Raw genomic sequence first — 96,677 nt, forward strand, 5'->3', positions numbered from 1 at the left:
ACGGAGAGCTCGGCACGGATGCCGGCGGCATCCTGACGGCAATAGAAGAGGCCTGGTCAGAAGCAGGGGTCGCCGTGTTCGTTGACCTTGGCGGGGCCGAAACCAACAGCGAGATGGCCATCGAAATGCTCGGTTTGCCGCGCGCAAAACTCATCTCGATCTGCAATGCTCCGGTGGTGGAAGGCGCGGTCATCGCGGCTGCCGAGGCCTCCGGCGGGGCATCGCTGGCAAAGGTTGTGGCGACAGCAGAAGAACTGTCACCCTGATGAGCGGCGAATTGCGCATAAGAAACCGGGAGGCCGAATAAGTGCATGCCAGTTGCCAGACGGAGGTCGAAGTGAAGCACGGGGTAGGATTGCACGCCCGCCCCTCGGTAACGTTCACGCGGTTGGCAAAGTCGTTTCCCTGCTCGATCGAAGTCGCGGTCAATGGCAGCGACGTCTGGCTGAATGGCAAGAGCATCATCAAAATCATGGGCGCTAAGATCCGCAAGGGTTCCATGCTGAAAATCCGCGCCGACGGAATCCTGGCAGAAGAGGCAATCCGGGCACTGAAGGACCTCATCGAGCGCAACTTCGATGAAGAAAAGAAACATGGCCGTACCGCTTAGATTGAAAGCCACCAGAGCCTCACCGGGGGTAGCATCCGGGCCGGCCTATATCGCGGAACCGCCGGCCGCCGGTGCCCCGTCGCAATCGGCCGTTTCAGGGCACGCAGAGCTGGCAGCGGCCATCGAAACCGCTATCGACGAGCTTCAGAACCTTGCCGCGGGCACCGACGCAGAAGGCGGCGACATCATCGATTTTCAGCTCGAAGTGCTTCGTGATCCGACGATCGCCGAAGTGGCAGGCGCGCGTATCGATGCGGGCGAGAATGTCATATTCGCGTGGGTTGGGGCACTCGATGGGTACATCCATGAACTGGAGAGTGCTGAAGAAGAACAGACGCAGGCACGCGCCGTCGATATTCTGGACGTCAAAAATCGCGTGCTGGCGGCGCTGACGGGGACGCCGGTAAAGGACTTTCCGGCCGGATCTATCTATGTCGGCAAGGACATGGAGCCCAGCCGTTTCCTCGCGCATGATTGGTCTGCGGGCGGCGGCATTGCGCTCTACGCCGGCAGTGCCGTGGGCCATGTCGCCCTTCTTGCCAGATCACGGTTGGTCCCAATGGTTATCAGCGCGGGACGTTTCGTCACCGCTGGCGGCCAACATATACTCGTTGACGGAGATGCAGGCGTGATCGTCCTTCAGATGGACAAGGAGGGCGCAGCGCCAATCCGACCCGAGCTTACAGCATCAAGCACAGTGCCAGCTGAAGACAACGGGATGCTGCAGACTGCGGATGGTTCGCAAATTCTGTTGTCTATCAACCTCAACGCCCCCGACGAAATCGACGGGGTTGCGGCAGCGACGACAGCCGGCATCGGATTGATGCGCTCCGAATTCGCACTGCTCTCGCTCGCCGATGCCGCAAACGAGGAGAAGCAACTCGCCATCTACCGTCGCATCCTTGACTGGGCCGGCGGCAGAGGGGTGACGATCCGCATGCTGGACGTCGGCGGCGACAAGCCACTCTCAGGCCTCGCAACTTCGCCCGAATTGCGCGGCATCCGCCTTCTTCTTGCCCGACCTGAGATTGCGCGCGTTCAAGTACGTGCATTGTTGCGTGCAGCGATCTTCGGTAATCTGCGCGTCATGCTGCCGATGGTGACTTTTCCGTCGGAAGTCGATGATATGCGGCAGATCTTTCGAGAAGAGGCGGCCGAGCTTGCGCGCCGGGGCGTGCCGCACCGCCTGCCTTCGATTGGCATGATGGTAGAGGTGCCGGCCGCCGCGCTCATGCTCGAGCAGTTCGAAGGCGCGGACTTCTTTTCATTCGGCACCAACGACCTTGCGCAGTATCTTGCCGCCTCGACCCGCGAAGATGCCGATTTCGCCGCACATCGCGGGAAGGCCGCGCAGGCTGTCCTGCGCCTGCTCGCTTATGCCGTGAAACTTGCCGGCAGCAAACCGCTCAGCATCTGCGGCGACATGGCCGGCGATCCGCGCCTGACGGCAGAACTGCTCGCCGTCGGCATCCGGCATTTTTCCATGGCGCCCGCTCAACTTCCCGCGATAAGATCGGCGATCGTCGGTTTGAACGCCGGTGGGACAAAGGCAGCCGGAGAATAAGATGGCGCGCGAAGAAACCGAAGACGCCATTATCGCCTACAAATCAATTCTGGCGCAGATCATCGACAACCGACCTTCCGGAACCCGTCAGCGGCTGGCCACGGAACTAGGCAAGCATCGCAGCTTCGTCACGCAGATAACAAGCCCGACCTACGCGACGCCTCTACCCGCGCGGCATCTCGCGACGATCTTCCGGGTTTGTCATGTCAGCGCCGCCGAACAGGAGCGTTTTCTGGAGGCCTACCAAAATGCGCATCCCGGTAAACTGCCTGAGCTTGGCGCCTCGGAAAAACTGCGGCATCTTTCACTCATGGTCCCTGATTTCGGCGACGAGCGACGCAACCGGCTGCTGGAGGAAGCAATCGCCGATCTGGTGCAGAAGATAGCAGCAATTTCCGGACCGCCGGAGTGAACGGCGTTACGGTTGGGTGCGACAAGACTGAGACGATCATCGCCTTGGGAGGGGCTTGATGAAGAAGTTCATCAACACAGCAGAAACCATGGTCGCCGAGAGCGTCGAAGGCTTTGTGCGCGCCCATGAGGAGTTCGTTGTGTTCGGCGTCGACCGCAAATTTATCCGCCGTCGCCACATGGTTCCGGGCAAGGTGGCGATCATATCAGGCGGCGGCGCGGGTCATGAGCCAATGCACATAGGATTCGTCGGCCGCGGCATGCTCGATGCGGCTTGCGTCGGACATATTTTCACGTCTCCCACGCCGAGTCAGATCGCAAGCGCCATCGAAGAGGCGGACACAGGGGCCGGATGCGTGTTGGTGGTGAAAAACTACGACGGCGACGTCATGAATTTCGAAATGGCAGCAGAGATAGCATCTAGCCGCCACAAGATTGAAACGGTCATCGTCGGCGACGACATCGAGACGGCAGGGACGGGCGACAGGCGCGGGCGCCGAGGCGTCGCCGGTACTCTAATCGTGGAGAAGCTTCTTGGCGCCGCGGCCGAACGAGGCATGACGCTCGCCGAACTGAAAGGCCTTGGCGATGGTCTTGCTCCACGCATCCGATCGATGGGCGTTGCCCTTACTGGCGTGGCGGTCCCGCACACGCAGCGCACAACCTTCGCGCTCGGACCGAGCGAAATGGAAATGGGCGTCGGCATTCACGGGGAGCCGGGCCACTCGAGGGAGCCCTTCTCCGACGCCGACACAATCGTCAGGCATCTGAGCGAAACGGTCTTCAATGACATCGCCCGAACCGCCGGCAAGGCATTGCTTTTCGTCAACGGGCTTGGCGGCACGCCACCAGCCGAACTCTATCTCGCCTACAACACTGCCCACCGGTTCATGGTCAACCACGGCCTGCGGATCGAGCGCTCGCTTGTTGGCACTTATGCCACGTCGCTCGACATGCAGGGCCTTTCTGTCACGCTCGCTTTCCTCAGTGACGAGGAATTTTCCTTGTGGGATTCGCCTGTTGCAACCGGCGCGTTGCGTTGGGGATGCTAGCTGCGCCCATTTTAATCGAGGTCGTGGTTGCCGCGAAGTCGACCTGCCTTAGGAGGTGGACTCGCTCCTACTCCAATACGCGTGTGGTCATTTTTGAACACCAGCCCACGTTGCAAAGTCAGACTACGGCCAATCGTTGGCTGAAACATGAAGACTCTTCCATTTCAGGGAGCTCGTCGATGTTCAATGGCCGTCACTTCGACCGATCAGTAATTCTGCTGTGTGTACGTTGGTATTTGGCTTACAATATCAGCCTGCGTGATCTGGAAGAGATTATGGCCGAGCGCGGAATTCACGTCGACCACTCCACGGTCTATCGCCTGGTCGTTCATTTCGCGCCGCTGCTGCTCGAACGCTTCAACCGGAGGAAACGTCCGGTCACTGGCAAGTGGCCCGTTGATGAAACTTATGTCCGGGTGCGCGGTCGCTGGATGTATCTCCACCGCGCCGTCGAGAGCGTAGGACGCGGTCGAGTTCTTCTTCAGCGAGAAGCGTGACCTGCCGGCTGCCAAACGCTTTATTCGCAAAGCACGGAAACGTCACGACCGACCAGATAGTATCGTCATTGACGGTAGCCAGACGAACCGGGAAGCAATCATTGCCTGCGATGGCGAGTGCCGGCTTCGAGACCAATCTTCCGCGTCGCCGCTTGGAGTTTGCGACAGAGCCGATTGGCCGACCTTTATCTCAGGCTCATAGCCGGAAGAAACGGCGGCATATGGACAGTCGGACGGACACATATCTCGGCACATTTGCGGAGAAGCGTTTTGTGGCATTGCAATAGTTGGTAATGCGGCGCAATATAACTGTCACAATTCTATGCAGTTGGGTCCGCGCAATGAGAATTTGCATCTACAAATCGGACATAGCACCCGAGCTTACTCTCTTGCTGCGAGAAGGCTTGCCCGTACCCCTCGACACCAAGATAGACAAATGGACCAAGATTAAGGTCGTCACCGACGGGGAGATGAAAGCAGACCTTTTGATTCAAATTGGCGGTGCGGGGCATGCGTTAGTTCGACTCGACGCGATTAGACAACATTAGGCAGTGGCAGCGTCTTACTCCGTGTTATCACCACACCACAGTCGCATCGGCGGGCTTTGGCTGCTGGACGCACCCCTGGTGCTCGCGAGGCGACCGGCGGCCACATCGCCTGCCTCGGACCGAAAGTCGTTTGTTGAATTGGTAGGTCTTAAAGGGACAAGAACCAGCGACCCCGAGGGCGCTTGAGGGCTTGCGGCTAATAAAGAGGTACGACTATGCGACGATCCCGCCGAAGACGGAGTATAGCCTGACCCAACTCGGCCGGACGCTGCGGCCGCTGATGGAGGCTATGGCGGCTTGGGGAGACGAAACGCAGGAACTCATTACCGAAGCAAATGACACTGAAAATAGAGTTCACTGAGCCTTCGCAGGTGCGATAAGCCATTGTTGGACCTTGATCGGACAATCACTTTCTACCATCCTCTGGCTATGGTTAGCGCGCAGGAGAGCGGAAAGCGGGGATTAATGTCTGAGCGAATGCTTCCCCTACGCGGCATTTCGGTCTTTGAAGCGGCGGCCCGCGCAGCAAGTTTCCAAGCCGCGGCCGACGAGTTGAATCTGACGCCATCTGCAGTCAGCCACCAGATTCGTTTACTCGAAGCAATTCTCGGGGTCCGACTTTTCGACCGCGTCGGACGTGGCGTGACGCTTACGCCGGAGGGCGCGGAATATGCCCGCTCTATTCGCCAGGGTATCCGCCGGCTGCGCGCCGCCACCAGCGACATCAAAGCGCGCGGGAAGAAAGGCGGTGCGCTGGATGTCGTCAGGATCGAAGCACCTCCATCTTTTGCACATTGCTGGCTGTTACCACGCCTGACCGACCTGATGGCGCATCTTCCTGGGGTCGACATCCGGGTGAATGCACAGGGCTCGCATTTGCAAGGTGACAGACTGCCTTGGGCTCCGCTGACGGACGCACCGGCCGACGTGCAAATTGTCTACGGCGACGACGATCTTTGGGCGGACAGGGCCTCACATATGTTCTCGGAGCATTTTCAGCCCCACTGTTCTCCCGATTTGCTCAACGGTCGCACGCTGGATTCTCCGCATGATTTGCTTCGAGAGATTCTTGTCAGCACCTTTCAAAACTCGGTTTCCTGGGAAGAGTGGCTGGACCTACAAAGCATCGATTTCTATTCAAATCCTGTCGACACAGTCCAGTTGGATCCCTCCCATCTGGCGATCGAGGCTGCTGCCAATGGACTAGGCTTCATCCTGGAGAGCAGCATTTTGGTCCAACACGCGGTGTCTGCCGGCAAGCTCGTTTCTCCATTTCCAACTCTCGGTCGCCCTGGACTGTCCTACTGGATATTGGCGCCCTCGGCGAAAAGAGCCCACTCGACCATTGATGCCGTCGTCACTTGGTTCAAGGAACAAGCTGCGTCCACCCACCCGGTCTAACGCTGCAACAACAGCCATTGCGCGACCCAGATTTGGTGCAGCATCGAAGAAATATTTTCATCAGTTTGAGAGAACTATTTGCGCTTCACGGAAGCAGACGGCGCGGGCTACTTTCAGGATAACGCGGAAGCTTAGAATGCTTTCCCGAGCATTGGAAAGATGATCCTGAATATGAATATCTCGTCGGGCAATTTTGATAGCTTAATCTGGGAAAAGGCGAACAAGAACCTGCTTCGCTACATGGGAGTTGGCGGCGATTTCACGTCATTCGTGCCCGAGCGTGCTGAAGGTTCGTGGCTATACGACGCATCTGGCCGGCGCGTCCTCGATTTTACGTCTGGACAGATGAGCTCTGTACTTGGGCATGCCCACCCGGAGCTTGTCGAGACAATGCGTGGTGCAGCTGCCAGCCTCGATCATCTATTCAGTATGATGATTACCAAGCCTGTTGTCGATCTGGCCGAGAAATTGGCCGAGTTGGTTCCGGGTCTGCCGCGATCGATGTTCCTCTCGACGGGAGGGGAGTCGGTCGAAGCGGCCATTCGATTGGCCAAGGTCGTGACCGGCAAGTGGGAAATCGTTGGGTTTGCGCAATCGTATCACGGCTCGACCGGCGCCGCTGCATCAGCCACCTATTCGCTTGGGCGTCGCGGTCACGGACCGATGATGCCGGGAGCCTTCGCCATTCCCGCACCAAACGCATTCCGGCCCCGTTTTCCCGGTGTGACATGGCAGCAGGAACTCGACGATAGTTTCGGACTGTTGGACCGCCAGTCGACCGGCAATCTCGCGGCATTCATAGCGGAACCGATTCTCAGTACTGGCGGGGTTCTTGACCTGCCGCTGGGCTATCTCGCGGCACTCAAAAGCCATTGCGAACGCCGGGGCATGCTTCTCATTGTGGACGAGGCACAGACAAGCCTCGGGCGCAGCGGCGAGATGTTTGCCTTCGAACGCGACGACATCGTGCCCGACATTCTTTTGCTTTCAAAGACACTCGGAGCCGGAATGGCAATGTCCTCCGTATCGACGTCCGACGCGATTGCAGAAGTTGCAGACGCACGCGGATTTACCTTCGTGACGACGCATGTCAACGACCCACTCCCCGCCTCGGTCGCCCTGAAGGTACTGGAGATCGTCAAGCGGGATCAACTCGTTGAACGATCGAAGGCTCTGGGCACGCGCCTGAGAAAGGGGCTGCAGAACCTTCTCCAACACCATGAATGTGTCGGCGATGTACGCGGCCGCGGTATGCTACTGGGCATGGAATTCGTTCCGTACGCTGGGCACAGTGCAACGTCGATCTCTCAGAAGGTGACTGAACTGGCGCTGGAATTCGGAGTATCCGCCAATATTACCGGCGCATTCACGGCGGGCGTCATGCGATTCGCACCACCGCTCACCTCGAGTGACGAGGAGATCGACTTCGGTATCAGTGTGTTGGATCGCGCGATTACCCAAGCTATCGACTCTCTTGGCAAGTAATCCATCGCGGCCGTTAACGCGGCCCATGGATGGAGGAAACCCATGAGGTTCACACGCGGGTCTATGCACGAGACGAAGAATTGACGCCCGCGGGGGAGCGCGCGGCGGCAAGCAATGCCGGCGGGAGGGAGGACCTTGACCGGACCAACCAGAGGGAAAGAAAAATGAACGTTACCCGTCGTCGCATTCTAATCCTATCCGCCGCGGCCATCGTGGCAGCCACGCCTTTCGCTGCCTTTGCGGAGGGCACGCTCAATGTAGGCTCCTTCCCGAACAACCCGCCGTTCGAATTTAAGAACGCAAGCGGTGCCTTCGAAGGTTTTGAAGTGGACATCATCACCGAGGCGGCGAAACGCGCTGGCATGGATGTTGACATCGAAGGCTATGATTTCCAGCCACTGTTTGCCGCCACCAGCTCGCGCCGTATCGACGCGGCCATCTCGTCCATTACAATCACGAAGGAGCGGCTCGCCTCGCAGTCCTTCACACAGCCTTTTTACGATTCTGGCTTGGGCCTCGCCGCCAGGACCGATGGCGTCGTGAAGGGCCTCGCAGACCTCAAGGGCAAGGTCGTTGGCTCACATTCCGGCTCGACGAGCTACAAATGGCTAGTAGACAACCAGAAGAAATACGGCTTCAGCGAGGTCAAGGGTTACAATAACCCGTTGGATGCCCTGCTCGATCTCTCCTCCGGACGTCTGGACGGAGTGACAAGTGACGTGCCCAACCTAGAATATGCCTTCACCAAGATGCATGGTCTCAGCGTGGTCGAGCGCATCACGTCTGACGAGCAATACGGCGTGATGATGACCAAGGGCTCGCCTTATCTTACAAAGATCAATGATGCGCTGACCGCGATGAAGAAGGATGGCACGCTGCAGGCATTCCACAAGAAGTGGTTTGGCACGGATGCCCCGGCCGATTCCTCCACTGCCAAGGAAGAACCGCTGCCCAACGGCTGACGGCCGCATACCGAGCTGCCTTCGGATCGCGCCGTCCCGACATTCCGGGCCGGCGCCGTTCGGAACATCCGACAAATCGACCTCCCGGACGCTGATGACCCTTATCGACACGTTTTTCAATACGGCTGTGCTCAGCGCGGCGGTCCCGGCGCTGCTGCGCGGCCTCGTCAACACCATTATCCTGGGGTTGCTTGCGATCGGTCTGGGCGTCCCGCTTGGCATGCTGGTCAGCCTCGTCCGGCTCTATGCGCCATCGCCATTCCGCTGGCTCGCGATCGGCTTTATCGACATCTGCCGCGCCCTTCCGGTATTGGTGGTGCTGATCTTGATCTACTACGCCCTGCCATTTGTCGGCATCCGTTTTTCTGCGCTGGTATCGGCGACACTCGCGTTCACCATTGTTATGTCGGCCTATTCGGCGGAGGTATTCCGGACCGGTATCGAAAGCATTCCGAGGGGCCAGTTTGAGGCAGCGCAGGCGCTCGGCCTCCCTTTCGTCATCACCTTGCGCAAGGTGATCTTGCCGCAAGCAATGAAACTCGTAATCCCGCCGACGACCAGCAACTGCGTGTCGATGTTCAAGGATACGTCGCTCGCTTCGGTGGTCGCCCTGCCGGAACTTTTGAAGGACGCAAACGACGCGCAGGCACTTTATGCCAACCCTACCCCGCTGATTGGTGCGGCGCTGATCTATCTCGCTTTCCTTTGGCCGATGGTGCGGCTGGTCAGCTATATCGAGAGACGAAACAGGGCCGCAACAATCAGGTGATCAGCCGACTGATGAATAAGAACCCGCCACCACCGGGGTCGCCGTTCGCGCCGTTGCCTTTGTCATTTCGATAACCCTGAAAACTCATGGGACCCGCTGGCATTGACCGAGGTCAAAGGCAGCGCTGCAGCTTGCTGCTAGGTTGTCAGCGTGATTTTTCAAATGTCGAACCTCCTATTCTTTGGGCTGAGAGCCATGAAACGCCCAGGCAAGATTACTATTATCGGCGGTGGCATCGCTGGCCTTTGCACGGCGGTTTACGCCCGCCAAAGCGGCTATGAGGTCGACCTTCTCGAACAGCATCAGAGCGCTGGCGGTTTGGCCACGAGTTGGCGGCGGGGCGAATACACGTTCGAGACCTGCCTGCATTGGCTGGTGGGCTCCAATCCCGGCGGCACACTGCACGCCGAGTGGCGCGAGGTGTGCGACATCGACAGGCTCCGTTTCGTCGACCATGAAGAGTTCGTCCGCGTCGAGGACGAGCACGGCGCGAGCCTGCACATCTACGCGGATGTCGATTGCCTCGAGGCGGAGTTGGTGAAGGTCGCGCCGGAGGACGAAATCGAGATCCGTCACTTTACCAACGCAATTCGTCAGCTTGTAGATTTGCCGATGCCGCACCCAGACCAACCGTGGCTGGCGCGGATTGCGGGCATGCTGAAGATGCTGCCCGATCTTTGCTGGCTCGGTAGTTTTTGGCAGGGCCGGCCGCGCGTATACGCGGCCGGCCCATTGGTCATCATGACGCGATCCTGATTTCCACCAGAGCCTGCCTCTTATTCACCATGACCTGCTCGATTGCCGCTTCTAGCGTTTGCAACAGATCGTCGCCCTCTGTAACCTTTGCCGTCCAGGCGCGGCTTGCAGCGGCGACGAGCGTGAAATCTGGCGATGGCGAGAGCGAGACCAGAGGCATGGCGTTTGATTTCGCCGCAAAGCCGTCCGGGTAGACGCCGAGCACCGATTGGCGCACCGCGCCCCACTCGGAATTGTTCAAGACGAGGATGAGAAGCGGAATGCCGGCCGCTTCCGCAATCTGGTGACAGGCAACGGGGTTGGAGAACATGTAGGAGCCATCTCCCATGGTCGCGACGATCAGCCTGTCCGGTCGAGCAAGCTTCATGCCCAGTGCTGCCGGAAAGCACCAGCCAAGCCCGCCGGAATGGGGTTCCTGATACCAGGTGTCCGGCGACTGCAGGGTCAGCTCTTCCAGCGGCGCGCCGAGTTCGGACAGGATGGCGGCGTCCCTGCCCTCGATCGCCTTGGAAAGGCAGGTGCTGACGAAGGCCTTGGACATGACTGGACCTCGGCCTGCTTCCGCATGATCCAGAACCGCGGCGCGTCGCTCCGCAGCAGCGTCTGCGACCTTGGCACGCCGCGCATCGCGCAATTTCGCCGTTGTCGGCAGGAACATCGAAGCAGAAGCAGCCAGTTCGATGATGACCTCCGCTGTGTCGCCGACAAGCGCGAGGTCACATGGAAAGTTGCGGACTGGGAAGCGCGAATAGAGCGGGTCTTGTCCGATATGAACGACCTTGCAACCGGGCTTGAGCGAATGAACGTCCGGCGACCATGGTGCAAGGCAGTCGATGACAAATACCAGATCCGCCTTTGCAAGCCAGTCGGCCGGGTCGCCGCCCACGGCCATAGGATGGTCGGTCGGCGCCGCGAGCTGGATCGCCCAGTATTGGCAGATGGCAATGCCCCAGTCGTCCGACAGGCGCGACAGCACCCTGAAGCCTTCAGCAGAACCAGCGCCGCGCTGCGCGATGATAATCGGGTTCTTGGCTTCGCTCAGCAGTTTCGCGGCTGCGTCGATATCGGCCCGGCGCGGCCCAACGCTCGCGGCCGCGATCGTCGCCGGGCCTTCAAGCTCGCTCGACGGGCAAGGCTCACAGAGAACCTCGCGCGGCAGACTCAGATAGACCGGCCCGCGCGGCATCGAATTGGCGATGGCAAAGGCCCGGTCGACAATGTCGACGGCCTGTTCAGGAAATTTCATCTCGTAGTCCCACTTGACCGATTCGCGGATCATAGCGGCCTGGTCGCGCATTTCCTGACCCCAGCCGATCGGTACCGTGCGGGCGCCGAGCCGACCCTTTTCGACGACGGGCGTGCGCCCGGAAAAGACAAGTATGGGAACATGCTCGGTCGCAGCGTTGATCGCACCAATAGCGCAATTGGCGAGGCCGACATTGGTATGGGCCATGACGGCCTGTGCGCGTCCCGTCGCCAGATAATAGCCGTGCGCCATGCCCATGGCCGCGTTTTCATGCGGGATGACGATGGCCTTTGGTAGCGGGATCTGCTTGGCCGAAGCTTCTGCCAGCCCCTCGATGATCGGTGGGAAATCGGTCCCGGAATTGGCGAAAATGTAATCGACGCCCACCGCCTTGAGGCGCGCAAGCAGAGCGCCGCCGGCAGTTATCGTTGGAGTCTTTTCGTCCGTCATGAATGTTACTCGCTTTCAGTATGTTTAGAGATGGCTGGGAAGCCAGGTCGCAAGGATCGGGAAGGCAATGAGGAGCGCCAGCCGAACGAGATCGGTGACGATGAACGGAGCAACGCCTTTGAAGATCTTCGAGAAGCTTAGCTCCGGCACCACGCTCTTTATGACGAAGACATTCATACCCACCGGCGGATGAATGAGCCCGAGTTCCACGGTCATGACTATAATGACAGCAAACCAGATCGGATCGAACCCGAGCGACAGAATGACCGGATAGACGATCGGAACCGTCAGGATGATCATCGCCATGGCATCCATAAGGCAGCCAAGGACGATGTACATCAACAGGATCAGCAAGAGTACGCCATAGGGATTCAAGCCAAGCCCGGTCAGGAACGCTGTGACCTTCTGTGGCGTACCGGTAATCGTGAGGAAATAGCCGAATATCAATGCGCCGATGAGGACGGTGAAAACGGCTGCGGCCGTGCGCGTCGCCTGCAAAAGCGACATCAGGATCTGGCGCCGCCCGAGCTTGCGGCGGAGAACCCCTATGATGAACGCGCCGCCAGCACCGACACCACCGGCCTCTGTCGGCGTGAAGAGACCGCCATAGAGACCGCCGATCACGAACAGGAAAAGAGCGAGCGGCGCCCAGATGTCCTTGATTGCCTGGAAGCGCTCGCTCCAAGAGCTTTTGGCCGCCGCCGGCAGCAGGTTGGGACGCACCGCGCCTAAAATGACAATCGTCGTCATATACATGAGGACGGCGATGATGCCGGGAATCAGGCCCGCCATGAATAGCTTGCTGATATCCTGCTCGGTCATGATTCCGTAGACGACGAGCACCGTCGAAGGCGGGAACATCGCGCCCAGCGTCCCGCCGGCTGCGATTGTGCCCGCAGCGAAGGAGTCTGGATATTTCAGCCGCCGCATCTCGGGATAAGCGACCGTGGAGAAGGTTGCAGCAGTAGCAACCGACGAGCCGGAAATGGCGGCAAAGCCACCGCAGGCGAGGATCGTGGCCAGCCCCAGTCCGCCTTTCAGATGGCCAATGAGCGTGTTGGCGGCACGGAACAGTTCCCGGCTCATGCCGGAATTGGAAACGAACGCGCCCATCAGCAGGAACATGGGGATGACGCCGAACGTATAGTCGGTGACGGTGCGCATCGACGTCTGGCCGATCAGCTTCAGCGCCGGGCCGAATCCGGCAAGAAGACCGAAGCCTGTCACACCGACAAGGCCCATGGCCATGCCGACGGGAACGCGCAGCAGCATAAGCGCGAAGAGAACGACAAATCCAGAAATGGCGACAAGATTTTGGGTCATAAGCTTATTCCACCGGATCGTTGACGTGCTCTTGATTCACACGGTGCGGGGAAAAGACGAGGCGGAACGTGCGCACGGCAATCAGCAGCACGGCAGCGACGTCGCCAAGCCAGGCAACGAGAAAGAAGGGCCAGGTCGGAAGCTGGAGATCGTAGGTCAGGACATGCTGGGCGCGGGTCTGGACGACTTTGTCGAACAGCATGATGGTTTGCACCGTTACGACAAGGAGCAGGACGAGCGTGGCGAAGATGTCGATCGCCCGTTTGTATTTCAGGCTGACATTCTCCCAGACGAGATCGACCGTGATATGCGCGCCCCGATAGCTGGTGGCAGCAATCCCCCAGAAGATGAGGATACCCAGGAACAGGCGTCCAAAGTCATAACCATCCGGAATCGAATAGGAAAAGAAATAGCGCAGCATGACCGAAATGAAGATGTCCGCAGCAACAAGTCCGACAAATCCGGCGGCGATCCATTCAATCCCGGCGATGAAGCGATCCATGCCGTTTTGCGGCGGCTGGACGGCAGGCGCTTGGCCTTCTGTTATTTCAGGCGTCATGGCTTCCTCCCATTTGCCCTGAGCGATGGACCGGCCCCCGGACGGGACCGGCCCGATCCGCATCAGAAGGCGGCGTTGTTGTCGGAAAGGCTTTTCTTCAGATCATCGAGTACTTGCTTAGGGTCGCCTCCCTTCGCGGTAACCTGCTTTTCCCAGCTGCTCTGCAGCGGAGCCACGGCCTTGCGCCAGAGGTCTATCTGCTCCGGCGTCAGTTCCACGACCTCGTGGCCGGAAGCCGCTTTCATGCGCGCGCGGCCGGCATGCTCAAACTCGGTCCAAGCGGAGGAGAGCTTGACGGCCCATTCCGTGTTGCAATGGGCGTCGAGTACCTTCTTCTGCTCGGGCGAGGCGTTGTCGTAGACACACTTGTTCAGCGACCAGGTGTAGGCGGTCGCATAAAGCGGGACGTCGAGCGTGTATCTCGTCACCTTGTCGATGCCGAATAGAAAGACTGAATTCCATGGGAACGTGATGGCGTCAGCAATGCCGCGCTCCAATGCATCGCGTGATTCCGGCGCGGATGCCTGAATATTGGTGCCGCCGAGAAGCGTTACCATCTCGCCTATGGTCTGTTGCGCTGGGCGAACCTTCAGACCTTTCATATCGCCGGGTAGAACGATCTTCTTGACCGAATGCAGGCTGCCCGGATCATGTACGAAGGCGAGGCAGAAATGCGTATCAGCCATCTCCGTGCCGGCATATTTGCGATACCAGCTATCGACCGCAGCCGTGCCGCCCGTCGCATTCGCAATCGTGAAGGGAAGCTGAGCAGCATTGATCAACGGGAAGCGGCCGGGCTGATAGCCCGGGCTGACATAACCGACATCGGCAATGCCATCCCGCACCATGTCATAATGGTCGAATGCCTTGCCTAGCTGTTCGGCCGGAAAGATCGAGGCGGTAATCGTGCCGCCGGAATCCTTGGCGATGCTGTCGGCCCAATCCTGCGCGGACTTCACGAGGGGATGCGTCGGCGGCACCCAGAGCGAAATCTTCAGGTTGATCGGCTTGTCTGCAGCCGCCGTTGGTGACACGGCGCCGCCCCAAAGCGATCCAAGCCCCATGGCGGCGATCACGAGGCCGCTTTTCAGAATTCTGTCGAACATATCTTCCTCCTTGTTGAAGGCTGCAGGCAAGCCGCAACCGTTTCCGGCTCTCCTCCAAGCCGAATTGCGCGGGAAATCCCCGGGGTTCGAAATGTCTTCCGATCGCCAGCGAAGCGGTGCCTAGGGTCGGCGAGCGACGCTGTGAGCGACCTCAGCCTTTGCCGAGCGCGCCGACAATCCTCGCCAGGATCGCGATCAGGGCTTCCTTGTCCTTCCCGACGATCGCATCGAGACGGCGGTCATGCTCGCGTGCGACGGCATGCAGCCGCTTATGCATTTTGCGACCCTCGTCTGTGAGACTGACACTGTAGCTGCGCTGATCGTTCGGGTTTTGTCGCCGTTCGATCAGGCCGCGAATGGCAAGCCCCTTCAGCGTCGAAGTCAGGGTCGAGCGGTCGCGACCGCAGACCCTGCTCAAATCCGAAGGGGTCAACTCGTCATATTCGGACAGGATCGTCAGGATCGAATACCAGCCAGGCTTCAAGTCAGTCTTTTCAAGCATCGCGCTGAACGCCTGGAAAGAAACCTCCTGGGCCACTCGAAGGTGATAACCGACAACGTCCCTGAATGCCGTCGGTATGAGAACGTCGCTTTCGTTTTCGCTTGGCGAATCTTGGGCTGGCTTGGGTGATACTTTCACGATCGCTCTCCGTTGCGGCTTCAAAACGGGTAATGCTGTTGTGCGTCTTCCACCGTGATCCAGCGCAGATCGGTGAATTCGGCAATCGCTGCACGTCCGCCGAAGCGGCCGTAACCTGAAGCCTTGACCCCACCAAACGGCATTTGAGCTTCGTCATGCACGGTCGGACCGTTTATGTGGCAAATCCCGCTTTCAATTCGGCGGGCAACAGCCATGGCGCGCTCGACATTCCGGCTGAAGACGGCAGATGATAAGCCATATTCCGTGTCATTCGCGACGCGGATCGCCTCTTCATCGCCATTCACACGGATTACGCTTTTGGCCGGGCCGAAGGATTCTTCGGAATAGATGCGCATGTCGGGCGTGACGCGGTCGACGAGCGTTGCTTCCATGATGGAACCATTATGCGTACCACCGGCAACGAGTGCGGCACCTTTGGCGATAGCGTCGTCGACCATTTCCTGCACCCGCACGGCCGCCTCGGGCGTGACGAGTGAGCCCAGAACAACGTGACCGCGCGGATCGCCGGCCGGAAGCGCCTTCGCCTTGGTCGCCAGTTTTTCAACGAAAGCATCCGCGACCTTCGCATCCACGATGATGCGCTCCGTCGACATGCAGATCTGGCCCTGGTTCATGTAAGCGCCGAAAGCGGCGGCGTTGACTGCCGCATCGAGATCGGCGTCATCGAGAACGATGAAGGGCGCCTTGCCGCCGAGCTCGAGCAGAACCGGCTTGAGATGCTCGGCTGCAAGCTTGGCGATGATTTTGCCGACGCGGCTAGAGCCGGTGAAGTTGATGCGCTTGACGGCCGGATGGGCGATCAGCGTCTCAACGACCTTTGCCGCATCGGCCGGCGCGTTGGTGACGACATTGACGACGCCGTTAGGGAAGCCCGCTTCGCGCAGCACCTGGCCAATGAGCCGATGCGTGCCAGGGCACATCTCGGAGGCTTTCAGGATAACCGTGTTGCCGCAGGCAAGCGGCATGGCGATTGCTCGCGTGCCGAGGATGACGGGGGCGTTCCAGGGCGCGATGCCAACGCAGACGCCGGCGGGCTGACGGATGCCCATGGCAAGCGTGCCTGGCTTGTCGGACGGGATGATCTCGCCGGAAATCTGCGTCGTCATCGCTGCGGCCTCGCGCAGGATATTGGCGGCGAACATGGTATTGAACCCGCCCCAGGGCGCGGTCGCACCCGTTTCGGCGGTCATCAGGCGGATGAATTCGCCCGCTTTGGAATCCATGATGTCGGCCGCCTTCAAGAGCAGCTTGCGGCGTTCGCCCGGACCCGATGCCGACCATTGAGCGAAGGCGGCAGCGGCGGCATCAACCGCGGCACGGGCGTCATCCGCTTGGCCGGCGGCGGCCGTGGTCGCGATCTCTCCGGTCACTGGATCGATGCGCTCATATACCCCGCCCGAAAGTGCTGCGCGGTCTTCATTGTCGATCAAAAGCTGAATGTTATCCATGATCCTCCTCCTCGGACGGCAAGGTCGCGTCGGTTGTGAACCGCCACGTTGTTCTGTGCAGATACGCCAGTCATCCCGCTGGCCCCATCCGTCCTGCCTCCTCTACACATGAAGCTTATCCAACCTGCACCGATGTCGCAAGATAGTTTGACATCAAAATATTTGACATCAAACTATCTTGATGGGAGCATTCCGCGACCAAATGCGGCTGAGGATGGAAAGCCGAAAACTATGGGAGGAAATGCGTGAAGATAGCTGTCATCGGGGCTGGAGCCATGGGGAGCCTTTTTGCCGGACGTTTGGCCGAGAAGGGCAACGATGTCTCCTTGATCGAAGTCTCCAGCGTCATGATCGACGCCATCAAAGAGAAGGGGCTTCGGATGACCGGCCTCTTTGGCGAGAAAGCCTATAGCCTGCCGGTCGCTCCGGCGGATCACTATATCGAGACCTTCGAACTGTTGATCGTTTTCACCAAGGGCATGCACACGACCTCCGCGATGGAAGCGGCGAAACACGTCCTCGGCCCACAGACCTGGGTGCTCACCGTTCAAAACGGCATCGGCAATGTCGAGGCGATCGAGGCCTTCGTGGCACGAGACCGCATCGTCATGGGTATGACCAACTGGCCCTCGACACTGATCGAACCCGGCCTGATCACCGTCCCAGGTGAAGGCGAGATCAGGCTATGGGCGGCGAACGGTCAGGCCTCCGAAAGACTGGAAGCGATCAGCCGCACCCTGGACGAGGCGGGTCTCAACTGCAAGCTGGACCCAGGTGTCGAAGTGACTATTTGGGAGAAGCTCGCCTTCAATTCCGCACTCAATTCACTGGCAGCAGTCACCGGATTGACGGTCGGCGAAATGGGCGACCGGCAGGAAGCGCGCGACATCGTCTTCGCGATTGTCGGTGAGGTTGTCGCGGTTGCGAAGGCACGTGGCCTGGCAGTTGATGCCAACCATGTTCGACAGTCAGTGGAACATGCCTTTGCCAATCACAGGCAGCACAAGCCATCGATGTTGCAGGATCGACTTGCCGGCCGGCGTATGGAAATCGCCACAATCACCGGCGCCGTCAGCAGGGTTGGCAAGACGCTTAACGTTGCAACCCCGGTGACGACAACATTTGCCAATCTGCTGACCATCTTTGACAATGCCGGCCCGGTCGCCTGAAACACAAATTGTCAAGCATCTCGGACGAAGGCCCTTATGCAAGACCTGGACTCGCATTTCTGTTCTTGAACCTAAGATCTGATGGGAATTACGAATCCGGAACTGGATTGATCCAGAGAATGAATTCGTCCCTCGATACAGGCCGCTTAAGCAAGCGTATCATCGGCGGCCAACGGCCATCAATTTCCTTCTACGCCTTATCCGGCTTACGCGCTCTGGCCGGCTTCCCTCATGGTGCGGCGGATCGGCAGCAAGTCGATCCTGATCACAGACTTCAGCAAGCTCCAGGCCCCGCCAGGCGCCAATAGCATGACCCCGATGGCGAGCAGGCCAAGGATAATGAAATAGAGCGAGCCGATATTGCCCATAGTCTCGCGAAGCAGGAAATAGATCGCCACGCCAACGATCGGACCTTCGAGCGTACCGATGCCGCCGAGAATGACGGCGAAGAGTATGATCGCCATCCAGTTCATGGAAAAGCCCGCTGTCGGACTGACCTGCAGGACGACCATGTAATAGCAGGCACCGGCCGCCCCGCCGATCGCTGCCGCGACCAAAAGGACGTAGGTCTGCGTCTTGCGGATGGTCACGCCCATGGCCTCGGCTGCAAGTGGGCTGTCCTTCATGGCGCGCAATGCGAGCCCGAACCGGCCGCGCATCAGCGCTATGCATGCCAGAAGCGCCACGAGAAGAACAAGCGCAGACGTTCCATAGGTCGCAAACAGCCGAACGGACCGGTCAATGCCGCGCACGGTCGTCAGCGCCATGCCACCGCCGCCACCCAATGCACTGGTATGATAGACGATGAGACGTATGACTTCGGAGATAACCCAGGAGCCGATTGCAAGCTGCGCGCCTGAAAGGCGAAAGAGGATCGGCGTAATCAAAAGCGCAAATCCCGCACACACGAGGGCGGAGAGAACAACAAAGGGAAACGGCGGCAGTCCAAGACCGTTGGAAGCTACGAACAACGTATACCCACCAATACCGATGAAAACCTGGAAGCCCATGAAGACGATCCCCCCAAAGCCGGCAAGGAGGTTCCACATGAGAGCTATTGAAAGAACGGCTGCGATTTCCGTCGTCAGGAGTATAGCGTAGCGCGACCCGGCAAGCGGGATTACAAGAAGAACCGCGGCTAAAATGCCGACAGCCACGAGTGACCGGGCAAGAGGCGAAGCCATGATCATGCACGTATCCTTTTGGTGAAGAGGCCGCCTGGCATCAGCAGCAAGCCGATCAGAAAGATGATGTGACCGACAAGCGGGCCAAGGCTTGGGATAATTAAGGTGCCGGCTGCCTGGGCGATGCCGAGGATGATACCCCCCGCAAGCGTTCCCCAAATCGAGCCCAACCCACCGAGGATCACGGCTTCGAAGGCGAAAAGCATGCGCTCAGGCCCAGTCGATGGGTCGAACGTGCCACGCATGCCGTAGAAGATCGCGGCGATGGCGGAAATCGCCAATGCGGCGCCCATCGCGTTGGCAAAGACACGGCGCGTGCGAATACCCATCAACTGCGCAACCGCCTCGTTGTCGGACGTTGCGCGCACGGCGCGACCGAAGCGCGTGCTGCCGAAGACGGCCGCGGTCAAGGCGAAAATTCCAACCGCTACCGCCAGTGTGAGGAGCGGAAGAACGCCGATGGCGACCGAGCCCAGATTGACAGCGGCCGTTCCGAGCGCGCCGGGATCAAGACTTTTCGTATCCGCGCTGAAAAGTTCCAGCATGACGTTCTGGAGAATCACCGAAAGACCGAACGAGACAAGAATAGGCGGCATCTCGCCGCGCCCGAGCGTCCGTTCCATGACGAAGCGCTGCAAGAGCCAACCCACCACAAACATGATCGGCGCAACGATCGGCAGTGCCAGCAGCGGGTGAATACCGAAATGCGTCATCAGTTGCAGGGCGATAAAGGCCGAGAAGATGATAAAGTCCCCATGGGCAAGATTGATCTGACGCATCAACCCAAGGCAGAGCGAAAGGCCGAGTCCGTAGAGGCCGTAGAGAGCACCGACCAGTGCACCGTTGATCAAAGTTTCCAACATATCAGCGCATCCCGAAATATGCGTTGGATATCTCGGTCCGGTCCGCCGCGGTAGACGAGCCAGAAAGAACAATCCGGCCGTGCCGCATGCAGGCGAAGCGGTCTGAGAATGCAAGCGCGCGTGCAATGTCCTGCTCGACGATTACGGTGGTCAGCCCGGCGCCACGCAGCTTCTGAAGCGCTGAATAGACGACATCGACAGCCGCCGGAGACAGGCCGAGCGAGAGTTCATCGCACAATAGCACTTCAGGGTTCGACATGAGGGCGCGACCGATCGCGACAAGCTGCTGCTGTCCGCCGGAAAGCGCGGTGGACGGCCGCTTGCGGAATTCCACGACAGTCGGAAATATCTCGTAGACACGCTCTAGGTGCCATGCGCCTGCGCGGCGCGAATGCGCGCCGACAACCAGGTTCTCCTCCACTGTAAGGCTGGGAAAGAGCTGTCGCCCCTCCGGCACAAGGGCCAGACCGTGGCTGACGATATCCATCGGTGTCAGGCCCGCGATGTCGCGACCGGCAACCGACACGCTGCCCGCCTGTGGCTTCAGCCGGCCCGTCATTACCGCAAAGGTCGTGGTCTTGCCGGCGCCGTTCGCCCCGATGAGCGCGAGCGTCTCGCCGCGCGCAACATTTAGGTCGAGGCCGAACAGAACCGGCAGCGGACCATAGGCAGCCCGCAAGTCAGTGATCGATATCATCAATGTCAGGCTCCATGCCCAGATAGATTTGACGCACCTTCGGCATACGCATCGTTTCATGCGGCTCGCCATGCGCGATGATGCGTCCTTCGCCAAGCACCGCGAGTTCGTCGGCGGCATGTGTCAGGACGTGAACCAGATGTTCAATCCAGATGATCGCGAGACCGCTTGCTGCGAGCGCTTTCACAATGGCCGCAACGCCGGCAGCCTCGTCATCTGTCAACCCGCCGGCAATTTCGTCGAGCAGGAGGACCGAGGGTTTGGTAGCCAGCGCCCGCGCCAGCTCTAGCCGTTTGCGATCAAGCAGCGGGAGCCCGCCGGCAATCAGGTCGCCGCGGCTTCTGAGCCCGCAGATTTCCAGCGCCTGTAAGGCCGCGTCTTCCGCTTCACGCCCCTTGAGAGCCCCCGCAAACGCGGCGGCGACCAGCGCGTTTTCGTAGACCGACATGTGCGAGAAGGTTTGCGGAACCTGGAACGTCCGGCCGATGCCGGCAACGGCGCGCGCCGAAGCGCCAAGCGAAGTGACGTCCCGCCCGGCAAGAAATACCTTGCCGGACGAGGGCGCGAAGGTTCCGGAAATCACGCTGAACAGCGTCGTCTTACCAGAGCCGTTGGGGCCGATAATTCCGAGAATTTTCCCATGATCAACTTCGATGCTGACTCCGTCCAAGACAATCGGTCCGCCATAGGATTTCACGACATTTTCGACAGTGAGCGACCTGGTTGTATCAGCCGCCGGCATCATCCAGCCTTCCTGGCCAAGTCCATTGTGAAGTCAGCCTGGATTGGAACTTCAGGAGCGTTCTTGTTGTAGGTCACCTTCAGATCATAAGCACCATCCGGCTGTAGACGCCATTGGCCGCCTGCGATCTTGAGCTTGGCAACATTCTTGATTGGGCTTCCGGCCCAGTCGATATCGCCGACGACCGTCGTCATCCTGGTCGACTTGATGGTTGCCTGGATTGCATCCGGATCTGTCGGATCGGCGGCATTCTTCAACGTGTTGATCCCCAGCTCCCACAGGGCATGGACAACGCCTATCGGCTGCGTCCAACGCTTGCCCGACGACTTGGAATATTCGGCGGCGATCTCGGCGCATGACTGCCCCGTCAGCGTCGACTTGAAGGGGTAGTTCGGTGTCCACCAGATTTCCGTCGACATTCCGTCGCCGGCCTTGCCGAGAGCCTCGATGCCGGATGGGAAAAGCAGAGCTTTGGCGGGTGTAGCAATCTTCGGCTTGAAGCCGAGCTGCTGCGCCTGACGCCAAAACACGGCCCATTCCGGTGGAGAGAAGAGACCCGTCACGATATCGCAGCCGGCATCGCGGAAGGCAACGATTTGGCGTGAGAAATCGTCTGCACCCGGCTGGAACTCGCCGACGTCGACAATCGAATAGCCGCCCTTGCCGAGCGATGCGGGGAAGCCAATGTCCGCATTGCCGAAGACCTTGCCGGGCGGATCGTTCGACCAGACCGTGCCGACCTTCTTGTTGGTCGTTTGCGCGTCCCACATACCGATAAAGGTCGAGATGATGTCCTCGATACCCCAGAAGAAATGGTTCACATACTTGAACCCAACATCCGGCTTGCCCTTGAGCGGAAACATCCAGCCCTGCCACGGATCCATGGTGGTGATGCTCGGGATGCCAGCCGTCTCGCATTGTGATGCGACCGGAACGTTGGTCAACGCACCCTGCGCCAGGATGAGATTGACGCCATCGTTGTTAATCAACTGGCTTGCCGAAGTGGCAGCGCGGTCGGAATTCGACTGGTCGTCAATGTCAATGATCTCGACCTTGTAGGTCTTGCCGTTGTTGACAAGCCCATCCTTCAACACCTCGCGCACCTTGCCGAGGATGAAAGGGTCAGCCTCCGCGAACGGCGCAAGCGCCCCCGTCTTCGAGCTGACATAGCCAATCTTGATCGTCGGGCTGGCCGCGATAGCTGGAGCCGGCAGAACGGATGTCGCCGCTCCAGCGGCGGCACCCGCTCCTATGACCTGTAGGAAGCTACGGCGAGTAAACCTCATGTTGTCGCGCGAGAATGTCATTGTTCTTCCTCTGTCGATTTTGTTGCCGTCAGGACGGCTTTTTGCAGCTGCAGACCCGTCGCAGGCGGAAACCGGCAACCGATCTGCAGCATGATAGGGGCGAGCGTACGAGCGCGGGATCAACAGTTTTGCGGATAATTCCGCATTTGCCGTTCCCGGCATTCGCGCTTCAAATTAGGGCAAAAAAGGCGAAATCGGCGCCCCTGGCCCCACAATCGGCGGCTCGCTTAAAAGTGGATGGCGTTTGTGAAGGAGAGACTAGGCTGTCGCTCGCCGGCTGGCCGGGCTGACAGTGATCGGGCCGACATCCGCATCGTGGTGACCGGCATGACAATGATGATGTTCGTGCCCGTGGTGCGCATGCTCATGTGCGTGTTCAAACTCTTGAAGCGCACCTAAAGGTATCGGCGCGAGCCCCTTGCTGAACTCGATCGGCTTGCCATGCTCCGTATGAAAATAGGAACGTCTCCAGTGTTCCTCGTATTCCTCAACCTCCCCGCCGCTTATCAGACCGCGCGCGGCGACGATCTTTTCCAACGCCTGCATCCATTGGCGGTAATAGGCCGTGTTGACGTCCTCGTCTCCTCTTTGGGGCGCGGTTTCGATTTCGCTTGAGAAAGCCGTGGTCCACTCCGTCCATGTGAAATGCCCGGCGCGCGATAGTTGCATTGTGAGCGCAAAGGCCTCTGCCTGCCACGGCTCGGAAAAGGCCGGCCCTTTGTCGAGCCATTGCTGATCGATCGTCAGGTCGCGGGGCATCACGACAAATCTCCCACCTTCAGATAGCTTTCCCAGAGGTTCAGGTAGACGGCTCCTGGTCCATCACTTCCCTTGCCCCACAACGTTTCGCTCTCGAAGCGTACGCGATAGAGATGATCGGGGCGCTCCCCGAGCCCGATCGAATGGGCGTCCGGGAAGACATGGGCTCCCTCATATGCGACGATCGTCCCGCGCTTGTCGCGAGCATAGCCTGGAAGGCGCGTATGGGCGGAAACGTTATCGTTGGTGGTCTTGATGACGTCACCCAGCTTAAATTTCGGCAGGGTCCCAATTGCGCGCAAAGTAGGCGCGCCGGTGGCGATCGCCACGGCAACCATCTCCTTAGGCAGCATTGTCAGCCTCCTTTGCCACAAGCTCGGCGATCCGCGCTTCTAATTCCTGACGCGTGAAGACCCCCTTCGTCGTCAAGAGATCCTCAAGCGAATACAGCCAATGTTCGAAGTACGAGGTGTTCAAATAGTCGACCGGCGGCATCCGCTCCATCGAGTAGCGACTTTCATCGATATTGAAGCAGCCGGCCGCCAGCGACAGGAGATTGACCGCAAAGGTCTTCGCCTCCCATTCCTCCTTGAACCTCGTGTCATCATCGGCGCGATTGACCGGGCCGAAGCCTTGCATTCCGCCCATATCTGCAATCGATCTCATGATATTGCTCTTCTCAGATTGCCGAAGCTGTCAGCGGGACGCCAGTGCCGATCATGGAATCGCGAGTGACAAGAGCCGCAAGCTTTTCCTCGCTCCAGTCCTCCGTACCGGCTGGACGCTCCGGCAAAACCATGTAGCGGATCTCTGCATTGCTGTCGTAGACCCTGACCTCGCGCTCGTCGGCAATTGTCAGGCCGAACTCAGCAAGCACAGAGCGCGGCTCGATGACAATGCGGCTGCGATAGGGGGCGGATTTGTACCATGTCGGCGGCAGGCCAAGGACGGTCCACGGATAGCAGGAGCAAAGGGTGCAGACGATCACATTGTGAACCTCCGGTGTATTCTCCAGGATGACCATCGCCTCGCCTTGCAGGCCGCCGATCCCCATCTCCTTCAGGGCTTCGGTTCCGTTCTCAAGCAGGCGCGCCTTGAACGCCGGATCGGACCAGGCGCGCGCCACAACCCCGGCACCGATGCGCGGGCCAAGCTTGTTCTGGAAGATATCGACAACTTCCGACACCGCCCCTGGATCCACTTTGCCCTTTTCGACCATGAGCGTCTCGATCGCTTTAATGCGAAGCGCAAGCATGGAAGGGGGCAGCGTATGATCATCGTGGCTCATGGCAGTTTGCTCCAACAAATCCAAGACAGATCCAGACTAGCCGTAGCTTCATCCCAGTATATCATCATTTCTGCGGATGCACTTTCTCCTTGCCTGCAAAGAGATATTCGCAAGAAAGGGATTCCGCGCGTGCGCAGCCGAGCAATGCGAGTGTGTTATCCAATTCGGCCTCGAGCATTTCCAGCACCTGGCAAACACCCGCCTCCCCTGCTGCCGCCAATCCGTAGAGAAGCGCCCTGCCTGACAGTGCCATCGTTGCTCCGGAAGCGACGGCCTTGGCTATGTCTGAGCCGGACCGGATGCCACTGTCCATCAAAATCGGAATGCGAAGCGTCTCGCGTGCGAGACGCAATAGCTCGATCGACGCGGGCACGTCTTCCAGCTGCCGTCCACCATGGTTGGAAAAGATGACGGCGTCCGCGCCCGCCTTCTCCAGGAGCAGCGCGTCCTCAACCGATAGGACGCCCTTGACGATCAATTTATGCGGCCAGAGGTCACGAAGCGCTGCAAATGCCGCCCAGTCAAAACCCGCATCCATCTGCCGGGCCATGAGCGCCGATTGGGATGCTATGTCCGCGACATCGGCCGAGGCAAAATTGGCGAGTTGCGGCAAGCCGCATTTAAGCTGCGCGAGGGTCCAGCGCGGGTGCGTGGCAGCATCGAGGACTATCTTAGGAGACCGTTTGAAAGGCACCTTGAAACCCGAACGCAGGTCGCGCTCTCTCTTCCCATTGACGGCCACATCCACGGTAAGCACGAGAGTTGAATAGCCGGCTTGAAGAGCGCGGCGAACGAAAGCTTGTGCCTGTTCGCGATTGAGGACGTAGAGCTGGAACCATTTTTCCGCATCCGTGGCACGAGCAACTTCTTCGATGGTCGATGTCGACGCGGTCGAAAGGCAGAACGGAATATCATAACGGGCCGCGGCGCGTGCGAGAGCAAGATCGCCGCCGGGCCACAAGACGCCATTCAATCCGGTCGGCGCAATTGCCAGTGGCATGCGGTAGGTTTTGCCAAACAGACGGACCGATAGATCTCTGCGATCCACAGCGATCAATCGATGCGGATTAAACAGAACATTGTCGAGTGCCGTTCGATTGCGGCTCAGGCCTCGCTCGCTGCCGGCGCCTCCCTCAAGATAATCGAAAACCATACGTGGCAGACGACGACGCGCGCGCTGACGCATATCCTCGAAATTGATCAGGTCGACCATTTTTGCCTCAATTTTGGAAAGCTCGAGATTTTATGAACGATGGGACGCCCGCTTGCCATCATCCGCCGAGATTTGGCGACGGGGCCGGAAATAGATCACCGATGGCGAGCGACAGCGCGAGCAAATCAATGTCTCTGCCGAAGGGATAGTCGAGACCCAAACCAACCGGTAACCCCTGCGGCGTGCAGCCGACCGGAATACTGATGCCCGGAAGGCTGGCCGTGCTGCCGATATCGGTATTGTGTATCAATGCTGTAAACGTTGGAAACAGCTTACCATCGATTTCCACCGTATCGGATTGATCGAGAAGCGGCGCCGGCACGCGGCAAACGGGAAATGCCAATGCGTCAATGCCGTTCGAGACAAAGAGATCGGCATAGGCCGCTTTCAACGCAGGAAGGTGTATGGCAATCGCGGCGTGATAGGCCTCGCTGCTCACTGCGGTGGCAGGATCGAGTTGCGCAAGAAGCAGTTCCCGCACATCGTGGCCAGCTGCCTGTTCTGCAACTTCCGCGAAAGTCAAAGGGATGCCATGATCTGCCAGAAATGCTGATAACGCGACTTTACCCTCATAGATCGATATCGGCATGGAAGACAAAGCGTAGGGGTGCAGCAAGCCCCCCGCATCGACTTCGACAAGTTCCGCACCCTCGCAAACAAGCTTGTCGAGAGCCTGCATGCAAACTGCAGCAACACCGGGATCGACCACCTCCCAGAAATGTTTGCGCGGAATTCCGAGCCGAACCCCTTTGGCCGTCGAGGCCTTCACTGCAGGAGCACGCGTAACGACACTGTTCAGAAGCACGATATCTGCGGCGCTTAACGCAACTGGACCGGGAGTGTCGCGCGTCGTGGAAATCGGCACGATGCCAGCAGTCGGCCACCGCCCCGTGGTCGGGCGATAGCCCCAGGTGCCGCAGAAAGCCGCCGGAATGCGAACGGAGCCGCCGGTATCGGTACCAATGGAGGCAGGAACAAAACGAGCACCTACAGCGGCCCCGCTACCGCCGCTCGAGCCGCCGGCGCTGCGCGTCTGATCGAAAGGATTTCGCGGTGCGCCAAAGGCAATGTTGTCCGAAGTCGCACCATAGGCAAGTTCATGCATTCCATTCTTGCCGAAAGCAATTGCCCCGGCCTCTAGAAGACGGGCCGCAACAGGCGCGTTGTCCGTCGGCCGGTAGGCGCGAAGCGACGGCGTCCCGCCCGTCGTGGGATAGCCTTTGACATTGATATTGTCCTTGAAGGCGATCGGCAGACCATGGAGCGGCCCCCGGATGCGACCGGCCGCCCTATCAACATCTGCCTGGCGCGCGTCTCGCAGCACCGTCTCCGCATCAAGGGACACGAAGGCATTGATCGCGGGAAGACTGTCCAATCTTTTCAGCAGACCCGCAACAAGCTCCTCCGCACTTAGAGTCCCTTGCGCCATCGCCGCGGAGGCCTCGGTCAACGTAAATTCCTTGGGTGTCATTGTAGCACTCGCACGAATTTCCAACATCCGCAGAGCTAGTCAGAATGCGCGTTCGCCACCATCAGCAATTTTGTTGGTAAGGTCACATGTCAAATGCCGTCCAAAGGACTACCGCGGAAGCATAGCGGCCGACCGATCTCATGGGCTGCATCTGAATATTCTTGCTTTTTGATATGTTATTTGCTTCCCTTCCCCATAAGGGAACAAGACGGGACAACGATCCCGCTAATAACTGGGTTCATCATGACCGGGACTGTCTACGATTTGACGTTCGATGAGGCGAGCCTCTTCGCCGATATTGTCAGCAGGCTAACCAGCCTTGGATCGGTTGAGATCAGGGAAACGATTTTTCCCGACATTCTGCGCCTGATGCGTTCGGAGGCGCTGGCCTCCTTCATATGGAACCCGAAGTCAAACTCCTATCATGATCCCTTTGTCATCAATCAGTCCCTGGACAACATCAAGGCATATCGCAGCTGGTATCAGTATCGCGATCCAATGACCCGCCAGTTGCGGAGCCTCTGGCGCCCAGCCTATGTGGATGAGGTCATCTGCAGATCGGATTTGCGTAAGACCGAGTTCTTCAACGACTTCCTGATGAAGGACGGTTTAGACCACGGAATCAATTTGTTCCTTAAGGTCGGTGGTCGGGAACTCGCGGATCTGCGCATCTGGCGAACCAACCGTCAGCCTGACTTTGCCGATCGCGAAATCGGCCTGCTAAAAGTGCTCTCGCCGCTGCTTACACGCGCACTCTCGGCATCGCCGGACATAACACTCTCCGTGCTCACCGAACGCGAGCGCGACGTTGCCCTCCTCGTCTCTCGCGGCTGCTCCGATAAAGATATCGGGCGCGTTCTCAATATCGGCTTTGCGACGGTACGCACGCACATCAGCCGTTGCCTTTGCAAGATTGGCTGCTCAAACAGAGCGGAGCTGGCAGCCTATGTCACAAGGCTCTCGCAATAGTCTGAAATATCGCACGAACACTCCGTTGGCTGCCCAGCAGATCTCGCCCGGAACAACCTTCACCGAGGCCGGTGTTGCCAAATTCCATTCGGACCTTGCATCCAAAGAGCGCGATCATCATCCCTCCAGACGGTACACGTTAAGAGGGCGGGAAGAAGGTCGGGGAATGTACCGTGATCTCGACGGCGACCTGTTGGGAAATTCCCACAAAGCCGCATTCTTTCTCGAGGTGCGCATAACGCCAATCATACTACAATTCTCCATTTCACTTGCGGCAAAGGTCCAGTCAAAAATAAAAATCGATTAGACTATGCCGTATACGACAAAAACCGTCATTTCCGCGTCATTGTGCACTGGACAGGCGCTCTCCACTTTGCTCGTTACCCGTCGCGGTCCGCAACGTTACTTGTGCGAGATCGGGAGAAAGATACTGGTCTGGGAGCCGGGTCACCGGGATAAGCCATGAAGATGAGAGTCGGATCACCTAAGGAGGTGATGGAGGGAGAAGCGCGCGTCGCCATGACGCCCGATAGTGCGCAGCAGATACAAAAGTTGGGCTACGAATGCCTGATCGAAAAAGGCGCCGGTCGGCCAGCCGGCTTCAGCGACGAGGCTTACGAAAGAGCCGGGGTCGCAGTCGTGGATAGAGGCGAACTCTATGCCAATGTCGATATTGTCGTGAAGGTTCGCCCCCCGGAAACTTCGGAAATGGGGTCTCTGCGACGTGGGCAGACGCTGATCTCGTTTTTCTATCCGGCCCAAAATAGCGGCCTGCTCGAAGAGGCGAGGGCAAGGGCCTGCAACGTCATCGCCATGGATATGGTCCCGCGCATATCACGCGCACAGAAAATGGACGCTCTTTCGTCGATGGCCAATATTGCCGGCTACCGGGCGGTGATCGAGGCCGGCAACAATTTCGGTCGGTTCTTCACCGGCCAGGTCACGGCCGCCGGCAAGGTGCCGCCGGCGAAAGTCCTTGTCATCGGTGCCGGCGTTGCAGGCCTTGCGGCGATCGGCACGGCGACCTCGCTTGGCGCCATCACCTATGCCTTCGACGTACGCCCTGAAGTCGCCGAACAGATCGAATCCATGGGCGCCCAGTTCGTCTTCCTCGATTTCAAGGAACAGCAGCAGGACGGTGCAGCAACAGGTGGCTATGCAGCACCGTCATCTCCGGAGTTTCGCGAAAAGCAGCTGGAAAAGTTCCGCGAACTTGCTCCCGAGATCGACATCGTCATCACTACGGCCCTGATCCCGGGGCGCGACGCCCCGAAGCTCTGGCTTACCGACATGGTGGCCATGATGAAGCCGGGGTCCGTCATCGTCGACCTCGCTGCGGAACGTGGCGGCAATTGCGACCTGACCGTTACCGATCAGAAGGTCGTCTCGGACAATGGCGTTACGGTCATCGGCTACACGGATTTTCCGAGCCGTATGGCGGCGCAATCCTCGACGCTCTATTCGAACAACATCCGTCACATGATAACGGACCTGACGCCGGGCAAGGACGGCAAGCTTGTCCACAATATGGAAGACGACGTCATCCGCGGAGCGACGGTTGCCTACGGCGGTGCCATTACTTACCCGCCACCGGCGCCCAAGGTGCAGGCGATCGCCGCACAGAAGCCAAAGGAAAAGGCAAGGGAGCTAACGCTTGAGCATAAGAGGGCGCAGGAAACTGCCGCCTTCAAGGTTCAGACGAGAAGTCATGGCGCGCTCCTTGCCGTCGGCACCGCGCTGCTCCTGCTCGCCGGCGCCTTCACGCCGCCGAGCTTCATGAACCATTTCGTGGTCTTCATGCTCGCGTGCTTTATCGGCTTTCAGGTGATCTGGAATGTCTCGCACGCGCTGCACACACCATTGATGGCAGTTACCAATGCGATTTCGGGCATCGTCATCCTTGGCGCGCTGCTCCAGATCGGATCCGGCAACTGGCTGGTCGTCACGCTTGCAGCTTTGTCGGTACTGGTCGCGACCATCAACATCGTCGGCGGATTCCTGGTGACACGGCGCATGCTCGCAATGTTCCAGAAGTCGTAATCAGTCGGAGCTCACCATCATGACAACAGGTATCGTGTCCGCGGCCTATATCTCCTCGGCTGTTCTTTTCATCTTGTCGCTTGGCGGACTTTCCGGACAGGAAAGCGCCAAGCGCGCCGTCTGGTACGGCATGACAGGCATGGCGCTTGCCATCGTCGCCACGGTCTTCGGTCCGGGGATCGGCAACTGGTTCATCATTGCCCTGATGATCGCAGGTGGCGCCGTGCTTGGCTGGTCTATCGCAAGCCGGGTGCATATGACGGAAATGCCGCAGCTCATCGCAGCCCTGCATTCCTTCGTCGGACTCGCGGCCGTCTTCATCGGTTTCAATGCCCATCTCGAAGCCGCGCGCGTATCCGGTTTGGACGAAGCCAGACGAGCTGCTCTTGACGGTTTCGCCGGGATCCTCGCTCACAAGGTTCCGGTCGAGCTGGCGATTATGAAGGTCGAGGTGTTTCTCGGCGTCTTCATTGGCGGCGTGACTTTCACAGGGTCCGTCATCGCCTTCGGCAAGCTTGCGGGCAAGATCGACGGCAAGGCGATGAAACTGCCCGGCGGGCATTTCCTCAATGCGGGTGCGGCGATCCTCTCGCTGATCCTGCTTCTTGCGTATGTCAATGGTGCCGGTATCTGGACGCTAATCCTGATGACTGCACTCGCCTTCTTCATCGGCTACCATTTGATCATGGGGATCGGCGGCGCCGACATGCCGGTGGTTGTGTCGATGCTGAACAGCTATTCTGGCTGGGCGGCTGCGGCGATCGGCTTCACCCTTGGCAATGATCTCTTGATCGTCACCGGTGCGCTTGTTGGCTCTTCGGGTGCGATCCTCTCCTACATTATGTGCAAGGCGATGAACCGCTCCTTCGTTTCTGTCATCCTTGGCGGCTTTGGTAGCACCACTGGCCCTCAGATGGAGATCGTCGGTGAGCAAATTGCCATTGACGCAGACGGTGTTGCTGCTGCACTAAACGACGCGGATTCGGTCATCATTGTCCCTGGCTATGGCATGGCGGTGGCGCAGGCCCAGCAGTCGGTATCAGAGCTCACCCGCAAGCTGAGAGCCGCCGGCAAGAATGTGCGCTTTGCCATTCATCCTGTTGCCGGCCGCCTGCCGGGCCACATGAATGTTCTCCTGGCGGAGGCAAAGGTTCCCTATGACATCGTCCTTGAAATGGACGAGATCAACGAGGACTTTCATGAAACCGATGTCGTGATCGTCATAGGCTCCAACGACATCGTCAACCCGGCTGCCCAGGAGGATCCATATTCCCCGATCGCCGGCATGCCCGTTCTTGAGGTTTGGAAGGCGAAACAAGTGTTCGTCTCAAAGCGCGGGCAGGGCACCGGCTATTCGGGTATCGAGAATCCGCTGTTCTTCAAGGAGAACACGAGAATGTTCTACGGCGATGCGAGGAAGTCCGTCGGTGAGCTCTTGCTGAAGCTCGCCTAGGCGTCGCTGCATATGTCAGCGCTCAAGGCGCTACATATGCAGGAGTCAAGGCGAATTGAAGCGGTGTCGTTTTGCCATTAATCGGGGTCTTCCTCACAAAGTGAGGCAGACCCCTTTATTGAAACAACAGCGCTTTGATTTGAACGGTGCCAGATAGCTTCATCGACCGACTAGCTGCCCCACTTATCTTCTACAGCCATCTTGGTCGTTGAAATACGGAAACGGCATTACTGGCGAAGCGATAGTCATCCCCAAGTGGGATACCGCCAAAAAAAGCGGACTGGAAAATTTGACCAAAGACGCTTGACCATCAAAAGACAAAGAAAGTGATGCAGCCAGCTTTGGGCGCTCAAGGGGCAAGCCAACCCCTTGAACGCAATGTTAGCAAAACCGCAATCATAAAGCTGATTGCGGCTCTGATGAGAATCGAAGGTCAAGCCTATTTGATTTCATATGCATTTCAGTTGTACTCATGGTTCTCCATGGAGAGGTCGCGTACGTTGTCTTTAAACGCCTAGCGACAAAGTCATATGCTCGCGATCAGCCCACCATCCACCCGTATGACGCTGCCAGTGATGTAGGAAGCGCGTTTGCTTGCGAGAAACGTAACGACGTCACCATATTCCTGCGGATCTCCATATCGGCCCAGCGGAATGGACCCCGTACTTTGTGCAGATACCTCTTCGACCGTACGCCCCTCACGCTTGGCTTTTTGCTCGTCAAGAAAGGTGATGCGACCCGTGGCAATACGTCCGGGAAGAACGATATTCGAGGTGATGCCGGCGCGACCGACTTCCTGCGCGAGTGTCTTCGACCAGCCGAGAAGCGCGGTGCGCAGCGTATTCGACATGCCCAAATTGGCGATTGGTGCGATCACGCCTGACGATGTCGAGGTAATCACCCTGCCCCATCCTGACGCTTTCATACTGGGAAGAACTCGGTCGGTTATGGCGATGACCGGCAATACCATCGATTGGAAGAAGCGTTGCCAGGCGTCTGCGTCCTGGCCGCTCACCGGTGTCGGCGGCGGGCCTCCAGTGTTATTGATCAGCACATCGACAGTACCAAATGCCTCCTCGACAGCCTTGAGACGCGCATCGATCACTGAGAGATCGGCTATATCCCACTCCAGCGTCAACGCCTTGCCGTCGGCTGCCGCGATCGCATCGGTGGTGGCCTGTGCGGCCTCCCGGTTGATATCCGCGACGGCCACCCGCGCACCCTCGCCGGCAAGCGTTCGGGCGATCGCACCGCCAAGGCCGCCCCCAGCCCCGAAGACCAGCGCCGTCTTCCCGTTCAAACCCATATCCATTGTCATGCTCCCTTCATTCTCCGGCAAACAGCCGGCTTTCATTGTCTTTACCGATCAGCCGGCCATCCAGCCGCCGTCGACCATCAGGTTGACGCCGGTGATGTAGCTGGCCATGTCGCTCGCCAGGAAAAGTGCGGCCCCGGCGACGTCGCGCGGCACGCCGAGGCGCGGCCAAGGGGTCCGGCTCCTTGAATAATCAAGGGCGTCGGGATCGTTCGCCACGCCCGGTTTGCCGGTGATGATCTTGCCCGGCGCGATCGCATTGCAGACGACAAGATCATCGGCATGATCCACGGCAATCTGGCGGGTCATCTGCACGATCGCACCCTTGCCCACGCCATAGGGAAAATCCCCGGGGCAGGCGATCATGCCGTGTTGAGAAGAGATGTTGATGATGCGGCCGCGCACATCGCTGACTGGTTCCTGTGTCAGGAACTGCTGCACCGCGCGCTTGCAGCAGTAGAAGTAGCCCGTGACATTCACGCCCATCACCTGCTGCCATTGCTGGGGTGTCGTTTCGAGAAGATTGGTCGATGTGTAGATCGCCGCATTGTTGACCATGACGTCCAGCCGGCCGAAATGCTCCACCGTCTCGCCAACCAGCATGTCGACCGCTTCCCAGCTCGATATGTCGGTCTGGGCGAAAAAGGCCCTGCCCCCTCCATCGCGGATGAGCGAGAGTGTCGTGTCACCCCCCTCGATTGGCGTTTCCCTCGTATCGGCGATCACGACCGCGGCCCCCTCGGCGGCAAAACGCAATGCTATTGCGCGACCAAGACCCGAACTTGCGCCGGTCACCACGGCGACCTTCCTGTCAAGCATGGACATGATGCCTCCCTATATTTCTCTCTGGATGACGCGGCCTGACGCAGCGGCCGTGATCGCTCCATTGCGAACGATCTCCCTGCCTCGCAAAAAGACGCGGGTCAGTGTTGCGGGCGCCTGCCATCCGTCGAACGGCGTGTAGGCGGCGCGCGAAGCCTGCTCCGCATTGCTGATGACGCTCGGCCGCCGCTGATCGACCACCAGTATATCGGCATCGCGCCCTGGCGCGATCGCGCCCTTGGACCCGCCGAGCCCGAAGCGCCGCGCGGGATTGCGCGCGCACATGCGGACGAGATCAGGCAGGCCTATCACCTTTTCTTCGACCAGGATCAGCATTGTCTGAAGCAGGGTCTGCAAACCGGGCATGCCGCCGGGTATGCCGGCAAAGGCAGGATAGGTCATCGCCTTTTCCGCGGGGCTATGCGGCGCATGATCCGTGGCGACAATGTCGATCAGTCCGTCCGAAAGTGCAGCCCGCAGCGCCGCCAGGTCGCGCGCCCCGCGAAGAGGTGGAGACCCTTTGAGCTTCGCGCCGGCCGTCCGATAATCCTCCGCATTGAAGAAGAGATTTTGCGGCGTGGTCTCGACGGTGGCATCGGCCAACTCACGCAATCGACGCCACGTGGAAATGCCGAGAACCGAATTGATCTGCCGGACATGAATACACGAACCGGTTTCCGCAGCGGCCAATATGGCACGGGCCACTCCGCCGGCTTCGGCAAGCGGCGGACGGCTGTCGAGGAATGCCGCGATATCGCCCGCGGGATGACTGATGGCGCTGCCCTCGAGGATTGACTGATCGCCGGGTGAAATGCCGATCACCGTGTCACATCCGGCCAGTCGCCGCATTGTGTTGGCGACATCGTCCATGGTCTGGAAGCGAAATGTCTCAGGAACATCGGCCGTGAAAAGCTCCAGCGAGACGGGTCGCAGCGACAGCAATTTTTCGGCGAGACTCACGTCTCGGGCAAGGACAGCCTGGAAGCCGACATCCACATGGATGCGACCACGCGCCATTGCCATCTTGTCGGCAAGCTGGTCGGCTGTGGCGGTCCAAGGCTCATCGGTCGGCATATCCAGCACCGCGGTGACGCCGCCGAGCGCCGCCGCCCGGGTGCCACTTTCGAAATCCTCCTTGTGGGTCAGGCCAGGTTCGCGGAGATGGACATGCGCGTCGACCAGCCCGGGCAACAGATGGCAGCCGGCCACATCGATAACGACGCGCGCTTGAGGCGCGTCGCCGGGGCCAAGAAGCGCGGCAATACGTTCGCCGATTATGGCGACATCAACCCTCGCCTCGCCATCGGCATTGACGACGGTGCCGCCCGATATGATCATGTCGAACATGCCGTTCTCCATACACGCAATCAGGAGAGCCCCGGCAGGCGCGGCTCTTCATGCGTCACGACCTCGACCAGCGCAGCCTGCCCATGACCGACCTTTTCGATGGCGCGAAGCAGGGCTGGACGCAGCTTTGCCGGCGACGTGACGCATTCGCCATAACCACCGAGCGCCTCCGCTATCGGCGCGTACCCGCCCGACATTCGGTTCGCGCCGTATTTCCCGGTTGCAATCGGCATGCTTGCGGCATAGCCGCCAAGGACATTGTTGCGCATCACGACGGTCAGGATCGGCAGACTGCAGCGGATCGCCGTCTCGAAGTCTATGCCGACCATGCCGAACGCCGCCTCGCCCATCAGATTGACGACCGTCGCTTCCGGGCGTGCCAACTTGGCACCCAGCGCGAAGCCGAGACCGCTGCCGAGCTGGGTTGTCTTGCCCCAACCGATATAACTGCCCGGCACTGATGCCTCATAGAAAGGACTGAGCTGGTCGCGCGGATTGCCCGCATCATGGGTCACGATCGTCTTTGCCGGATCGACCGCTCGCATGATCTCCCAGACCACGCGATAGGGCGAGATCGGCTCGCTGTCCGCCGTCAGGAATGGCACCCAGCGTTCCATGAAAGCCGTTCGGATCGAGCGTATCTCACCGGCGATATCGCCACAATCCGTGGCAGTCAGCCCCTCAGTCCTAACGTGGGCGATCATCTGCATAAGTGCGGCACGAACGTCGCTGACGACCCCCTGAGCAATGGGATAGTCCTTTCCGAGATCGCCCTCGTCGATAGTGACCTGCAACACAACCTTGTCCCTGGCGATCGGCAGGATGTAGTGGGAACGCGTCAGACTTGTCCCAAGCGCCAGCACGACATCCGCCTTGTCCATGAAGTGATCGATTGTAGCGGGCCGCGCCCGTCCGGCGGTTCCAAGTGCCAGCGGATGGTTCTCGGGGAAACCGCTCTTGCCGTTCGGCGTCGTCATGACAGGGATTCGCAGCAACTCGGCAAATTCAACGAGCTCTTGTGAGGCCGAACCGGCCAGCACGCCCTGACCGGCGAAGATCACGGGGCTCTTCGCCGCCAGCAATGTATTCACCAACTCGGCAATTTCACCGGCATCCGCCTGCGGCACGCTGCGGCGTGGCCTCTGATAGAGATTAAGGGATGGATCAAGCTTCTCGGCAAGAAGGTCGACCGGCAGTTCCAGAAGCACGGGAGCAGGACGACCATTACGGACACGGGTGATTGCGGAATGCATCAATTTTGGCAGATGCTCGACGCGGCTTGCCGCCTCGCACCATTTCGTAATGTGGCGGAAATTTCGGCTGGCCTCGAAATTTGGTGCCACCGCCTCAGAACCGCGGGGATAGCCGGTCGGCAGGAAAAGAATTGGCGCACGATCATTATAGGCCTGAGCGATGCCACCGAAGGCACTTTCGGCACCGGGGCCATATTGTACGGTGACGACTGCGAGTTCCCGACCTGCCGTGGTGCGCGCGTAACCTTCGGCAATATTCACTGCGACCCGCGGCGTTCTGGTGATAACAGGCGGAATGTCGAGATGGGCCGATGCATCGAAGAGTTCGCTGTTTGGAAAGCCGATGATCTGCTTCACGCCCTCCTGCTTGAGGATGGAAGCGACGACTTCCGCGCCGTTCATTTCCTTCATGACCTGCCTTTCCTCCCGTTTCTCCACCGGCACGACGTCCTTCCCATTCCCGTCACGCATCGCGATTGAAGGTCTCGTGGTTGTCGAGCCAGTGGCGGGCAATATCTTCCCGGCGCATGAATGCAGCACCCGGTGTCTTCTTGACATGTTCGATGACATCGCGCAGGCCGGAGGCACGGTTTGGCTGCCCCATCCAGCGAGCATGGACGCCGATGGTCAGCATGCGCCCGCCTGTCTCCTCCGCTTCTGAAATCATGTAATCGATTGCGGAGCGGCAATCCTCTGCGAAATCGCGTGGATTGCTGTAGCCCGGTGCAATCAGATATCGGCTGTCGTTCAGCGTCTTGGAATAGGGGACCACGAGAAGTCGTGTGCCATCATGATCAATGAAATAGGGAAGATCGTCGTTGCAGGGGTCGGAATAATAGAGGAAGCCGCCCTCCTTCACGATCAGATCGCGGGTGTTGACGCTCGGGAAGGATCGACAATTCCAGCCCAGCGGCCGCCGGCCCGTCAACTTCCGATAGAGCGCGATCGCGTCGTGCAGCTGGCGTTCTTCATCCGCGCGCTCGACCGTCGAATATTCGCTCCAGCGCAGACCGTGGCCGAGCAAGTCGTGGCCGCGGGCATTCATCCACTCGACGACGGCAGGATTCTTCTCCAGCGCAACGGCACAGGCGGACACGGTGATCGGAATGCCAGTACGATCAAAGAGGCGCGCCAAGCGCCAGACGCCGGCGCGGCTGCCATATTCGAAATGAGTCTCGGTGCCCAGATCGCGGACCGGCGGGCTGTTTGGAATATTGTATTCGCCCCAATTGTCGTTGCGGCCATCCTCAAGCCAGGAATATTCCGCGCCTTCCTCGTAGTTCAGCACCAGGTTAATCGCGAGCTTGACGCCATCGGGCCAGCTCATGAAAGGTGGCCTCGGGCCATAGCCGATGAAATCGCGTTCCTGGCGTTCCGTGTTTTCCAGTTTGGCCAGTGCGGACATCACTTCTTCTCCTCGGACACGCCTTCGTTGGCGATGATCCAGTCCATGTAATCGTGGAAGGCTTCCTTGCCGGCGCGCGGGCGCCAATCGGTGTCGCGCTCGATGCGGGCGAGGTCATATTCTCCCCACATTCCGTCCTTCAGCGTCGCATCCTGGATGACATTGGCGGTCTCGTGTGGGCTGACCTCGACCTGCAGAGTTGGCACGCGCTCTCTCGCCCATTCAACGATGTCGCCTGTCGTCGAGATGCGTCCGCTGCCGATATTATAATGGCGATAACGAAGGCGCGGCGCCTTCAGCAATGCGATGACGGCATTGGCGACGTCGGCGGAGTGGATATAGTCGCCGACCGATTCCAGGCTGTTTGGCCGGACCACCTCGCCCGCCAGCGCCATGTGTGCCACCTTGTTCGGGACATGGCGGAAATTGCGGCTCTCGGTCGCGCGGTCCATAGTGCCATAAACCGAGGCCAGGCGAACACTGAGCGACGACATGCCGAAGAGGTCGGCATAGCGGTTGACCACCATCTCCGAGGCGAATTTGGAGATGCCGTAAAGTGTCAGCGGTGCGACATAGCCGTCCTCCGGTAATGGCTCGCCGGCCCAATCCGGTCCGTGATGGCGATAGACCGAACCGGAGCTGACATAGATGAAGCGCTTGACCGAGGGGCGGCTGCGCGCCCAATCCAGCATGTGGACCGTGCCCATCAGATTGACGTCGACGATCTTCGCCGGCTCCTCGGCTTCCGGCTGACGCTTGGCTTCGGCAGCGCTGCCACGGGAGATCGGCGTGATCGTCGCGCCATGCACAATGACACTAATGTCGTGCGCATCGAGCGCAGCCGACCATTGCGAGGGGTCGCAGATGTCAGCTATGATGACCGACAGCCGATCGCGCACAGGCGCGAAATAGCGCTCTGCCATGGCATCGAGACCGGAGCGATCGAGGATGACGGCGCGGGCGGCGGGATCACGATCCAGCCAGGTCCGTGCCACGACGCTCATGACGAAGCCTGTGCCGCCGGTAACGAGAAGGGTCATTTCAAAATCCTATCCAGATCGTTGCAATCAATGGTTCAACGCACCGCATAGCCGCCGTCGACGAGCAGGTCGGTACCGGTCACGAAGGAGGCGTCGGCAGAAAGAAGAAAGGCCGTCGCCGCCGCGATCTCGTCCGGCTTGGCGATCCGGCCAAGCAGATGCGCAGGGCCGAGCTGCCGGTCGGCTGCCTCGAGATCCGGCCAGCGCTGGAGCAACCGGGATGTTGCCACCGCGCCCGGCGAAAGACTGTTCACACGGATGCCATCATCCGCGTGATCGATCGCCATGGCCTTGGCGAGATGGACAAGACCGGCCTTGGCTGCGCAATAGGCCACCGCCTTGCCCGTCGCCACATGCGCGAACTGCGAAGCGATAAGCACCACCGAGCCACCGCCGGCCTCAACCATCAGCGGCAAAGCGAACTTGGCGGTCAAGAAAGCCCCCGTAAGGCTGACATCGAGTTCACGGCGCCATTGCTCCTCGCTGAGATCGACCACCGTACCATCCAGCGAAGGTGCCGCGGCATTGTGGACCAGGCCATCAAGCCGCCCGAACCGATCTCGCACCCTGCCGAGCGCACGCTCCATCGAGCGGCCGTCGGTCACATCGCAACCGACGGCGATGGCGCTTGACCCGAGTTCTGCGGCCAGCAGATTAATGAGGCCTTCCGTCTGATCGGCACAGACCACGCTGGCGCCTTCGGCGACACAGCGCCGTGCAATCGCTACTCCGATGCCGCTTGCCGCACCCGTGATCATGACGATCTGGCCCGCCAACCTCGACAGCGATGGATCGGACGCGGTCGTCATGATGCCAGCACCGAGGAAAGGCCTTGTTTCGGCGGGAAGGGTCGCAGGCGCGGAATGAACTGGCCGCGACCGGGCCGAGACAGAACCTCTCCGTCATTCCAGACAAGCTCGCCGCGCGAGATCGTCATGACCGGCCAGCCACGCACCGTCTGCCCCGCGTAGGGCGTGTGGTCGGTGGCGTGATGCAGCATGTCGTTGTGGATGGTGACGGTGCGCTCCGGATCCCAGATAGCGATGTCGGCATCCGATCCAACCGCGATCAGGCCCTTGCGCGGATATAGGCCGAAGAGCCTTGCCGGAGCTGCGGAGGTCAGCTCGACGAACTTCTGCAGCGACATCCGCCCGCCATTAACGCCGGCCGAAAAGAGGAGCGCCAACCGCGTCTCGATGCCGGGAATGCCGTTCGGAATACGGTTGAACGGCGTGTCCGGCCCACCGGCGATCTTGTCCGCATAGTTCCACGGCGAATGATCGGACGAAAAGACCTCGAGCGTGCCATCGAGAATGCCGCGCCAGATATCCGGCTGGTTCGACTTGTCGCGCGGCGGCGGCGTGCATACGCATTTCGAGCCCGAGAGATCATGCGTGTCGATGTCTTCGGCCGAAAGGAAGAGATATTGCGGGCAGGTCTCGGCGTAGATCGGCAGTCCCCGCGCCTTGGCGCGGCGGATCTCCTCGACCGCGCCGCCGGCCGCCACGTGGCTGACGAGGATCGGCGTTTCAATCAGCTCCGACAGGCTGATGGCGCGATAGGTGGCCTCGCGATCGCCAATCGCGGAATGGGTCTTCTCGTGGTAACGCAGCTGCGTCTTTCGGGCGGCGATGAATTTTTCCGTCAGCCAGCGGATGCAGGCGTCGTTTTCCGCATGCACCATCACCATGGCGCCGTGCGATCGGGCGACATCAAGGACGTTCAGCACCTCGTAGTCGTCGAGCTTCAGCCCGTCATAGGTGAGGTAGATCTTCATCGAGGTGCAGCCCTCGGCGATCAGAGACGGGATTTCGTCGCGCAGAACCTCCGGAGAGGGATCGCCGACGATCAGATGGATGCCGTAGTCGATATGCGCTTTCGGCCGCGCGCGCTCGTGATAGTCCGCCACGATGTCCCGAAGGGACTGGCCGCGCATCTGCATGGCGAAGGGAACGACGGTGGTCGTACCGCCGCATAGGGCGGATAGCGTTCCGGTATTGAAGTCGTCTGCCGTCGCCTTGCCTTCCCAGGGCTGCTGGTCCATGTGGCAGTGGCTATCGACCCCGCCAGGCAGCACGAGCCGCCCTTCGGCCGAAATCTCCTGCCGGCCTTCCGCCAGGCCTATGCCGATGGCGGCAAATTTCCCGTCGCGGATTCCGATGTCGGTCTGAATGGTCTCGGTCGGGAGAACCACCTGTCCACCGCGAATGACGAGATCGAAGGAAGTGACTTTGGTCATTGTTTCACTCCGGAAGCCAGGCAATCGGGTGCCGCATCCGCCATTTGCGGTTCGCTCTTGCGCCGCAGGTTGAAACATGCGCCTACCGACACCAGCGCGGCGCCGCTGCCGAGCATGATGAAGAGCGCATAGGGCGCCACGTAATCCATGAGGCCGGCGGCGACGCCCGGCGTCATGACATTGCCGATCGAATACAGCAGCAGGAGGCCGCCCGACGCCGACACCATATGCCGGCTATCGATCTGCGAATTGGCGAAGGCGATGCCGACGGGATAAATGGTCAAGGCGGTCGCGCCGTAGAGGAAGAAGAGCACGAAGAGCACCGGCACATGGGTGTCGGCGAGCATGATGATGCCGCCGCAGAGCGCTGCGGCAAGCACGCCCTGGACGAGAAGCATCCAGCGGCGATCGAGCCGGTCGGACAACCAGCCCACCGGCGTCTGGGCAAGCATGCCGCCCATACTGAAGGCCGTCACCAGGCCGACCGTGGTGGCAGCGGGAAGCGCGATCTTGGCGCCGTATAGCGGCGTCAGCGCGAAGACGTTCATATTCGTCATGCCGGCCTGAAAGACGGCGATGATGGTGACGGGTGCCAGAATGACAAGCTTCCACAGGCCATACCGCTGATCTGCGGCCGACACATCGACCTGCAGTGGCCGGACAGTGCGAACCGGGAGCGCCGGCCACGGGCGCCCCGCGAACCGGCAGTAAAGGGTGCCGGCCGTGATCGTCAGAGCCCCCATTAGGAAGAGATACGGCGAATGCGGGCCTGCCGCCTCGACCATCAGCTGGCCGAAGAGCACGGCGAGCGAGGTCATCATCATGTAGAGCGAGAAATAGGCGCCGCGATTGCTCTGGTCGGCGTAGAGGTTGATCCAGCTTTCCGAGACGACGAACAGCACCGCCATGGCAAAGCCGTTGAGAAGACGCAGGACAAGCCAGACGGGGGTGGCCATCGTTGCGATGTAGCCGAAGCCGGTGAAAGCGGCAAGGAAACTCACCAACAGAAAGGTACCGCGATGACCGGCGCGGGCGACCAGAAAACGCGCCGCCAGGCAGCCGGCAAGAAAACCGACGGGAAACCCGGTCAGGAGAAGCTGCACGACGCCGGGATCAATACCCGGCAGGCTGAGACTGAGCGAAACCGAAGTCGTCAGCAGGCTGTTTCCCGTGCCGATGACGCAGATCGCCACCATGACAGGCACGAGCGCGCGGAAGCGCGCCGCCTTCTTCCAGAAGCTCGCCGCGATGGAGGTCTCGGGACTCATTCGTTCCCCCCTGTCGCCACGACGTAGATCGGCCGCTCGGCGCGCAGCCGTTCTTCCTCGATATGGCAGGCGATCTGATGCGTCTCCGACATCTGCCGGATCGGCGGCGCGACGGTGTCGCAGATGGCGCCGACCTTTCGGTGACAGCGGGTTGCGAAACGACAGCCGGCCGGCACGTTGACCGGGCTCGGCGTTTCGCCGGTCAGTCGGATTCGTTCGCGCGGCGCTTCGTCGAGATTAGGGCTGCGGATCGCCGAAATCAGCGCTTCGGTATAGGGATGCGTGCCGCGACCGAACACCTCCTCGACCGTACCCTGCTCCATGACCTTGCCGAGGTACATCACGACGACCTTGTCGGCGACATGCCTGACCAGTGCCAGGTCGTGGCTGATGAAGAGCATGGTGGTGTGCTTCTCCTTCTGGATATCGAGAAGGAGCGTCACGACCGCCGCCTGCACGGAGACATCGAGTGCTGATACCGGTTCGTCGGCGACGATGAGCGACGGATCGGCAGCAAAGGCGCGAGCGATCGCGATGCGCTGCTTCTGGCCGCCCGAGAGCTGGTTCGGCTTCCTATCGGCAACCGTCGGCGAGAGCCGCACCATCTCCAGGAGTTCGCGGACTCGTTCTTCGATAGCGGCCTTGCCCTTGCGGATGCCGAACTTCTTGATCGAACGGCGGATGGAAAAGGCTGCCGAGTGCGACGGGTTGAGCGTGCTGTCGGGATTCTGGAAGATCATCTGGATCGATTGCAGCATGTTGCGCGGCCGCTGCCGGGCTTGCAGCTCGGCGATATTTTCGCCTGCCATGCGGATCGATCCCGACGTGGCGCTGTCGAGCCCTGTGACGATGCGGGCCAAGGTCGACTTCCCGCAGCCGGATTCGCCGACCAGGGCGACGATCTCGGCCTTGCGCGCGCCGAAGGAGACGGCCTCGTTGGCCTTGACGGTCTTGTCGGCGCCAATCCTGTAGAGCTTCGTGACATCGGAGAGCGCGATTGCCTCTTCCTTCGGCACGACCTGGGCGCGTTCAACGGGGAGGCTTCGGATCGACCGTTCCATTTCCGGCCAACGGGCGCAGCGCACCAGATGGTCGGCACCTGCCTCGGTCAGCGCAAGGCCGGGGTTGTCGCAAAGGCCGGCGGTAAATCCGGCACAGCGCGGTGCGAAGAAACAGCCTACCGGCCGCTCCTGCGGCAGAGGGATATGGCCGGGGATCGCGGCCAGCGCGCGGCGGTGCTTGCCGCTGCCGATATCGGGAATGCAGTCGATCAACCCCTGCGTATAGGGGTGGCGCGGCCGGCGGAAGAGATCGCCGGTCGTGCCCTCCTCCACCATCTCGCCGGAATACATAATGCCGACACGGTCGCAGGTTTCGGCGATCAGGCCGAGATTGTGCGAGATGAAAAGCAGGCTGGTGGAGTAACGGCGGCGGAGCTCGCCGATCAGGTCGATGACCGCAGCTTCGACCGTAACGTCGAGACCCGTCGTCGGCTCGTCGAGCAGCAGCAGCGAGGGCCGCGCCAAAAGTGCCATGGCAATGACGACGCGCTGCTGCTGGCCGCCCGACAGCTGATGCGGATACCGCTTCAGCATGTCGCCGGCATCGGGCAGGCGAACGTCGTCGAGCATGGCCGCAGCCATTTCCATCGCTTCGGTCTTGGTCGCTCCGAGATGCAGCAGCGGTACTTCGGCCAGTTGCGACCCGATCGTCTTGACCGGGTTGAGCGCGCTCATCGGATCCTGATATACCATGGCGATGCGCCGGCCGCGGATCGCGCGCAGCTCCCTTTCCCTTGCGCCGACGAGTTCCTTGCCATCGAAGCGGATGCTGCCACCCGCGATCACGCCGGTATTGCCGAGATAGCCCATGATCGCCATGGCCGTTGTGCTCTTGCCGCAGCCGGATTCCCCGACGAGGCCGTAGCTCTCGCCCGGGCGAACGCTGATGGATAGCTTCGGCACCGCAACGACTGTCTCGCTCTTGCCGCGGAACTCGATCCTGAGATCCCTGATATCGAGCAGCGGTTCTAGCTCGGAGTTTGGAGCATCGGACATTGCGGCCCCTTGCAGGTTGGAGACAGAGAGGTTCATGGCTTCCATGCCTCGCGCATGCCATCGGCCAGCAGATTGAAACCGAGAACGAGGCTGACAAGGGCGGCGGACGGAATGAGCGACATCAGCGGCCAGACATTGAGGACGGTGACGCTTTCCTTGACCATGCCGCCCCAATCCGGGTTCGGTGGCGGGAGGCCAAGGCCGAGGAAGCCGAGAATGCCGATGGTGATGATCGTATAGCCGATGCGTAGGCAGGCATCGACGATCAGCAGGCTGCGGCAATTGGGCAGCAGTTCGACAAGCATGATGTAGAGCGTGCTCTCCGCCCTGAGCTTGGCGGCGGCGATATATTCCTGCTCCTTGAGCCCGAGCACGAGGCCGCGGGTGATGCGGCCGATGCCAGGCGACGATGCGATCGTCGTCGCGATGACGATATTGAGCACCGAAGGCCCGATATTGGCAATCAGGATCACGTAGATGACGAGGACGGGGAAAGCGAGCACGATGTCGGAGAAGCGGCTGATCAGCGTGTCGATCCAGCCGCCGTAGTAGCCGGCGACCATGCCCATGGCGATGCCGACGATCATGGCGACGGCAACCGACAGCGGCGCGACGAAGAGCACGGTGCGCGCACCGAAGATCAGGCGAGCGAGCACGTCGCGGCCCAGAATATCAGTGCCGAGCCAATGGGTGGCCGATGGAAAAGGATTGCCCATCGCCATCACATCCGAATCCGTCGGCGACGGCAGCGGCAGGACGGGCGCGAGCACCGCGGCTGCGACCCAGAAGACGACGAGGAAGAGGCCGACGATCGCAGTCTTCGAATGAAAGATTCGCATCCAGTTCGGCCGCGCGGCGCGCTTGGCGGCTGCGACCTTGATCCCGTCGATATTGTCTTGAACTGCCATGGCCTATTTCACCCGGATACGTGGATCGAGCAGCATGTAGCCGAGATCGCCAAGCAGCTGCGTGACGACGGCGACGGCGACGGTGATCAGCGTTGCAGCTTCCAGCGTGGCGATATCGCCGAAGAGGCTGGCGTCGAGGATCAGCCGGCCGAAGCCGGGGTACGCAAAGACAAGCTCGGTGACGACAACACCGCTGATCAGAAAGTTGATCTGTAGAAGCAGCACTGTGAAAGGCGCGATCATGGCGTTGCGAAGTGCATGGCCGAGCACCATGCGGCGGGTGCTCATACCCTTCAGCACGGCGGTACGGATATAGGGCCGTTCCATGACGCCGATCATGGAGACGCGGATCATGCGGGCGACGTAGCCGAAATCGTAGATCACGAGAACCGCGACCGGCAGTACGAATTGATAGGGCACCGCCCATCCGCCGTCATTGTTGAGCGGGCTCGTTCCAGGCAGGACCGGCCAGAGAATGACGAAGAGGGTGACCAGGAAGACACCGGATGCAAACTCGGGAATCGACGTGAAGGTGATGCAGATGACCGACAGCGTCCGATCAAGCACGCCGCCCTCCTTCAGACCCGAGAGGATGCCGAAGATGATCGACAGCGGCACAATCAGAAGGAAGGCCAAGCCGGCGAGGATCGCCGTATTGCCGAGCCTGCTCCAGATCACGTCGTTGACCGGCAGCTTGTTCAGCGTCGAATAACCGAAATTGCCGAAATACTGCGCCCCGCGCGGATCCTTGAAATTGAGCCCGGTGCTTGGGTCCTGCAACGGATCGGGGATTGCGCCGACGAGGACGCCAAGCCAACGGCCGTAGCGGACGATCAGCGGATCGTTTGCCTTCAGCTTCTCGCTCAGGATATCGACCTGCTGCTGCGTGGCAAATGGCCCCAGAGATTTGCGAGCCACGCTACCGGGCGTGAATTCGCAGACGGCAAAGACCAGGAATGACGCACACAGCATGGTGAGCAGCATCATGATCAGCCGTTTCAGAAGGAATTTCGACATTGCACCATCAGTCCGATTTTCTCACATGGGCCGGCAGACGATCGCCCTGATATTGCGGGCGACCGTCCAGAGGCTTGATCAGGCGGAGATCGCGTATTGATGCGCGAAGATGTACTGCGAGGGATGGAGCTCGAAGCCCTCCACCTTCTTGTCCATCACGGTCGAGAAGACGCGCCAGAAGGGCTGAACGATCGGCCCGTCATCCTGCATGATAAGCTCGATCTTCTCGATCACCTTGCTGCGTTCCTTCGGATCGAGGATGCCCTCGGCCTGGGTCAGCAGCTTGTCGAATTCCGGATTGGCATAGTGGGATTCGTTCCAGGCAGCGTTGGAGCGGTAGGCGAGCGACAGCGTCATGATGGCAAGCGGACGATGGCCCCAGGCCGTCAGGCTGAAAGGCGCTGAAGTCCAGACTTCCCAATACTGCGCGCTCGGCAGCGACTTGATGTTGATCTTGACGCCGATATCCGCGAACTGCTGGGCAAGCACCTGAGCGGTGTTGAGCTCCCAGATCGGATCGGGACGCGTTACCATGTCGAATTCGAAACCGTTGGGATAGCCGGCGTCGGCGAGCAGCTTCTTTGCCTTTTCGATGCTGCGCGGATATTTCGGCAGCGGCGCATATTCGGGATGCGACGGCGCGACATGATGGTCTTCGGCCGGCGTGCCCGCGCCCAACAGCGATGTCTGGATGACCTTCTCGCGGTCGATGGCGAAGCGCATGGCCTGGCGGACGCGCTTATCCTTGAACTGCTCGACTTCGGGATGCATGCGGGCGACGACTGTCTGCGTCGTCTCAACCTTGTAGACCGCCACATGCGGGAAGTTCTTCATCGAGCTGATCTGGACTGCATCGGCTTCCGACAGGCCATCGACCTGCTTGGAGGCCATGGCGGCAATGCCTGCGCCCGGATTGTCGCCGAGATCAACGAATTCGAAGGTCGAGAGATAGGGACCGGTGCCCCAATAGTCGGTGCGCGCCTTATACTTCGCACCCTTCCCAACAGTGTATTCCGTCATTTCGAACGGGCCCGTGCCGTTGGCGTCGGCGCCGAAGGAGCCGTTGTCGGCCGGATCCAGGATGAACATCGGATAGTGATAGAGATGTTCCGGAACGGCGATCTGCGGTGCGTAGCAGTTCAGGCGGACCGTGTAGTCATCGACCTTCTCGATGGCATTGTCCGACCAGAGCTTGCTGGACTTCTTCGGGTTGCCCTTGTCGTCCTTTTCGCCGCCGTCATACTCCTGCACCAGGTAGCCGGTGAAGAGACCGAGAACCGACGAGCCGACCTTCGGGTCGCTGACGCGCTTCAGGTTCCATACGACGTCATCCGCATTGAGTTCGCGGCCGCCCTTGCGCCACTTGACGCCCTTGCGGACATGCAGCGTCCAGGTCTTAAGGTCGTCGCTCACATCCCATTTTTCGAGAAGGTAGGGATGGGTGATATTGTTGCGGTCGGTGAAGGTCAAATATTCGCATACCTGGCGAATGACGTTCGATTTTTCAGCGAAGTCCGCCAGATGTGGATCCTTGATTTCCATGCAGCGCATGCCGATGCGCAAGTTGCCGCCCTTAGGCATGTCACCCGCCTTGGCGGCGCTAGAAGACTGCGGAAGACCTGCCAGCGAATAGGCGGCCGCCGCGGAGAGGCCGAGGAGCGTCGATTTGCGCAGGAAATCCCTGCGATTGATGCTTCCTTCTGAAAGTTCGTTGATAAGCGTCGGAATATAGGAGTGCTGATTCTTGTCCAAGACTGTAATCTCCGAGTTCGTGCAAACTGTTCCCATGATCGTTCTGAACGCGAAGCGGCGCAGTGACCTGCGGCTTCGACCTGCGCGGATCTGATGTCCGTTTTCGCCGTCGACCCAAACTTAGTGGCAATAGCCGCAAGACAGAATGCACTGAGACGACGCGAAATATGCGTGATCCGACATATTGTTGCGCCGCACCGACGTGGATTAATCTTCGGAAAGCCCGGCGCGCGGCCAAGGCGGGGCGGCATCAACGCCGGCGGCAAGCCGCCGGCGTCTCGCCGAAATGCTGGCGGTAAAACCGACTGAAATGGGAGGGCGTGTCATAGCCGCAGACGCTTGCTATATCCGCAACGCTCAGGCCGGTATGAACCAGCAGCTCCTTCGCCCTTGCCATGCGTAGATCGATGTAGAATTGCGATGGACTTTTATGCAGATGGGTCCGGAACAGCCGCTCCAGTTGTCTTGGCGAGATGCTGACGCTATCGGCAAGTTCGGAAATCTCGATCGGATCGGAAAGGCTGCTTTCCATGCGGCGAACGACGAAACCCAGCTTGGCGTTTCTGATCCCGAAACGATCCTCGGGCACCATGCGCTGCGCGTCATCCTGCCGCCGCATGCGGGGGTGATTGAACTGATCGGAAATCTGCTCCGCAAGATCCCGCCCCTCGATGGCAGCGATGAGATAAAGCATCATGTCCAGAGTGACCGTGCCGCCCGACGATGTTATCAGCCGCCCATCGACGGCGAAGATATCGTCGGTTGCAAGGCAGTTCGGGAATTCGCCGCGGAAAGCATGCAGCGATTCCCAATGGATTGCACATCGGCGGCCCTCTAGCAATCCCGCCCGCGCCAGGTAAAACACCGCCGTGCTGACGCCGCCCAGCACGCAGCCTTCGGAATAGATGCGGCGCAGCCAAGAAAACAGGGCAGCATCGTAGCCATCCGAGTAATTGACGCCCGCGAAGACAAGCAGGATATCGCATTTCGGGGCCTGCGCCATGGAGTAATCGGCGGGAAAGGCAAGTCCGCTGCTGGACTTGGCATCGGCTCCGTCGGTCGAAATCAGCACCCATTCAAAGGCCTTGCGCTTGACCAGCCGGTTCCCCTGACGCAGGGAATCAAGTGCGGCGGAAAACGTCATCAGTGGATAATCGGTCGCAAGAAAGAAGCCGATCCGGACTGGCCGTTCCGTGTGCTTCAACTGGCTGAAAGAGAAGAGCTGTCGGGTCATGCGACCAGATATACCGCATCACTTTACGATGGGAAATCCGACGTGATGCAAACCCGTCCTGGGTGGGTACTTATGGGTAATTGCAAGCTCCGCCGGACGGATACGAAGCTGGCGCTGGCTCCGCTATTGAAGGATTCGAGCCGTCCGAAATCAACATCGAGATCGATAACGTTGTTGTCATGAAGCGCAGGCGCCATTGTGGAGCCATTCGCCTTCGGCCGGCGATGACACGCTCGGCCGAACAAATAGTCTCTTACTTTGGGTGGTGAAGCATCGGTTCGAGCTCAGAGTCAAAAAGGCATCCCGGTGAACTCGACGAATTACAGTACTCGCACGCGCGCTTCATCACTCATTTGTCCGGCGGTCAGGGTTGAGTCGACCTGCTCTCCAAAGTCGATGAGGCGAATTTTCTTCGTAGCCGAGCTTATCGAAACTTGCGACTTCGAGTATTAGTCCCCACGGCGCCCGAAGGTAGATCCAGTTGAAGCCCGCCAAAGGCCCTGTTTCCACCCGGTTGGGGCCGTCAAGCATTTCGATGCCCTGCGCACGCAGGCGCTCCTCCGAAGCATGCACATCTTCGACTTCAAAGCACAGGTGCATGCCGCCGACTTCCGACGGCCGCTTGGGTCGTGAGGCTTCTTCCCCGTCATATTCGAACAGCTCGACGCTCGTTCCCTCGCCACAGCGCAGAAAAACCAGGTCGCGAATGGTTGATTGCGCAGATGCGCCGAGCTTATTCTCCATGAAATCCTGATTGACATCGAACGGCCCGGTGCGGAAGACCTCGATGGCACCGAAGACAGCTTGGAAGAACGCGATGCCTTCGTCGATATCTGGTACCGTGATGCCAATATGGTGCATGCCATAGATTTTGTCCGTCATGTTATCGTCCTCATCGCAATGCGGGTAAATGACTGAAACTTTGATGTTTTGTGGCTCGCACGTCTGATCTATCGGGAGACCTCTCGTCTGCGCACCGTCGAATAGATGAGCGCGGCGACAACAATCAGGACACCCTGGAAAAGATACTGATAAGTCTGTGTAAGTCCCAAGAACGTCACCGCGTTGAGGACTTCGGTGAGCAGGACGGCGCCAAGTATCGTTCCGATGAACGTCCCGCGCCCGCCCGTTAGGCTAGTTCCGCCAAGAACCACAGCCGTGATGCTGGAAAGCGTGTAGTTGATGCCCTGACGAGGGTCGCCGACGCCAATCTGAGTCATCAGCATTACCGCGCCGAGGCTGGTCAGCAATGAGCAGGCAATATACCCCATAATGAACGTCAGATCGACCCGAATGCCGGTCCTGCGGGAGGAGTGCTCGTCCGAGCCGATTGCCCTCAAGCGCCAGCCTGCCTTCGTTCGGCGCAGTATATATTCCCCAACCCCGGCGACAGCCACCAGCGTGAGGAAAGCAACAGGGAACGGACCCCATTGCCAGTTGACCCAATCCGTGACGGCGGAGCTTATGTAGCCATCCGGGTTGTCGCGCAGAAGGAAGCTCAAGCCTTGTATAGCGATATACATGGCGAGCGTCGCTGCGATGGGCGTAAAGTTCGCGAAACGTATCAGGACCCCGTTAATTGTCCCGGTAATGAATGCGCCCGCGAACATCAGCAGGAATCCTGCCAACATCATGACCGCAGACTTGTCGTCATTGATGAAGAAGGACGCGACGACGACGAGGAAGCCGGCAAGCGGGCCGACAGAGAGATCGATGCCGCCCATTAGCAATGCTACCGTCTGCCCCATTGCGATGAAGCCAAGTGCCGTTGCGAGGAGGAAAATGTTGTAGATATTGTAGACCGAAAGGAAGTTGTCGTTCTGCCCGTACACAAAGAGTCCGAGAAGGACTGTGACGAGAGCCAAGGGGACGGCCGGTGCATTATCGGACTGCAGGAAATGCGCGATCCCACTTGTTTTCGATGCCTTGACCCTCGAAGCGCTTCCGCCGCCGTGCGTTTCTGCCTTGACGGCCGCCGCTACTATGCGCTCTTCCGTGACTTCGTTACCGACTAAAGTCTCGACGAGATGTCCTCTCGACATCACGACCACCTTGTCGCAGAGCCCCTCAAGTTCGACCGCGTCGGATGAATTCACTATAACGGGTGTCCCCGAAGCCGACACTTCCCGGAGAATGCGGTAAATTTCAAACCGCGCCCCAACATCTACGCCCTGCGTCGGTTCATCGGCAATGATGAGGCCCGGCTCCGACAAAAGCGCTCGAGACATTACCACTTTCTGTTGGTTTCCGCCGGATAGCGACAGAATTGGCGCTTCCATGCTGGGAGTTTTTACCGCCAATTCACCGAAGATAGACTCGACCTGAGCGAGTTCCTTTTTTCGGCTAATGATTCCGCCGACCGCAAACTTCTCAAGCGCCGAAAACGTCGCGTTTTCGCGAACAGTCAAGCCGCTTGCGACACCTTCAATGTGCCGGTCCGAAGGCATGAAGGCGGCTTCGCGCAGCAATTCGTGCTGATTGAGCACGCGACCGCGCAGAGTAATCGTACCCTCCGTCGGCTGTAACCCGGCGAGCACGCGCATAAGCTCCGGCTGCCCGTTACCCGCCACGCCGGCAACGCCGACGATCTGGCCGCGGGGCACATCAAAGCTCACATCCGTTAGATCCTTCGAGTTCGCCCCGGCGATGGAAAAGCTTATCTCTTCGGAAGCCCGTTGAGACTTCGGCGGAAAAGCTGCCTTGAGCGTGCGCCCCACGATGAGGCTCACGAGATCGGCATCGCTGATGTTCCGCACCAGTTCTGCACCGCGGACGCGTCCATCGCGCAACACAGTGACCCGGTGGGCGATCTGTCGAAGCTCAGCAAGACGATGTGTAATGTAGATGACGGAGGTCCCGGCCCCGACAATCTCACGGATTCGATCAAACAACATGTCTGTCGATTCCTGATCGAGAGAGGCGGTTGGCTCGTCAAGAATGAGAACCTTCGGCTTGAGTGCGAGCGCTTTTGCAATTTCGAGCAAATGCTTCTGCGCCACCGTCAGGCTATCGGCGCGCATGCGTAGCGGCACCCGCAGCCCAACCGTATCCAAGACCTGCTGCACGACCTCTTGTGGTGGCCGGCCCGAGAAAACGGATGCGGGCAACGCCACCCGTAGATTTTCCAGGATAGAGAGGTCTTCGAGAATGGCGGGATGCTGAAAGCAGATGCCGATGCCGTGAGACTTCGCCACCTCAGGAGTCATTTGATGGATGGGCTGCCCTTCGAAACTGATCTCTCCTTCCGTCGGCTGAAGTGTTCCCGAGATAATATTCATTAGCGTCGACTTGCCGGCACCATTCTCGCCGAGAATCGCATGCACCTCGCCTGGGTAGAACTCGACGCTCACATCGCTGAGTGCCGGAACGACCGAGAAATACTTGTAGATGCCAGCTAGTCGGATGACCACGTTTCCCGTGCCCGCCTCGATCTCTTTAACCCCTAGTTCCGCCATATCCTGTTATCCGTCTTGGGAAGCCTACCCGGAGGGTTTTCCCTCCGGGGAATTTCATGCATGTATTTCGATCACCGACCGACGACCTTGGCTTGATCTTCGGCCGGGAGCTCAGAGGACATGTAAATCGCGCCTGGCAAATCCTTGCGGCACAGAACCGTATTCGGCTTGCCCGATACAGAGTCCTCGAAAGCCGGCGCCTTGAAGATCGCGTCCTTCGGCTTCTCGCCGCCCGTTGCAAGTGCGACGGCCCATTGTACAGCGAGCCTCACATTGTCATTGCCAGTCGCGACCGTGAACAGCTTGAAATCCGGATTACTTGCTTGGTTGTCATGCCAGAAGCAGCCTAGCGAATTGCCGTCGGAGGTCGCGAGCGCGGGGATCGACTTGCCCTGCTTGGTGAATGTGGGCAACGCGCCAACCAATGACGGGCCGAAGTCGGAGACGATGACGTCGATCTTGGCATTCTTGGCGATTTCCGCCGTCAGGACCTTCTGGGTCAGCGCCGGATCCCAGTTGGTGACATCGAAAGGCTGCGCATTGACGAAAACATATTCCGGACCCAAAACGCTCTTCAGACCCTTGAGTTCGTCCAATCCCTGACTGTTGCCTGCCGGTCCGCTCAGGAACAGCACGTTTCCACCCTTCGGAAGGACGCTCTTGATCCATTTGCCCCAGGTCGCCCCGTCGTTTTCGAAGGACGAGCCAATAAACTTGGAATAGTTCACACCCTCCTTGCCGCCGACTGCCACGCGATAGGGCACGATGATCTTGCCCGACTTAAAGACACTGGTTATCGCCGGAAGCACAGCGGGGCCAGCGTCACCGAATACCACGAGCGCATCAACGCCCTTCGCTGCCATGCTCTTGATGTCCGAGATGGACTTCTGTGTGTCGCCCTGACCGTCCGCATATTCGTACCTCGTGATGCTGGGGCAAAGCTCCACCGTCTGTTTACCAGAGGCCGTCGTCACCTGCCGCCAACTGTTGCCGCCATAACCGTCGAGCAGCGCTAGCGTTGCCTTCTTTGGTCCGCACCAGGAAGGCGCGTCAGCTTTGGCCAGGTTGGCGCTGCCGAGTGCCATAACCGCCGCCCCAACGGAGACGGCTAAGCCCTTCGCAAAATTAGAATATTTCATTTCTTCTCCTCCACATTTTTTGTTCCAGCCGCTTGTCTTACGTTTACGCTCCAACGGAGTGAGTAAACACCGATGCCAAAACCCAGAGCCAAGGCCTGAATGATGGTTTGAGCCGAAAACGGAACCCCGACTGAGAGTGCGAATTGGCTCAATTGGTTAAGGAAGAACGCCGCGATTACCGTCGAGATCGGATATCCTCGCCCGCCGAGGAGCGAGGTCCCGCCAAGAACCACGACCGCAACGGATGGCAGCAGCAGGCTGTCACCCTGAAAGGCAGTCGGCTCGCGAGTGATGCCGGCGATCAGAATGCCGGCCAGGCAGTAAAGAAGCTGCGCGTAGACATAAGCCATCATCCGGTGGAGACGCACACGAAGCCCGGCGGCTCGCCCTGCCAATGGATTGGCGCCAATCGCCTCAAACCTCCGCCCGACCACTGTCTTCTTGAGCAAGAACGAGACGATGGCGGTGGCACCAAGCGCGAAGTAGACCGAGTTCGGAAGCCCCAATGTCTCGCCGCCTGCAATCTCGGCGAGAAGGTTCGTGGTGATCGAGGGAACACCACCGGATGTCGCGAACACTGCTCCATAAAGCAGGGCGTTGGTACCGATCGTTGCAATGATAGCGTTCAGCCGAAAGAAGCTCGCGAGGATGCCGTTCAGGAAGCCCGCGACGAGGGCGAACGCGATCGCGAGCAACACGGCTTGGTAGAGCAGCCCATCATCCTGATGTGGATGATGCGTCGAAACGACCACAGCAAGCGAAACAGCTCCGGGGAGCGAGAGATCGAAACCACCCTGTTGCACAACCAGTAACTGCCCCAAGCCAACGATGGCAATGGTCGCCGCAAAAGGCAGACTTCCCGATAGCGCCCCCCAGGAAACGCTCGAAGGCGCGAAGAGCAGGCACACGACGAGAAGAACGAGTGTCGAGAAAACGACTGTCACGAAGCTTCGAGCCAACGGCGTTGACAATATTGTCTCCCTGGGAAGTGCATTTGAAGCAATGGGGGTAGCGTTCGTCATCCAAGTCCGCCTTTCACACTGATGTTCGCGGCAACACCCTCGCGCCCCCGACGCAAAGGCCGCGCAGCGCGTTCGGTAGACGCCAAAAGAGATGTCAGACCGGTGTCAGAGTTCGCGGTTGCTATCCGGCCAATCTGCAGCCGATCCGGCACTTTCTGACCGGTCACACCGTCGACGAGGCAATAGTTTTACGCGAGCCTTTGGCGCTTCCGCGTGGTCAAAATAGTATCCGCTACAGGCGCTTCCTGCTTCTGCGAGCCAATTGCGAATACTGTCCCAGTTGAGTGTGCCTACCGCTTTCATGTTCCCTCCTCCTCCTCAGAATCAGCTGCTGCAGAGATGCAGACCGTCCGATTGCAGTTGCTCTATCCGCGAGCGCCGATCGTTGGTCGCCATTCGTAGATGCTGACGCTCGAATAGACTTCGTGGAGGACAAAAGGATCCTCCGCACTGAACCGACGCATCTCTTCGAGCGAGACGACATCCGCTACGACAACTCCCCCGCTGCCTTTGCCGGCTTCGTCGAGGATCGGTCCGGATTGGACGATGCAGAGTCGGCCCGATCGCAGATGGCGCTTGTGATCCTCCAGATAGGCCGCGCGTGCCGCCGCCTTTTCGGGATTGGAAATAGCGACGCGAACCGCAAGCATGACTTCTAGCTCCTCACCAGCCAAATCGTCCTTCCGTCTCCCCCGACATGCGGACATTCCAAATATCCCAGAAGTAATGGTAGACGGAGTAAAGCTAAAGAAAACAACGGAATTATCCATTTTGGACTTCTGGATAACTGCTCGGTTTCCCACCGAAATTCGCCGAGGCGCCGCCGGTCGACAGTGCCCCGCCATAACTCATGTGGCCCTCGGCGCGTCTCCACGGAAAGCGCGTTCGAGCAAGTCGGTCAATGCGCGCTTTTCCAATGTGCGGGGGTTCCAATACGCGTTCGACATCGCGTGATCGACGGCGGCCTCGACACTGTCGTCGGGCATTCCAAGGTTCTTCAACGACATCGTTGCGCCGAGCCCACTGGCAAGGTCGAAAAGTCCTGCAGCCGGATCGGCAATGCCGAGAGCCTTGCCCAGCCGACCCATCGCCGCCGGCGTCGCGTCGGCGTTGTAGGCCACCGCATGCGGCAGGACTGCCGTGTGCATCTGCGCATGCGGCAGATTGAACATGCCCCCCAGCGTATGACAGAGCTTGTGGTGCAATGCCATGCCGACGGAGCCAAGGCAAACGCCGCAAAGCCAGGCGCCGTAAAGCGCATCCGCGCGGGCGTCCTCATCTCTCGGGTTCGAATGGATGCGCGGCAAGGCGCGGGCGATCGCCCCGATCCCCTCTTCCGCCATGAGCGAGATGATCGGATTGGCCTCCCTCGCGTAAAGCGCCTCGACGGCGTGGGCGATCGCATTGATGCCGCTGGTCACGGAAAGGGAAACGGGCAACGTCAGCGTCAGATCGACGTCGTAGACGATGACTTCCGGAAGAATGCGCGGATCCGACTTCGTGACCTTGCGGCCGCTCTCGGTCTCGCCGAGGATCGGCGTGGCTTCCGAGCCCGCATAGGTGGTTGGCACGACGATCTGCGGCAAATCGGTGCGAAAGGCGATGGCCTTGCCGAGGCCGGTCGTCGACCCACCTCCAATGGACAGCAGCGCATCGACGGCATGTTGTTCCACAAATCGCATGGCATCGGCCGTCACCTCGACGGGGGTATGCATCTGCGCCTTGGAATAGGTCGCGACGACGTTGGATCCCATATGCCGCGCGATATCAGCCGCCTGCTCGGCTTGCTCGGGCGTGGAGAGCACAAGGATACGTCGCGCCTTCAGCCGTTCGGCCTCTTCGGGAAGGCGCGCGACCGTGCCGTACCCGAAGATGACCCGGCCGGGATTTCCATTGTAGACGAAGTTTTGCAATTCCTCGCTCCTATCGTGTCTGACGAGGCCGTGCGAGCACGAAGTCATAGTCCGAGCGCCAGAGCGTGTTGCCGCTCTCGACACGCGTGAACGGCGCGACAAGCGTCTTCTTGACCCCGAACACTGTATCGGAATTCAGATAGGGATCGCCACCGACGAAGGTGTGCGTCACCAGCTTCTGGAACCCTTCCGCGCGAACCATGTAGTGCATATGCGCCGGCCGATACGGGTGGCGGCCGAGGCTGTTCAGCATCTTGCCGACCGGCCCGTCATCGGGAATCGGATAGGAGACGGGCTTGATGCCGACGAAGCTGTAGCGTCCATCCGCGCCTGTCACGAAGACGCCCCTGTTGTTCCACTTCGGTTGGATATCGGGCTGCTGGACGTCGTAATAGCCTTCCGCGTTGTCGGACCAGACGTCGATCTTGGCTCCTGCGACCGGATTGCCATCGAGATCGAGCACGCGTCCGATGAAGAGACAGCTTTCGCCCTTGCCGTCCAGGCAGATCTGATCGCCCATCTGGCGAACGGGGCAGCCCTCGACATGGAAGGGGCCGAAGACCGTGTTCTCGGTGGCGCCGGACGGACGCCGGTTATTGATCGCATCAACCAGCATCGACAGGCCGAGCGTATCGGACAGAAGGATGAACTCCTGCCGCTCCTGCGTGCAGATCTGCCCGGTCCGCGTCAGAAAATCGATGCCAAAGTCCCATTCATCCTGGGTCAAGTTGATCTCGCGTGCGAAGTTGTGGAGATGCTTGACGAGGCAAGCCATCACCTCTGCTAGGCGCGGATCGACATCCCTGCCCATTCGGGCGTTGACGGTCGCGACCGAGTTCTCCTCGGTGAAAAAGCCGGATGGTGACGTGCTCGCGCTCGCTTGCTCGGACATGTGCTGCACTCCTGACATCCTAAGGTATGATCCGATCCGCTCGCAGCCGATCGAACGCATCTGTGAACGAGCTTGTCGTATCCTGATAGTCGAGAAAGCCGAGCTTGCGGCTGCGGCCCATGTCATTGAACGTCTCGATCTGACGACCGAGATCCGCATCCGAATGCCAGAAAGAGGCCACGCGCGCGAGCGCGTTCGGCTGGAGATCGAACTTCTTGACCATCTCGTCCCAGATCGGCTCCGCTCCGGCCATCTGTTCTTCCAGCGGCGTGGGTACTCCCGAGTAAGGCGCAGCTTCGAGACCGAAGTAATTCGCGAGGCGCGGCCAAAGCCATTTCCAACGAAACACTTCGCCGTTGACGACATTGAACGCGAGGTTGGCGGCTGACTTCGTCGTCGCTGCCCATTTGAGATGTTTCGCTAGCAGCCTGGCATCGGTAACGTCCGTTGCCGCCTGCCACTGCTCGGGCGAACCGGGGAAGACGAAAGGCCGGCCGGTTTCCCGGCAGATGGAGGCGTAGACCGCAAGTGTGGCAGCCATGTTCATCGCGTTTCCGACCGCATAACCGATCAGCGTATGCGGGCGATGAATGGACCAAGTAAAGCCGTCCCTCGCGGCGGCAGCAAAGATTTCGTCTTCCTGCACATAGTAGAAGTTTTCTCCCGGCAGGCGTTCCTGCTCCTCGCGGAACGGCGTCTCCGGCTGCGTCTTGGCGTAGGATTCGAAGGGGCCGAGGTAATGTTTCGTGCCCGTCGTCAGGGCAACATGCTCCACCCCTCGCCCCTGCAAGGCATCGAGCACATTGCGAACGATCGCACCATTGACCTCGCAATTCTTTGTCTCGGTCTCCTGACGCGACCACGCGGTGATGAAGACATGGCTCGGTCTCGCTTCCGTCAACGCCGTACGAACGGAATTGGCATCGGCGAGATCGCAGCTCAATGTCTTCACGCCTGCGATCGGGCTTCGCGACCGAGACAGGCCCGATACCGTCCAACCGTCTTCAGCCAGAAGATTTTCGGCGAGATTGCTTCCGGTGATCCCGGTAACGCCGACTATAAGTGCGTGTTTGTTCATGGCTCAACCATTCAGCAGCGTGATTTTGATACTCTTCGTCGGATCCTGACCAAACGAGAAGGCGTTGACAGCATCGGTCAGCGCGAAATCGTGCGTCTGGATCGGCGACAGATCGATGCCCGTCCGCTCAAGGAAACGAATGGCGGCCGGCCAGACGCCGGGAGATCCGATGCAGCCACGCACGGTCAGGTTCTTCATCTGTATCTGGCCAATGACGACAGGCACTTTGCGTCCGATGTTGATCCCTACCATCGACATCCGGCCCTCTTCGCGGGCATAGTCGAACGCCGCCGCCAAGGATGCGTCATGGCCGGATGCCTCGATCACCAGATCGGCACCATGCCCTCCGGTCAGTTCACGAATTTTCTCGGCCGCATCTCCATCCGAGGGGTCAATAGCCCTATCCGCTCCGAGGCGCTTTGCCACTTCGCGCCGCGATGCAAGCGGATCGACGACGATGACGCGAGCGCCCATGCCGATCGCTGCTGCGGCCGATACCAGCCCGATCGTACCGCCGCCGGAAACGACGACGGTTTCGCTGGCATTCGTGCCCCCCGAGCGCAACACGGCGTAGAAGCCACAGGTAAAGGGCTCGATCAGCGCGGCCTTCTTGTCATCGACGGCATCGGGCAGCTTGTGAAGCCATTCCGGATTTACGGCGAAGAATTCGCGATCCGCGCCGCTCATGGAGAAACCGAAATGGTGCAGCCGCTCCGGGGTGCGCACAACACACTCCCCAACAACGCGGTCGCCCTTCTTGAAGCCGGTCACATTGCGGCCAACCTCGACGATTTCACCGCTCCATTCGTGGCCGGGCGTGACCGGATAGGAGATCGGGATGATGTAGCGTCCGGCCAGCAACTCGTAATCGGAGTGGCAGATGCCGACTGCCTTCGTGTGAACCAGGACCTCGTTGGGCGACAGGTCAGGCATGCCCATGTCGACGATTACGGGCCTTTCCGGGGCCTCGAAAACCAGAGCTTTCACGTCTTCCTCCTCAGACCTGTACCAGGGCGCCGCTCTGCGCAGACCGCACGATGGCTTCCAGCAGCGCAATATTGTTGATCATATCCTCGCCAGTGATCGGATAGTCGGCCTCGCCGCGAATAGCGCGGGCAAAGGCTCTAAGGTTGTCACGAACCGGTTCGGCGGGCGACACCTCGCGGACCGTGATCGGCTGGTTCTTCCAACCTTCGGTCACGACCCAGCCGTCGGGCGCTTCAACATGTGCCTTGTCGCGCACGTCGATCCATCCATCCGTGCCGAAGACGGCGAAACGGGAGACGAAGGGCGTTGCGAGGGTTGCCGAGACGTAGGCCGTGCCTCCGCCGGCAAAGCGGATGTGCGCGCTCATCGTGTCGCCCTGCGGAATGCTCGAAGCTAGGTTCTCGCAAACAACGCGGACATCGGTAGCGCGGCCCATCAGCTTCACGGCAAGGTCCGTCAGATGAATCCCGGTCGCCGTCATGCCGCCGGCCGGGGCCTGTTCGGCCTTCAACCGCCAGTTCGACGGGTCGAGGCCGAGAAACTTGTCGTGGCTGAAATTCGCTTCGATCTGCAGAAGCCGACCCAGTTTTCCGAGCTTGGCCGCCTCCAGGATTTCGGCGATCGGAGGTTCGAAACGACGCTCGTGGCCCATGCCAAGCACAAGACCAGCCTTTCGGCACAAAGCGACGGACGCTTCCGCTCCGGCTCTGCTAAGGTCGAGCGGCTTCTCGCAGAAAACGTGTTTCCCCGCCGCGACAACGCGCGCGATCTGCTCCCGGTGTAGCGAATGCGGCGTGGCAAGCACGACCGCCTCGATCGTCGGATCATTCAACGCTTCAGCGATATCCGGCGAATATTGCAGACCCATCTGGCCGGCGAATGCAGCCGCATCAGGGTTCGGATCGACACCGCGTACGAAATGCATCCGCGCGCCGCCGGCATTGACGAGGCTCGCCATCTTGCGGCCCCACCAGCCGAGACCGACCAGGGCGGCGGTGACCGGGTTTTCCTCGATCATGGTCATCGATTGTCCACCCGCTTGTTGAAGGGATGGATGTTGACGGCCTTCCACACACCCGCTTTGGTGAAAGGATCAGCCTTGTTGAATGCGACGATCTCTTCCTTGGTGTCGGCCTCGAAAACGAAGAGAGAGCCGATCATGGTTTCGTTGTCGTCCGCCAGAAGTGGACCGGAGATCACCGTCTTGGTCTTGCCGGTGGAAAGATAGGCCTTGTGGGCATCGTAGTTGGCGAGCCGCTTCTCGACGGCGCCCTCGTGGTCGAGGCAATGAACAGCGTAATACATGTAAAATTCCTTTCGAATTTAAGCGATGGAATAGCCACCGTCGACCATCAGCAATTGGCCGGTGATGCCGCTCGCCGCATCGGAGAGCAGGAAGGCGACGGTGGAAGCAATTTCCTCGGGTTTGATCAGGCGATTGATCGGCGTATCGTCCAACCATTTCTGCATGACGGCGGGTTGGGCGCGGCCGACTTCCGCGAGCATGACGGTATCCGTGTAACCGGGGCCGACGGCATTGACGCGCACACCCGACCTTGCCCATTCGGCCGCCAGAACCCGGCACATATGGACGACGCCGGCCTTCGAGACGTCGTAGCCGACATGGAGCTCCGGCCGAACGGCTTTGACGCCGGCGATCGACGCCGTCATCACGATGGCCCCTCGCCGCGCCTCGATCATGGATCTTCCGAACGCCTGCACGGTCCAGAAGACTCCGTCGAGATTGACGGACATCACGGTGCGCCAGTCGGCCTCGCTGTGGTCTAGCGCCGTGCGCTCATAGGACATGCCGGCATTGGCGAAGAGGCCGTCGAGGGGACCGAAGCGCTCGGCAACCTTTGCTGCCGCGGCCTCGACCGATGCCTTATCGGTAACGTTGAAGGTGACGGCTTCCGCCGTTCCCCCCGCCGCACGAATGTCGTCACGGGTCTTCTCCACCGAAGTATCGCGATCGGCAGCAACGATCGTTGCGCCGAGTGAGGCTAGGTACCGGCAGGTTGCGCTGCCGATGCCGCCCCCCGCGCCTGTGACCAGAAAGCTTCGTCCGCTGAGATCCATCGGATTCGTCATGATCAGGCCTTCATATCGACGAGAATCTTCATGTGGGTGGCCTTGGGATCGAGCAGCGCTTCGAAGCCTTTTTCGACCACGTCTTCCGGCGCGATTTGCGCAGTGACCACTTTTTCAACCGGGAAGATGCCGGCGCCGATCATCGAGGCAATGCGGGGCCAGATCTGAACGGGGTAGCACCACGTTGCCTCGACGGTGATATCCTTCAGTGCCCAGAGCATCGCATCGACCGAGGCCGGCCGCACATGCAGGCCGACCTGCACGACGGTGCCACGGCGGCGCACGGCCTTGGCGCAAAGATTGAGCGACGCCTCGGCGCCGACGCATTCCAGCGCGACGTCGACCCCCACACCCTCCTCCGTCTGATCGCGGAACAACTGGTCCGTATTCGTTTCGCGCGGGTCGAAGACGATCGCTTCCGGAACGAGCTGTTGCGCCAGAGCGCGACGGTTCGGGTTGAGCTCCGAGACAAAGATCTTCGTCGCGCCGGCCGCCTTGGCGGCCAACAGGACAAGCGCGCCGATCGGGCCGACGCCGGAGACCAGGACGCTGCTGCCGCTCGTCACCCCGCCCCGATCGACGCCGTATAGCGCGACGGCGGCCGGCTCGATCATGGCTGCCTGAACGTCCGAGACCGAGTCGGGCACGGGAATGGCGTTGTAGCCATTGATGACGGCGCGTTCCCCCATGCCGCCCCAATCCCAGGACAAACCGACGACCGCCATGTTTTCGCTGAGATGGAAGAGGCCGCGGCGGCCGTAGTAATCGTCGCGCGGCGAGATGAGCGGCTGGATGGAAACGCGCGAGCCCGGGGAGACGTGCGTGACTTTCTTGCCCACTTCCAAGACCCTGGCGGAAAATTCATGGCCGAGGATCTGCGGCAAAGTCGCGCCGGAATAGCGGTTGGGGGTGGCGGGCGTCACGATCGGTCCCGCGATGTATTCGTGCAAGTCAGTTCCGCAAATGCCGCAGACCAATGGCTCGATCAGCACCATGTCGTCGCCCAGCGGACCGCTTGGCGCGGGTACGTCTTCGACACGGATGTCTTTCTTGGAATAATATCGTACAGCTTTCATTGTCATGCCTTTCATGATTACCGTGCTGTGTAGCCACCGCCGCAGACCATGCTGTTGCGCGTCCCTAAACAGGTCTCGCCGGAAGCACGGATAAGGACGAAATAATGATCCTGGCCCATATACGGAGCGGCATCTTCCTCGCCGAAGCCGGTGATGATTGGGACCCTGTTGCTCAGCGGCCTCATGGCGTCCTCCTCAGATCAGCACCATGCCGCCATCGACCATAACGGTCTGGCCGGTGACATAGTCCGACGCATCGGATGCCAGGAACGTGGTGACGCCCGCAATGTCCTTCGGTAACGAGACACGGCCGAGCAGGATTGATTGCGAGAACTCGTTGATCGCCTGTTCCGGCTTTTCTGTCAGCCCTCGCTCCAGGAATTCCCGGTCAAGTTGCTCCCAAAGCTCCGTCTTCACGACGCCTGGCCCGAAGCAGTTGACGGTGATCTTGTGCTCGGCGAGTGCACGGGCGGCTGCCTGGGTGATCGCAACGACAGCGAACTTGGAGGCGCAATAATGCGCAAACAATGGATAACCCTGTTTGCCGGCCACCGAGGCGGTATTGATGATCTTGCCGCCATGGCCCTGCGCGATCATTTGCTTTGCAGCCTCCTGGGTTCCGATCAGAACGCCAAGGCCGTTGACCTTCATAATCCGGTCGAAATCCTCTTCCGTAACCTTGAGAAATGGGCAGGTCTGGCTGATGCCGGCATTGTTGAATATGACGTCCAGCCGGCCGAAGCGAGATACTGTCTGGTCGATCAGGGCTTTGACGCTCGCACGGCTGGAAACGTCTACGGCAACGGCGATCGCGTTGTTACCGCCGGAGGAAATCTTCGAAGCCGTCTGCCGCGCGGCGTCGGCATTCAGGTCGGCGATGACGACGTGTGCGCCTTTTTCGGCAAGGTCCGCGGCAATGCCGCGTGCTGCTCCGGTAACAATGACAACCTTGTTGTTGACCAACCCACTCATGGCATTTTCTCTTATTGACCGAGCGTTACGCGGGCATGCGGCCCCGCGGCCACGCCCGGTGACGCAGGAAGATTGATCCCAGCGACGCGGCACGAGCGGCGCAATTCATTCGGTAGATGACGAGGAGTTGCGGGTGTCAGCGGCGCTGCGGACGCAGCAGTCGAATGCTCTCCGAGCGACAACTGCGCCAAAGGGTTGATGCCGCTGATCGCCTTACATCTCATCTCAATTCCTCCTCCGATGAAATGATTAAACCGCTGGCAACAAAGTATCGCTTGCGGAGACACTTCGCACCCGCAGCATTTATATTTTGTTGACGGCTTTTATTCCTCCCACAGGAACCGCCGTGCGATCCGAAAACAAAGCTAGAGGATGAACATGTGCTTCGACAAACCTTTAATTATCCGAAATGGATATTTTCGGTGAAGCAATCGATCTGATTCAGACGCTAAGATTTCTGCCGGGAGGAAGCGGCACTTGCGCTGAACGTGGAAATTATTTCAGTTCATGCGCTCCTCCATGAAAAAGCGGCATTGAATATTTCTGGCCAGCGATCGCCGCCAGGGAAGGAAGGTTGTGCATGACTGAGACGTTGAGAGTGGGCTGGGCGGGGATCGGAAAGATGGGCGCCCCGATGAGCAGGCGCGTCCTTGAAAACGGATATCCTCTGTACGTCTACGAGCCTCTTCCCGAAAACCGTGCTTCCGTCGTCGCCCAGGGCGCGAATGTAGCGCATTCGCTTGAAGATCTCGCCGAGGCGTCGGACGTGATGATGCTCACCATCCCGAACGATGCCGTTCTTCGCCAACTGACATTGGCGCCATCCGCCCTCGTCGATCTGCTGAAGCCCGGCCAAATTCTGGTCGAGATGAGCACCGTTTCCCCTGAAATCTCGGCCGAAATCGCCGACGCTCTCGGGCGCAAAGGCGTGGCCTATTTGCGCGCACCCGTCTCGGGAAGCACGATCACCGCATCTTCCGGCATGCTTTCCGTCATGGTCTCCGGGCCGGAGGAGGCCTATCGCAAGATCGAGCCCATCCTTGCGAGTTTCTCGTCCAAGCGATTCTATCTCGGCGATGGCGAGGAAGCGCGCTATCTCAAGCTGGTGCTGAATGCGCTGGTGGGGGCGACGGCTGCCCTGCTCGGAGAAGCGCTGACACTCGGATTGAAGGGGAACCTCTCGGTCGAGACCATGCTCAACGTCATCTGCGAAAGCGCGGTGGCCTCGCCGCTGATTGCCTACAAGCGCGATCTCCTGGTCAGCCGCAATTTCGATCCGGCATTCTCCGTCTCGCAGATGATGAAGGATTTCGATCTTATTCTTGGCGCGGCGAAATCCGATCACGTGCCGATGTATCTCGCTTCCATGATCCGGCAGCAATACGAGGCAGCGTTCGCCGACGGGCTTGCCGAGAAAGACTTCTTCGTTCTTTTCGAACAGTACGAACGGCTGGCGGGGATGACCCGAGACAAGACCGCCGCATCAGAGACGCTAAAAGCCATTTGAGCGGGCTGGCGAAAGGAAAATTTGCCAGCTAGTCTGATCGTCCTTAGCGCGACGGTTGGGAGGCCGACGTGAACGAATATGAAATGCTGCGCGTCATCGATTTCATCGAGAAAACGCGCCGTCCATTCAGGGAGGTGGTCGCAGCCGCCGATGACGATGCAATTTGGCTGATCGTCACCTTCCTGATCAAGTCCCATATACTAAGCCAGACTGTCTCGATCTCGACGCTTGGACAGGAATCCGGTCTCCCTTATGCGACCTCGATGAGACTGATCAACCGTCTCATCGATAGCGGCTACATTCTCAAAGTCGCCAAAGGTTCGACTGGCAAGAGTTTCGCGCTGCAGCCGAGCGAGCAGTTGCTTCGTTCGTTCGAAACCTATGCCCGCAAGACGAAATCGCTCCTCGCGCAGACCTTGGGGCTGCGCGCCGGCGAGGAGGAAGACGAATATTATTTCGGCGGTACGCCTCTCGGTTCGCAGATCATTCCACCGATGAGGCTTGTCCAGAAGCGTGCCGAATCGCAGATCGAGCTTCGCTTTCTCTTGAACGACGATAACTACTTCTCCGCAATGCGGAACATGTGGGCCGACTTCCGCAACAATCTCGCTTCACGCAAAAATTTTGACCTTTTGCCGCTTCCCGACCTCTATCGGCGCGCGCGTGAAAACGGCGCAAAACCACTGTCCGACTATGACGTCATCGCGATCAACATGCCATGGCTCGGGGAATTCGCGGAGAGCGGCGTGATCCGGCCGATCGATCAGTATATTCAGAAGACCGGCATCAATCCGCTCGATTTCCACCCATCCATCTGGTCATCGGCAACCTGGGAAGGTAAGGACTACGGCGTTCCGGGCTACTGTACCGTCGAACTACTGGCGGCCAGGAGGGATCTTTTTTCCGACGCGGGCCTCTCCTTTCCCAAGACTTTCGATGATGTCATCAGCGCCGGTCGCAAGTTTCATGCTCCGGACGAAGGCATGTTCGGAGCCGTCTGGGACGGCGCGCGGGGCATGCCGATCGCGTCGAGCTTTCTATTCTTCATGGGTGCCTGCGGGCAGCCGGCGATCTCCCTGCGCAAGACGCGCTCGGGCTTCACGCTCGAAGGCGCAAACCTGGAAGAATTGAGCTGCACCATCTTGTCCGATGCCGGTTTCGGCGCCCTCGAATACATGCGCAGGCTGATCGAAATTTCGCCGCCAAAGATTCTGGAGATGGCCTGGGATCAAACCCTGGAAGTCTTCCTGAAGGGAAAAGCGAGCTTGGGTTATTTCTGGACGATGCGCGCGGCCCGCTTCGAATATGACGTCCAGTCGGTCGTGAAGCGGCGAGTCGAATATCTGCCGCAGCCATACGGTCCCGGCGGCACGCGCGCCTCTCCGATCGGCGGCTTTCTTTTCTGTATTCCGACCAATCTGCCGGAGGAAAGAGTGGAGCTGGCGGCGGACGCGATCGCATGGATGGCCTCCAGGGAAGCTATGAAGGCGCATGTGAAGAACGGTTTTCCGGTCGCTCCGCGCTTTTCGGTCAGCGCCGATCCGGAAGCTGCCGCAAGCTCTCCGATCGTCCGCTTCGTCGACCAGCTGGCGAAGAAGAACCTGCTGCATACCTGGCAACGCCCCAAGATCCCGCAATATACGACGATCGAGAAGGTTCTTGGCGAGGAGATCCATGACGCGCTGCTTGGCAATAAATCACCAAGGCTAGCTCTTGAGCACGCAGCCGCACAGATCGAGGCCAGCCTGAAATCCGCTCATAAGACGTGGGCGAGGCAGAGCGTGGTTTAGCGGAGATAGATAGAGCGGTTCCGGACGCAAAACCGCGTTACACTTTTGCTGGAATTACGCCGAAGCGGTAGTTCAATCGAACCACCGCTCTCTCGCATTCGGTCCCGGCCACGCCGATCGGTCGGCATAACCGGGAGAACTCACTTGATGATACCGAGCTTGCTTCGGTCCGTGGTGAGCGCGACTGCCACCAATGCCGTCAAGCCGAATACGATATTCTGGGCCGTCGGCTGGACGCCGATGATAACGGTCACAATGCGCAGCCACGACGTAATCAGGCCGCCCACAACCGCGGGAAGCAGTCCGCCGACACCGCCTGAAATCGCCGTGCCGCCTAAGACCACGCCCACGATAGAGAGCAGCAGCAGATTGCCGGCAAGCGTCGGCGAGCTGAACGCCGTTATAGAGATCAGGAAGAGGCCTGCGATTGCGGCACAGCCGGCCGAAATCGCAAAGATGATCGTCCGCACTGCGATGACGTTCACGGCAGACATGATCGCGGCCCGCTCACCGGTGCCCAGCGCGTAGATATCTCGCCCGAGACGAAGATAGCGAAGCATCAGTCCCAGCACCGCGATGATGATGATAAGGGCTATGACGGTATTTGGGATATCGGCGGTGCTGTCGGAGAGATAGGTCACGAAGAGATCATTGTCCGGAATGGGTTCCGCCGTCGCGTTCGACAGCAACAGCGCCAGACCAGAAAGCATGCTCAGCGTGCCGAGCGTGACGATGAAGGATGGCAGTTGCAGCCACGAATGCAGCAGACCCTGTGTCGCGCCGAACGCCATCGCGATGAGGATGACGACGACGGACGTCCACGGGCCGAAAATCGGATTGAGGACGACGACCAGCACCCCGGTCAGCGACGCCACACCGGCGACCGACAGATCGATGCTGCCCGCCAGAATGGGGAGCGTGCCGCCGATGACCAGCGCGATGATCGGCGCCGCATCAGACAAGAAGCTGACGAGGGAGTCCACCTCCACTACCCCGGGTGCGATGGCGGCACTGATCGCCACGAGCGCGATCAGAACCGCCAAGGGGCCAAGCCCTCGCAACAAGGTCGATCGGCGTCCCCGAAGAGCGGCGATCAATGTGCTGTCCAGTGTATTACCCATGGTCGTTCTTCCCTTATTCCAAATTCAGCTTCGAAGCGAAACCTGGCCAAGCCACATCAGACCATAGCCGCGACGACTTCCTCTTCCTTCGGCATGGCTCCATCCGTCAGGTCGAAACGGGCGGTGATCTCGCCGTCCCGCATGACGACGATTCGGTCGGAAAGCTCCAACAACTCGGAGATCGTGTCGCCGACGAAGACGATCGACAGGCCTTTGTCGGCCTGCTCCCGGATGACGGCAAAGAGGTCGTCCCGCGCGCCGGGATCCAGCCCCCGGCTCGGATGGTCGAGCAGGAGAACCTTGAGTTTCCTGGCCATCAGCCATTTTGCAAGCACAGTCTTCTGCTGGTTGCCGCCGCTGAGGCTGGAGATGGGCGCATAGGGCGTGTGCATCTTCACCTTTAGACGCTTCATCCATTCGAGCGCGACCGGCCGCTCCTTGCCGCGCCGCAAAACGAGGGAGCGCCAGCCGTAGTCCAGCCCGAATGTGAGAACGGCATTCTCGAACAGCGATCGGCTCGGAAGCATCCCTTCGGCGCGGCGGTCTGCCGGAAGATATCCGATACCCTGCCGAACCGCGGTTCGCGGGCTGGTCGGATTTGCCGCCCTGCCCTCGATCGCGATCCCTCCCGCATCGACGCGCTCGGCGCCAAAGACTGCCCGGCAAACTTCCTCGGCCCCGGAGCCGAGCACGCCGGCAATGCCGAGGATTTCGCCGCGCCGAAGTTCGAAGTTGATGTTGCGAAAATGCTGACCACTGCTCAGCCGCTCGATCTTGAGCACCGGCGTCGAGGCCTGCGCTGCGGGCTTCCGATCCGACCTGGCATCGGTAACCCGCTGCCGACCGACCATCAGTTCATAGAGTTCATTGCGGTCAACCGAACCGCTGTCTCTCTCGGCCACCTTGCGGCCGTCGGTCATGACGACGATGCGGTCGCTGATTTCCAACACCTCTTCCAGGCGATGCGACACGAAGACGATCGTCGCGTTGCCGCGCAATCTATTGATCTGCTTGAAGAGAAGCTTGATCTCATCCGGCGTCAAAACCGAGGTTGGCTCGTCGAACAGGATAATCGGCGGTCTGTCGACGAGTTCCTCGATCGCCAGAACCTTGGCGAGTTCGACCTGCTGGCGCTCGGCAAACCGCAAATCCTCCACAAGCGCGCGGGTCGGCAGCTCGACCGAGATCTTATGCAGCTGCGCCTGTGCGGCCTTGTTCAGAGCGCCCCATCGGTAGAGGCCGTTTCTCGTGGCAGGGTGCGGCTTGTCGAGGAAGATGTTTTCCGCAACGGTCAGGTTGGGGATCAGGGACTGCTCTTGATGCACCATGCCGATGCCGTAGCGACTAGCTGTCGTGGCCGAATCCAGGACGATCGCCTGCCCGTCGAGAATGATCTCACCTTGGTCCGGCGCCGCAAGCCCCGCCAATATCTTCAGCAGTGTGGACTTGCCTGAGCCGTTTTGGCCGATCAACCCGAGCACCTGCCCCGCGCGAATTTCCAAATCGATGCCTTCGAGCGCGACGACACTGCCGTAGGTCTTGCGGACACCTTTGAGAACGAGCGAGCCTGTCATTTTACGACCCTCAGTTTGCGGCGGCGATGCCAGCCGCCTGCGGCGACGGCGATCACGATGACCGAGCCGCTGATGATGTGGCGGGTGTAGGGACCGGCGCCGATCTGGATGAGGCCATTGTTCAGCACCTCCAGAATCAAGGCACCGAGCGCGGATTGAACCGCGCCGCCGCGTCCGCCCGTCAGCACGGTGCCGCCAAGAACGGCGGCACTGATGGCCGGAAACAGAAGTCCGCTGCCGATATTCGCATTCCCGGTGCTGAGCTGTGCGGACAGCAGCACGCCGCACATACCGGCCAGCAGACCGCAAATCGAGAAGGCGGCGATCTTGACCCATCGAATTCGCAGGCCGGAAGCCACGAGCAGGCCTTCGTCGCCGCCGATCGCGTAGATCATGCGCCCGAGCCTCGTGAAGTTCAGGACCAACTGGCTGACGACGATGACGGCGAGTGCGATGTAGACGACCAAGCTCAAATCGAAGAGCCGCAGGCGGGCGAGGTTGAGAATGAGCGGATCGTTGATTTGCGGGACACGGGCGGGAAACAGGACTGCCGCGATGCCCAGCCCGACGAACCAGGTTCCGAGCGTCACGATCAGGGACGGCATCTGCAGCACCGCATTGAGGACGGCGTTGAAAAGGCCGAAGGCGAGGCCAACGGCCAGCGCCGCCAGCAATCCGACCATGCCGTAATCGTTGCCGTTGACCCCGTTTGCGACGAGAAGGGCAACGATCATGCTCGTCGTCGCCATGGTGCCTTCCAGCGAGAGATCGATGGATCCCATGATGACGACAAAGCTGATGGCAGCGGCGAGAATTGCGGGAACCGCCGCTGCCTCCACCACGGATTTGAGGTTGTCGACCGTAAAGAAGCTACCGCTTACCAGCTGGAAGCCCACAGACAGCACGATGAGCGCCACAACAGGGCCTGCAAACTGGTTCCATGACGATTTGCTTCTGATCTCGCCAAAAAGCGTCAGCGAGCGAGCGACCGTTTTGGAGTTCATACTGGTAGCGGCCTCCATCGACCCCTCCTTCCGATTATTTGTTCTCGTTTGCGCCTTCCGGAATCTGACCTGCCGAGTCCTTCCAGAAGTCCTTCTTGATTTCGTCGTAGGTGTATTTCGGCGCGTTCTTCTTCAGGTCGAGATACTTATCGACATTGTCCTTGGTCACGACATCCTGCTTGAGGTAGAAGTCGCGCTGCGCATGGCTCAGCTTCTCGGCATCGATGTCGCCGACCGCGGCCGCATAGGCGAGCGACATGGAAACCGCGCCCTGCAAGACCGGATCGTTCCAGACGGTCGCCAGCATGTCGCCGTTCTTGACCATTTCCAGCCCGATATTCGAACCGTCAGAACCGGTGACCAGAACCTTGCCGTTCAGTCCCTTTTCCTTCAGCGCGGCGACTGCGCCGCGGCCCATGGCATCGTTGGACGCGAAGACGCCCTTTAGCTGATCCCCATAGCGGGCAAGCCAGGTACGGGTGATATTTTGAGCCTTGGTTTCTTGCCAGTCGCCCACCTGCGTGTCGACAAGCTCCAGGCCAGGGCATTCCTTCAGACCCTTTTTCAGGCCGGCGATGCGCTGATAGGCCGGCGGGGTTGACGGCACGCCTTCGATCGCGGCGATCTTCCCCTTGCCGTTCAGCGCCTTGCAAAGCGCCATGACCTGGTAGTAGCCGGACATCACACCGTCGAAGGAGGTATGGGCGACCCAATATTTGGAATCCGTATCCCAGGGATGGATGTCCTCGGGCCGATTCCAGATCGTGACGACATGGACCTTCGACTTGGCCGACCGGTTGACAACAGCCTTGACGAAGGCATTCGACGACGGATCGGTGGCAAGAGCGCACTGATTGCAGCCAGCGGAATAGGTGGCCCCGAGCTGCGCGAGCAGCTGATCGCCCTGATAGTTGCTGGTGAGCACGGTCGGATCCTTGCCGAGCGACTCGCCAATGTCCTTCACGCCCTGCAGATATTCCGACCAATATTCGGAAGCCGTCTCGTCGATGCCGACGATTAGCTTGCCGCCCTTCGCCTCACCGGCGTTCGTATGCGCGGCTGGGATTGCGACGCTCGCGCAGACCGCCGCGGACGTTAGAAGCCATCGCGCGATGGCGCCGCATTTCAGATGCGATTTCATGCCATTTTCCTCCTCAGGTTAAAAATTGATGCTTTGCCTGCCGCGTGACCACCGGGACTTATCGACGCTCGGCCACGACCCGATATGTTTCGATCAATAGGGCTGCATTCTCTGGTCGCGCTTCGATCCGGCCGGCCTCGATATCGTAGGCGACCTCCATAACGCGCTGATTCACCGGCGCTTTCTGGCCATGGGCACGAAGGATATCGACGACCCATCCGTTAACCTCCTGCACCTCGGCGCGGCGCCCCTTGCGCCAGTCCTGCAGTGACGTCGTCAGCGTGTCAGCCTGCGAGAAGGTCTTCAGTACCTCTTCGAAAATCTGATCGACATAACGCTCCGGATGGTTCGTCGTGACCGGCGGCATGCCGATGATCGGGACGATCTTGGCGCCGTCCGCTAATGCTGCCTGCATTGCCTCGTATCCCGCCGCCCGCATGACCTCGAGCATGCCGGGTGCGCGCGCAGCATCCGCCAGCGGCAGGTTGATGATCGCCGATGGAATAAGCTCGGCGGCATTGACAACGAGCTTCATCCACTTTGCGGAACGAATGTCTTCCATCACCTCGACCGTGCCAGAATTCCGCAGCAAATCGGCGACGTCTTCCACCCGCTCCTGCGTCTTGGGGTCGAGCGCGCCGAGTGCGAACCACGACGTGTCATGATCGTTCTGCCGGTTCGTGACGCCGGGAACGAACATGTTGGAAGCGATCTCGATCACAGCACCGATCGTCCGCTCGCGACCAACCACGGCCGCGATGTCTTCATGCGTCATGCCATTCTGAAGCCCGACGATCACTCCGTCCGGAGCAAGGCAGGGCTCGATAAGCTGGCATGCCCACTTGGTGTCGTAGGCCTTGACCACGAGAAAAACGACGTCGAAAGGCTCCTTGATTTCCGCCACCTGGCAGAGATGCAGAGCCGGGACCTTCGCATTGATGGTGCGGCTCGGCAGGTTCACGGTGATCCCGTGCTCGCGGATGGCCATGACATGGTCAGGCCACTGCTCGATGAAGGTGACGTCGAGCCCGGCCAATACGAAGTCGGCCCCGATGGACGCGCCTTGTGCCCCTGTTCCCAGAAATGCGATCCGCGGGCCGCGCGCCTTATCCCAACCCATATGACTCTCCTTCTCCGATGGCGTGCGGCTCGTGCACGCAATGTTTCAGTCAATCCTGTCCGGTCTGGCGGACCCTTGAACCTCAGTTCGCAAGCGCCTTGTCACGTCGCAAAGAGGGAACTGTTCGTCACCTGCGCCGTCAGACTTCCTTGCTCGATCGAGCGGGCGATCTCGACGATCCGGCGGTTGACCGGAGCGCCCTGCCCCGCTCTTTCCAGCGTCTCCACCACATGTCCGTTGATATCCAGGACCTCTCCGCGCCGACCCTTGTGCCAGTCCTGGAGGACTGTCGTCAGCGTATCCGGCATCATGAAGGTCTTAAGCACCTCGTCGAAGATCTCGTCGACATAGCGGTCGGGATCATTGGTTGTCGTCGGAGGCATGCCAAGGATCGGAACAATGCTTGCGCCGTCAGCCTGCGCCGCGCGCATCGCCTCATAACCGGCTGCTCGCATCACCTTTGCCATCCCTGGTACCCTGACCGCCTCCGCAAACGGCAAATTGAGGATCGCGGACGGAACCAGTTGCGCGGCATTAACGATCAACTTCATCCACTTGGCAGAGCCGATATCGTCCGTAACCTCGACGCGGCCGCTCAGCCGCAGCAATTCGGCAACTCTTTCCACACGCTCGCGATTTGCCGGATCGAGCGCGCCGAGCGCAAACCAGGACGTATCACGATCGTTCTGCCGGTTTATCACGCCGGGAGTGAACATGTTGGAGGCCATGTCGAATACGGCCCCAACCGTTCGCTCAGCGCCGACGACGGACGCGATCGCACGCTGCGTCATTCCGTTCTGGACACCGACGACGAGGCCGTCGGACGCAAGAACCGGCTCGACAAGCTGACATGTCCAGCGGGTGTCATAAGCCTTGACCACGAGGAATATGACGTCGAAGCGCTCCCGCAATTCAGCCACCTGGCAGAGATGTTTTGCGCGAACGTTTGCATTGATGGATCGCATAGGCATGTTGACGCTGATACCGTGTTCGTTCATTGCGTCGACATGCTCCGGCCATTGTTCGATGAACGTCACGTCGAGGCCCGCAAGCGCAAAGTCGGCGCCAATCGAAGCGCCCTGCGCGCCGGTGCCAACGAATGCGATCTTCAAATTGCGCTCAGATTCCCAAGACATTGTGCGTCTCTCCATGTCCGGCACCGCACTGTGCCGTTCCATCCGAAGGCATGGTTAGAGAGCACAGCCGATTGAGTCAAGTGCAAACGTTTGCTCAAATAGTTTACAAATACACGTGCAAAAAATATGCCTTTTGTCGATTTTTATAAAATATCCAATTGCTTATGAAAATTTTCGATTAGAGCAATCGTTTGTTTAAAACTAAAAAGTTTTTTCAACGGTCCCACGATTTGGAAAAAGTGGGCCGGCAAAAAGACGCGCTCAGAGCCTGCCGACTGCACCCGTCGCTTACCAAAAGAGGAAAATTAAGAACAGGATCCAAAATCAACGATTGCATAGACAGAAATAGCTCATTCGCCAGGGGTGGTCGCAAATCGGCCGGCGGCACTCTATGAGCCACCTTGTGTGCAAAGGTTTGATCGCATATTTTTCCAGTTAATCGAATCCGAATGTTGAAGTAGTCGGCACCGAATGAGCGATACCCCGCAAGGTCACCAGAGCAAACGCCCGCGCGTCACCATCGTCGACGTCGCCAACGGCGCCGGCGTGCACGTCTCGACGGCGTCGCGTGCGCTGAATCCCGGGACGAGCCATCGGATATCGAGCAAGGTCGTCCGGAAGATCGAAAAGGTTGCCGAGCAACTCGGCTACAAGCGCAACAGTCTCGCCTCCAGCCTTCGGACACAGAAGACGGGAACGATCGGCCTCATCGTCCCCAATCTCAGCGACCCCCTGTTTTCTCCCATCATCGCTTCCGTAGAAGAACGCGTCGCGGAAGATAGCTATGTCACTTTCGTCGCGAACTCGGACTACAGTCCCGTCAAACTCAGATCGATCGTCGAACGCATGAGCAGCCAGTTCGTCGCCGGGCTGGTCGTCGCAAGCTTCGAGTTGAATGACCCCTCGGTCGAGCTTTGCCTGGAACTGGGCATACCGACCGTCGCCGTTCTTCGGGATCCTCGGCACTCCCGGATGTCTTCGGTCGCGATGGACGATGCGGCAGGCGTTCAGGCGATGGTCGAGCACGTTCTTGACCTGGGTCATAAGGACATCACCTATGTAACACCGCCGCTCGCGGCCTCCACCGCTCAAAACAGGCTGGCGGGGTTCAATGCAGCGACCCGCCTTGCGAAGGCGGCCGGTTGCCGTTTCGATGTCATTGAAGCGCGAGCCTATGATGTAGCGGAAGGTGAGCGGATCATGGGACATATGCTTGCATCCGGACTGACCAGTACCGCGGTCCTCGCCTTCAACGACCTGCTCGCCGTCGGTTGCCTCGTCGCCCTGAAGTCGGCTGGCGTCGCTTGTCCCGAACAGATTTCTCTTGCCGGCGTCAACGATCTACCGTTCATGAATCTGTTGTCGCCGCCATTGACCACTTTGCACACCGCCGGCCGCGATCTCGGATTCGAGAGCGCTGACCTGCTGATGAGCCTGATCAAAAATCACTCGCAACCGGTTAAGCGCATCCTCCTCACCCCTCATCTGGTGCTAAGAGGCAGTACCGGACCGGCACGCAAGCCTGGATCGAGTTCCGATCCTTCGGCGATTGTTACCCGATCGGATCCCATAAGTGTTTGAACCTGACGGATGTCATCGCGGCGAAATCATCGTCAATAGGCGGATGTCCGGGTCTACTTTGAAAAACTCGTTCTTTCGTACAATCAATTCCTTGAGATACGGCGTTTCCATATGCTCATCCAACGCTGCACGATCGATCCAATTTTCATAGAAGGCAAAGTTCGCAGGGTCTTCCTGGCTCTGGTGCAAATGATAATCGACGCAGCCCGCCTCCGCGCGCGTGCGCTCGATCAGCGACATCAGAAATTCCTTGGTGTCCTGGATCTTATCCGGGCGCGCCACCAGATGCGCGATGACCGTTAGCTGGTCCGACATTCGTTCTTCTCCCCTGAACTTCCAATTCGCGTCTCAATCACCGCGTGGTTAAGTGAATCGGCAGCCGCCGTTGACGTCCAGCGTCGCGCCTATGAAATAGTTGGCGTCGTCGGTAGACAGAAAATGAATTGCAGATGCTATCTCCGCCGTTTCCGCAGGACGACCCATCGGGATCTTGCCCCATTCGATCTCACGCATCTCATCGGCGGAAATCCCGCGCTTTTCGGCCTCAACCGCAAGCGCGTTGAAATGCATCGGCGTGTTGATATTGCCTGGAGCAACGCAGTTTACCCGGATATCCGGCGCAAGTTCCGCGGCGACACTCTGCGTCAGCGAAATCAATGCGGCTTTCGATGTGCAATAGGGGCTGAAGTAGGCATGTCCTTCACGGCCCCAGAAACTGGCAACATTCACGATGGAAGCCTTGCCCGCCTTCCGCAGCAACGGCACACACGCGCTGATGAACTTGACGTTCGCGCGCAGATTTACGTTGTGCACTCGGTCCCAGAGGGCCATGTCCAAGTTCTCGATGCTGACGGCCGGATGGTTGATCGCCGCCACGAGCCCTAGAAAGCGCAACGGAATGCCGGTCTCAAGGGCCGTCTTCGCAATCTGGTCGACCTCTTGATCATTCGCGAGATCCATCTGAATACCGAGGCAGGCATGGCCGAACTCAGCTGAAAGGTCTTTCGCCAGACCGGCAATCTCAGCGGTCCGGTCGCAAAGAATCATCGACCACCCGCTCTCAGCGAAGCGTTTCGCTGCCGCCCGGCCAACTTCCCCCGCGGCACCTGTCAAAATGCAAAGTTTCATATCCGTCATATTGCGCCGCTCCTCCCAAGCCTTCGGGAGATGCTACAAACAATTTCGTGGTTGAGAACCGTGTAATTATCCATTTTGGACTTGGCTGTCCCTGAAGGGCTCTGTCTCTACCTGGCAGGGCCAACGCCAGGCGGAAGGACGGGTCGACAGGGCGGAATCCAACAGGAGGGCACCCAGCCAGGTTGCCCTCCTCAATTTCCCGGAGAGTGAACTCAGGCGGGACGCTCTTCGCCGGCGTTCGGACGCCAGGTGATGAGCTTCCTTTCGATGACATCGAGGATCAGGTCGATGATCAGAACGAAGACGGCGAGGATGATGATGCCTGCAAAAACACCGACGGCATCGAAGTTGCCTTCCGACCGGGCGATGAGGTAGCCGAGACCCGCCGATGCGCCGAGATATTCGCCGATGATCGCACCGACAACGGCAAAGCCGACGGAGGTACGCAGCGACGACAGGATCCAGGTTGCCGCGGCCGGGAAATACACGTGGCGAAGCAGGTCGGAACGCTTGGCGCCGAGGATGCGGGTATTGGATAGGATGACCGGGTTGACTTCGCGGACGCCCTGCATCGCGTTGAAGAAGGTGACGAAGAAGACCAGCGTGACCGCCAGTGCGACCTTCGACCAGAGGCCGAGCCCCAGCCACAGCACGAAGATGGGAGCGAGCACGACGCGCGGGATTGCGTTCACGGCCTTGATGAAAGGATCAAGAACTCTGGCGACGAACGGGCTGAGGCCAAGCCAGACCCCCGCCGCCACGCCGAGACCAGTCCCGATCAGGTAGCCAAGAACGGTCTCGCCGAGCGTGATGCCGACATGTTTGTAGAAACCGTGATCACTGATCCAGGTCGTCACTTGTTTGACGATATCCAATGGCGCCGGAAAGAAGAAGCGGTCGATCACCCCGGACGAAACCCCGAATTGCCAGCCGCCGAGGATGATCGCCAGAAGCGCCACCTGGATGAGACGAACGTTAATGGCCTGCATAGCTTTTCTCCACTTCGCCGCGCAGCGACGCCCAGATGTCGCGATAAAGGGTCATGAATTTCGGGTCGAGCTTGATTTCGGCGACATCGCGCGGCCGTTCGAGATCGACGCCGAAGGTTTCGATTACCCGGCTCCTGGGGCCGGCGGCCAGAACGGCGACACGATCGCCGAGTGCAATCGCCTCCTCGAGATCATGCGTGATCATGACCACGGCGCGGCGGTCTTCCTGCCACAGCTTGAGAAGCTCATTCTGCATGAGATGGCGGGTATGGATGTCTAGCGCCGAAAACGGCTCGTCCATGAGGATGACCTTGGGCTCGGTGATCAAGGCCTGCGCCATCTGCACGCGTTTGCGCTGCCCGCCGGAAAGTTGGTGGGGAAACCGGGTTTCAAAGCCCTTGAGACCGACCTTTTCAAGCCATCCCATGACTTTTTCGCGCCGTTCGCCGGCGGACACGCCACGAAACCGCAGCCCAAGCTCGACGTTCTCATAAGCCGTCTTCCAGGGAAGGAGCGCGTCCTGTTGAAAGAGATAGCCGATATTGTTCTGCACGCCCTTCACTGCAGCGCCGTCGATCGAGACCCCGCCTACCGAAGGCTTCAAAAGGCCGGCGATGGCGTTGAGGATGGTGGACTTGCCACAGCCCGTCGGTCCGACGATGGAGAGAAATTCTCCGTCGCCGACGGTCAGGTTGACGTTTTCGACGGCCACGAACGATCCGAACGCCATGGTGACGCCGCTGATGGAAACCATGGGTGTCGGGTTTGATTGGGCCACGGCCTGAATTTTCCTTGCTGTCACTGACATTGGAGGCCTCTTAGTTGGCGGCGCGCAGGGCTGCGGCCTCTACGAACCTGTTCGTGTAGGTGGCATTGAGATCGATTGTTGCCTTGTGAACGCTCTCGTTGAAGCTCTTGAGAACGGCGAGCGGCGTCTCGGTATCTTGCGCGACGAACAGGCCGTCCTTCGAGAAGATCGCCTTGGCGTTCTCGACTGCCTTGATGTAGGTCGCCTTGTCGCCGGAGACGAAATCGTCAGGGAGCTGCTCGACGATTTCGGCTGCTGTGTGATTTTTCATCCAATGCAGCGCCTTCACCGTGGCGTTGGCGACCTTCTGGATCACCTCCGGATGGGCCTCGATATAGGCCTGGTTGGCATAGAGAACCGAGGTCGGATAGATACCGCCATAGACGGCCTTGGCGCCCTCATCGCTGCGAGCGTCGATCAGGATCTTGCCAATGCCGCGCTCGACGACGATCGTTGCAGCCGGATCGTAGTTGACAAGAAGGTCGACTTTGCCCTGCTGCAAGGCCGCCACTGCAGCCGCGCCGGAGCCGACGCCGATGATCGAGATATCGTTTTCGGTCAGGCCATGCTGCTGAAGATAATAGCGAATGAAGAAATCGGACGACGAACCCGGCGCCGTGATGCCGATGCTCTTTCCCTTGATCGTTGCCGGCTTGGCCGGATCGAAATCGGTGTCGTTCTTTCCAACGAGGACCAGCCCCGAATTGCGGGCGAGCTGTACGAAGCCGACGACATGCTTGCCCTGCGACTGCATCTGGATCGTGTGATCATAAAAGCCAACGGCGACGTCGGTCGAGCCAGCGACAAGAGCCTGCAGGACCTTGGAGCCTCCTTGAGCAAAATTCTCCGTAGTCACCTCCAGCCCCTCTTCCTTGTAGAAGCCAAGGCTTTCGGCAACGGGGAACGGCAGGTTATTGAGATTATAAGAGCCGACGCTCATCCGAACCGGCTCGGCATGAGCGACGCCGGCAAGCACCATGATGGCGGCTGCCGCGAGCAGACAATTGCGCATGAAATTTCCTCCCTGACTATATCCGGTCCTCACCGGATCGATTGGTAATGATCTAGGCCGCGTGTTCGACAAACCCGGCGGGCTTGGCAAACGCATAGCCTTCGAAAAGACGACGCGCGGTTCGCACGAGACCGGCCACGGTCACGCCGCCGCGCGTCTCCAGCTCGACGTCGAGACGGCCGCCCGGATGTTCAATCCGCACAGTCGCCGGAAGAGATGAGCCGCCTACAAGATCGGCGGCAATCGTCCCCGGCGTGACAACCGCAGTTGCTATGCCGACCGCCCCCGTCGTCGCAAGGGCCGGATGGCAATCGTTCGGCATGAAATAACGAACCGCAAGTGTACCGCCCTTCTGCGGCGGCGCAATCAGGACCGGCTTCGGAATGACCTTGTCCGACACATCGCCCATGCCCATGATCTTGCCGGCCCGGATGCGGATCGCCGACATGCGTGCGATCAGCTCGCTATTCCTGGACAGCGTCGCGGCGTCTTCATATCCAGTGACTCCGAGATCGGCAGCGCGCATGAGCACCATGGGTATGGCGCAATCGATGATCGTCACCCTCATACCGTCAATGACATCCGATGCATTGCCGCTTGGAAGCAGTTTGCCGGTCTTGGCTCCCGCGGCATCGAGAAAGGTGAGCGCGATCGGTGCGGCAAGTCCCGGCACGCCGTCGATCGAGGCATCACCGAGATAGGTCACCTCCCCGTTGCGGGTCGGCACTTTCGCCTCGATCACCTTGCCGGTGTTGACATTGTGGATGCGTACGAGCGTTTCGGCTGCCCCGGCCTTCACCAGGCCGGCTTCGATGGAGAAAGGCCCGACGGCCGCCAGCATATTTCCGCAGTTCGGCGAGTAGTCGACGATCTGCCGGTCGGTCCGGACCTGAGCGAACAGATAGTCGACATCGGCGCCGGCAACGCTCGGCGGACCGATGATCGCCACCTTCGAGGTGACGGGATTTCCGCCCCCTATGCCATCGATTTGCAGCGGATGACCCGAACCCATGATCGACAGCAAGGCCGCATCGCGGCTGGCGGCGTCCGACGGCAGGTCCGCGCTCAAAAAGAACGGCCCCCGAGAGGTTCCGCCGCGCATCAAGACGCAAGGAATCCGCACCAAATCGTTCATAACAAACCTTCTAAGTTTCATAAAGTGGATCAATCCACCGGCTTGTTGCAATATGTGCAAGAAGCGGTTATTTGTGAAATGCAATTTTCGGAGGGATTATTTCATTATGAGCATCAATTGCGAGATTTTGGACCTTCGTGCATTCCAAGCCGTGGTCGAACTCGAGAGCTTTCATCGCGCGGCGGAGGCCTTGCACATCTCGCAGCCGGCTTTGACGCGCCGCATCCAGAAACTGGAACAATCGATCGGCGCGCCATTGCTCGACAGAACCACCCGCCATGTGGCGCCGACGGCCACCGGTCAAGAGATGATCCCTCTCGTTCGGCGCATGCTGGAGGAGTTCGACGGCTCGCTCTTTGCCATCAAGGACAGTGGATCACAGCGTCGCGGACTGATAACCATGGCCTGCGTACCGACCGCCGCCTTCTACTTCCTCCCGACCGTTATTCGCACCTTTGGCCGCGACTATCCTCACATACGGTTGAGGATCCGGGATCTGACCGCCAATGAGGGGCTACAAGCGGTGGCTCGAGGAGAAGTCGAGTTCGGTATCAACTTGATGGGCAATTCCGATCCGGATCTATCGTTCGAGCCGTTGATCGACGATCCATTTGTGTTGGCCATGCGCAAAGACCATCCGCTTGCCGCCTTTGACGAAATCCACTGGAACCAGCTCGAGGGCCACCCACTTGTTGTGGTCGATCGCTCCAGCGGCAACCGCACGCTTCTTGACGCGGCGCTCGCCCGGGCAAACCTCAGGCTCAACTGGTTCTACGAGGTGACCCATTTGAATACCTCGCTGGGGCTGGTCGAGGCGGGATTGGGAATTTCCGTGCTTCCAAGGCTGGCAACGCCGCAGGAAGAGCATCCGTTTCTCGTCACCCGCCCGATCGTCAATCCTGTCGTTACTCGGACGATCGGCATCGTCAGACGCAGGAGTGCCACCCTATCCCCCGCAGCCGACCGTTTCATCGATATGCTTTTGACGACCTGGAAACGGCCGGAACGAACAATTGCTGCGAACTAATCGCGTCGTTGCCGAATGTGAAACAGCATCCAAAATGCAGCCGCGTGACGACACGGCTTAAGTCGATGAATATATTCATTTGTTAGAAAACTACTGCTCGTTGCGGCGTCGCCCATTCCCCCTTTGATGCTCCGATTTCCCCATGTATGTCAAATGATGGTGGCGTACCGACATTGACGAAAGCTCTCGAAAGAGGGGGTAACCAACCTCACATGTCCACGAACCACACAAAGGGACTCGGCGCGGTCGTCGACCCCGTCGAACCGCATCTCCATTAGGAGCGAAGGTTTTCGCGCATCCACTCTTCGGTGGTTGTGACTTTTATGACATTTCGCTCTAAAGTTGTCGCGCTTCGGCCATGCCACGCCCCTTCCTTGGGCAAAGACCGCTCGATATTTTTTGATTTGATTGTCGGAGGTGCTCAATGATTTTGCCAGGATGGTCGAGCCCGGTATCATTAAGACGACGCTGGTTATCGCGGTGATCGCCAGTGCGGAAACGCTACTGTCGTCCGCGGCCGTCGATCGCATGGATGATGGCGTGTGGCACGCTATCATGAAAGCGGGCGTTCGACAGCGGAATGACTTGGTCTTGATTCGGCCCAATGCTGAAAGATCAAAGCCCTGGCCACATGCCGCCGTCAAGCCGCAGGTTTGCACCCGTTATATAGCTGGCTCGCGGACTTACGAGGAAAGCGATGGCATCAGCGATTTCCTCAAGCGTTCCAACCCTTCCCATAGGGACTTGGGCAAACATCGGCAGCACAATTTTCTCGATCTCGTTCCATGAAGCGTCTGAGGCAAGGCCTTGCCCGGCAGCGACCTTGCGGAAGCCTTCGTCCAACTTATCGCTATGGATGGTTCCGGGCGATACCGTGTTCGCTGTAATGCCATCCATGGCAACCTCCTTTGCCAACGAGGCCGTCATCGCGATCATCGCTGCCTTGGCGGCACCATAATCGGGCCTTTTCGCAGGAGCCATCATCGCCGCCATGCTGGAGATATTGACGATTCTTCCCCATTTGGCAGCCCGCATGCTTGGCAGCAGCCGAGCGGTCACCCTTACTGCCGCCAGCACGTTCCGGTCGTAACCGGATGCCCATGTCTCCGGGCGAGTGGTAATCCAGTCTTCCACCTCGCCGGAGCCGCCTGCGTTGTTGACCAAGATTTCGACTGGTTTCACGAAAGCCTGCGCATCATCGGTGAGCCCTTGTACGTCATCGTCATTCGTCAGGTCGCCAAAGACCGTATAGGCACGCCCACCCTGGGTGACGATGTCGTGGGCGACTTCTTCGGTACTGGTTTTGTTGCGGCCATGGACGATGACGATAGCACCCTCACGCGCCAAGCCTCTGGCTATTCCTTCGCCGATACCCTTGCTGCTTCCTGTGACAAGCGCAATTTTTCCATCAAGTTTCAAATCCACCTGGCAATTCCCATGTTAGTGCGATGCACCGATAAGGGGACAAGACGATGGACGAGGCAATTACGCACTTTAAAGTGCCTGTCGAACGAGAACCAAGGGAGGTTTGTCTCGGCCCCGATGGATCGGTTACACATGTCGCAAGGGTGCTTCGAATGATAACTGGTCGGTGGAAGCTACCTATCCTGTTCCGGCTCCTTGCCGAGCCGTCGATGCGGGCATCGCAATTCATGCGGGACATTCCTGACATCTCCCAGAAAATGCTGACACAACATCTTCGGGAGTTGGAGAATGACGGACTTGTCACGAGGCGTGACTTCGGCGAGCAGCCGCCCCGTGTCGAGTACGGTCTTTCAAGTGCTGGCCGTGGCCTTATGCCGGTCTTGATGTCAGTGCGGGAGTTCTCTCGGGACTACCCGGAAACGTCCGGCTGACGATCATGAGCGCTCAATGAACGCAAATGGCGCACAGGAGACGAGACCGTGCCTAACACGATGTCCGCTTTCAGGGAGGCGCGACGACGCCCTGTATGACCGACAAGACGGCGCTAAGCCGCCACGACAGCGTTTGGCCCTACGCGGGCGATTTTCCAGCGTGGGGGGCCTGGCAAGCAAATGCCGCCACACGTGTCAGCGGCCATGAAGCCCATAGACTGCTTCCGCTTCGTTACCAGAAACCAACGCTTGTTGCCGCCATATCCCGGGCGGATATCCGTGGTGGCGCCGGAAGGCTGCAGCGAAGGCATATGGCGAGCCATAACCAATTAGATCGGCGATCTCCGCCAGGCTCATTTCACTGCTGCGCAAGTAATCGCGAGCCAGGGTCATCCTCCAATCCGTCAGATATTGCATGGGGGCCTGGCCGAGCGCGTCACCGAACGCTCGTGCAAAGGCGGCGCGTGACAGTCCGCTGATCCTTGCAAGTTCGGGTACCGCCCATGCTCGTCTGGGGTCCTCGTGCATCCCTTGCAACGCTGCCTTTAGTCTGGGATCGGCCGAAGCGCGGTACCAGCGTGGAGTTGCGGCGCTCTGACGGAAAAAGGTTCGGATGGCGAGAACCAGAAGGATGTCCAAGAGCCGGTCCAGAACGGTGTTCTGCCCAGGCTCAGTGGAGGCTAGCTCACGGGAGAGCAGGCCGATCACGTCGCGCAGAGGGTCGCCGATTGCGGGCGACAATGGCATGACCTGCGGCAGCGCATTGAGCAGGCCGCTGCCGATATCTCCCGAAAAGCGATAGGCCCCGCACAGGAACACGGTCGCATGCGGGTCATCCGACAGCCCGTCAGCTTGAAAACGTGTTCGGAACCCCTCTGGCTCCAGGCAATCGGTTCCGGGTTCATGCCCGATGAAGTGATCAGGCCCACCGCGGACAAGTATCACGTCCCCCGGCGAGAGCCGCATCGGACCGTATGAGGCATCGTCAAGCCACAGCCATCCTTGTCCTTGCGCGACGGCATGCACGGCAAGCTGAATGGCGCCGCCGAGGCGCAAGCCCCACGGAGGCTTAGCAACGGTTCGGGCGAAAACGGCACCGGAGGCGCGTGCTCTCGTCAGATGGTCAACGAGCAAATCCATGTCCAGCGGAATAAACCAGGCAATCGTCTTGGTCAATTAATTGAGCGTTTCAATTAAAAGAATGAGAGATACGCAAATTGAGTCGCTCCCCGGTCATCGTCATTATTCGTCTACAATACACAAACGGAGGCGAGAGATGGCAAACTCACGAAACACGGCACTTGTACTCGGCGGGACCGGACGAACAGGCGCGCGCGTGGCAAAAAAACTCGTGGAACATGGCTTGAATGCACGAACAGCCGCCCGCCATGGCGCCAGCGTAATGTTCGACTGGGACAACCCCGATACGTATTCTGCGGCGCTGGACGGCGTCGACAGAGTTTACCTCGTTTCGCCCACCATGCGGGTCAAGTTCGCCGACCGAGTGGCTGACTTCCTCGATCTTGCCGAACAATCCAGGGTTCGTCACATAACCTACCTCAGCACCTACGGCAGTGATCGAGCACCGGCTGAGGTCGACATACACGCCGTCGAGCTTGATCTTGCGCGCCGCAAGAGTTTCAGTCATTCAATTCTTCGCCCGGCTTGGGTGATGCAGAACTTCAGCGACGAGCATTTGCCTCTCATCGGCGGGCAGATCACGGTGCCTACCGGCAGCGGCAGCGAGGCCTTTGTCGATGCCGAGGACATAGCGTCGGTCGCGGTCGCGACGCTGCTCACTCCTGCCGCTCATGCGGGCGCGACATACGCGCCCACTGGTCCCCAGTCGCTCAGCTTGGCCGACGTCGCCCACATAATCGCCAAAGTCGCCGGTTGCCCTGTGGCCCACAATGATATTGATCCGGAAGCCTGGATCGGCGCCGCGGTTGAAGCCGGGTTCGTGCCCGCCGATTATGCGGTCACGCTCCGCTGGCTAACCACGGCGGTCATCACCGGCAATGGTTCACGACCCAACGACGACGTCGAACGCGTCACAGGCAGACCGGCGACGACATTCGAACAGTTCGTGCGGCGAAACGCGACTGCGTGGATGTGAGGCGCGGCGCGGCGTCGGACCCTTCGGGTATCCGGCAGGATGACCGGCTTTGTCGACAGGCCGCAGGCGAACAATCCGAAAGATGCATGGAGATAACAAAATGTCAGGCGAGAATTATTCCTCCTACAAGGCTGCCCAACCCTATTTTGATCTTGTGCGAAGGGCACTGGGAGACCTTGTCGATGGTGAACACTTCTTCGATGTCGTTGCCGACGACATCGTTTACGAAGTCCGTTATGAATTGGGCTGGCCTCGCGTGATCTCCGGGCGCGCCCGCCTGATGCGACAGTTCGAGGGATATGTCGGTAATATCCAGCTCCGATCCGCCGATAATTTGATCGTCAACAAAGCGGATGGCGACGGGGTCGTCATCATTGAGTACGAGGTTCATGGAACGATCATCTCTACGGGTGCCGATTATGACAATCGGTTCTGCTCGATTATCGAATTGAAGAACCGGAAGATCGCGCATTGGAGAGACTACATGGACTCACACGCGGCTTGGAGCGCCTTGACAGCCGGCACCGCGTGACTGCGCTTTGATGCCGTCAAGGCGTAGCTTCATCGACGTCTGCTTTCAGGAAGACCCGGACTGCTGCACGTCGTAATAACCGTCATCGTCGGCCTGCCAGACATCGACAATGGCGTTGGCGGTCGGTTGGCCATCCGCCGATCTCACCACCCCGGAGACGTAAAGCAGCTCGCCCTCCATCGATGCCGAGATATCGGCGCCGACCTGCAATTCCGAGGCGTCCTGCACATAAAACGGACCGAGCACTGTCGTTTCGGTCGCGCCTTCCGGCATGCGGTGGTTGATGGCATAGACCAGCATGGAAATCCCGAGCGTATCGGAGAGAAGAATGAATTCCTGGCGCTTGGACGTGCAGATCCGTCCGGTTCGGGTGAGGAAATCGATCGTCTTCCCAGCTCGACCGCTTGCACCTTAGCCGCACACTGCTTCCTGATGCGATTACGCGGATCTCACGACGCGGCTCGCATATTCGTTGTGGAGGCGCTGTTGGTTCAGGGCATCCTGTTTGGGCGCGATGCCAAAGGTTCTCGAATATTCTCGGCTGAACTGCGACGCGCTCTCGTACCCGACCTTGTAGGCGGCTTCAGCAACATTGGCAGCCTGCGTGACCATGAGGCGGCGCGCCTCTAGCAGGCGTAGTTGCTTCTGGAACTGGAGCGGAGTCATCGAGGTCAGTGCCTTGAAGTGCTGGTGAAACGACGACGGGCTCATCCGCGCAACATCAGCCAACTGATCGACGCGCAAAGTTTCCGCGAAGTTGGTGTGCAACAGGGATACGGCCCTTACCACACGTTCGATGTTTGATTCCGGACAGGCAAGCTTGCAGATCTCGCCGCCATGTGGGCTGCTCAACAGCCAATAGCAAATCTCGCGCACGATCGAAGGCGCCAGGATCGGAATCGCCTTCGGAGTTGCCAGCAGTCGAACGAGACGTAGTATGCAATCGGCAAGCGGCTGATCCACTTTGGCGATAAAAGCGCAAGGACCGGTCGCGTCGGACTGCACTGGCGGCGTATCCAATTGTTCGAGAACCTCCCGCACGGTTGCGACGTCGAAATCGATCATGACGCCGACATAGGGCGTTGCGGCACTGGCCTCGACGATCCTTCCGGTCGCCGGGACGCCGACACTGACGACCAAGCACTCCATGCTGCGGTAGTTGAGATGTTCGTCGCCGAACTGCAACTCCTTCGCCCCTTCCAGCACGACGCATAGCGACGGCCGATAGATGTTTCGCATGGGCATCATCGATTGAAACGAGCGGACGATATTGAAGCCTTCAATGGCCGTCGGGAACAGGCCTTGTCCGCCCCCCTGGTCTTCGATGTAGGCGATGACGGCAGACAGCAATGGAGAATTCAAGCAAGGCTCCGGTTGTTTCAGGGGCCACGGCAACACGTGGCTTCTCGCCGGCATCATCGCCTCTCTTGCAGGAATAGGCAAATTTCTTGAAGGTTCGGGCATTCTGGTCATTGGACACTCCATCTAGCTTAAGGGTGCAACCAAGCGAGGAGTGACCCCAAGATGACAGAAATTGTCGCCCGGTCAATAGACCCGTTAGAGACACGAGCGCCGCCCGCTGCGTCCAGCCGGGAATACGCAAGAGGCCTGCGAGTGGCCGCCATATGCATCGTGCTTCTCCTGATCAACGCGTTCTCGCAGATCGATCGGATCCTTCCCTTCATCCTTGCGGAGAAAATCAAAGCAGACCTATCGCTGACCGACACTGAGATGGGCCTACTTACGGGCCTTGCCTTTGCGGTTTGCTACGCACTCCTCTCGTTGCCGCTCGCCCGCGCAGCAGATCGGGGATCTCCCCGGTTCGTACTGGCGTCCTGCGTCCTGGTCTGGAGTGTCATGACGACACTCGGCGGTTTTGCCGCCAGTTTCATGTTCCTGGCCCTCACACGCTTCGGCGTTGCGTTCGGAGAGGCTGGCGCAGTGCCTGCGGGTCATGCTCTCATCGTCCGCAAAATTGGCCCGGAGCGACGCGGTCTTGCAATCGGCCTGTTCGCCATGGGCATCCCACTCGGAACGATGGTGGGTTTTGCGGCAGGCGGCGCGATTTCAGATGTATTTGGCTGGCGCGTCGTTCTGATCGGTGCTGGAGCCATCGGCATCTTGATCGGATTGTTGACCATTCTTGTTGCCGGTTCCACTCCCCCTCCTCCAACAACAGCCGCTCGCGACGAACCCTTTCTGCGAACCAGCCTTGACCTGTTATCGTCTCCGGCCTTCCGCTGGTTGTTCACGGGCGCCGTTTTCCTTGGATTCGCAGCAGCCCCTTTCTATGCCTTCGCCATACCGTTTCTGATCCGCACCTACGGTTTTACCGCGACGGAGGTCGGCGTTTCGTTCGGCATGTTGCAAGGGTTGATGGGGATCATCGGTACATTGGGCGGTGGACGCTGGTTTGACTACGCTGTTCGCTCAGGCACCGGCAAAGTGCTCGGCCCGCCGGCAATTCTATTCCTGATCGCCAGCGTAACGACGATTGCGGCGCTGTTTGCACCGACCGGCTGGATGTCCATTGCGCTCTTCGTGCCCGGAATGCTGTCATTTTCGTTCATGTTGCCGTGGGGCTTCGGAGCCGCGCATCTGATCGCCGGTCCTGGACGGCAGGCACAGGCGACCAGCCTCGTCATGATTGGAAGCGGCCTCCTCGGGCCCGCACTAGGCCCTCTGATCGTTGGCATTGTCAGCGATGCTGCCAGCGCAGCCGATATTTCAAACGGCCTCGGCCTTGGCATGTTGATCGTGCCTTTGTCGACCGTGCTAGCAGGCATCACTCTCCTCATCGCAAACCAAAGGGTTGGCGCCTTCCTTCGCCAACCCTGACCGCGAGCCGCCATTGCGGGCTCAAACATTCGAAACTTCTTAGGAGATATTCCAATGTCCAACACAGACAATTCCCGGCGCACGTTCCTCGCCCTCGCGGCGGCCGTGCCATCCGCTATTGCCATGAGCGGTATTGCATCGGCTCAATCGTCCGATACCGGCGCTATCGCCCAACCAAGTGACAAGCGTGGCGCGATCGTCACCGGCTCTTCCCGCGGCATTGGGGCAGCCACCGCCCGGCGTCTGGCGCGGGACGGTTTCGCCGTGACTGTGAACTACCTTACCAATCGCGAGTTGGCCGAGCAGGTCGTTCGCGATATCGAGACAGCCGACGGCCGTGCCATCGTTCGCCAGGCAGATGTGGCGGATCCAGCTGCGGTCAAGGCTCTTTTCGACGCCAATGACGAAGCCTTCGGTGGCGTCGATATCGTCGTCAACAACGCCGGCATCATGAACGTCGGTCCTTTCAGTCAGATGACCGACGAGGCCTTTGACCGGATGATGGCCACCAATATCAAAGGCAGCTTTAACGTGCTGCGCGAGGCGTCACGACGCGTCCGCGATGGTGGCCGGATCATCAGCCTGAGTTCAAGTATTATCAAAATGAGCCCTCCCGGCACGGCAGCCTACGCTGCAACCAAGGCGGCGCAGGAGATCTACTCAAACGTTCTTGCCAAGGAATTGGGCGGTCGCAACATTTCGGTCAATGCGATATCGCCAGGCGCCGTCGATACCCAACTCTTGCGTCAGCACGGGGAAGAGGCGCTTCGCGGCATACCGGAAGCAACCCCGCTTCGTCGGCTGGGCCAGCCCGAAGATATCGCAAACGTCATAGGCCTTCTCTGCTCGCAGGACGGTGCGTGGATCGATGGTCAAAACGTCTTCGCGAATGGCGGTATCGCCTGACGGATGCCCGCTATGGCGTGCATGCGCCGCAGCGGGTTCGCAACCAGATACTCTTACAGGACATCCGTCATGAAATACAACACACTAGGAAATACCGGCCTTTTCGTCTCGGAGCTCTTCGGCACGATGACCTTCGTCGCTGTAAAGCCGCCGCTCCGCAAACGTATCGACGCCATCGAATAGGCTCGGACCGGAACCGCCCCGTTCCGGATCCGCGAAAGGTCGCTTCCCCCCGTGGCGACCTTCTGTCCGCCGAAGAACGTGCCCCGCACAACGCGTCTTCGGCGGACGATCTTGCCCCAGCAGAAACAGAAGGATTTGATGATGTCACAACCGTGGACACTTGACGATATGCCGTCTCAGAAGGGCCGGACGATCCTGATTACCGGCACCGGTGGATTGGGCTTCGAAGACGCGCTAGCCCTGGTCCGAGCCGGTGGCGACGTGATCATCGCAGGACGCAATCCGACGAAGGGCGCTGAAGCTGTCCGGCGCATCAAGGAAAGATCGCCCCAGGCATCGGTCGCACTGGAGATTGTCGACCTCGGCGACCTCGCCTCGATCGAAGCGCTTGCGAAAAGACTGAAAGAAACGCGCAATCATATCGACGTTCTCATCAACAACGCCGGCGTGATGACGCCACCAACGCGCCAGACGACCAAAGACGGTTTCGAACTGCAGTTCGGCACCAACTATCTCGGCCACTTTGCCCTGACGGGTCACCTCCTGCCGCTGCTAATGCGGGCACAAGACCCGCGCGTTGTGACGCTTTCCAGCATTGCTGTTCGAAGCGCAAACGTCGCCATCAACTTCGACGATCTGCAAGCGGAACGGGGCTACAAGCCCATGCCTGTCTACAGTCAGTCGAAGCTGGCATGTCTGATGTTTGCTTTCGAGCTGCAACGGCGGAGCGAAGAAGCGGGCTGGGGTCTTACCAGTATCGCGGCGCACCCTGGGATATCGCGTACGAATCTGCTTCACAACGGCCCCGGTCGCCGCAGCGCTCAGGGCCTTCTCAGGTCTTTCCTGTGGTTTCTGTTCCAGCCCGTTGCACAAGGCGCGCTGCCGACCTTGTTTGCGGCTACGTCTCCAAAAGCCCGAGGTGGTGGCTATTATGGCCCCGATAAACTCGGCGAGACCCGTGGACACCCGAGCGAAGCGCAGATCCCGCGACAGGCGATGGAAAAGCATGTGGCACATAAGCTTTGGGAGATTTCGGAAAAACTGACGGGTGTCTCGTTCGACGCGCAGGTTCCTCCAGAACTCTCCGGTCTCAACGCGACAATCATCAGACGGGAAGGGTGAGATATGGACCCCCTTGGAAACCTTGTCGACTGGATTGCGGTATACGGCATATTCGGTCTGTTTGCGCTCGGGCTGGCGGAACGTTTCCTGCCTGCCCTACCCTCCTATGGTGTTCTCGTTGCCATAGGCATTGCGGCCGAAGGCGCCGTCTGGTCTCTCCACACCGCTGTCATCGCGACGACGGTCGGGAGTTCTATGGGCGCCTTCGGTCTCTATCTTCTCGTACGTGCCATCGGAAGAAAAAGATCCGTAACGCTTCTCTACTCGGTCGGCAGATGGGTGGGTCTATCGCAGCCGCGTATCGACTGGACATTATCCTCGCTGCGTGCCCGGGAAGGAGCGCTCACGATCCTGTCGCAACTCATTCCCACCGTGCGCTTGATCTCGCCCATAGCGGCTGGGCTTTTAGGCACGAATACGCTGCGGTTCGTATCTGGCGTAGCAGTCGGCATCGTTCTGTGGAACGGCTTGTTCATCGCCGCCGGCTACCTGGCTGTGCTGGCCATTCCCGGCATCAATTCGTCCACGCTCGCCCTGAAAATACTGGTCCTGCTTGTTATCGCGGAAGTACTCACAGCCTTGGTGTGGCGGCTTCAGCGACGATATTCGGTGCGCCTGAACGCGGGAGCCAGCAAGCGATGACGAACAGGACTGCCGATGCGCTTTTGTTTTTTCGGGCGTGGCTTTCCGCGCCCCTCCGGGTCGCCTCCGTTACACCGTCGGGGCGTGCGCTGTCTTCTCTCATGACAGCCGAAATATCTGCGGAGACGGGCACAGTCATTGAACTAGGCCCGGGGACAGGCGTTTTTACGGAAGCATTGCTGCATCGAGGTGTCGCTGAAGAAAACCTCGTGCTGATCGAATATGGCGCGGACTTCGCGACGCAGCTTAGCCTTCGTTTTCCGACTGCAAGAATCATCGAGATGGATGCTGCCAAATTGAGAAAGTTGCCGCTGCAAGCGTCGGCACCTGCAGGCGCTGTCGTGAGTGGCCTTCCTCTTCTGTCAATGCCGTTGCGCAAGGTGCATGCTATCCTGGGGGGCGCATTTTCGCATCTTCGCCATGGTGGAGCATTCTACCAATTCACTTACGGTCCGCGATGCCCGATTGCCAGACCCTTGCTCGACCGTCTGGACTTGAAGGCGACGTATATCGGCTGGACCCTTGCCAATATTCCACCGGCAGCCGTCTATCGCATCAGTCGACGAGGAACGCGTAGAGCTTTCGATCGAACGCATCATGATCTGTTGTTTGATAGTCGGAGGAATTCATCATAGTCGGCATCAGCTAAACTGCTCGGCCATTTCTGTTCTGGATGAGGCCGTGTCGGGGCGACTGCAAACGTGGTCAATACGCCCTACAACGCCACCGGCAGACGGATCCGGCATCTGCCAATTCACGTCGAAGAAGCTGCTGTAGCAACCATGCCGGAACGACAAGGCATGCGGACCTAGAAAGGGCGATCAATGCCATTCTTGTGTAAAATCACGCAACCGGCCAGCAACACGATCCTACAGCTTTTTGAAATGCGGGAGTACCTCTGCCCTCAGAGCCATGATGTTGATTGGCTGCAGCACTGCTTCTTCCAGCGCCGACATCCGTATCGGATCGGCAACGGCGTAGGCCGGATCGGCGATCATGTCGACGAAGGCAGTCCGTTTCGGATAGCGCACCAGCGCCACCGCGTCCCAGGATTGACCGGGTTCGGCGCAGAGTGCAGTTGCGCCGTCGCCGGCGAAAAGGATTTCCGCGCCATACCGGGCGACGATCGGACCGGCCATGGCGAGATAGTCGAGATAACGCTGGCGTCCCCCATCTGCCTTGAACCGAAGGAGATTGAGCATCACGATGGGCTGGTCGTCATCTTCGACAAGAAAGCGGTCGATATCAGCGGCGGTGACTTTAATCATCGAATTTCTCCAGCGATGGGGGCATCGGCCTCGTTAAGTCTTCCAGCAAATTATGCTATCGCATTTGCACGTTCCATAATTCAAACCCCAGGATACTTTATCTAAAGTCCAAGAATGGATCCCTTCCTTGATATTGTCCGATTGCTGCGGCCGCGCGCCGCCCTTCTGGGTCGCGGCATGGACGCCGCCGGCGACTGGGGTCTGAGCTTTCCAGCGCTGGGAGACCTGTTGTTTTTCTGGATAGAAGACGGCACTTGCCAGTTGATACGACCTGGTTGCGATCCGATGTGGCTGGAAACCGGCGACTTCGTGCTGCTGCGGACAACGCTTTCTTTTACGCTGACCTCAAGTGAGGAAGTAGAGCCGTTGGATAGCGTCGCGGCGGTGGCCGCCAAACAGGAGGGACGGTTGAAGCTGGGCTCCGGTCAGGAAAGGCCGATTTCGCTTCACATGGGCAAATTTCTGTTCTCGACAGCCAACGAGGATCTCCTGACGGGGCTTCTCCCGCCCATCGTTCAGATCCCCTCTCGTTCACCCAAACTCCACCGGCTTCACAACCTGCTCACGATGATGGAATCCGAAGGCCGCGATCCTGGACCGGCCAGCGAGTTCATCATCGTCCGTCTCGTTGAGCTGGCGCTGGTCGAAATTCTCAGGATGCCTGCATCGGGTCTTTCGGAACAATCTGTCGAGCCCGCCAACGGTGGCCTGCTTGCAGGCCTTCGAGACCCTGTCGCGGCCAAAGCAATTCGTGCCATGCATGAGAATGTCGGGCAAGAATGGACGGTCGAGTCTCTGGCGAGGCTTTGCGGTGTCTCGCGATCCGCCTTCGCCACACGCTTTCGTGACATCGTCGGGATCGCTCCGATCTCGTACCTGTTGCGGTGGCGCATGGCGCTTGCCAAGGAGGCGCTCAAGTCTGGAACAGCAGGGGTGGAGGAGATCGCCTTTTCAATTGGCTATAAGTCGGCGAGTGCGTTCAGCACTTCCTTCACACGCGCTGTCGGCTGCTCGCCGAGCCGCTTCACGGAAAGCTCGTCCCGCTCCACATAAGGGAGGAGCCTTGAGGCCCGCTACCGCCGTGATCGGCCTCCCCAAGGATCAGGCCTTGCCCTGCATGCCGTGATCGATGTTGCCGGTGATATTGTCCCAGCCGGAAAGCGCGATTTCAGCCACAGCATGCAATTCGTCGCGATCCGCTCCATCGCGGGCGCGGATAGCCATCCCGCTTTGGACTGTCTGCACGAACCTCGCCAGTTTGGTCGTGTCTGCCGCGGCCTTAAGGTCACCGTCGCTCTTCGCTCTGTCGAAGCGCGCCTTGAGGAGATCAAAACCGCCAGCACGGGTGGCTCGCATGAGTTCGCCCAGTTCGGCATGTCCTTCGCTGCCCACGGTGGCGAGCGTCGCCATGCACCCGTGCGGCAGATCGCAATCTCCACCCGTCATGGCGATGGCGGAATCTTGAAGAAATGCTAGCGCTGCGTCTCTCGCGGTCAAAGCAGCCCTGAAGCGGGTCCAGACCAACCCCTCGTAGGTCGTGTAGTAATATCGGAGGGCCTCCGCATAGAGTGCATCCTTTGAGCCGAAGGCTGCATAGAGGCTCTTTGTGCCGATCCCCATCGCTTCCGTCAGATCGGCGATGGAGGCAGCCTCATAACCCTTGATCCAGAACAGTCTTGTCGCGGCGGCAAGCGCAGCCTGGCGGTCGAATTCCCGCGGTCGGCCGCGTAAGCGGTGGGTCGGCTCTGCATGCTCTGGAGAGGTCAAAACGTCATTTTGCATCGACCACTGCATAAATCAGTTGACGGCAATTTGCAATGGTCTTACCTATTTATACATCGATCACTGCATAAAGGTAATAATGATGGAATTGCTTGGTAAACGTGCCTTGGTAAACGGCGGCTCCCGGGGAATAGGGGCCGCGATTGCCATTGCGCTGGCCGAGAATGGCGCCGATGTCGCATTCACCTATCAGCGTTCTGCAGACAGGGCCGCATCGGTAGTTCAGACTATCGAGGAAAAAGGCCGGCGCGGGCTTGCCATTCAGGCCGACAGCGCCGACCCGGATGCCATCCGTCACGCCGTCAGCCAGACGGTCGACACACTTGGAGGGCTTGATATTCTAATCAACAGCGCAGGCATCGGAACCGCCGGCATGACCGCGGATCTGGCGCTCGCCGACCTGCAGGCCATGCTTGATGTGAACGTTCGCGCACCCGTCCTGTTCGCGCAGGCGGCGATCCCGTATCTCTCATCGGGGGGCCGGATCATCTCCATCGGCTCCTCCCTGGCGGAGCGTGTGCCTTTCCCGGGTGTGACGGCTTATGCCATGTCGAAGTCGGCGCTTCTGTCGTTCACGCGGGGCCTTTCGCGCGAACTCGGCCCTCAGGGCATCACCGTCAATCTTGTTCTCCCCGGTTCAACGGACACGGACATGAACCCGGCCAATGGCGAGAATGCTGATTATCAGCGCAGCCTCACATCGCTTGGTCGGTTTGGCGAGCCCCGTGAAGTCGCCGGCGCGGTCGCGTTTCTGGCGGGTCCGGCTGCAAGTCTGATTACCGGTGCGGTTCTCAGTGTAGACGCCGGCTTCAACGCCTGATTTGCTCTTCGCGTTGTCAGGACGTCGTGCTTTACGGCGTCCGGCAGGCGATTTTCAATAGCGGCCGTAAGATGCGTTGAGAGCGGTTGTATCTGTCAACGAGGCTGTGCAAATGAGCGGAATGCACGTCAACGCAAATTGACAAAGCCTTAGGTTCCAAACCCAATCATGCATTTGATTTTGCTTGAACTGTATGATTCAATCTGGATATTTGAAGGAGATTGGCTCATGGCAGGAGAATTCTG

Annotated in this window: 92 protein-coding genes and 2 pseudogenes (1 of these 94 cut by a window edge); 30 read left to right on the forward strand and 64 right to left on the reverse strand. The window is 59.4% G+C overall.

Annotated elements, in window-relative coordinates; genetic code table 11:
- The 11 genes and pseudogenes from dhaM to FHT29_RS27595 all read left to right on the forward strand — a co-directional run.
- A protein-coding gene (dhaM, locus tag FHT29_RS27540; protein ID WP_037198058.1) for a dihydroxyacetone kinase phosphoryl donor subunit DhaM crosses the window boundary here: on the forward strand, positions 1–266 show its 3' portion. The gene continues 133 nt to the left of window position 1, outside the view; the window shows 266 of its 399 coding nt (coding positions 134–399); its start codon lies off the left edge, out of view; it ends in the stop codon at positions 264–266.
- Positions 267–307: 41 nt separating this feature from the next.
- The gene (locus FHT29_RS27545; protein WP_037198056.1) at positions 308–610 is read left to right on the forward strand and encodes an HPr family phosphocarrier protein; all 303 of its coding nucleotides are present in this window, start codon (positions 308–310) and stop codon (positions 608–610) included.
- A complete protein-coding gene (locus tag FHT29_RS27550) occupies positions 594–2,174 on the forward strand; it encodes a putative PEP-binding protein (RefSeq protein WP_168600576.1) in 1,581 nt (526 codons plus the stop codon). Before FHT29_RS27545 ends, FHT29_RS27550 begins: the two co-directional genes overlap by 17 nt.
- Before the next feature lies 1 nt (position 2,175).
- On the forward strand, positions 2,176–2,586 hold the full coding sequence (locus FHT29_RS27555) for a hypothetical protein (protein ID WP_037198054.1): 411 nt from the start codon (positions 2,176–2,178) through the stop codon (positions 2,584–2,586).
- Between the two features lie 58 nt (positions 2,587–2,644).
- Entirely contained in the window at positions 2,645–3,637 is a 993-nt protein-coding gene (locus FHT29_RS27560; RefSeq protein WP_168600577.1) for a dihydroxyacetone kinase subunit DhaK, read from the forward strand.
- Positions 3,638–3,816: 179 nt separating this feature from the next.
- Positions 3,817–4,273: pseudogene (locus tag FHT29_RS27565) on the forward strand (IS6 family transposase); the annotation flags it as partial.
- Between the two features lie 874 nt (positions 4,274–5,147).
- Positions 5,148–6,083 carry a LysR family transcriptional regulator gene (locus FHT29_RS27575; protein WP_168600579.1) on the forward strand — a complete coding sequence of 312 codons (936 nt, stop codon included), beginning with the start codon at positions 5,148–5,150 and terminating at the stop codon, positions 6,081–6,083.
- A gap of 159 nt (positions 6,084–6,242) precedes the next feature.
- Positions 6,243–7,568: an aspartate aminotransferase family protein gene (locus tag FHT29_RS27580; RefSeq protein WP_037198047.1), complete on the forward strand. Its 1,326-nt coding sequence runs from the start codon at positions 6,243–6,245 to the stop codon at positions 7,566–7,568.
- Positions 7,569–7,732: 164 nt separating this feature from the next.
- Positions 7,733–8,530: an ABC transporter substrate-binding protein gene (locus FHT29_RS27585; protein WP_047641462.1), complete on the forward strand. Its 798-nt coding sequence runs from the start codon at positions 7,733–7,735 to the stop codon at positions 8,528–8,530.
- 94 nt (positions 8,531–8,624) lie between these two features.
- On the forward strand, positions 8,625–9,299 hold the full coding sequence (locus FHT29_RS27590) for an amino acid ABC transporter permease (protein ID WP_168597197.1): 675 nt from the start codon (positions 8,625–8,627) through the stop codon (positions 9,297–9,299).
- A gap of 195 nt (positions 9,300–9,494) precedes the next feature.
- Positions 9,495–10,055, forward strand: coding sequence for an FAD-dependent oxidoreductase (locus tag FHT29_RS27595; RefSeq protein WP_168600580.1), 561 nt, complete (start codon positions 9,495–9,497; stop codon positions 10,053–10,055).
- On the opposite strand, the gene FHT29_RS27600 is transcribed toward FHT29_RS27595, so the two are convergent.
- From FHT29_RS27600 to FHT29_RS27625, 6 genes are all read right to left on the reverse strand, one after another.
- Entirely contained in the window at positions 10,039–11,751 is a 1,713-nt protein-coding gene (locus tag FHT29_RS27600) for a thiamine pyrophosphate-requiring protein (protein WP_168600581.1), read from the reverse strand. The two genes, FHT29_RS27595 and FHT29_RS27600, sit on opposite strands and share 17 nt — an antisense overlap.
- Positions 11,752–11,775: 24 nt before the next feature.
- Positions 11,776–13,074, reverse strand: coding sequence for a TRAP transporter permease (locus tag FHT29_RS27605; RefSeq protein WP_047563164.1), 1,299 nt, complete (start codon positions 13,072–13,074; stop codon positions 11,776–11,778).
- Between the two features lie 4 nt (positions 13,075–13,078).
- Positions 13,079–13,633: a TRAP transporter small permease gene (locus FHT29_RS27610; RefSeq protein ID WP_173412219.1), complete on the reverse strand. Its 555-nt coding sequence runs from the start codon at positions 13,631–13,633 to the stop codon at positions 13,079–13,081.
- A 62-nt stretch (positions 13,634–13,695) separates the two neighbouring features.
- Positions 13,696–14,739 carry a TRAP transporter substrate-binding protein gene (locus FHT29_RS27615; protein WP_246703152.1) on the reverse strand — a complete coding sequence of 348 codons (1,044 nt, stop codon included), beginning with the start codon at positions 14,737–14,739 and terminating at the stop codon, positions 13,696–13,698.
- A 151-nt stretch (positions 14,740–14,890) separates the two neighbouring features.
- Positions 14,891–15,379 carry a MarR family transcriptional regulator gene (locus tag FHT29_RS27620; protein WP_064745842.1) on the reverse strand — a complete coding sequence of 163 codons (489 nt, stop codon included), beginning with the start codon at positions 15,377–15,379 and terminating at the stop codon, positions 14,891–14,893.
- A gap of 20 nt (positions 15,380–15,399) precedes the next feature.
- Positions 15,400–16,848: an aldehyde dehydrogenase gene (locus tag FHT29_RS27625; RefSeq protein ID WP_168600582.1), complete on the reverse strand. Its 1,449-nt coding sequence runs from the start codon at positions 16,846–16,848 to the stop codon at positions 15,400–15,402.
- A gap of 245 nt (positions 16,849–17,093) precedes the next feature.
- On the opposite strand from FHT29_RS27625, the gene FHT29_RS27630 reads away from it, so the two are divergent.
- Positions 17,094–18,017, forward strand: a complete 924-nt coding sequence (locus FHT29_RS27630; RefSeq protein ID WP_047563160.1) for a ketopantoate reductase family protein — start codon at positions 17,094–17,096, stop codon at positions 18,015–18,017.
- Between the two features lie 206 nt (positions 18,018–18,223).
- On the opposite strand, the gene FHT29_RS27635 is transcribed toward FHT29_RS27630, so the two are convergent.
- The 11 genes from FHT29_RS27635 to iaaH form a co-directional block, all read right to left on the reverse strand.
- Entirely contained in the window at positions 18,224–19,207 is a 984-nt protein-coding gene (locus FHT29_RS27635) for a branched-chain amino acid ABC transporter permease (protein ID WP_168600583.1), read from the reverse strand.
- Positions 19,204–20,064, reverse strand: coding sequence for a branched-chain amino acid ABC transporter permease (locus FHT29_RS27640; protein WP_168600584.1), 861 nt, complete (start codon positions 20,062–20,064; stop codon positions 19,204–19,206). The genes FHT29_RS27635 and FHT29_RS27640 overlap by 4 nt, the downstream gene beginning before the upstream one ends.
- Position 20,065: 1 nt before the next feature.
- Positions 20,066–20,761, reverse strand: coding sequence for an ABC transporter ATP-binding protein (locus FHT29_RS27645; RefSeq protein ID WP_168600585.1), 696 nt, complete (start codon positions 20,759–20,761; stop codon positions 20,066–20,068).
- The gene (locus tag FHT29_RS27650; RefSeq protein WP_234903935.1) at positions 20,745–21,506 is read right to left on the reverse strand and encodes an ABC transporter ATP-binding protein; all 762 of its coding nucleotides are present in this window, start codon (positions 21,504–21,506) and stop codon (positions 20,745–20,747) included. Before FHT29_RS27650 ends, FHT29_RS27645 begins: the two co-directional genes overlap by 17 nt.
- Positions 21,503–22,810: an ABC transporter substrate-binding protein gene (locus tag FHT29_RS27655; protein WP_113134083.1), complete on the reverse strand. Its 1,308-nt coding sequence runs from the start codon at positions 22,808–22,810 to the stop codon at positions 21,503–21,505. Before FHT29_RS27655 ends, FHT29_RS27650 begins: the two co-directional genes overlap by 4 nt.
- Positions 22,811–23,068: 258 nt before the next feature.
- On the reverse strand, positions 23,069–23,569 hold the full coding sequence (locus FHT29_RS27660) for a nitrile hydratase accessory protein (RefSeq protein WP_246703157.1): 501 nt from the start codon (positions 23,567–23,569) through the stop codon (positions 23,069–23,071).
- Positions 23,569–23,922, reverse strand: coding sequence for an SH3-like domain-containing protein (locus FHT29_RS34990; protein ID WP_168597205.1), 354 nt, complete (start codon positions 23,920–23,922; stop codon positions 23,569–23,571). Before FHT29_RS34990 ends, FHT29_RS27660 begins: the two co-directional genes overlap by 1 nt.
- On the reverse strand, positions 23,912–24,235 hold the full coding sequence (locus tag FHT29_RS34995) for an SH3-like domain-containing protein (RefSeq protein WP_081999707.1): 324 nt from the start codon (positions 24,233–24,235) through the stop codon (positions 23,912–23,914). The genes FHT29_RS34990 and FHT29_RS34995 overlap by 11 nt, the downstream gene beginning before the upstream one ends.
- 13 nt (positions 24,236–24,248) lie before the next feature.
- Positions 24,249–24,857, reverse strand: a complete 609-nt coding sequence (nthA, locus tag FHT29_RS27675; RefSeq protein WP_168600587.1) for a nitrile hydratase subunit alpha — start codon at positions 24,855–24,857, stop codon at positions 24,249–24,251.
- 64 nt (positions 24,858–24,921) lie between these two features.
- Positions 24,922–26,070 (reverse strand): alpha-hydroxy-acid oxidizing protein, encoded by a 1,149-nt coding sequence (locus FHT29_RS27680; protein WP_168600588.1) that lies wholly within the window; start codon positions 26,068–26,070, stop codon positions 24,922–24,924.
- A gap of 58 nt (positions 26,071–26,128) precedes the next feature.
- Positions 26,129–27,541, reverse strand: coding sequence for an indoleacetamide hydrolase (iaaH, locus tag FHT29_RS27685; protein ID WP_168600589.1), 1,413 nt, complete (start codon positions 27,539–27,541; stop codon positions 26,129–26,131).
- Positions 27,542–27,634: 93 nt separating this feature from the next.
- Between iaaH and FHT29_RS27690 the strand changes: the two genes are divergently transcribed.
- The 4 genes from FHT29_RS27690 (at position 27,635) to FHT29_RS27705 (ending at position 32,003) form a co-directional block, all read left to right on the forward strand.
- Positions 27,635–28,510, forward strand: a complete 876-nt coding sequence (locus FHT29_RS27690; RefSeq protein WP_210166123.1) for a LuxR C-terminal-related transcriptional regulator — start codon at positions 27,635–27,637, stop codon at positions 28,508–28,510.
- A gap of 25 nt (positions 28,511–28,535) precedes the next feature.
- Complete coding sequence (locus FHT29_RS27695; RefSeq protein WP_168600590.1) at positions 28,536–28,817, forward strand: hypothetical protein; 282 nt, start codon at positions 28,536–28,538, stop codon at positions 28,815–28,817.
- Positions 28,818–28,978: 161 nt separating this feature from the next.
- Positions 28,979–30,550 (forward strand): Re/Si-specific NAD(P)(+) transhydrogenase subunit alpha, encoded by a 1,572-nt coding sequence (locus tag FHT29_RS27700; protein WP_168600619.1) that lies wholly within the window; start codon positions 28,979–28,981, stop codon positions 30,548–30,550.
- A 19-nt stretch (positions 30,551–30,569) separates the two neighbouring features.
- A complete protein-coding gene (locus FHT29_RS27705; protein WP_168600591.1) occupies positions 30,570–32,003 on the forward strand; it encodes an NAD(P)(+) transhydrogenase (Re/Si-specific) subunit beta in 1,434 nt (477 codons plus the stop codon).
- Positions 32,004–32,529: 526 nt separating this feature from the next.
- Here the strand turns inward: FHT29_RS27705 and FHT29_RS27710 are convergent.
- From FHT29_RS27710 to FHT29_RS27850, 29 genes are all read right to left on the reverse strand, one after another.
- Positions 32,530–33,315 carry an SDR family oxidoreductase gene (locus tag FHT29_RS27710; RefSeq protein ID WP_113134075.1) on the reverse strand — a complete coding sequence of 262 codons (786 nt, stop codon included), beginning with the start codon at positions 33,313–33,315 and terminating at the stop codon, positions 32,530–32,532.
- Between the two features lie 54 nt (positions 33,316–33,369).
- Entirely contained in the window at positions 33,370–34,143 is a 774-nt protein-coding gene (locus FHT29_RS27715; protein ID WP_168600592.1) for a glucose 1-dehydrogenase, read from the reverse strand.
- A gap of 9 nt (positions 34,144–34,152) precedes the next feature.
- Complete coding sequence (locus tag FHT29_RS27720) at positions 34,153–35,487, reverse strand: dihydroorotase family protein (protein WP_168600593.1); 1,335 nt, start codon at positions 35,485–35,487, stop codon at positions 34,153–34,155.
- 20 nt (positions 35,488–35,507) lie between these two features.
- Positions 35,508–37,151: a thiamine pyrophosphate-requiring protein gene (locus tag FHT29_RS27725; protein ID WP_092574564.1), complete on the reverse strand. Its 1,644-nt coding sequence runs from the start codon at positions 37,149–37,151 to the stop codon at positions 35,508–35,510.
- 52 nt (positions 37,152–37,203) lie between these two features.
- On the reverse strand, positions 37,204–38,145 hold the full coding sequence (locus FHT29_RS27730) for an allantoinase PuuE (protein ID WP_047641351.1): 942 nt from the start codon (positions 38,143–38,145) through the stop codon (positions 37,204–37,206).
- Positions 38,145–39,185, reverse strand: a complete 1,041-nt coding sequence (locus tag FHT29_RS27735; protein ID WP_113102779.1) for an NAD(P)-dependent oxidoreductase — start codon at positions 39,183–39,185, stop codon at positions 38,145–38,147. Before FHT29_RS27735 ends, FHT29_RS27730 begins: the two co-directional genes overlap by 1 nt.
- A gap of 35 nt (positions 39,186–39,220) precedes the next feature.
- Positions 39,221–39,994 (reverse strand): SDR family oxidoreductase, encoded by a 774-nt coding sequence (locus FHT29_RS27740; RefSeq protein ID WP_168600594.1) that lies wholly within the window; start codon positions 39,992–39,994, stop codon positions 39,221–39,223.
- Positions 39,991–41,424: a dihydropyrimidinase gene (gene hydA, locus FHT29_RS27745; RefSeq protein ID WP_168600595.1), complete on the reverse strand. Its 1,434-nt coding sequence runs from the start codon at positions 41,422–41,424 to the stop codon at positions 39,991–39,993. Before hydA ends, FHT29_RS27740 begins: the two co-directional genes overlap by 4 nt.
- On the reverse strand, positions 41,421–42,692 hold the full coding sequence (locus FHT29_RS27750; RefSeq protein ID WP_168597212.1) for an MFS transporter: 1,272 nt from the start codon (positions 42,690–42,692) through the stop codon (positions 41,421–41,423). The genes hydA and FHT29_RS27750 overlap by 4 nt, the downstream gene beginning before the upstream one ends.
- Positions 42,689–44,749 (reverse strand): ABC transporter ATP-binding protein, encoded by a 2,061-nt coding sequence (locus tag FHT29_RS27755; protein ID WP_348644900.1) that lies wholly within the window; start codon positions 44,747–44,749, stop codon positions 42,689–42,691. The genes FHT29_RS27750 and FHT29_RS27755 overlap by 4 nt, the downstream gene beginning before the upstream one ends.
- 32 nt (positions 44,750–44,781) lie before the next feature.
- Positions 44,782–45,657 (reverse strand): ABC transporter permease, encoded by an 876-nt coding sequence (locus FHT29_RS27760; RefSeq protein WP_037198026.1) that lies wholly within the window; start codon positions 45,655–45,657, stop codon positions 44,782–44,784.
- A 3-nt stretch (positions 45,658–45,660) separates the two neighbouring features.
- Positions 45,661–46,674: an ABC transporter permease gene (locus tag FHT29_RS27765; protein WP_037198025.1), complete on the reverse strand. Its 1,014-nt coding sequence runs from the start codon at positions 46,672–46,674 to the stop codon at positions 45,661–45,663.
- A 78-nt stretch (positions 46,675–46,752) separates the two neighbouring features.
- The gene (locus tag FHT29_RS27770) at positions 46,753–48,426 is read right to left on the reverse strand and encodes an ABC transporter substrate-binding protein (RefSeq protein ID WP_168600597.1); all 1,674 of its coding nucleotides are present in this window, start codon (positions 48,424–48,426) and stop codon (positions 46,753–46,755) included.
- Positions 48,427–48,676: 250 nt separating this feature from the next.
- The gene (locus FHT29_RS27775) at positions 48,677–49,660 is read right to left on the reverse strand and encodes a GlxA family transcriptional regulator (RefSeq protein ID WP_047563122.1); all 984 of its coding nucleotides are present in this window, start codon (positions 49,658–49,660) and stop codon (positions 48,677–48,679) included.
- Between the two features lie 345 nt (positions 49,661–50,005).
- Positions 50,006–50,542 carry a VOC family protein gene (locus tag FHT29_RS27780; RefSeq protein ID WP_052224461.1) on the reverse strand — a complete coding sequence of 179 codons (537 nt, stop codon included), beginning with the start codon at positions 50,540–50,542 and terminating at the stop codon, positions 50,006–50,008.
- 68 nt (positions 50,543–50,610) lie between these two features.
- Positions 50,611–53,115 (reverse strand): ATP-binding cassette domain-containing protein, encoded by a 2,505-nt coding sequence (locus FHT29_RS27785; RefSeq protein ID WP_168600598.1) that lies wholly within the window; start codon positions 53,113–53,115, stop codon positions 50,611–50,613.
- A 71-nt stretch (positions 53,116–53,186) separates the two neighbouring features.
- The gene (locus FHT29_RS27790) at positions 53,187–54,254 is read right to left on the reverse strand and encodes a substrate-binding domain-containing protein (RefSeq protein ID WP_168600599.1); all 1,068 of its coding nucleotides are present in this window, start codon (positions 54,252–54,254) and stop codon (positions 53,187–53,189) included.
- Positions 54,251–55,276, reverse strand: coding sequence for an ABC transporter permease (locus FHT29_RS27795; RefSeq protein WP_080760703.1), 1,026 nt, complete (start codon positions 55,274–55,276; stop codon positions 54,251–54,253). The genes FHT29_RS27790 and FHT29_RS27795 overlap by 4 nt, the downstream gene beginning before the upstream one ends.
- A 365-nt stretch (positions 55,277–55,641) precedes the next feature.
- Complete coding sequence (locus FHT29_RS27800) at positions 55,642–55,926, reverse strand: YciI family protein (protein ID WP_037198019.1); 285 nt, start codon at positions 55,924–55,926, stop codon at positions 55,642–55,644.
- 198 nt (positions 55,927–56,124) lie between these two features.
- Entirely contained in the window at positions 56,125–57,189 is a 1,065-nt protein-coding gene (locus tag FHT29_RS27805; RefSeq protein ID WP_246703153.1) for a maleylacetate reductase, read from the reverse strand.
- 10 nt (positions 57,190–57,199) lie between these two features.
- A complete protein-coding gene (locus FHT29_RS27810) occupies positions 57,200–58,081 on the reverse strand; it encodes an intradiol ring-cleavage dioxygenase (RefSeq protein WP_051963733.1) in 882 nt (293 codons plus the stop codon).
- Positions 58,082–58,100: 19 nt separating this feature from the next.
- Complete coding sequence (locus FHT29_RS27815; protein ID WP_168600601.1) at positions 58,101–59,159, reverse strand: SDR family oxidoreductase; 1,059 nt, start codon at positions 59,157–59,159, stop codon at positions 58,101–58,103.
- 3 nt (positions 59,160–59,162) lie between these two features.
- Positions 59,163–60,146, reverse strand: a complete 984-nt coding sequence (locus FHT29_RS27820; RefSeq protein WP_047563114.1) for a zinc-binding dehydrogenase — start codon at positions 60,144–60,146, stop codon at positions 59,163–59,165.
- Between the two features lie 10 nt (positions 60,147–60,156).
- On the reverse strand, positions 60,157–61,170 hold the full coding sequence (locus FHT29_RS27825; RefSeq protein ID WP_168600602.1) for a Gfo/Idh/MocA family oxidoreductase: 1,014 nt from the start codon (positions 61,168–61,170) through the stop codon (positions 60,157–60,159).
- Positions 61,167–61,451, reverse strand: coding sequence for a YciI family protein (locus FHT29_RS27830; protein WP_037198012.1), 285 nt, complete (start codon positions 61,449–61,451; stop codon positions 61,167–61,169). Before FHT29_RS27830 ends, FHT29_RS27825 begins: the two co-directional genes overlap by 4 nt.
- 18 nt (positions 61,452–61,469) lie before the next feature.
- Positions 61,470–62,237, reverse strand: a complete 768-nt coding sequence (locus tag FHT29_RS27835) for an SDR family NAD(P)-dependent oxidoreductase (protein WP_168600603.1) — start codon at positions 62,235–62,237, stop codon at positions 61,470–61,472.
- Between the two features lie 2 nt (positions 62,238–62,239).
- Complete coding sequence (locus tag FHT29_RS27840) at positions 62,240–63,313, reverse strand: zinc-binding dehydrogenase (protein WP_037198150.1); 1,074 nt, start codon at positions 63,311–63,313, stop codon at positions 62,240–62,242.
- A 17-nt stretch (positions 63,314–63,330) separates the two neighbouring features.
- The gene (locus FHT29_RS27845) at positions 63,331–63,498 is read right to left on the reverse strand and encodes a hypothetical protein (protein ID WP_156151578.1); all 168 of its coding nucleotides are present in this window, start codon (positions 63,496–63,498) and stop codon (positions 63,331–63,333) included.
- 10 nt (positions 63,499–63,508) lie between these two features.
- The gene (locus FHT29_RS27850) at positions 63,509–64,285 is read right to left on the reverse strand and encodes a glucose 1-dehydrogenase (RefSeq protein ID WP_168600604.1); all 777 of its coding nucleotides are present in this window, start codon (positions 64,283–64,285) and stop codon (positions 63,509–63,511) included.
- Positions 64,286–64,865: 580 nt separating this feature from the next.
- Here FHT29_RS27850 and FHT29_RS27855 point away from each other — a divergent pair.
- A complete protein-coding gene (locus FHT29_RS27855) occupies positions 64,866–65,792 on the forward strand; it encodes an NAD(P)-dependent oxidoreductase (RefSeq protein ID WP_080760702.1) in 927 nt (308 codons plus the stop codon).
- Positions 65,793–65,860: 68 nt separating this feature from the next.
- Positions 65,861–67,582 (forward strand): extracellular solute-binding protein, encoded by a 1,722-nt coding sequence (locus FHT29_RS34735; protein ID WP_092574586.1) that lies wholly within the window; start codon positions 65,861–65,863, stop codon positions 67,580–67,582.
- Positions 67,583–67,722: 140 nt separating this feature from the next.
- Here FHT29_RS34735 and FHT29_RS27865 read toward each other — a convergent pair whose 3' ends face one another.
- The 6 genes from FHT29_RS27865 to FHT29_RS27890 form a co-directional block, all read right to left on the reverse strand.
- Entirely contained in the window at positions 67,723–68,703 is a 981-nt protein-coding gene (locus FHT29_RS27865; protein WP_168600605.1) for an ABC transporter permease, read from the reverse strand.
- 56 nt (positions 68,704–68,759) lie between these two features.
- Positions 68,760–70,277, reverse strand: a complete 1,518-nt coding sequence (locus FHT29_RS27870) for a sugar ABC transporter ATP-binding protein (protein WP_168600606.1) — start codon at positions 70,275–70,277, stop codon at positions 68,760–68,762.
- Positions 70,274–71,299, reverse strand: a complete 1,026-nt coding sequence (locus FHT29_RS27875) for an ABC transporter permease (RefSeq protein ID WP_081999712.1) — start codon at positions 71,297–71,299, stop codon at positions 70,274–70,276. Before FHT29_RS27875 ends, FHT29_RS27870 begins: the two co-directional genes overlap by 4 nt.
- A gap of 16 nt (positions 71,300–71,315) precedes the next feature.
- On the reverse strand, positions 71,316–72,422 hold the full coding sequence (locus tag FHT29_RS27880; RefSeq protein ID WP_168600607.1) for a sugar ABC transporter substrate-binding protein: 1,107 nt from the start codon (positions 72,420–72,422) through the stop codon (positions 71,316–71,318).
- 58 nt (positions 72,423–72,480) lie between these two features.
- On the reverse strand, positions 72,481–73,542 hold the full coding sequence (locus FHT29_RS27885) for a 2-dehydropantoate 2-reductase N-terminal domain-containing protein (protein WP_037198004.1): 1,062 nt from the start codon (positions 73,540–73,542) through the stop codon (positions 72,481–72,483).
- Positions 73,543–73,643: 101 nt separating this feature from the next.
- Positions 73,644–74,678 (reverse strand): 2-dehydropantoate 2-reductase N-terminal domain-containing protein, encoded by a 1,035-nt coding sequence (locus FHT29_RS27890; protein WP_168600608.1) that lies wholly within the window; start codon positions 74,676–74,678, stop codon positions 73,644–73,646.
- A 471-nt stretch (positions 74,679–75,149) separates the two neighbouring features.
- On the opposite strand from FHT29_RS27890, the gene FHT29_RS27895 reads away from it, so the two are divergent.
- Positions 75,150–76,259 (forward strand): LacI family DNA-binding transcriptional regulator, encoded by a 1,110-nt coding sequence (locus FHT29_RS27895; RefSeq protein WP_168600609.1) that lies wholly within the window; start codon positions 75,150–75,152, stop codon positions 76,257–76,259.
- Between the two features lie 12 nt (positions 76,260–76,271).
- Here the strand turns inward: FHT29_RS27895 and FHT29_RS27900 are convergent, their stop codons facing one another.
- From FHT29_RS27900 to FHT29_RS27925, 6 genes are all read right to left on the reverse strand, one after another.
- Entirely contained in the window at positions 76,272–76,574 is a 303-nt protein-coding gene (locus FHT29_RS27900) for a putative quinol monooxygenase (RefSeq protein WP_037198001.1), read from the reverse strand.
- 48 nt (positions 76,575–76,622) lie between these two features.
- Complete coding sequence (locus FHT29_RS27905) at positions 76,623–77,396, reverse strand: SDR family oxidoreductase (protein ID WP_168600610.1); 774 nt, start codon at positions 77,394–77,396, stop codon at positions 76,623–76,625.
- Between the two features lie 212 nt (positions 77,397–77,608).
- Complete coding sequence (locus FHT29_RS27910; RefSeq protein WP_012650046.1) at positions 77,609–78,385, reverse strand: ABC transporter permease; 777 nt, start codon at positions 78,383–78,385, stop codon at positions 77,609–77,611.
- Positions 78,372–79,193, reverse strand: a complete 822-nt coding sequence (locus tag FHT29_RS27915; protein ID WP_210255553.1) for an ABC transporter ATP-binding protein — start codon at positions 79,191–79,193, stop codon at positions 78,372–78,374. Before FHT29_RS27915 ends, FHT29_RS27910 begins: the two co-directional genes overlap by 14 nt.
- Positions 79,194–79,203: 10 nt before the next feature.
- Positions 79,204–80,205: an ABC transporter substrate-binding protein gene (locus FHT29_RS27920; RefSeq protein ID WP_047563094.1), complete on the reverse strand. Its 1,002-nt coding sequence runs from the start codon at positions 80,203–80,205 to the stop codon at positions 79,204–79,206.
- 52 nt (positions 80,206–80,257) lie between these two features.
- A complete protein-coding gene (locus tag FHT29_RS27925; RefSeq protein WP_037197990.1) occupies positions 80,258–81,340 on the reverse strand; it encodes a 4-oxalomesaconate tautomerase in 1,083 nt (360 codons plus the stop codon).
- Positions 81,341–81,446: 106 nt separating this feature from the next.
- Here FHT29_RS27925 and FHT29_RS27930 point away from each other — a divergent pair, with 106 nt between their 5' ends.
- The gene (locus tag FHT29_RS27930) at positions 81,447–82,367 is read left to right on the forward strand and encodes a LysR family transcriptional regulator (protein WP_037197987.1); all 921 of its coding nucleotides are present in this window, start codon (positions 81,447–81,449) and stop codon (positions 82,365–82,367) included.
- A gap of 615 nt (positions 82,368–82,982) precedes the next feature.
- On the opposite strand, the gene FHT29_RS27935 is transcribed toward FHT29_RS27930, so the two are convergent.
- Complete coding sequence (locus FHT29_RS27935) at positions 82,983–83,792, reverse strand: SDR family oxidoreductase (RefSeq protein ID WP_113134298.1); 810 nt, start codon at positions 83,790–83,792, stop codon at positions 82,983–82,985.
- 47 nt (positions 83,793–83,839) lie between these two features.
- Here FHT29_RS27935 and FHT29_RS27940 point away from each other — a divergent pair, with 47 nt between their 5' ends.
- Positions 83,840–84,223: a helix-turn-helix domain-containing protein gene (locus FHT29_RS27940; protein ID WP_113134297.1), complete on the forward strand. Its 384-nt coding sequence runs from the start codon at positions 83,840–83,842 to the stop codon at positions 84,221–84,223.
- 195 nt (positions 84,224–84,418) lie between these two features.
- Here the strand turns inward: FHT29_RS27940 and FHT29_RS27945 are convergent, their stop codons facing one another.
- Entirely contained in the window at positions 84,419–85,399 is a 981-nt protein-coding gene (locus tag FHT29_RS27945; RefSeq protein ID WP_210255554.1) for an AraC family transcriptional regulator, read from the reverse strand.
- A 100-nt stretch (positions 85,400–85,499) separates the two neighbouring features.
- Here FHT29_RS27945 and FHT29_RS27950 point away from each other — a divergent pair, with 100 nt between their 5' ends.
- A complete protein-coding gene (locus FHT29_RS27950) occupies positions 85,500–86,339 on the forward strand; it encodes an NAD(P)H-binding protein (protein ID WP_113134296.1) in 840 nt (279 codons plus the stop codon).
- A gap of 100 nt (positions 86,340–86,439) precedes the next feature.
- Positions 86,440–86,871, forward strand: coding sequence for a nuclear transport factor 2 family protein (locus FHT29_RS27955; RefSeq protein WP_113134295.1), 432 nt, complete (start codon positions 86,440–86,442; stop codon positions 86,869–86,871).
- Positions 86,872–86,931: 60 nt separating this feature from the next.
- On the opposite strand, the pseudogene FHT29_RS27960 reads toward FHT29_RS27955, so the two are convergent.
- Positions 86,932–87,255: pseudogene (locus FHT29_RS27960) on the reverse strand (dioxygenase); the annotation flags it as partial.
- Between the two features lie 54 nt (positions 87,256–87,309).
- Positions 87,310–88,233, reverse strand: a complete 924-nt coding sequence (locus tag FHT29_RS27965; RefSeq protein WP_113084890.1) for an AraC family transcriptional regulator — start codon at positions 88,231–88,233, stop codon at positions 87,310–87,312.
- 162 nt (positions 88,234–88,395) lie between these two features.
- Here FHT29_RS27965 and FHT29_RS27970 point away from each other — a divergent pair, with 162 nt between their 5' ends.
- The 5 genes from FHT29_RS27970 to FHT29_RS27990 all read left to right on the forward strand — a co-directional run bounded on the left by FHT29_RS27970 (position 88,396) and on the right by FHT29_RS27990 (position 93,197).
- Complete coding sequence (locus tag FHT29_RS27970; RefSeq protein ID WP_113134294.1) at positions 88,396–89,709, forward strand: MFS transporter; 1,314 nt, start codon at positions 88,396–88,398, stop codon at positions 89,707–89,709.
- 54 nt (positions 89,710–89,763) lie between these two features.
- On the forward strand, positions 89,764–90,615 hold the full coding sequence (locus FHT29_RS27975; protein ID WP_168600611.1) for an SDR family oxidoreductase: 852 nt from the start codon (positions 89,764–89,766) through the stop codon (positions 90,613–90,615).
- A gap of 324 nt (positions 90,616–90,939) precedes the next feature.
- On the forward strand, positions 90,940–91,920 hold the full coding sequence (locus FHT29_RS27980; RefSeq protein WP_168600621.1) for an SDR family oxidoreductase: 981 nt from the start codon (positions 90,940–90,942) through the stop codon (positions 91,918–91,920).
- A 3-nt stretch (positions 91,921–91,923) separates the two neighbouring features.
- Entirely contained in the window at positions 91,924–92,562 is a 639-nt protein-coding gene (locus FHT29_RS27985) for a VTT domain-containing protein (protein ID WP_047563081.1), read from the forward strand.
- On the forward strand, positions 92,559–93,197 hold the full coding sequence (locus tag FHT29_RS27990; protein WP_052212743.1) for an rRNA adenine N-6-methyltransferase family protein: 639 nt from the start codon (positions 92,559–92,561) through the stop codon (positions 93,195–93,197). Before FHT29_RS27985 ends, FHT29_RS27990 begins: the two co-directional genes overlap by 4 nt.
- Before the next feature lie 234 nt (positions 93,198–93,431).
- Here the strand turns inward: FHT29_RS27990 and FHT29_RS27995 are convergent, their stop codons facing one another.
- Positions 93,432–93,830 (reverse strand): DUF1330 domain-containing protein, encoded by a 399-nt coding sequence (locus FHT29_RS27995; protein WP_052212741.1) that lies wholly within the window; start codon positions 93,828–93,830, stop codon positions 93,432–93,434.
- Positions 93,831–93,944: 114 nt separating this feature from the next.
- Here FHT29_RS27995 and FHT29_RS28000 point away from each other — a divergent pair, with 114 nt between their 5' ends.
- A complete protein-coding gene (locus FHT29_RS28000) occupies positions 93,945–94,883 on the forward strand; it encodes an AraC family transcriptional regulator (protein ID WP_168600612.1) in 939 nt (312 codons plus the stop codon).
- Between the two features lie 48 nt (positions 94,884–94,931).
- Here the strand turns inward: FHT29_RS28000 and FHT29_RS28005 are convergent, their stop codons facing one another.
- Positions 94,932–95,612 (reverse strand): TetR/AcrR family transcriptional regulator, encoded by a 681-nt coding sequence (locus FHT29_RS28005; protein ID WP_246703155.1) that lies wholly within the window; start codon positions 95,610–95,612, stop codon positions 94,932–94,934.
- A gap of 79 nt (positions 95,613–95,691) precedes the next feature.
- Here FHT29_RS28005 and FHT29_RS28010 point away from each other — a divergent pair, with 79 nt between their 5' ends.
- Positions 95,692–96,432, forward strand: coding sequence for an SDR family oxidoreductase (locus FHT29_RS28010; RefSeq protein WP_047563077.1), 741 nt, complete (start codon positions 95,692–95,694; stop codon positions 96,430–96,432).
- Positions 96,433–96,677: the final 245 nt, after the last annotated feature.

Origin of the sequence: Rhizobium sp. SG741, assembly GCF_012275435.1 — a bacterium.
In the GTDB taxonomy this organism is placed as follows: domain Bacteria; phylum Pseudomonadota; class Alphaproteobacteria; order Rhizobiales; family Rhizobiaceae; genus Rhizobium; species Rhizobium lusitanum.

Coding starts and splice junctions, on each gene's coding strand:
- FHT29_RS27550 (WP_168600576.1), top strand. CDS start 594: ATGGCCGTACCGCTTAGATTGAAAGCCACCAGAGCCTCACCGGGGGTA.
- FHT29_RS27555 (WP_037198054.1), top strand. CDS start 2,176: ATGGCGCGCGAAGAAACCGAAGACGCCATTATCGCCTACAAATCAATT.
- FHT29_RS27560 (WP_168600577.1), top strand. CDS start 2,645: ATGAAGAAGTTCATCAACACAGCAGAAACCATGGTCGCCGAGAGCGTC.
- FHT29_RS27575 (WP_168600579.1), top strand. CDS start 5,148: ATGTCTGAGCGAATGCTTCCCCTACGCGGCATTTCGGTCTTTGAAGCG.
- FHT29_RS27580 (WP_037198047.1), top strand. CDS start 6,243: ATGATCCTGAATATGAATATCTCGTCGGGCAATTTTGATAGCTTAATC.
- FHT29_RS27585 (WP_047641462.1), top strand. CDS start 7,733: ATGAACGTTACCCGTCGTCGCATTCTAATCCTATCCGCCGCGGCCATC.
- FHT29_RS27590 (WP_168597197.1), top strand. CDS start 8,625: ATGACCCTTATCGACACGTTTTTCAATACGGCTGTGCTCAGCGCGGCG.
- FHT29_RS27595 (WP_168600580.1), top strand. CDS start 9,495: ATGAAACGCCCAGGCAAGATTACTATTATCGGCGGTGGCATCGCTGGC.
- FHT29_RS27600 (WP_168600581.1), bottom strand. CDS start 11,751: ATGACGGACGAAAAGACTCCAACGATAACTGCCGGCGGCGCTCTGCTT.
- FHT29_RS27605 (WP_047563164.1), bottom strand. CDS start 13,074: ATGACCCAAAATCTTGTCGCCATTTCTGGATTTGTCGTTCTCTTCGCG.
- FHT29_RS27610 (WP_173412219.1), bottom strand. CDS start 13,633: ATGACGCCTGAAATAACAGAAGGCCAAGCGCCTGCCGTCCAGCCGCCG.
- FHT29_RS27615 (WP_246703152.1), bottom strand. CDS start 14,739: ATGTTCGACAGAATTCTGAAAAGCGGCCTCGTGATCGCCGCCATGGGG.
- FHT29_RS27625 (WP_168600582.1), bottom strand. CDS start 16,848: ATGGATAACATTCAGCTTTTGATCGACAATGAAGACCGCGCAGCACTT.
- FHT29_RS27635 (WP_168600583.1), bottom strand. CDS start 19,207: ATGATCATGGCTTCGCCTCTTGCCCGGTCACTCGTGGCTGTCGGCATT.
- FHT29_RS27640 (WP_168600584.1), bottom strand. CDS start 20,064: ATGTTGGAAACTTTGATCAACGGTGCACTGGTCGGTGCTCTCTACGGC.
- FHT29_RS27645 (WP_168600585.1), bottom strand. CDS start 20,761: ATGATATCGATCACTGACTTGCGGGCTGCCTATGGTCCGCTGCCGGTT.
- FHT29_RS27650 (WP_234903935.1), bottom strand. CDS start 21,506: ATGATGCCGGCGGCTGATACAACCAGGTCGCTCACTGTCGAAAATGTC.
- FHT29_RS27655 (WP_113134083.1), bottom strand. CDS start 22,810: ATGACATTCTCGCGCGACAACATGAGGTTTACTCGCCGTAGCTTCCTA.
- FHT29_RS27660 (WP_246703157.1), bottom strand. CDS start 23,569: ATGCCCCGCGACCTGACGATCGATCAGCAATGGCTCGACAAAGGGCCG.
- FHT29_RS34990 (WP_168597205.1), bottom strand. CDS start 23,922: ATGCTGCCTAAGGAGATGGTTGCCGTGGCGATCGCCACCGGCGCGCCT.
- FHT29_RS34995 (WP_081999707.1), bottom strand. CDS start 24,235: ATGAGATCGATTGCAGATATGGGCGGAATGCAAGGCTTCGGCCCGGTC.
- nthA (WP_168600587.1), bottom strand. CDS start 24,857: ATGAGCCACGATGATCATACGCTGCCCCCTTCCATGCTTGCGCTTCGC.
- FHT29_RS27680 (WP_168600588.1), bottom strand. CDS start 26,070: ATGGTCGACCTGATCAATTTCGAGGATATGCGTCAGCGCGCGCGTCGT.
- iaaH (WP_168600589.1), bottom strand. CDS start 27,541: ATGACACCCAAGGAATTTACGTTGACCGAGGCCTCCGCGGCGATGGCG.
- FHT29_RS27690 (WP_210166123.1), top strand. CDS start 27,635: ATGCCGTCCAAAGGACTACCGCGGAAGCATAGCGGCCGACCGATCTCA.
- FHT29_RS27700 (WP_168600619.1), top strand. CDS start 28,979: ATGAGAGTCGGATCACCTAAGGAGGTGATGGAGGGAGAAGCGCGCGTC.
- FHT29_RS27705 (WP_168600591.1), top strand. CDS start 30,570: ATGACAACAGGTATCGTGTCCGCGGCCTATATCTCCTCGGCTGTTCTT.
- FHT29_RS27710 (WP_113134075.1), bottom strand. CDS start 33,315: ATGGATATGGGTTTGAACGGGAAGACGGCGCTGGTCTTCGGGGCTGGG.
- FHT29_RS27715 (WP_168600592.1), bottom strand. CDS start 34,143: ATGTCCATGCTTGACAGGAAGGTCGCCGTGGTGACCGGCGCAAGTTCG.
- FHT29_RS27720 (WP_168600593.1), bottom strand. CDS start 35,487: ATGTTCGACATGATCATATCGGGCGGCACCGTCGTCAATGCCGATGGC.
- FHT29_RS27725 (WP_092574564.1), bottom strand. CDS start 37,151: ATGAAGGAAATGAACGGCGCGGAAGTCGTCGCTTCCATCCTCAAGCAG.
- FHT29_RS27730 (WP_047641351.1), bottom strand. CDS start 38,145: ATGTCCGCACTGGCCAAACTGGAAAACACGGAACGCCAGGAACGCGAT.
- FHT29_RS27735 (WP_113102779.1), bottom strand. CDS start 39,185: ATGACCCTTCTCGTTACCGGCGGCACAGGCTTCGTCATGAGCGTCGTG.
- FHT29_RS27740 (WP_168600594.1), bottom strand. CDS start 39,994: ATGACGACCGCGTCCGATCCATCGCTGTCGAGGTTGGCGGGCCAGATC.
- hydA (WP_168600595.1), bottom strand. CDS start 41,424: ATGACCAAAGTCACTTCCTTCGATCTCGTCATTCGCGGTGGACAGGTG.
- FHT29_RS27750 (WP_168597212.1), bottom strand. CDS start 42,692: ATGAGTCCCGAGACCTCCATCGCGGCGAGCTTCTGGAAGAAGGCGGCG.
- FHT29_RS27755 (WP_348644900.1), bottom strand. CDS start 44,749: ATGTCCGATGCTCCAAACTCCGAGCTAGAACCGCTGCTCGATATCAGG.
- FHT29_RS27760 (WP_037198026.1), bottom strand. CDS start 45,657: ATGGCAGTTCAAGACAATATCGACGGGATCAAGGTCGCAGCCGCCAAG.
- FHT29_RS27765 (WP_037198025.1), bottom strand. CDS start 46,674: ATGTCGAAATTCCTTCTGAAACGGCTGATCATGATGCTGCTCACCATG.
- FHT29_RS27775 (WP_047563122.1), bottom strand. CDS start 49,660: ATGACCCGACAGCTCTTCTCTTTCAGCCAGTTGAAGCACACGGAACGG.
- FHT29_RS27780 (WP_052224461.1), bottom strand. CDS start 50,542: ATGACGGACAAAATCTATGGCATGCACCATATTGGCATCACGGTACCA.
- FHT29_RS27785 (WP_168600598.1), bottom strand. CDS start 53,115: ATGGCGGAACTAGGGGTTAAAGAGATCGAGGCGGGCACGGGAAACGTG.
- FHT29_RS27790 (WP_168600599.1), bottom strand. CDS start 54,254: ATGAAATATTCTAATTTTGCGAAGGGCTTAGCCGTCTCCGTTGGGGCG.
- FHT29_RS27795 (WP_080760703.1), bottom strand. CDS start 55,276: ATGACGAACGCTACCCCCATTGCTTCAAATGCACTTCCCAGGGAGACA.
- FHT29_RS27800 (WP_037198019.1), bottom strand. CDS start 55,926: ATGCTTGCGGTTCGCGTCGCTATTTCCAATCCCGAAAAGGCGGCGGCA.
- FHT29_RS27810 (WP_051963733.1), bottom strand. CDS start 58,081: ATGTCCGAGCAAGCGAGCGCGAGCACGTCACCATCCGGCTTTTTCACC.
- FHT29_RS27815 (WP_168600601.1), bottom strand. CDS start 59,159: ATGAACAAACACGCACTTATAGTCGGCGTTACCGGGATCACCGGAAGC.
- FHT29_RS27825 (WP_168600602.1), bottom strand. CDS start 61,170: ATGACCATGATCGAGGAAAACCCGGTCACCGCCGCCCTGGTCGGTCTC.
- FHT29_RS27830 (WP_037198012.1), bottom strand. CDS start 61,451: ATGTATTACGCTGTTCATTGCCTCGACCACGAGGGCGCCGTCGAGAAG.
- FHT29_RS27835 (WP_168600603.1), bottom strand. CDS start 62,237: ATGACGAATCCGATGGATCTCAGCGGACGAAGCTTTCTGGTCACAGGC.
- FHT29_RS27840 (WP_037198150.1), bottom strand. CDS start 63,313: ATGAAAGCTGTACGATATTATTCCAAGAAAGACATCCGTGTCGAAGAC.
- FHT29_RS27845 (WP_156151578.1), bottom strand. CDS start 63,498: ATGAGGCCGCTGAGCAACAGGGTCCCAATCATCACCGGCTTCGGCGAG.
- FHT29_RS27850 (WP_168600604.1), bottom strand. CDS start 64,285: ATGAGTGGGTTGGTCAACAACAAGGTTGTCATTGTTACCGGAGCAGCA.
- FHT29_RS27855 (WP_080760702.1), top strand. CDS start 64,866: ATGACTGAGACGTTGAGAGTGGGCTGGGCGGGGATCGGAAAGATGGGC.
- FHT29_RS27865 (WP_168600605.1), bottom strand. CDS start 68,703: ATGGGTAATACACTGGACAGCACATTGATCGCCGCTCTTCGGGGACGC.
- FHT29_RS27870 (WP_168600606.1), bottom strand. CDS start 70,277: ATGACAGGCTCGCTCGTTCTCAAAGGTGTCCGCAAGACCTACGGCAGT.
- FHT29_RS27875 (WP_081999712.1), bottom strand. CDS start 71,299: ATGGAGGCCGCTACCAGTATGAACTCCAAAACGGTCGCTCGCTCGCTG.
- FHT29_RS27880 (WP_168600607.1), bottom strand. CDS start 72,422: ATGAAATCGCATCTGAAATGCGGCGCCATCGCGCGATGGCTTCTAACG.
- FHT29_RS27885 (WP_037198004.1), bottom strand. CDS start 73,542: ATGGGTTGGGATAAGGCGCGCGGCCCGCGGATCGCATTTCTGGGAACA.
- FHT29_RS27890 (WP_168600608.1), bottom strand. CDS start 74,678: ATGTCTTGGGAATCTGAGCGCAATTTGAAGATCGCATTCGTTGGCACC.
- FHT29_RS27895 (WP_168600609.1), top strand. CDS start 75,150: ATGAGCGATACCCCGCAAGGTCACCAGAGCAAACGCCCGCGCGTCACC.
- FHT29_RS27900 (WP_037198001.1), bottom strand. CDS start 76,574: ATGTCGGACCAGCTAACGGTCATCGCGCATCTGGTGGCGCGCCCGGAT.
- FHT29_RS27905 (WP_168600610.1), bottom strand. CDS start 77,396: ATGACGGATATGAAACTTTGCATTTTGACAGGTGCCGCGGGGGAAGTT.
- FHT29_RS27910 (WP_012650046.1), bottom strand. CDS start 78,385: ATGCAGGCCATTAACGTTCGTCTCATCCAGGTGGCGCTTCTGGCGATC.
- FHT29_RS27915 (WP_210255553.1), bottom strand. CDS start 79,193: ATGTCAGTGACAGCAAGGAAAATTCAGGCCGTGGCCCAATCAAACCCG.
- FHT29_RS27920 (WP_047563094.1), bottom strand. CDS start 80,205: ATGCGCAATTGTCTGCTCGCGGCAGCCGCCATCATGGTGCTTGCCGGC.
- FHT29_RS27925 (WP_037197990.1), bottom strand. CDS start 81,340: ATGAACGATTTGGTGCGGATTCCTTGCGTCTTGATGCGCGGCGGAACC.
- FHT29_RS27930 (WP_037197987.1), top strand. CDS start 81,447: ATGAGCATCAATTGCGAGATTTTGGACCTTCGTGCATTCCAAGCCGTG.
- FHT29_RS27940 (WP_113134297.1), top strand. CDS start 83,840: ATGGACGAGGCAATTACGCACTTTAAAGTGCCTGTCGAACGAGAACCA.
- FHT29_RS27950 (WP_113134296.1), top strand. CDS start 85,500: ATGGCAAACTCACGAAACACGGCACTTGTACTCGGCGGGACCGGACGA.
- FHT29_RS27955 (WP_113134295.1), top strand. CDS start 86,440: ATGTCAGGCGAGAATTATTCCTCCTACAAGGCTGCCCAACCCTATTTT.
- FHT29_RS27970 (WP_113134294.1), top strand. CDS start 88,396: ATGACAGAAATTGTCGCCCGGTCAATAGACCCGTTAGAGACACGAGCG.
- FHT29_RS27975 (WP_168600611.1), top strand. CDS start 89,764: ATGTCCAACACAGACAATTCCCGGCGCACGTTCCTCGCCCTCGCGGCG.
- FHT29_RS27980 (WP_168600621.1), top strand. CDS start 90,940: ATGTCACAACCGTGGACACTTGACGATATGCCGTCTCAGAAGGGCCGG.
- FHT29_RS27985 (WP_047563081.1), top strand. CDS start 91,924: ATGGACCCCCTTGGAAACCTTGTCGACTGGATTGCGGTATACGGCATA.
- FHT29_RS27990 (WP_052212743.1), top strand. CDS start 92,559: ATGACGAACAGGACTGCCGATGCGCTTTTGTTTTTTCGGGCGTGGCTT.
- FHT29_RS27995 (WP_052212741.1), bottom strand. CDS start 93,830: ATGATTAAAGTCACCGCCGCTGATATCGACCGCTTTCTTGTCGAAGAT.
- FHT29_RS28000 (WP_168600612.1), top strand. CDS start 93,945: ATGGATCCCTTCCTTGATATTGTCCGATTGCTGCGGCCGCGCGCCGCC.
- FHT29_RS28005 (WP_246703155.1), bottom strand. CDS start 95,612: ATGCAAAATGACGTTTTGACCTCTCCAGAGCATGCAGAGCCGACCCAC.
- FHT29_RS28010 (WP_047563077.1), top strand. CDS start 95,692: ATGATGGAATTGCTTGGTAAACGTGCCTTGGTAAACGGCGGCTCCCGG.